Raw genomic sequence first — 111,201 nt, forward strand, 5'->3', positions numbered from 1 at the left:
CTCGCCTTCGCGCTCTACGCCCTCACCGCCCTGCGCGGCCGCAGCCCGGTGGCGTACGGCCTGGCGGCCCTCGCCGTGGTGCGGCTGCTCGGGCCGTTCGACCTCGACGACCTGGCCGGGATCTCCCAGCTCGCCAACCTGATCGAGGACCCGCTGGTCTTCGGCGCCGTCCCGATCACCCTGGGCCTCACCGCGCACCAGCGCGCCCGCACCGTCTCCGTGCTCGCCGAGCACAACCGGCTGCTGGCCGAACGCAACCGCCTGCTGGAGGAGCGCAACCAGCTGCTGGAGGAGGCCCGGCTGCACGCCGAGGAGCGGGCGGCGGCGGCCGAACGGGCCCGGCTCGCCCGGGAGATGCACGACGTGGTGTCCAACCGGGTGTCGCTGATCACCCTGCACGCGGGCGGCGCCCAGCTCGCGCAGACGCGGGACCCGCAGGCCGTCGGGGAGACCCTCGGGCTGATCCGCACCCTCGGGTTGCAGGCGCTGACCGAACTGCGGGGACTGCTCGGGGTGTTGACCCCGCCGTCGGAGGACGGCCCCTCCCTGCGCGGGCTGCCAGCCCTGGTGGAGGAGTCCCGACAGGCGGGCCTGGCCGTGGAGTTGAGCGTCACCGGTACGGCGGAGGCCGGACCGGCCGTGCAGTACGCGGCGTACCGGATCGTCCAGGAGGCGCTGACCAACGCGCACAAGCACGCATCGGCCGCCGAGGTCGCCGTCAGCGTGGAGGCCGTGGCGGACGGGCTGCGCCTGGCGGTGGTCAACTCGACCGCCTCCAGGGGTACTTCGGACGCGGCGGCGCTGCCCTCGGGCGGGCACGGGCTGGACGGCATGCGCACCCGCGCCGCCGACCTCGGCGGCACCCTGGACGCCGGGCCGACCCCGGACGGCGGATTCGCCGTCCGGGCCCGGCTACCTCTCGCCTAACCTTGCTCGCGCTGGGCCCGCTGGGCCAGTTGCGCCCACACCTCGTCGACCCGCGCCGACAGCCCCTCCAGCGGACCGCTGTTGTCGATCACCAGGTCCGCGACGGCCAGCCGGTCGGCCCGGGTGGCCTGCGCGGCCATCCGGGCCCGGGCCTCCTCCTCGGTCATGCCGCGCAGCCGCACCAGCCGGTCGATCCGCACCTCGTCCTCGGCGTCGACCACCACCACCAGGTCGTACAGCGGCGCGAGCCCGTTCTCCGCGAGCAGCGGCACGTCGTGCACGACGACGGCGTCCGGAGCGGCGGAGGCCTCCAGCTCGGCGGAGCGGGTTCGCACCAGCGGGTGGACGATCGCGTTGAGCGCCTTGAGTCGCTCGGGGTCGGCGAAGACGACCGCCCCGAGCGCCGGGCGGTCGAGCGCGCCGTCCTCCCGCAGCACCTGCGGGCCGAACTCGGCGACCACGGCCGCCAGGCCGTCCGTCCCCGGCTCGACCACCTCGCGGGCGATGACGTCGGAGTCGACGATCACCGCGCCCCGGGCGGCGAACAGCCGCGACACCTCGCTCTTGCCCGCGCCGATGCCACCCGTCAGTCCGATCTTCAGCATGGCGCCAGGCTACCGGCGCCGTGGATCGGCGGTCAGCCCAGCTCCAGGCTCTCCCCCTCCCCCAGGACCGTCAGCTCCGCCCCCGCGCCCGGGCCCTCCGGCCCGACCAGCCGGGTCTGCACGGCGAAGCCCAGCGGGCTGAGCACCGCCTCGTGCACCGGCACCGCCCGGCGCGGGCCCGCCTCGCGGACGTAGTCGACGACCTCGGCCGCCTTGGTCCACGGCGCCGCGATCGGCAGCAGCAGGGTGTCGACGGTGTGCGGCGGCAGGGTGAAGGAGTCTCCGGGGTGGAAGAGCCGGCCGTCGAAGAGGAAGCCGGTGTTGCGCACCCGGGGGATGTCGGGGTGGATCTCGGCGTGCCACTCGCCGTGCACGGAGACGCCGATGGCCCCGAGCTCGAAGGCGTCGCCCTCGCCGACGACGGTGACGCGCCGCGCCACGCCCTCCAGCTGCGCGGCGACGGCGGTGTTGGTCCACACCCGCAGCGCCGGGTCGGCGTCCAGGGCGGCGCGCAGCCGGGACTCCTCGAAGTGGTCGAAGTGCTCGTGGGTGATGAGGACGGCGTCGGCGCCCGCGAATGCGGACGGGTCGCTGAACGCGCCGGGGTCGACGACGACGGTGGTGCCGGCGTGCTCGATGCGGACGCACGCGTGTCCGAACTTGGTGATTCGCATGCTCCAAACCATACAGCAATGCTGTACAGCTTCGCTGCATATCTATTGGCTAGACTGGAGCCATGCCCGACGACGCGACCCCCCACCCGGACACCCTGGACCTCGCCGCCGACCTCCGCGCCTGCCTCGGCACCCTGGTCCGCTCCCTGCGCGACAGCGACGAGCTGCCGCAGAACCAGGCCGCCGTCCTCGGCCGGCTGGTCCGCGACGAGCGCCCGTACACCGTCGCCGAACTCGCCGACCGCCAGCGGGTGCGCCACCAGTCGATGGCCCGCACCGTCGCCCTGATGACCGAGGCCGGACTCGTCGTCCAGCAGCCCCACCCCACCGACGGCCGCAAGCAGCTGATCGCCGCCACCGAGGCCGGGCACACCGCCCTCCTCGACCAGCGCTCCCGCCGCGAGCACCAGCTCGCCACCGCCATCGAGGCCCGGCTCAGCCCCGCCGACCAGGAGCGCCTGCGCGAGATGATCACCCTCCTCGGCCGCCTGTCCTGAGCCGCCCGTCCGAGCCACCTGCCCCCTCACTCAAGATCAACACCCGGCGGAACCGGCGCTTCCACCCCCTGCTAAGGTCCAGCGACGTGACGGACCGGGCAGAACGGCAGCACCAGGCCATGCGCGAGCACTTCCGCCGCGCCGCCGAGCGGCGCGGGTTCACCCTCGCCCCGGCCCAGCAGGCCGCCGCCGAGCGGCTCGCCCGCCTCGCGGGCGAACTGGCCCGCCCCGCCTGGCGCCTGCGCCGCCCGCCGCGCCACCTCTACCTGTGGGGGCCGGTCGGGCGCGGCAAGAGCTGGCTCGTCGACACCTTCCTCGACGGCCTGCCCACCCCGCGCAAGCGCCGGCTGCACTTCCACGACTTCTTCCGCCGCCTCCACGAGGGCGTCGCCCACCACGGCTCCCCGGGCGCCACGGCCCCGGACGCCTCCGCCGTCGACCGCGCCGTGGACGACCTGCTCGGCGACTGCCGGCTCCTGGTCTTCGACGAGTTCCACGCCCACGACGCCGGCGACGCGATGCTCATGGCCCGCCTGCTGCGCACCCTGCTGGAACGCCGGATCACCCTGATCACCACGTCCAACTACCCGCCCGCGGGCCTGCTGCCCGACCCGATCCACCACCACCTCTTCGAGCCGACCATCGAGCTCATCGAGGAGCGGATGGACGTCCTCGACGTCGCCGGCCCGGTCGACTTCCGCCGCCTCGCCCCGGCAGGACCCCACCCCGAGGCACCCGCCCCGCGCTTCACCACCGGCGCCGTCCTGCGCCCCGGCCAGGAACCGGCCGCCGGGCTGACCCCGCCCGCCCCCGAGGAGGCCACCCCCGTACGGGCCCACCTGCGCGAGCTGCCCGCCCGGGCCGTACGCGAGGGCCTGGTCTGGTTCTCCTTCGAGGCGCTGTGCGAGGGCCGCACCTCCGTCCCCGACTACCTCGCTCTCGCCGACCGCTTCCCCACCCTCGTCCTGGACGGCGTCCCGCCGCTCGCCGAGGTTGGTCCGGACGGCCGCCAGCGCTTCGCCAACCTGGTGGACGTCTGCTGCGACCGCGACCTCCGGCTCGTCCTGATCGGCGCCGACCCGATGACGGGCCTGGACCCCGGCTCCCCGCTCCAGCGCGACCTGGACCGCACCGCCAGCCGCCTCGCCCTGCTCCGGGCAGCCTGCCCGTAACCGCCTGTTCCGCGCGCCGGGCCCTGCGGCAGGATGGACCGCGTGCTCATCGTCCTCGGCGGCCTGCCCGCCACCGGAAAGACCACCCTGGCCCGCGCCCTCGCCCGCCGCACCGGCGCCGTCCACCTGCGGGTCGACACCATCGAGCAGGCCCTGCTGGACTCCGGAGAACTCGCCGCACCCCTCGGCCCGGTCGGCTACGTCGTCGCCCACGCCCTGGCCGGGGAACACCTGCGCCAAGGCCTGACCGTGGTCGCCGAGTCCGTCAACCCGCTCGCCGTCACCCGCGACGCCTGGCGCGCCGTCGCCGCACGGGCCGGGGCACGCTGCCTGGAGGCCGAGACGGTCTGCTCCGACCCGGCCGAGCACCGCCGCCGCGCCGAGCAGCGCACCGTCGACGTCCCCGGCCTCGTGCTCCCGGACTGGACGGCCGTCACCACCCGCCCGTACGAGCCCTGGGACCGCGACCACCTCGTCCTCGACACCGCCCACCGCTCGATCGAGGACTGCGCGGCCGAACTGTTCGCCGCTGTTCGGGCGCTGGAACTACCGCAGTAGTGCCACTACGTGCGTAGTGGCACTACGCACGTAGTGCACCCGTACGGGTGACGGCGGCACTACCCGAGTAGTGGCACTACTCCAGTAGTGCCACTACTCGGGTAGTGCCCGCCGCCTCCTCAGACCTCCACCAGGTCCTTCGCCGGACGCTGCGCCGGAATCGCCGCCGCCCCGCCCTCGCCCCCCAGCTCCGGCAGCTCCACGTGCTCGCTCAGCCCGAAGCGCCGGTGCAGTCGCCGCAGCGGGGCCGGGGCCCACCAGTTGAACTCGCCGAAGAACGTCATCGCCGCCGGCACCAGCAGGGAGCGCACCAGGGTGGCGTCCACCGCCACGGCCACGGCCAGGGCGATGCCCATCTGCTTGACCATCAGCATGTCCCCGGCCGCGAAGCCCGCGAAGACGATCACCATCAGCAGGGCCGCCGAGGTGATGATCCGACCGCTGCGTTGCAGCCCCAGCTCCACCGCGCGCCGGCAGCCGTAGCCGCGCGCGTGCAGTTCCTTGATCCGGGCGAGCAGGAACACCTCGTAGTCCATCGAAAGCCCGAACGCGAAGGCGAACACCAGCACCGGGATGAACGTCTCCAGCCCGCCCGTCGGGCTGAACCCGAGCAGCCCGCTGAACCAGCCGTCCTGGAACACCAGCGTCAGCGCGCCGAGCGAGGCGCCCAGCGAGAGCAGGTTCATCAGCAGGGCCTTGACGGGCATCACCACCGAGCCCGTCATCAGGAAGAGCAGCACCAGCGTCCCGGCCGCGACCAGCCCCAGCGCCCAGGGGCCGCGCGAGGACAGCTCGTCCTGGAAGTCCACCACCGAGGCCGCGCCGCCGGTGACGTACGTGGTCAGCCCGCCCCGGTGCTCCCGCAGCTCGTCCACCACCCGCTTGGCTCCGGCGCCCTGCGGATCCCCGGGCACCAGCACGTCCACGGTCGACACCGAGTCGCTCACCGGCGTCACCGCCCGCACCCCGCTGACCCCGGGCAGCTCGGCGACCACGTCGTCCGCGTACGCCTGGGCCGCCTGCGCCCCGCCTTCGACCACCACGGTGATCGGCGCGGCGGCCGCCTGCGGAAAGCGCTGGTCGACGGTCTCGGCGACCTGCCGCCCCGCCGAGGAGGCGGGCAGCACCGCGGCGCCGGAGCTGCGCATCTCGGCGTGGAAGAACGGCGCCCCGGCCGCCATCAGCAGCGCGACGCAGGCAAGCGAGACGGGCACGGCCCGCTTGCTCACCCGCCGCACCGTCCGGCTGAAGAAGCCCTCGTCCGAGACGGGCTTGGCCGGGGCCTTGATCCTGGAGCCGGCGAAGCCGAGCAGCGCGGGGATGAGGGTCAGCGCGGCGGCCACGGCGATCACGACGACGCTGACGCCCGCCGCGGCCACCGCCCCGAGCACCGGGCTGGTGAAGACGAACAGGCCGGAGAGCGCCACGGCCACGGTCAGTCCGGAGAAGGCGACGGTCCGTCCGGCGGTCGCGGCGGTCCGCTCGACGGCGGCGGCGATGCCCGCGCCGTGGCCCCGTTCCTCGCGGAAACGATTCACCATGAGCAGCGCGTAGTCGATGGAGAGCCCGAGCCCGAGCACGGTGGCGATCGGCAGCACGCTGGTGTCGATGTCCATGATCCGGCTGAACCCGAACATCGCCAGCAGGGCCCCGCCCACCGAGGCGACCGCCCCGATCACCGGCAGCGAGGCCGCCGCGAGGCCGCCGAAGACGAGCACCATCACGACCAGGGTCAGCGGCAGGGTCACCATCTCGCCGAAGCGGGTGTCCCGCTCGGTCTGCTTCTTGACCTCCTGCTGGAGCACCAGGTCCCCGCCGACGGTCACGTGCGCGCCGCCCGCGCCGTCCAGCGCCGCCAGCCGCGCGGTGACGGCGTCGGTCTGCGCGGTGGTGGCGCCGTCCGCCATCCGTACGGTCAGCAGGCCGGCCGCGCCGTCGGCGGAGCGCAGGGCGGCGGGGGCCGGCCCGGTCCCGTACGCGTCGAGTGCGGAGGAGACGCCGGGCAGGCCCGTGATCTCGGCGGTCGCCTTCTCCACGGCCGCGCGCACGGCGGGGTCGCTCAGCGGCTTGCCGGCCTGCTTGCCGTCCACGACCGCGGTGACGGTGCCCTCGGACGGGTCGGCCGCGGCGGTGACGGCGGCGCCCCGGTCGGCCTCGGAGCTGGCGGAGGAGGCCCCGGCCACCGACCCCTCGAACACCCGGCCGCCGATCAGCACGCCGGCGACCAGGACGACGGCCCAGAAGCCGAGCACCCAGCGGCGGTGGCGGAAGCAGAACCGGCCGATCGCCGCGAGGCGGCCGCCGACCACGGCGCCGACCACGGCGGCGGGGGCGGCGGAGGAGGGGTTGCGCATGAGGAGCCTTTCGGGCAGTTCACCTCAATGTAGGTGGAACCGAACTCCCGACCTAGAGAAGGGCGATGAGCCTCATGTCACACTTTCCTTCACATAAACCACACATAAGAAAACCGGGAAAACGAAAACCGGGAAAACGAAAAGGGGCCCCACTCGGACCGAAGTCCGAATGGGGCCCCTCCCCTAGCTATCAGCAGACGCTGTCAGCGAGCGGGAAGCGAGAGCCTCAGCTCTGGCCGCCGGCCAGCTTCTCGCGCAGGGCGGCCAGGGCCTCGTCGGAGGCCAGGGCGCCGGCACCCTCGTCGCTGGAGGACGAGTACGAGCCACCCGCGGCGGCGGCGACGGCGTCGCCACCCTCCTCAGCGGCCTGGGCGTCGGCCTCGCGGCTCTTGATGACCTGGGCCTGGTGCTGCTCGAAGCGGGTCTGCGCCTCGGCGTACTGGCGCTCCCACTCCTCACGCTGCTTCTCGAAGCCGGACAGCCAGTCGTTCGCCTCGGGGTCGAAGCCCTCCGGGTAGATGTAGTTGCCCTGGTCGTCGTACGAGGCGGCCATGCCGTACAGGGTCGGGTCGAACTCGACCTCGGCCGGGTTGGCACCCAGGGCCTCGTTGGCCTGCTTGAGCGACAGGCTGATGCGACGACGCTCGAGGTCGATGTCGATGACCTTGACGAAGATCTCGTCGCCGACCTGGACGACCTGCTCCGGGATCTCGACGTGGCGCTCGGCCAGCTCGGAGATGTGGACCAGACCCTCGATGCCCTCGTCCACGCGGACGAACGCACCGAACGGAACCAGCTTGGTGACCTTACCCGGAACGACCTGGCCGATCTGGTGGGTACGGGCGAACTGCTGCCACGGGTCCTCCTGGGTCGCCTTCAGCGACAGGGAGACACGCTCGCGGTCCATGTCGACGTCGAGAACCTCGACGGTGACCTCCTGGCCGACCTCGACAACCTCGGACGGGTGGTCGATGTGCTTCCAGGACAGCTCGGAGACGTGCACGAGGCCGTCGACGCCACCCAGGTCCACGAAGGCACCGAAGTTGACGATCGAGGAGACGACGCCGGAGCGCACCTGGCCCTTCTGCAGGGTGGTGAGGAAGGTCTGGCGGACCTCGCTCTGGGTCTGCTCCAGCCAGGCACGGCGGGACAGGACCACGTTGTTGCGGTTCTTGTCCAGCTCGATGATCTTGGCCTCGAGCTCCTTGCCCACGTAGGGCTGGAGGTCGCGGACGCGGCGCATCTCGACGAGCGAGGCCGGCAGGAAGCCACGGAGGCCGATGTCGAGGATGAGACCACCCTTGACGACCTCGATGACGGTACCGGTGACGATGCCGTCCTCTTCCTTGATCTTCTCGATCGTGCCCCAGGCACGCTCGTACTGAGCGCGCTTCTTGGACAGGATGAGACGACCCTCCTTGTCCTCCTTCTGGAGAACCAGGGCCTCGATGTTGTCACCGACGGCGACGACCTCGTGCGGGTCAACGTCGTGCTTGATCGAGAGCTCGCGGGACGGGATGACGCCCTCGGTCTTGTAACCGATGTCGAGGAGGACCTCGTCACGGTCGACCTTCACGATGACGCCCTCGACGATGTCGCCATCGTTGAAGTACTTGATGGTCTCGTCGATGGCGGCGAGGAACGCCTCCGCGTCGCCGATGTCGTTGACCGCGACCTGCGGGGTGGTGCTGAGGGAGGAGTCGGTGGGGCTCGTCATTAGGAAAAGGGCTCCGGTACGGACATGAAGTCGTAGGTAATGCCACGCGGAGGGCCCGTATCGCTCCCACCGAAAGCCGGACAGCCAAGAAAACGGCACACCGGGGTCTTCGCCATAGCGAGAACCGGCGTCCGTCTTGCGACCGTGGGGTCTTCGACAGAATGCGAGCGCGACCTGCTCCGTCCGAGGCGCGCAGGCCCGCAGCGCAACTTGTAGCATACGGGGACGGCCGGGCACGGTCAATGCCGAAGGTCGGCAAGACGGTGGAGCCCGGTACGGATCAGGCCATATCCTCCGATGGCGCACCTTGCGGCGACGCCCTGGAGGGGCCCTTTCCCCGGATGCCACCACCAGGACTCCGACCCTCACGGGCCGGGTCGCGGCAGCGGCGCTTCCGCAGACCACACCCTACGCGATGGGCATTATCACCGTGGCCACCACCCCCCAGCCCGAACTCCCGTCCGAGTTCCGTGATCTTGACGACGACGGCGACGACGCGGTACGGCGGCAGGCCGGAGCCGGTGAGAGCAGCCGTGCGAGCCGGCACTGGTGGGACCGCAACGCCGACGAATACCAGGACGAGCACGGGGAGTTCCTCGGCGACGACCGCTTCACCTGGTGCCCCGAGGGCCTCGACGAATCCTCCGCGCACCTGCTGGGCCCCGTCGAGGGCAAGGACGTCCTGGAGATCGGCGCCGGCGCCGCCCAGTGCTCGCGGTGGCTGCGCGCCCAGGGCGCCCGGCCCGTCGCCCTCGACATCTCCCACCGCCAGCTCCAGCACTCCCTGCGCATCGACCTCGCGCGGGGCGTCACGCCCGTCGCGGTGGTCCAGGCCGACGCGGCGGTGCTGCCGTTCGCCTCGGAGTCCTTCGACATCGCCTGCTCCGCGTACGGGGCCGTGCCCTTCAGCGCCGACACCGCCGCCCTGATGCGCGAGGTGCACCGGGTGCTGCGGCCCGGCGGGCGGTGGGTGTTCTCGGTGACCCACCCGATCCGCTGGGCGTTCCCCGACGAGCCGGGGGTCGAGGGGCTCACGGTGCTCTCCTCCTACTTCGACCGCACCCCGTACGTGGAGGAGGACGAGCAGGGGCGCGCCAGCTACGTCGAGCACCACCGAACCGTCGGGGACCGGGTGCGGGAGCTCGTCGGCGCCGGGTTCCGGCTGGTCGACCTCGTCGAGCCCGAGTGGCCCGAGGGGCTGGAGCAGGAGTGGGGCGGCTGGTCCCCGCTGCGCGGGCGGCTCCTCCCGGGGACGGCGATCTTCGTGGCGGAGCGTCCGTGAACCCTGCGTGGCGCTCACTGCCCGTCCGCGACGCCCTGCCCGCGCTGCACGAGGCGCTGGACTCGCGCGGCGTCGCCGTGCTCGCGGCGCCGCCCGGGACGGGCAAGACCACGCTCGTACCGCTGGCCCTGGCGGGGCTGCTCTCCGGCGGGCCCGTACGGCGGGTACTGGTCGCCGAACCGCGCCGCCTCGCCGTCCGGGCCGCCGCCCGGCGGATGGCCTGGCTGCTCGGCTCCTCCGTCGGGCGCGAGGTCGGGTACACCGTGCGCGGGGACCGTAAGGTCGGGCCCTCGACCGTCATCGAGGTGGTCACGACGGGCGTGCTGCTGCAACGGCTCCAACGGGACCAGGAGTTGCCGGGCGTCGACGTCGTCGTCCTCGACGAGTACCACGAACGCCACCTCGACGCCGACACCGCGCTCGCCTTCCTCCTCGACGTACGGGCGGCGCTGCGGCCCGAACTGCGGCTCGTCTGCGCCTCGGCCACCTCCGACACCGCCGCCTGGGCCGAACTCCTCGGCGGGGCACCGGTGGTGGAGGCGCACGGGGTGTCCCACCCGGTGGACGTGGTGTGGGCACCGCCCACGCGGGCGGTGCGGCCCGCGCACGGGACGCGGGTGGACTACGCGCTGCTCGACCACGTCGCCTCGGTGGTGCGGCGGGCGTTGGGCGAATGCTCCGGCGACGTGCTCTGCTTCCTCCCCGGCGTCGGCGAGATCGCCCGCGTGGCCGGGCAGTTGTCCGACCTCCCCTACGACGTCCTCCAACTCCACGGCCGCGCCCCGCAGTCCGTCCAGGACGCCGCCCTCGCCCCGTCGGCCTCCCGCCGGGTCGTCCTCTCCACCGCCGTCGCCGAGTCCTCCCTCACCGTCCCGGGCGTACGGGTCGTCGTCGACGCGGGCCTCGCCCGCGAACCCCGCACCGACCACGCCCGCGGCCTCTCCTCCCTCGTCACCGTCCGCGCCTCCCTCGCCGCCGCCCGCCAACGCGCCGGCCGCGCCGGCCGCGAGGCCCCCGGCGCGGTCTACCGCTGCTGGCACGAGGCCGAGGACGCCCGCGCCGCCCGCTTCCCCACCCCCGAGATCGCCCTCGCCGACCTCACCCCCTTCGCCCTCCAGGCCGCCTGCTGGGGCGACCCCGACGCCGCCGGCCTCGCCCTGCCCGACGCCCCGCCCGCCGGAGCCATGGCCGCCGCCCGGCAGACCCTGCTCGCCCTCGGCGCCGTCACCCCGGACGGGCGTGCCACCGCGCGCGGCGTCCGCCTCGCCCGTACGGGGCTGCACCCCCGCCTCGCCCGGGCCCTGCTCGACGGGGCCCCCGCCGTCGGATCCCGCCGCGCCGCCGAAGTCGTCGCGCTCCTCTCCGAGGAACCCCCGCGTGCGCTGGGCGACGACCTCGGGGCGGTCTGGCGTACGGTCCGCTCCTCCAACGACCCCTACGCGGGCCGCTGGCGCGACGAAGTCCGCCGCCTTCTCCGCGCCACCTCCGACGAGCCGGCCACCTCTCTCCCCGACCCCACCGCCGCCGGACTGGTCGTCGCCCTCGCCTTCCCCGAACGCATCGCCCGCGCCCGCGTCGACAAGCCCGCCCCCGGCGAGCGCAGCCCCTACCTCATGGCCTCCGGCACCGCCGCCGAACTCCCCCCGGACACCCGGCTCGGTGCCCTCCCCTGGCTCGCCGTGGCCGTCGCCGACCGCCCGGCGGGATCGCCGTCCGCCCGCATCCGCCACGCGGCCGCACTCGACGAGGACACCGCCCGCCTCGCCGGAGCACCCCTCCTCACGCAGCGCGCCGAAGTCCAATGGGACCCCCGGCGCGGGGACGTCGTCTCCCGTCAGGTCGACTCCCTGGGCGCCGTCGAACTCTCCTCCTCCCCGCTCAACCGCCCCGACCCGGCCCAGATCCGCGAGGCCCTCCTCGACGGCCTCACCCGCGAAGGCGTCAGCACCCTCCTGACCTTCCCCAGCAACCTCCGCGAGCGCCTGGCATTCCTCCACACCACCCTCGGCGCCCCCTGGCCCGACGTCTCCGACGCCGCCCTCCTGGCCCGAGCCGACGAGTGGCTAGAACCCGAACTCTCCCGCGCCCGCCGCCGCTCCGACCTCACCCGCATAGACACGACGTCGGCGCTCCAACGCCTCCTCCCCTGGACCACCGGAGAAGCAGGCCGCCTGGACGAACTGGCCCCCGAGCGCATCACCGTCCCCACCGGCTCCAAGATCCGCCTCGACTACACCACCAACCCCCCGGTCCTGGCCGTGAAGTTGCAGGAACTCTTCGGCTGGACCACCACCCCCACCCTCGCCAACGGCCGCGTCCCGCTGACCATCCACCTCCTCTCCCCCGCCGGCCGCCCCACAGCAGTGACCAGCGACCTCGCCTCCTTCTGGCACACCGGCTACAAAGCCGTCCGCGCAGATCTCAGGGGCCGCTACCCCCGCCACCCCTGGCCCGAAGACCCGACAACAGCCGAACCCACCCGCCGCACCAACGCGAGGAAGTAGCAGCGGGGCCTCGAACAGCCGCCGTTGTCACAGCAGGTGCCTGCCGTCATGTGTTCGGACGCTTGGCGCGGCGTCATCCCGTAGCCCGTCCAGGACACGTACGGCGTAGACCTCGGCCATTCGATCGGAGACCTCGTCCGGCGTGAGCCAGGCGACCTCGACCGACTCCTCCGAGAGGCGCATCGCCTCGCTCTCCGGCCGGCAACGAAAGACGAGGGCGACGATCCCCCGACTCACGTTCTTGTAGACGCCGGTCAGCCGCTCGACGCCGACCTTGATCCCGGTCTCCTCGTAGACCTCGCGGCACACCCCGTCCTCGACGGACTCGTCCAGCTCCAGGACGCCACCCGGCGGCTCCCAAGTCCCGTTGTCAGCCCGCCGAATCGCCGACACGCGGCCGTCCTCCCGCACCACCACCCCGGCGACGGACACTGAGTGGAGCGGCGTTGACCGGGACTTCTCCGCGCTGTTGCTCATGCGCAGGAGGATAGGAGCTCGACGTTGGACGACGAGCTCGGAGACGTTCGTCTGGAGGATGTAGCAGCGCAGAAGGCCCCGCTGCTCATCGGTGAGCAGCGGGGTCTCAAGCAAGTCGCGTCCTTCGTCAGATGGCGCCGAACTCGCCGGCCTGTACAGCGGTCACGAACGCCTGCCACGCGTTGGCGGGGAAGGCCAGGGCGGGACCCTCAGGGTCCTTGGAGTCACGAACGGGGACGACACCGGGCACGCTGTTGGATACCTCGATGCACTGTCCACCGTTGCTGCTGTAGCTGGACTTGAACCAGTCGAGGGTCATAGTTGCCTCCGTACCTCGCGGATCATCGCCACCGAGTCCGCCTGTGATAGAGCATGCGTTTGAAGCTGATAGTAGGCCGCCAACTCGGCCGTCACCGCGCCGCTGTCCCGCTCCAAACGTCCCTGGTGCGCACTCTCGGCATACGAGATCAGCGATCGATCCGGCAGCGTCAGAATGGACACCGGAAGGTCGAACGCCCTGTCCTCGCCGAGCAGGAACGGGGCGACCTGGAGCCTCACGTTGGGCTCGCCGGCGAAGCCGACGAGATGGTCCAGCTGCGCCGCCATCACCGCAGCCCCGCCCACGATCCGGCGAATGCAGCTCTCGTCCATGACCACGTGAATCATCGGCGGCGGCTCCCGGTAGACGCCAACCTGGCGGTTTATGAGGACACGCACCCGCTCATCAGCCTGCTCCTTGGTGATGGCCCTCCGACGCACAGCGCCCGCCGCGATGGCGGTTGCGTAATCCCTCGTCTGCAGAAGCCCCGGCACGATTCCCACCTCGAAGAGCCTCAGTTCGACAGCCCGACGCTCTTGGGTGACGAACTCACCGAACCCTTCCAGCAGGGCGCTGTGCTTGACACCACTTGCCCGCTGCTTGAACGTGCCCGCCTGCGATGTGCCGAACGCCCTGTCAAGTGCTGTCGACATTCGTTGAGTTGGTCTTCTGCGACCATTTTCGAGAGCGGAGATGTGGGACGACGTGCAACCGGCCAGCTCTGCAAGCTGTTCCTGGATCCAGCCTCGCTGCTCGCGAAACTCACGAAGGAATGCCCCGAACTCAGCCGCAGGGGATGCCTGCGGATCAAGTTCCCGCTTGTTCACGGCGGTTCACCCCACCAATCAAACAATGGCGACAAGTTGAACAGCTCCGAAGCCTAGAGGAAAGTGAGCACCCCGGGTAGTCGTAGCGCTACGGATCGGAGTGACGCTGCGCATGGCGCGATTCGCGCGCTACCCCGCGCTCCCCCACCTGCCCCTGAGGAACTTCGCCATGCTCAAAACCTGCTGCCGCCCCCGCGAGTTCGCCGCCCGCCTCGACTCCTGTGTCGAATCCACGCCCCAGGCCCGGTGCTTGCTCCGGGCTTACCTGTCCGGGCCCCCCTCCGGTAACTGCTACCGCGATGTTGCCGAGCTCCTGCTCGGCGAGCTGTTCGCCAACGCGGTCCAGCACTCCGACGCCCCCGATGACCGCCGCATCGAGATCCGTATCTCCCTCACCGGGGACCTCCTCCGGCTCGAAGTGCACGACGCCAGCTCCGGTCGCCCCACCCTCCGGCCGTCGAACCCCGACGACGAGTGCGGGCGTGGGCTGTTCCTCGTCAACGAGCTCTCCGAGCGCTGGGGGTGCTGCCCCCGGGTCGGTGGCATCGGGAAGTTTGTCTGGGCGACCATCGCCCCCGCTGCCTGAGGGGCGACACCGTCATGCGACTCGCCCTCACTGCACGGCATCTCTTCGACACCGGCTCCACCCCCGCCGAGGTCTACGCCAACCTCGCCCGACGCACCCGCCAACCCCTGCGCTCGGCCCGCGCCGTCTGCGCGGCCCTCGCCATCCCCGCCGCCGAAGCCAACCGCCGCCTCGACGACTGCTACGACGCCCTCCTCGCCAGCCCCCGCCCGGGCTCCGAAGCCGACACCGGCGAACTCCTCGAAGCCCTCGGCATCTTCGACATCCCCAAACAGCTCGACGACCGCGAACTCGCGATCATCGAACTCTTCCTCACCGCCATCGACGCCCTCGGCGGCATCCGCGCCGGACACCAGCACGGCCTGGCACGCTGGTTCACCACCGGCAACCTCACCACCGCCTACCTCTCCCTCACCGCCGCCCGCCCCCTCGCCCGCACCGGCGACCCCACCCGCTACTGGACCACCCTCGTCGCCGCCGGCGAACTCCTCCTCACCCAGCCCTCCCCCGACCCCCGCCTCACCTACGCCCTCACCCAGTGCCGCACCCGCGCGACAACCCCGTAGCGCGGGAAGTCGGTCCCGCCGACTTCCCGCACTCAGCCGCCGTAGCGCCGTTGCCTGGCGGCGAAGCTGCGGACGGCGCGCAGGAAGTCGACTTCGCGGAAGGCGGGCCAGAACGCCTCGCAGAAGTACAGCTCCGAGTAGGCGCTCTGCCAGAGCAGGAAGTTGGAGAGCCGTTGCTCTCCGCTGGTGCGGATGACGAGGTCGGGGTCGGGCCGGCCGGCGGTGTAGAGGTGAGGGGTGATGTCGTCGACGGTCAGGGTGTCGGCGACCTCGGTCAGTGACGCGCCGGTTTCGGCTCGCGCGTGCATGAGGTCGCGTACCGCGTCGACGACCTCTTGGCGGCCGCCGTAGCCGATGGCCAGGGTGACGTGGGCGCCGGTGGTGCAGGTCCGGGTGGCCTCGACGGCTTCCTTGAGGGCGTGGGCGGTGCTGTCGGGCAGCGCGTCGGCGGTTCCGGCGAGGTGGACCTGCCAGCGGGGGTCGGGGCGGAGGAGGCGGTCGAGGACGACCTGCTCGATCAGCCGCATCAGGTGGGCGACTTCGGCGTCTTCCCTGCGCTGGAGGTTCTCGGTCGAGCACACGAACACGGTGACGTGCTCGATGCCCAGCGCCTCGCACCAGGAGAGCACCTCCTCGACGTGTTCGGCGCCCGCCTTGTGGCCGGCGCCGGGGCCGGCCATGCCCATCTGCCGCGCCCAGCGGCGGTTGCCGTCCATGATCAGCCCGACGTGCCGGGGCAGCGGGCCCGCCATGACCCCGCGTCGCAGGCGGCGGGTGTAGAGGGCGCGGAGCAGATCGGGCATGGGCACCGTCCAGGTCGAAATTAAGGGGCGGCCCGCCGGACCCGGCGGGCCGAGGCCGGGGAACGTCAGGGGCGTGCCGTGCTGCTCGACGGGGCGGGCGGGAGGTCGCGCAGGTCGCGCAGGGTGCCCGCGCACACCGCCGTCAGCGCCAGCAGGCCCGCACCGATCGCGGCGCCCAGCGGGTGGAACCCGCCGCTGGTGACCGAGAGGCCGAGGATGGTCGCGCCGCCGGTGGCGCTGGCGGCGGCGAGGGTCCGGACGCCGGCGCGCAGGCGGCCGGTGCCCGGCGGCACGACGGCGTCCGCGCCGACGCCGGTGAAGATGCGGGGGATCTGGATCGCGCCGAGGCCCAGGGCGGTCCACCAGGCGGCGAGCACGGCGGTGCGCAGGGTGGGCGGCGAGGCGTCGGCGTCGAGACCGCCGTGCACCAGGACGACGGCGGCGGTGCCGAGGGCCGTCGGTGCGGCGAGGCGGCGTACGGCCCAGCCGAGCAGGGTGAGCGCGGCGTTGAACGTGGGCCGGGGGCGCGGGGCGACGAGGGCGATGCCGAGCAGCAACAGGGTGGTGCAGCCGTGCGTGACCCACTCCCGGACGCCGTCGGCGGGCAGCGGGCCGGCCTGTTCGGCGGCCAGGTGGCTGAGGAACCAGGCGGTGAGGGCGACGGTGATGCCCATGGTGGCCACCCTCCGCTGGCGCTGGGCCGGGGAGTCGGCGGGCCAGTGGGCCGGGTGCAGCCACATGTCCGCGATGCCCGCGATCAGGTTGGGCCAGGACTTCCAGCCCGCGCCCCGCGCCTCGTCCTCCACCATCGATCCCCAGCGCTCTCGGAAGGCGTCCGGGTAGAGCCTGACCAGGCTCCGGGCGACCAGGCTCACGCCGGGTTCACCCCCAGGCTCCGCAGCCCCGCGTTCGCGACCCGGGCCATGGCGCGCAGTTCGCGTTCCAGGACCTCGCGGCCCAGAGGTGTCAGCTGGACCGGGCGCTGGCGGCCCTGCCCGTCGAGCGCCTCGACGAGCCGTTTCGACTCCAGTCTGGCCAGTGCCCCGTACAGGCTGCCGGGCCCGAGCCGCTCCCCGGTCAGCTCCTCGATCGCCGTGTTGACGGCGTATCCGTGCAGAGGCCCGTCGGCCAGTGCGCAGAGCACCAGCGTCTGGGCGTCGTTGGCTTGCATGTTCCCTCCTCCGGTCCTGACGGCGCACCATACTACGCGACGTGAACTACGCGCCACGTACTACGCAGTGTGTACTATCTGCGCCATGGGAGACACGATGACGCACCGTCAACTGCCCGTCGGGCACCCGGCCCGGTCCGCCGCGGCCACGGCGCTGTGGACGTCCACGGCCGCCGGCACCGCCTTCACCGCGTTCGCCTACCTGACGACCCAGGTGCGCGCGGTACGGGCGGGCAGCCCCTGGCAGGACGACCCGTACGACGCGGTGGTGACCTTCACGCTCTTCTTCGTCCCGCTGCTCGGAGCGCTCGGCGCGGGCCGGATGCCGCTGTGCCGCCGCGACCGGCCGCTACCGTGCCACCGGGTCGGGCAGCTGCTGCGGACCGCCCTGGTCGGCACGCTGCTCGTCGGCGCCACGCTCGCCACCGACTGGGCGGCAGTGGCCGTGCGGGCGGACCGCGGACTCTGGAACGGCGGCACCCCCTGGCTGATCGCGTCCCTGGCGGTGCTCACCGCCGTGACGGCACTCTGCCTGTTCCTGCACCGCCGGGCGGCCGGGCTGCTCCCGGCGACGGCGCGCCCGGACGGGGACTGGCTGGACGACGTGGCTCCCCTGGTCGCCCTGCTCACCCACCGTCACCCGCGAGTGGGCCAAGGGCTCGCCCGGCTGACCGGCCTCGGCGGCGTACCCGGCTTCGTCCGCGGCCGCTTCACCGCGCTCGCCGCGACGGCGGCCCTCGCCGCCGGCCTCCTGGTCGCCGCCGGGCTCGCCTCCGGCGAGGGCTGGCCCGGGGCCCTGCTCTTCGCGGTGGAGGCCGCGGTCTTCGCCGGAGGCACCTTCGCCTTCCTGATGATCTGCAACGGCGTCCTGCGGATCGCCGCGCCCGGCCCCGTGTCGGGGGCGCGCCGGGCCGCCCGGATCGCGGCCACCGCGGCCGCGTCGGCCCTGCCGGTCGCGCTGGCCCTGCGGGACCCCCTCTGGCGGCTCCTCGGGCTCGGCCCCCGGGCCGACTCCGTCGGGCAGTGGGCGGTCGTCATGCTCGCCGCCGCGCTGCTCACGGGCGTGTCGGCCTTCGGCGCGGCGATGGTCCTCCTGGACCGCCCGGCGCGTGGCCGAGGCGGACGGGCCGGCACTCCGAACGACGCTCCATAGCGGTAGCCGGGTAGCCGGACCGACAGGTGCGCAGGAAGTCGGCCCCGCCGACTTCCTGCGCCCGGGGCGTGTCTAGCCGCTGAGGGCGCTGCTCGCGGCTGTGGTGAAGGCGGTCACGTCGTAGGCGGCGTGGGCGATGAGGAAGGCCTGCCGGCGCTGCTCGGCGGCCTCCGCTTCGCCCCTGCGGGCTTTGCCGTGCCAGCTCGCGCCCGCGTTGTCCATGTCGGTCAGGGTCCCGAAGACGGCCTCGGCGTGCTCGGCGACGCCTTGGGGGCCCATGATCCGGACGAGGGCGTGGGCCCGTTGCAGTGCCTTCCACAGCTCGTAGTTCCGGCTGACGATGCTCTGGCGGTCCTCCTCGCCGCAGGTGCTGTCGGCCATCGCCTCGGCCAGCCGCCACCAGCTTCCGTGGAGGTCGGTGGCCGCTCCGAGGAACTCGGTGTAGGCCTCGCGGCGGTTGTCGTCCAGCCACTGGCCCTTCTGCACTTCCCCCTGCGCCCTGATGGTCGCCCGGGCTGTTCGCGCCGCCGCGGCCGTGGTGATGACCGTGCCGCCCGCCCCGATCAGGGCGCCCAGAACCACTCCCACTGCCGGATCCATGGTCGTATGACCTACCAGCAGCGGGGCGTCCTGTCACCTCTGTTGCCGGGCCGCGTCAGCTCAGGGAGGCCCACCAGGTGGAGGGGGAGGCGAGCTGGTAGCCCAGGGACTCGTAGAGGGGGCGGCCGAGCTTGGAGGCGGTGAGGGTCGCGGGGTGGTCGGCCATGTGGGCGAGGGCGCCGAGCATGACGGCGCGGCCGGCGCCGCGGGAGCGGAAGGCGGAGGAGGTGCCGACCCAGTAGTGGCTGCCGATGCCGTCGGCGACGACGCTGATGCAGGCGCCTGCCGGGGCGCCGTCGATCGAGGCGAGGAAGACGTCGACGCCGGGCTGTTCGACGAGCGCCTGCGGGAAGAGTTCGCCGCCGCGGTGGGGCTGGAAGCCGTCCAGGTCGAAGCTGTCGATCACGATCCGTTCGGCGGCCTCGAGGTCCTCGGGCTTCCGGGCGCGGATGACGTCCAGGGCGGGGGCGGCGACGGGCGCGGGGCGGCGCAGCATGATCGGCATCTGCCAGTTGCGCATGGGCAGGTGGCCCAGGTCGGTGGAGCTGTACGGGTCCTCGGCGGTGACGGGGCCGGCGGCGCGGCGGACGAGGTCGGTGAGCTCGGCGAGTTCGTCGGCGGCCAGGTCGGGTTCCTGGACGAGGATGCGGGTGCCGGTGCGCTCGTCGCCCTCGACCGCGAGGAATCCTCGGCGCCGGATGACCTCGTGCCCCCGGCCGAGGCCCGTGGCGGCCCAGAAGGCGGCGGAGTTGCGGGCCTGGCGCGTGGGGGCGTCGGCGAGGGTCACGGGCTGGTCGGGGGCGGTGGATCTGGTTGTCATGGCGCCTACGGTAGTGGGAAATTGGCCCGGCGAACGGGCCAATTTCCCACGATCCCACTGGGCCACCACTGGCCGCCGCCGGGCTTCAGCCGTAGTGGTCGGTGATGTGGTGGATGATGTTGTTCCGGTGGTGATTGCCCTGGATGTCGTAGAAGTCGCCGCCGCGGACGGTGAGTCCGACGCCGTCGGGCTCGGAGTCGACGCGCGGGGCGGACGGGCTGGTGACGTCGTTGCCGCGGGGCACGTCCTGGGGGCGGTGGACTCGGCGGCGTGGGTCAGGCTCTCGGAGGTGAGGATCTGGCCGCTGTCGGCGGCGCGCCACGCCTGGACCGTCAGAGACTTCCAGCGGCCCGAGGGAACGCACATCGGTCATCTGACCGACCGTCTCGATCGCGCATTCCGGTCGACAGGGCGCGGCCGGGTGGCGGAGAGTCGGATCATGGCTGATCCGTCCTCCCCCTCTCCTCTCCCGCCCCCCTACCGCTCGCGGGCGGCGACCGTCGCCGACGCCCGCGCGATCCACGACCTGGTGGCCGCCTGCGAGCGCGCCGTCCTGGGCCACCCCGAGACCGAGCCCGACCGCATCGCCGCCGACCTCACCCTGCCCGGGCTCGACCCGGCCGTCGACACGCTGCTGGTGCACGACGCGGCCGGGCGCCTCGCCGGGCGGGCCTGGGTGCACGGCGGGCGGCGCAGCGAGGTGGACGTGCACCCCGGACACCGGGGCAGGGGCCTGGGCGGCGCCCTCCTCGACTGGGCGGAGGCCCGGGCGCGCCGGGCGGGCGGCGAGCGGCTCAGCCAGACGGTGTCGGACGGCGACCGGGCGGCGGTGGAACTGCTGCGCTCGCGCGGGTACGAGCCGTTCGTCGCCCAGTGGCTGCTGGAGATCGCGCTGCGCGAGGAGCCGGTGGTGCCGGCCCCGCCGCCCGGGATCACCCTGCGCAGCTTCCGGCCCGGCGACGAGCGGGCCGCGTACCGGCTCACCGAGGACGCGTTCGACGAGTGGCAGAAGCGCCGCAAGCCGTACGAGGAGTGGGCCCGGCACACCGTCGAACTCGACACCTTCGCCCCGGAGTTCTCCCCGGTGGCGTTCGCCGGGGACGAGATGGTCGGCGCCGTCCTGTCCCTCGACGTCCCGGGCACGGACGAGGGCTACGTCGAACGCGTCGCGGTCCGCAAGGACCACCGCAACCGCGGCATCGCCCGCATGCTCCTCCAGGAGTCCTTCCGCGCCTTCCACCGCCGCGGCCACCGCACCTGCACGCTGTGGACCCACTCGGAGACCGGCGCGCTCTCCCTCTACCAGCGGGTCGGCATGACGGTCCGCCGCACCTCCGCGGTCTACGGAAAGGCGCTGGGCCCCGCCTGAGCATCCGCCGCCGTCCTGCCGTCCCGCTGTCGGAGCCCCACGCCGTACTCCGTGCCGTGGACCTGCGATCGGAACTGACGTCAGCCGAGCAGATCGTCGACCGGGCCCTCGCGTACCGTCCGATCGCCCTATGAGCCACCGGTCCGTCCGGGCCGTCCGGCACAGGAAGTCGGGCCCGCCGACTTCCTGTGCCTCAAACCCCGCCACACAGCGCCGAGTTCGCCCTTCTCCCCCACCGCAGCTCCCCTCCCCCGCGCAACGAACGCGCCGATCCTAGCGGCCCTCCGCCAGGAAGGCGGCCACGCGCTCGTTGACCTCCGCCGCCGCGGCCATCGGCAGGTTGTGGTGCGTCGCACCCGGCACGACGGCGACGGTGGCCTCCGGCAGGGTGGCGCGGGCCGCTTCGGCGACGCGGCGGGAGTCGTGGGCGCGGCCGTGTTCGGCGAACAGGGCGAGTACGGGGGCGGTGAGGCGGGCCGCGGCCGGGCGGGGGCCGGTGACGACGCGGGAGGCGGGGAAGTCGGCGTACCCGAGGGCGTACAGCTCGCGCCAGTCGGGGTCGAGGCGGTCGGCGCCGCCGCACTCCCAGTCCAGGAAGGTACGGGCCCGGTCGGGGGTGCGGCCGGGGAGAAAGAGCGGCAGGGCGTGCAGCAGGTAGCCGGGGCGGAAGCCGGCGAAGCACTGGGTGGGGTCGAGCAGGGCGAGCCGCCGGACGCGGGCGGGCGCGTGCAGGGCGTAGGTGAGGGCGATCCAGGCGCCGTAGGAGTGGCCGCAGAAGTCGGCTCCGGGGACCTCGAGTTGATCGAGCACGGCGTCCAGCCAGCCGAGCAGCCCGGGGACGCCGGCGAGCCGGTCGCCGTCGTGGACGCTGCGCCCGGGGTCGCCGATGAGGTCGACGGCGAGGACGCGGTGGCCGGCCCGGGCCCAGGCGCCGGCGTTGGCGAACCACATCGCGGAGGTGGCGCCGCCGCCGTGGAGCAGGACGAGCGGGCGGCCGTCGCGCGGGCCGCAGGCGTTGATCCGGGTGCTGCCGTGGGCGGTGCGGACGTCGATCGCCTCGACCGGGACGGGCCAGCGGGCGAGCAGGGCGTCGTAGGCGGCGAGGAAGGAGGGGGCGGGAACGGAGGAGGCGGGGAAGGAGGATGGAACCGGCACGGTGGGCCTCCACAGCGAAGCATCAGGGCATGATGGAATCACTCGCGGAGCAAGTATCTCGCTCAGCGAGAGAATAGTGGCACACGCGTGCCCGGAAACGGAGAACAGGGTGCCCGAAGCCCCAGCACACCCCGAGCCGACGGACCCGATGCGGCTGGTCCACCTGATGCGCACACTCACCGTCGAACTCGACCTGTTCGGCGCCGAGTTCGCCTCCCGCAACGCCCTCCACCCCACCGACCTGCGCGCCCTGATCCACCTCCTGGACGCCGCCCGCGCGGGCCGGGTCGTCACCCCCGGGCGCCTCGGCGAGGCGCTGCACCTCAACTCCGCCGGCACCACGGCCCTGGTCGACCGCCTGGAACGCCTCGCCCTCGTCCGCCGCGACCGCGACCCCGAGGACCGCCGCCGCGTTCGCCTCACCGTCGAGCAGCGGGCGATGGACCTCGGCCAGGGCTTCTTCGGCGGCCTGATCGCCGAACTGGTCGCCGCCATGGGCGAGTTCGACCCAGCCGAACTGGAGACGGTCCATCGCTTCCTGGAGACCATGACCACCGTCGTCGCCAACGCCGAGCGGGAGACCCTCAGCCCCTGAGAGCCTCCGCGATCCGCCGCGCCACCTCGGCGGGCGCCAGGTGCGTGGTGTCCACGACCTCGGCCTCGGCGTGCAGCCAGGTGCGCGCCGCCTCCGCGTACGGCTCCAGATGGCGGAGCCGGAACGGGGAGTCGGGGCCGACCACGACGTCCCCCGCGATGCGCCCGCGCAAGGTCGCCCGGTCCGCGTGGAGGACGAAGTGCCGTACCGGGATGGCGTGTTGCGCCAGGCCGTCGCTGATCTCGCGCCAGTACTCCTCGACCAGGACGGTCATGGGGACGACCAGCGTGCCGCCGGTGTACTCGAGCACCCGGCGCGCGGTCTCGACCACGAGCGAGCGCCACGGCGGCCAGTGCTGGAAGTTGTCCGTCTCGGGCAGGCCCGGCGTGATGTCCATGAGCGTCTCGCCGACCTTCTCGGCGTCGAACACCCGTGAGTCCGGGATCAGTTGCCGCACGAGCGCGCTGGTCGTCGTCTTGCCCGCGCCATGAGTACCGTTGAGCCAGATGATCACCCGCCGATGCTAAGCCCTGCTCATCGGAACACGCCCCCTATCCGGCCCGGCGGGCGCGGAAGGCGGCGGCCTTGACGCGGTTCTGGCAGGCCGTGGAGCAGAACTGGCGGCCGGCGTTGCGGGAGGTGTCCACGTAGACGCGGTCGCAGCGCGGCGCCGCGCAGACGCCGAGGCGGCCGGCGTAGTCGCCGCCGATGGCCATGGCCAGGCCCGTGGCGCAGCCGGCTCGCCAGCCGACGGCGTACGAGTCGTCGGCGCCGTGGAAGTGGACCTGCCACGGTTCGCCCGGCGCCCGGTCCAACTGCGGGCGGGCGCCGCTGTCCTGGAGGATCGCGTTGAGCACGGGCACGGCCTCGTCGAGGCGGTCCTCGGCGACGGCTTCGAAGATGGTGCGCAGGGCGCGGGCGGTCGCGGCGAGGTGGTCGGCGGCCTCGGGGCCGAGGTCGGCTCCGGCGTTGAGGACGGCCCGGACGGCGCCCACGCGTTCGGCGCCCTCGGGGGCGAGGTAGGCGCGGCCGCGCGCCTCGCCGTCGGTGAGTCCGTTGACGAGGGCGATGGAGGCGTCGAGAAGCGCCCGCATGTGACTGTCGAACAACACTTGACCAGTTACCCCTCGCTCGCCTACGGTGCTCATCACCGCAGTCCATCACTGACATTAGCCCATTCACCAGTGACGTGAGAGAGTGGCCGCCCGTGCCCCGCCCCGAGGCATTGCCCCGCACCGTCCGCCTGCTCCTCCTCGCCCGGGTCGTCAACCGGCTCGGAGCCTTCTCCCTTCCCTTCCTCACCGCCCTGATCCGCACCGACCACGGCGCGAGCCTCACCACCGCCGGACTGGTCACGGCCGCCTTCGGCCTGGCCACCATCCCCTCCCGGCTGGCCGGCGGACGCCTCGCCGACCGGATCGGCCGCCGCTCCACGATCGTGCTCGGCCTCTGCGGCTGCGCCCTCGCCCAGGCGGCGATCGCCGCCTCCCGCTCACTCCCCTCAGCGGTCGCGGCCGCGGTGCTGCTCGGGCTCGCCTTCGAGCTGTACGAGCCGCCGAGCCAGGCCCTCGTCAGCGAAGCCGTACCGCCGCAGCACCGCGTACGCGCGTTCAGCCTGTTCAGCGCGGCCATCGCCGCCGGGGCCATGGGCGCCGGACTGCTCGCGGCGCTGCTCGGCCGCTGGGACCTGCGGCTGCTCTTCCTCGCCGACGCCGCCACCTGCCTGGCCTGCGCCCTGCTGATCCGGCTCGCCCTCCCCCGGGACCGCCCCGCCTCCCCGCCCGCCGAAACGGCGCCGCCCATCCGGCCGCTGCGCGACCCGCGGCTGGTCAGCGTCCTGGCCACCGGCACCGCCTACGCCCTGATCAACCAGCAGACGGTGATGTCCCTGCCCCTCGCGCTAGCCCGCGAGGGCCGCCCCGCCGCCGACGCCGGGCTGCTGTTCACCGCCGCCGCGGCCACCACCGTCCTCGCCCAGCCCCTGACCCGGCTGCCCGCGATCGAGAGGCTGTCGACGCCCGCCGCCCTCGCCCTGGCCCACCTGCTCCTCGCCGCCGGGCTCACCGGCTACGCGCTCGCGCGCTCCCTGCCCGCCCTGATCGCCGCCGCCGCCGTGATGAGCCTCGGCGACCTGCTGGTCATCGGCCGTGCCTACGCCCTGGTCGCCGACCTCGCACCCCCCGGCGCCGCCGGCCGCTACCTGGCCGTCTTCGGCACCAGCTGGGGCATCGCCGCCACCCTCGCCCCCGTCCTCGGCACCCAACTCCTCGCCCACGCCGGCACGACGGCGCTCTGGTCGACGTCGGCCGCGCTGTGCCTGCTGCTCGCCGCCGTCCACCTGAGAGTGACGCCCCGATCCCCCGACGAGCTTCCGGCACCGGGCCGTTGCCTTCCTACCCCCCGGCCCACCCCGCACCCCGGCTGAGCACGACGGCTGAGCACGACGGCTGCGGGCCCGGGCACCGAAGCGCCCGGGCCCGCCGCCGTCACCGAAGAGGAACCTCAGTGCGCGGCGGCCTCCCAGTTCGCCCCCACGCCGACCGACACGTCCAGCGGCGCCCGCAGCGGGTACGCCCCCGCCATCTGCTCGCGCACGATCGCCTCGACGGGCTCGCGCTCGCCCGGGGCCAGCTCCAGCACGATTTCGTCGTGCACCTGCAGCAGCATCCGCGAGCCCAGGCCGGCGGCCCGCAGCGCCTCGTCCACCCGCAGCATGGCGATCTTGACGATGTCGGCGGCCGAGCCCTGGATGGGCGCGTTGAGCGCCATCCGCTCCGCCATCTCGCGGCGCTGGCGGTTGTCGCTGTTGAGGTCCGGCAGGTAGCGGCGGCGCCCGAGCAGGGTCTCGGTGTACCCCGTCGCCCGGGCCTCCTCGACCACCCGGTGCAGGTAGTCGCGCACGCCGCCGAAGCGCTCGAAGTAGGTGTCCATCAGGCCCTGCGCCTCGGCCGGCTTGATGCCGAGCTGCTGCGAGAGCCCATACGCGGAGAGCCCGTACGCGAGGCCGTACGACATGGCCTTGATCTTGCGGCGCATCTCGGCGTCCACGGCGGCGCCCGGCACCTCGAAGACCTGGGAGGCGACGGTGGTGTGCAGGTCCTCGCCGGAGGCGAAGGCCTCGATGAGCGCCTCGTCCTCGGACAGGTGCGCCATGATGCGCAGTTCGATCTGCGAGTAGTCGGCGGTGAGCAGCGACTCGTAGCCGGACCCGACGACGAAGGCGCGGCGGATCGCCCGCCCCTCCTCCGTACGGACCGGGATGTTCTGCAGGTTCGGGTCCTGCGAGGAGAGGCGGCCGGTGGCGGCGACCATCTGGTTGAAGGTGGTGTGGATGCGCCCCTGCGGCGAGACGGTCTTGAGCAGGCCCTCGACGGTGGTGCGCAGCTTGGCCTGGTCGCGGTGGCGCAGCAGGATGACCGGCAGTTCGTTGTCGGTCTGGGTGGCGAGCCAGGTCAGGGCGTCGGCGTCGGTGGTGTAGCCGGTCTTGATCTTCTTGGTCTTGGGGAGGGCGAGTTCGCCGAAGAGGATCTCCTGGAGCTGCTTGGGCGAGCCGAGGTTGAACTCGTGGCCGGCGGCGGCGTGGGCCTCCTCGACGCAGCGCTGGATCTCGGCGGCGAACTGCGCCTCGATCGTGGTGAGCCAGTCGCGGTCGGCGGCGATGCCGTAGCGCTCCATGCGGGCGAGCAGGGCGGCGATGGGCAGTTCCATGTCGCGCAGCAGCTCGGTGGCGCCGACCTCGGCGAGGCGGGTGTCGAACATCGCGGCGAGGTCGAGGACGGCGCGGGCCTGGAGCATGAGGGCCTGGGCGGCGGCGCTCTCGTCCTCCTCGGGGGCGTCGAAGGTGAGCTGGCCGCTCTCGGCGGCGGGGGCCGGGGCGAGGGAGCGGGCGAGGTACTCCTCGGCGAGCGCCTCCAGGGTGAAGGTGCGCCGGCCGGGCTTCTCGAGGTACGCGGCCAGGGCCGTGTCGGCGACGACGCCCTCGATCGTCCAGCCCCGCTCGGCGAAGGCGCGCATGACCTGCTTGGCGATGTGCAGGGCCTTGGGGGCGGCCGGGTCGGCGAGCCAGGCGGCGAAGGCGCGCTCGTCCTCCTCGGCGAGCTGCGCCGGGTCGAACCAGGCAGCCGACTCGCCTGCGGCGAGGGCGACTTCGGTGACCTCGCCGCTGCCGAGGGCCCAGGTGTAGACGGCGGCGAGGGCGACGGTGGTCTTGCCGTCGGTGCCGTGCTCGCGCAGCCAGGAGGCCAGGGTGCCGGGGTCGGTGAGGAGTTCGCCGTCGACCTCGACGCCGGGGGCGAGCTCGACCTCCTCGTTCTCGGCGCCGGTGGGGTCGACGCCGAAGACGCGGTCGCGGAAGTTGGCGTTGCGGAACTCCAGGGACTCCATCAGCGTGCCGACGGCGGCCTTGTCGAACGCCTTGCGCTCCAGGTCGTCGACGCCGAGCGGGAGTTCGACGTCGCGGACGAGTTCGGTGAGCATCCGGTTGCGCTTGACGGAGTCGAGGTTGTCGCGCAGCTTCTCGCCGATCTTGCCCTTCACCTCGTCGGCGCGGGCGACGAGTTCCTCGAAGGAGCCGAACTGGTTGACCCACTTGGCGGCGGTCTTCTCACCGACGCCGGGGATGCCGGGCAGGTTGTCGGACGGGTCGCCGCGCAGGGCGGCGAGGTCCGGGTACTGGTTCGGGGTGACGCCGTACTTCTCGGCGACCTTCTCCGGGGTGTAGCGGGTGAGCTCGGAGACGCCCTTGGTCGGGTAGAGGACGGTGACCTGGTCGGTGACCAGCTGGAGCGAGTCCCGGTCGCCGGTGACGATCTGGACCTCGAAGCCGGACGCCTCGGCGGCGGTGGCGAGGGTGGCGATGATGTCGTCGGCCTCGAAGCCGTCGACGGTGAGCCGGGGGATGTTCATGGCGTCGAGCAGTTCGCCGATGAGGCCGATCTGGCTGCGGAACTCGTCCGGCGTCTTGGCGCGGTTGGCCTTGTAGTCGGGGAACTCGGCGGAGCGGAACGTCTGCCGGGAGACGTCGAAGGCGACCGCGAGGTGGGTGGGCTGCTCCTCGCGGACGGTGTTGGCGAGCATCGAGGCGAAGCCGTAGACCGCGTTGGTGGGCTGGCCGGTGGAGGTGTTGAAGTTCTCCACGGGCAGTGCGTAGAAGGCCCGGTAGGCCATCGAGTGCCCGTCGAGCAGCATCAGCCGGGGCCGCCGGCCGGCCTCGCCGCCACCCGCCGCGCCCTTGTCCGTACTCTGCGTAGCCACGTCAACGTCCGTTCCTGCCGATTCCACTACCGGCCACCGATCCTATGGCCCGGCACCGACAAAAGGGGCGCCGCGTCAACGGCCCGCGCCGCCGCCCCAGCAGGGCACGAGCGGCACGCCAGGTGCGCGGGAGGGCTGCTACCGCCGAGTAGGCCGGTCGTACGATCACAGGCAGCACGATGATGTGATCCCCAGCGGCAGGAGCCCCCCATGACCGACGCGACCCGCGACACCGCGCCCGACACCGCGCCCGCCACCGCGCCCGTCCTGAACGTCCCGCAGGACGTGCTCGACCACTTCGCCAAGCTCGGCGTGAGCCCGCAGACGTTCTCCGGCGGCCACCTCGGCGAGAAGCTCGGCATCCGCATCGTCGAGGCGTCCGGCGACCGCGTGGTCGGCACCATGCCGGTGGAGGGCAACCAGCAGCCATACGGGCTGTTGCACGGCGGCGCCTCGGCCGCGCTGGCCGAGACGCTGGGCTCGATCGGCGCGATGCTGCACGCCGGCCCCGGCCGGTACGCGGTGGGCGTGGACCTCAACGCCACCCACCACCGCTCGGCCACCTCCGGACTGGTCACCGGCGTCGCCACGGCGGTGTTCAAGGGCCGCACGGCGGCGACGTACGAGATCGCGATCACGGACGACACCGGCAAGCGGATCACCAGCTGCCGCCTGACCTGCATGCTGCGCGACCTGTAGGACCGTAGAGGACGGCCCCGCAGGACGCACCCCTTCCGCACACAACGTCCCCACCGCTGACGCGAGTTCAGCCAAGACGAAGTCAAGTCCCTTGACCGCCCCCTTGTTTGACCACACCCGCCCCTGGGCAGGCGTTGGTCTGGACGAGGGGGCGGTTTCGCGTCCGAACGGTTCGCGCGCCCGTAACGCTACGTAACAAGTAGGACGTCCGCGTAACCCGCAGTTCCGAGGCCGGAAAGCGACCCGGAACTCCCCCTCCGCTTTCCCGTTGTCCGGAATACGGACGTGCACGGTCGAAACCAGCACACCGAACACCCGTGTCCGATTATCGACGCTGCCAGCTGCACCCCATGTTTACGGGCCTTACATCCCTCCACCAGCGCGGAAACACCCGGCCGTTTCGGATCGATCAGGCCGAGAAGTCCACATGCTGAGAAAAATGCTCCGTGTGCTCATAACAAGAGAATCACAGCATTCCCGCAGCACTGCCCGAGTCCCCTGACGGCCATCTAGAGTCACGGCCAGTCACCGCGCCAATCGATCTGGGCTCTGCCCTCCGCGCATCCCGGCACCCGCCAGTCAGGCGCGGCGCCTCCCGAACCGAAGGGGACCCTCGTGCGTCATCGTGCAGCAGTTGTCGTGAGCATTGCCGTCATCGGCGCCCTCAGCCTCAGCGCGTGCGGCTCCCGGGGCGAGAAGAAGGACAACGCCGGCGGCAAGGACAACAACGCCGCCACCACCACCGTCGTCATCGGCGTCGACGCCCCCCTCACCGGCGACCTCTCGGCCCTCGGCCTCGGCATCAAGAACTCCGTCGAGCTCGCCGTCAAGAAGGCGAACTCCACCAACGAGGTCCCCGGCGTCAAGTTCGAGATCAAGGCCCTCGACGACACGGGCAAGCCCGCCCCCGGCCAGCAGAACGCCACCCAGCTCACCGCCGACGACAAGGTCCTCGGCGTCGTCGGCCCCCTCAACTCCAGCGTCGCCCAGTCGATGCAGCAGATCTTCGACGACAAGAACCTCGTCGAGATCTCCCCCGCCAACACCGGCGTCGCCCTCAGCCAGGGCGAGAAGTGGGCCAGCGGCGAGAAGAAGCGCCCCTTCAAGTCCTACTTCCGCACCGCCACCACCGACGCCGTCCAGGGCCCCTTCGCCGCCCAGTACCTCTTCACCGACGCCAAGAAGTCCAAGGTCTTCCTCATCGACGACCAGAAGACCTACGGCGCCGGCCTCGCCGCCACCTTCAAGGGCGAGTTCACCAAGCTCGGCGGCAAGATCGTCGGCGAGCAGCACGTCAACCCCGACGACCGCGACTTCGCCGCCATCGTCACCCAGGTCAAGAGCTCCGGCGCCGACGCCGTCTACTACGGCGGCGAGTACCCCGCCGCCGGCCCGCTCTCCCTCCAGCTCAAGGACGCCGGCGTGACCGTCCCCCTCATGGGCGGCGACGGCATCCAGAGCGGCGACTTCATCAAGCTCAACCCCAAGGGCCAGGGCGACCTCGCCACCGCCGTCGGCCTGCCCGTCGAATCCCTGCCCACCGCCAAGCAGTTCATCGACGACTACAAGGCGGCCGGCTACAAGGACGCCTACGAGACCTACGGCGGCTACTCCTACGACAGCGCCTGGGCCATCATCCAGGGCGTCAAGAAGGTCAAGGCCGACGGCAAGCTCGGCGACAGCAAGGCCCGCGAGCTCGTCCGCGACGCCGTCCAGGGCGTCTCCTTCGACGGTGTGACCGGCAAGGTCTCCTTCGACGAGTTCGGCGACACCACCAACAAGCAGCTGACCGTCTACACGGTCAAGGACGGCAAGTGGGCCGTCGAGAAGTCCGGCACCTTCAAGGGCTGACCAACACCCGGGCCGAACGGCCCGCCAGCACCTGAAGCACCCGAAGTACCTGAAGCACCCGAAAGACAGAGCGCGCGGGGGCCCCACGAGTGCCCCCGCGCGCCCCCACATCCACCACCCACGCGGACACCCCCGAACGCACTACGGAGGCCCAGCGGTGCACGACCTACCGCAGCAGCTGGCCAACGGCCTGATCCTCGGCGCCCTCTACGGCCTCGTCGCGATCGGCTACACGATGGTCTACGGCATCGTCCAGCTCATCAACTTCGCCCACGGCGAGATCGTCATGGTCGGCGGCTTCGGCGCCCTGACCGCCTACCTCTCCCTCCCCGGCGGCACCACCCTCTGGCTGGCCATCCCGCTGATGCTCATCGCCGGCATCCTGGTCTCCACCCTCACCGCCGTCGCCGCCGAGCGCTTCGCCTACCGGCCCCTGCGCAGCGCCCCCCGGCTGGCCCCCCTCATCACCGCCATCGGGCTGTCCATCTTCCTGCAGCAACTCGTCTTCTCCTTCTACCCGGACGCCAAGAAGGCCCGCGTCTTCCCCAAGATCCCCGGCGACCCCTTCACCCTCGGCTCCGTCACCGTCCAGCGCAGCGACCTCTTCCTCATCATCGCCGCGCCCCTGTGCATGCTCGCCCTCGGCTGGTTCGTCAACCGCACCCGCTCCGGCCGCGCCATGCAGGCCACCAGCCAGGACCCCGACACCGCCAAGCTCATGGGCATCGACACCGACCGCATCATCGTCATGGCCTTCGCCATCGGCGCCGCGTTCGCCGCCGTCGCCGCCGTCGCCTACGGACTGCGCACCGGCCAGGTCGACTTCCGCATGGGCTTCCTCCTCGGACTCAAGGCCTTCACCGCCGCCGTCCTCGGCGGCATCGGCAACATCTACGGAGCCATGCTCGGCGGCCTCACCCTCGGCGTCGCCGAAGCCCTCGCCTCCGGCTACGTCCAGGACATCCCCGGCATGCACCTCTTCGGCGGCGGCGTCTGGAAGGACGTCTGGGCCTTCGTACTCCTCATCGTCGTCCTCCTCGTCCGGCCCCAGGGCCTGCTCGGCGAGCGCGTCGCGGACAGGGCGTGATCAGCGTGACCACCACCGAGACCAGCCGGATCATCCCCCTGCCGGCCAAGGCCGCCACCGCCCTCACGGGCCTCGGCGCCCTCCTCACCGCCGCCTCCGCCGCCCTCTCCTGGACCTGGACCAGCGACTACCCCGGCGACCTCACCTACACCGGCTCCCCCGCCGGCCTCCAGTGGCTCGCCCTCGCCGCCGGCCTCCTCACCCTCGTCCTCCTCCTCGGCACGCAGGGCCTGCCCGGACTGCGCTGGGCCGCACCCACCCGCGGCCACAACGCCGTCCTCTTCGCCGCCACCGGCGCCCTCGCCGTCAGCGTCTACTCCGTCGCCTCCATCTCCACCGAACTCGGGGGCCTCGCCAACCTCGAACCCGGCGGCTGGGTCCTCGCCGCCGGCGGCCTGATCACCATCGCCGGCGCCCTGGGCCTGCCCCTCGACCGGCGCACGAACGTCCCGCTGCGCATCATCGACAAGCGGCTCTTCCTGCTCGTCCCCGCAGCCCCCCTCGTCTGGGTCGCCACCCACGCCATCCCCGACGACAAGCCCGTCGCGCCCGTCATGACCGCCCTCGCCGGCGGCGTCGCCATCGCCACCGGCGCCGTCCTGCTCCTCCAGCTCGGCCACCTCGCCAACTCCTGGCTGCGCCTGGGCACCGTCGAACGGCCCCTGCCCGCCGCCCGCGAACTCCCCTCCTGGGCCGAGATCCTGCTCATCGTCGTCGCCTTCGGCCTGGGCCTGTTCGCCATCACCTTCGGCATCGACACCGAGTACGGCGAACTCTTCGTCGGCTACCTGCTGCTCGCCCCGGCCTTCGTCGCCGCGCTCGGCAAGTCCGGCCTCCTCGCCCGGCTGCGCGCCCTGACGGTCAAGCACCGCCCCGTCACCACCGGCGCCGCCTTCGCCGCCGCCGCCAGCTTCCCGTTCACCCAGAGCAGCGACCAGTACACCTCCGTCGCCACCAACATCCTGATCTTCGCCACCGTCGCCCTCGGCCTCAACATCGTCGTCGGCCTCGCGGGCCTGCTCGACCTCGGGTACGTCGCCTTCCTCGGCGTCGGCGCCTACGCGGCCGCCCTGGTCTCCGGCTCCCCCGCCTCGCCCATCCACGTCCAGTTCCCCTTCTGGGGAGCGATGCTCACCGGCGCCGCCGCGTCCATGGTCTTCGGCGTCCTCATCGGCGCCCCCACCCTGCGGCTGCGCGGCGACTACCTCGCCATCGTCACCCTCGGCTTCGGCGAGATCTTCCGCATCACCATGCAGAGCCTCAACGGGACCACCGGACCCAACGTCACCAACGGCTCCAACGGCATCCCTCGCATCCCCGACCTGGAGATCTTCGGGTTCAACCTCGGCAAGACCCACGAGGTCGCCGGCATCGAACTCGGCCGCTTCTCCAACTACTACCTGCTGATGCTCCTCGTCACCGCCCTCGTCGTGCTCGTCTTCGCCCGGGTCGGCGACTCCCGCATCGGCCGCGCCTGGGTCGCCATCCGCGAGGACGAGACCGCCGCCGAGGCCATGGGCATCAACGGCTTCCGCCTCAAGCTCCTCGCCTTCGCCCTCGGCGCCTGCCTCGCCGGCGTCGCCGGCACCGTCCAGGCGCACGTCAGCTACACCGTCACCCCCGACCAGTACACCTTCGCCGAGGCCCTCCCGCCCAACTCCGCCTTCCTCCTCGCCGCCGTCATCCTCGGCGGCATGGGCACCATCAGCGGACCCCTCGTCGGCGCCACCCTCCTCTTCCTCATCCCCAAGAAGCTGGAATTCCTCTCCGACTACCAGCTCCTCGCGTTCGGCGCCGCCCTCATCGTCCTCATGCGCGTGCGCCCCGAGGGCCTCATCCCCAACCGGCGACGCCAACTCGAGTTCCACGAAGCCGCCATCCCCACCCAGGCCACCGGCGACGACACCACCGCACTCACCAAGGCAGGGGCGTGACCCACCCCATGACCACCACCGCCACCCCCCTGCTCGACGTCACCGGCGTCACCATGCGCTTCGGCGGCCTCACCGCCGTCAACGACGTCTCCCTCACCGTCGGCGAGGGCGAGATCATCGGCCTCATCGGCCCCAACGGCGCCGGCAAGACCACCTTCTTCAACTGCCTCACCGGCCTGTACGTCCCCACCGAGGGCGCCGTCCGCTACCGCGGCACCCTCCTGCCGCCCAAGCCCCACCTCGTCACCCAGGCCGGCATCGCCCGCACCTTCCAGAACATCCGGCTCTTCGCCAACATGACCGTCCTGGAGAACGTCCTCGTCGGCCGCCACAGCCGCACCAAGGAAGGCATCTTCTCCGCCATCCTCCGCGGCCCCCGCTACCACCGCGCCGAAGCCGAGAGCCGCGAGAAGGCCATGGAACTCCTCGCCTTCACCGGCCTCGCCGACAAGGCCGACCACCTCGCCCGCAACCTCCCCTACGGCGAACAGCGCAAGCTCGAGATCGCCCGCGCCCTCGCCTCCGACCCCGGCCTGCTGCTCCTCGACGAGCCCACCGCCGGCATGAACCCCCAGGAGACCAGGGCCGCCGAGGAACTCGTCTTCGCCATCCGCGACCGCGGCGTCTCGATCCTCGTCATCGAGCACGACATGCGCTTCATCTTCAACCTGTGCGACCGCACCGCCGTCCTCGTCCAGGGCCAGAAGATCGTCGAAGGCGACCGCGACACCGTCCAGAACGACGAACGCGTCATCACCGCCTACCTCGGCGCCCCGATCGACGAGGCAGTTACGGACACTGTCACGGACACCGTTACGGAGACCGACAAGTGAGCACACTCCTCGAAGTCCAGGACCTCCGCGTCTCCTACGGCAAGATCGAGGCCGTCAAGGGCATCAGCTTCACCGTCGAACAGGGCGAGGTCACCACCCTCATCGGCACCAACGGCGCCGGCAAGACCACCACCCTGCGCACCCTCTCCGGCCTCCTCAAGCCCACCGCCGGACACATCACCTTCGACGGCCAGGAGCTCTCCACCGTCCCCGCCCACAAGATCGTCTCCCTCGGCCTCGCCCACTCCCCCGAAGGCCGGCACATCTTCCCCCGCATGACCATCGAGGAGAACCTCCTCCTCGGCGCCTTCCTGCGCACCGACACCCCCGGCATCACCGCCGACGTCGACCGCGCCTACACCCTCTTCCCCATCCTCGGAGAACGCCGCAAGCAGGCCGCCGGCACCCTCTCCGGCGGCGAACAGCAGATGCTCGCCATGGGCCGCGCCCTGATGAGCCGCCCCAAGCTGCTCATGCTCGACGAGCCCTCCATGGGGCTCTCCCCGCTCATGATGCAGAAGATCATGGCCACCATCGTCGAACTCAAGGCGAGCGGGACCACCATCCTCCTCGTCGAACAGAACGCCCAGGCGGCCCTGTCCCTCTCCGACCGCGGCTACGTCATGGAGACCGGCCGCATCGTCCTCTCCGGCACGGGCGCCGACCTCCTCCACGACGAGTCCGTCCGCAAGGCGTACCTCGGCGAGGACTGACCCCCCGTACGTACGACAAAGGGCCCGGCAGATCCCTCTGCCGGGCCCCTCTCGTCCCTCTTACTACTCCGCCTTCTCGGCCTCCTCGGCCTTCTTGCGGTCCTGGGCCTCGCCCTCCTCGATGACCGCCTCGGCCACCGCCGCCATCGTCATCCGCCGGTCCATCGAGGTCTTCTGGATCCACCGGAACGCGGCGGGCTCGCTCAGCCCGAACTTCGTCTGCAGCACACCCTTCGCCCGGTCCACCAGCTTCCGGGTCTCCAGCCGCTGGGTGAGATCCCCGATCTCCTTCTCCAGCGCCCGCATCTCGGTGTACCGCGACACCGCCATCTCGATCGCCGGCACGAGGTCCGACTTGGAGAACGGCTTCACGATGTACGCCATCGCCCCGGCGTCCCGCGCCCGGTCCACCAGCTCCCGCTGCGAGAACGCCGTCAGCATCAGCACCGGCGCCAGGTGCTTGTCGTGGATCTGCTCGGCGGCCGAGAGCCCGTCCAGCACCGGCATCTTCACATCGAAGATCGCCAGATCCGGCCGCAGCTCCTCCACGAGCTTCACCGCCGTCTCCCCGTCGCCCGCTTCCCCGACGACCGTGTACCCCTCCTCCTCGAGCATCTCCTTGAGGTCGAGACGGATCAACGCCTCATCCTCGGCGATCACGATCCGGGTGATCTGGGGCGATTCGGTCTCAAGCGGCTGTGCCTGCTCGTCGGCGGTGCTCACGGGGCTCCTAGTTCCGGCGGGGGTGCTGCAGTAATCGAGGGTACCTAGCAGCGGCCGACCACACACAGCCGGTATGCTCTGTCGGGACTGACCTCGCCGGGTTGGTGGAACGGCATACACGGATGTCTCAAACACATCTGCCCGAAAGGGCTTGCGGGTTCGAATCCCGCACCCGGCACCCTCTCTCAGCTCGCCCTGTCCAGCGGCTCCAGCTCGACGGTGAGTTTCATCCCGAGCGCCTCGGCGAACCTCTCCAGCACCACGATGGTGGGCATCGTCCCACCCGCCTCGAACCGGGCGATGGCAGGCTGCTGCATACCCGTGGCCGCAGCCAACTGGGCCTGGGTCATCCCGAGAACCTCTCGACGCAACCGCACGGCCTCCCCCAGCTCGAAGCGAATCCGGGCAGCCTCATAGGCCGCCCCGGCCCCGGGCCGGTTCATGATCTCTTCTCGCACTGCTCGCCAGGACGCACGTTCTGTCATCAGACCCACTCCTCGTCGACCGTAGATCCAGTCCCGAACCTCGGGTTCCAGCTCCGCCTCACCCCAAGCCATAACACGGATGTTATGAACCCGCTACCCGCCCACGACCCGTTTCGGGCGCGAAACGGGCGACATCCCCCCGAACGAGGGGTGCCGCCCGCGAACGATCGCTCGAATGCCGGTCAGGCGTCCAGGGTGCCCACGTGGTGGACGCGGACGAAGTTGGTGGAGCCGGCGAGGCCGGGTGGGGAGCCGGCGGTGATGACGACGATGTCGCCCTTCTGGCAGCGGCCGAGGGACAACAGCGCCGCGTCGACCTGTTCGACCATCTGGTCGGTGGTGGGGGCGAAGGGGCCGAGGAAGGTCTCCACGCCCCAGGTGAGGGCGAGTTGGCTGCGGACGGCCGGTTCGTAGGTGAAGGCGAGGACGGGGATGGGTGAGCGGTAGCGGGTGAGGCGGCGGGCGGTGTCGCCGGACTGGGTGAAGGCGATGAGGTACTTGGCGTGCAGGAAGTCGCCGATCTCGGCGGCCGCGCGGGCGACGGCGCCGCCCTGGGTGCGGGGCTTGGTGCCGGCGGTGAGCGGGGGCAGGCCCGCGGAGAGGACGTCGTTCTCCGCGGCCTCGATGATGCGGGCCATGGTCTTGACGGTCTCGACGGGGTACTTGCCCACCGAGGTCTCCCCGGAGAGCATCACCGCGTCGGTGCCGTCCAGCACCGCGTTGGCGACGTCCGAGGTCTCGGCGCGGGTGGGCCGGGAGGCGTTGATCATCGAGTCGAGCATCTGGGTGGCGACGATGACCGGCTTGGCGTTGCGCTTGGCGAGCTTGACGGCGCGCTTCTGGACGAGCGGGATCTGTTCGAGGGGCATCTCCACGCCCAGATCCCCGCGCGCCACCATGATGCCGTCGAAGGCCGCGACGACGGACTCGATGTTCTCGACCGCCTGCGGCTTCTCGATCTTGGCGATGACGGGCACGAAGCGCCCCTCCTCGGCCATGATCCGGTGGACGTCCTCGATGTCGCGTCCGCTGCGGACGAAGGAGAGCGCGACGACGTCGGCCCCGGTGCGCAGCGCCCATCGCAGGTCGGCGACGTCCTTGTCGCTGAGTGCGGGGACGGAGACGTCGACGCCGGGGAGGTTGAGGCCCTTGTGGTCGGAGACGAGGCCGCCTTCGACGACGAGGCACCGCACGCGCGGTCCGTCGACCTCGACGACCTCGAGGGTGACGCGTCCGTCGTCGACGAGGATGCGTTCGCCGCGGGTGACGTCGCCGGCGAGGCCGGGGTAGGTGGTGCCGCAGATGTCCTTGTCCCCCACGACGCCGTTGTCGGTGGAGATGGTGAACTCGTCGCCGCGTTCGAGGAGTACGGGGCCGTGGGCGAAGGTGTCGAGGCGGATCTTGGGGCCCTGGAGGTCGGCGAGGACGCCGATGCTCCGGCCGGTCTCGTCGGCGGCCTTGCGGACCCGACGGTAGCGTTCCTCGTGCTCGGCGTGGGTGCCGTGGCTGAGGTTGAATCGGGCGATGTCCATCCCGGCGTCGACCAGGGCCTTGATCTGGTCGTACGAGTCGGTGGCGGGCCCGAGGGTACAGACGATTTTTGCTCGGCGCATAGTGCTGAGACTAGGCATTACCGGCGCGTAACCACGACGCGGGCCCGGGCTGCGGGATGACCGTTTCCAGAAGGCGAGTTGAACAATCTGACACATCCTCGGACCGGTGTGCGAGGCCGGCTCCGGGACTCGCTCGAAGGGTGGTTCGGATGCTGTTCGACCCGCCGCGGCCGATGCGATTCCGTGAAGGGGTGTTCACCCCCGGTTCACCGCAGCTTCGGCTGCCGCTCGGCACCCGGCGAGACGCTCGTCACCCCCGGGTGACGACCCGGACTTGGCAGGGGGGACGAGGGGGATGCGGCACAGATGGTGAAACGAGTGCTCGGGATCGCGACGGCCGTGGCCCTGCTGGGCATAGTGGCCTACGCGTTGATCCCGGACGATCCGAACCCGAACCCGAAGACGAACACGGCGGCGGACAAGGTCACGATCACCGGCCTGATCGGTTCGGAGAAGCGGGCGTTCTTCGAGGACCAGGCGGTGAAGGACGAGTTGGCGAAGCAGGGCCTCGTCGTGAACGCCGACTCGACGGGCTCCTGGACGATGGCCGACCAGGCGTCGGCCTCCCCGGAGAAGCTGGACTTCGCCTTCCCGGCGAGCGGCGAGCCGGCGGACGCCGTCAAGCGCGCCTGGAAGCTCCAGGATTCGCCGGTGGTGCCGTTCTACTCGCCGGTGGTGATCCTGACGCACCCCGCGGCGGCGCAGGTCCTGAAGAACGGCGGCCTGGCCGAGAAGGACGAAACGCCCGACGGCGTGTGGAAGTTCAAGATGGACGCGTACGTGAAGGCCCTCGGCGAGGGCAAGCGCTGGGAGTCGATGGCGGGTGCGGAGAACAATCCGGACCTGAGGGGCCAGGTGCTGGTCACGACCACCGACCCGGAGACCTCGTCCTCGGGCGCGATGTTCCTGGCCCTGCTGTCCTGGGCGGCGAACGACCACCAGGTGGTGTCGGACGACGCCGCGGTGACGAAGGTGGCGAAGGTGATGAACGCGGCGGTGGGCCCCCAGGGCTCCCTGAAGAGCAGCACCGACGAGGTGTTCCGCAACTTCACCGCGAACGTGGGCAGGCCCCTGGTCTTCGGCTACGAGTCGCAGGTGGCCCAGTTGCAGCTCCAGGGCGCGCCGTTGAACGACACCGTCGTGCTGTACCCGGACACCACGGTGCACTCCGACCACACGCTGGTGGGCAGGACCGAGGCCGGCCGCAAGCTCGCGTCCCTGCTGCGGGACGACGACGCCCTGGTGAGCCTGGAGGCGAAGTACGGCTTCCGCCCGCAGAAGCGCCCGGAGGTGTTCGGCCAGGAGACGAAGGGCCGGCAGCCGCAGCTCGCGCCGGACCTCAAGTCGGCGAACATCGGGCAGGCACCGGTGCCTTCGCTGGAGTTCCTGAGGAAGTTGACGAACGTGGCCAAGGGGGGTCCCAAGTGAGGTTGAGCACCACCCGGGGCGGCCGACTCGCCGTCCTGCTCGCATCGTTGGTGACGGCCGCGGCGACGGTGACGTCCTGCACGTCCTCGCCGAAGCCGAGCCCGAACCCGAGCACGAACCCGACGTCCGCGGCGCCCTTCCCGTCCTCCGCCGCCCCGGGGACGCTGCGGGTGCTGGCCGGCAGCGAGCTGCAGGACCTGCAGCCGGTGCTGGACGAGGCGCAGAAGGCGACCGGCGTCTCCGTGAAGTTCGAGTGGACGGGCACGCTGGACGGCGCGGACGCGGTGTCCTCGGGCCGGACGGACGGCAAGTACGACGCGGTGTGGTTCCCGTCGAACCAGTACCTGCGCCTGGACCAGGCCGGCAAGAGCAAGGTGCTCACCGAGACCCCGGTGATGGTCTCGCCGGTGGCGATCGGGGTGCGCTCCTCGGTGCTGGCCGACCTCGGCTGGGGGGACGGCTCGAAGGTCACCTGGGCACAGATCGGCGACGCGGCGGCGGGCGGCAAGCTGGCGTACGGCATGTCGGACCCGTCGCGCTCCAACTCGGGCTTCTCGACGCTGGTGGCGGTGGCCTCGGCGTTCTCGGGCGCGGGGGCGGCGCTGACGGAGGCGGACGTCCAGAAGGCGACGCCGCAGCTGAAGCAGTTCTTCACCGGCCAGAAGATGACCTCCGGCTCCTCGGGCTGGCTGGCGCAGGCGTACGCGAAGGCTGAGCCGGGCCGGATCGGCGCGCTGGTGAACTACGAATCCGTGCTGCTGTCGATGAACAAGACCCTTCCCGCGGACCGGCAGTTGACGGTGGTGCGCCCGGTGGACGGCGTGGTGTCGGCGGACTACCCGCTGTCGCTGCTGTCCTCCTCGGGCGACGCGCAGCACGACGCGTTCAAGCGGCTGACGGCCTACCTGCTCAAGGAGGACGTGCAGAAGCGGATCTCCGAGACGACGCTGCGCCGCCCGGTGACGGCGGGCGCGGCCCCGGCGGCGGGCCTGCCGACGGACCGTCGCAAGGAGCTGCCGTTCCCGGGCACCCGGGCGGTGGCGGACGGCCTGCTGGCCTCGTACCAGAACGACCTGCGCCGCCCGTCGCGGACGGTGTACGTGCTGGACACCTCGGGTTCGATGATGGGGCAGCGCCTGGACTCGCTGAAGACGGCGCTGGGCCGGCTGACGGGCGCGGACGACACCCGGGGGCTGCGGCGCTTCCGCAACCGTGAGCAGGTGTCGCTGCTCTCCTTCGCCTCGAAGGTGAAGTGGACGAAGTCGCACGTGGTGCCGGCCTCGGGGAGCTCGCCGGGCCCGGAGACGGAGCTGGCGGCGATCAACGCGGACGTGCAGTCGTTGCAGGCCGAGGGAGGGACGGCGCTGTACGACTCGCTGGAGCAGGCGTACAAGGTGATCGAGCAGCAGCAGGCGGAGTCGCACGACGACCGGTTCACCTCGATCGTGCTGATGACGGACGGGGAGAGCAACGAGGGCGCCACGGACGGGGACTTCCGCAAGTTCCACGACGCGCTGCCGGCGGCGGAGAAGTCGATCCCGATCTTCCCGATCAAGTTCGGCGAGGCGGCGGTGAGCCAGCTGCAGGGGATCGCGGACGTGAGCGGCGGCAAGCTGTTCGACGGCGGGGGTTCGCTGGACGGCGTGTTCGAGGAGATCCGTGGCTATCAGTAACCCGCTGCTCCGGCGGGTCGTCGCGTACGCCGAGTCGATGCGGAACCTGGTCGGCTGCGGGTGCGGGGTGGCCGGCGTGGGGCTGCACGCCGTGGGGCTGGGCGGCTCGTGGTGGCCGGGGGTGGTGGTGGGCCTGTACGGGGCGGGCGCGCTGCTGACCCCGGGGCCCAAGGAGCAGCCCGGCCCGGGCCCGACGAAGGCCCCTGCCTCGGAAGAAGCCCCTGCCCCGCCGAAGGCCCCGCAGCCCCGCAGGCCCGCCGCGGACCCCGAACTGGAGGCCCTGGCCGCCCACCTGGCCGGTGTCCCCCTGCCCGACTCGGCGGGGGTGCCCGAGCTGCTGGCCTCCCTGCGGGCGGCGCGGCCGGGCCCGGAGGTGCGGCGGATCGTGCGTCACCGCCTGCCGGTGGCGGTGGACGGCTACCTGCGGGCGCGCACCTGGCACCCGTGGGCGGACCCGGCCGCGCCGGACCCGGCGGCCGCGCTGGGACGGGCGGTGGCGCGGCTCTCGGCCGAGCTGCGCTGACGCCCTGCCGGCGTACTGCTTCACGGCGACGGGGCGGGGTGGGGGTGGCCGATAGCACCGCCACCCCCGCCCAGCCCCGTCACGAACGAGTCGCCAAGATCTCACCTGCTGGAAACGTCCGGGGGCTATCCCTCGGCCCGGCCCACACGGCAGACTTCCACCCGCGCCCCTTTTCTACGCGCGTCAACGCGCGTGGGCGCACCACGATCACTTTCATCGGCACATCAGTTGACGGTTCGTTCACCGTCGGTCCCACCCGGGAGATTCATCCATGTCCCTCAACCGCCGTGACTTCGTCACCCGGTCCGCCGCCACCGCCGCCGGCGCCGCCCTGGCCGGCGGGGCCGTCGTCGCCGCCGCCGCTCCCGCCGCGGCCGCCGAGCCGAGCACGGCGGCCAAGGGCGCCAAGGACGACAAGAAGCACCAGGGCCGCAAGCAGTCCTTCACCGTCATGGGCACCACCGACCTCCACGGCCGGGTGCTCAACTGGGACTACTTCACCGACGCCGAGTACGTCGACAAGGCCCACAACGCGGTCGGCCTCGCCAAGATCTCGACCCTGGCCAACCAGGTCCGCGAGGAGAAGGGCTGGGACCGCTGTCTGCTCATCGACTCCGGTGACATCATCCAGGGCACCCAGCTGACGTACTACTACGCCCGGGTCGAGCCGATCGCCACCGACGCGGACACCGTGCCGGACCACCCGATGGCCGTCGCCATGAACCTCATGGGCTACGACGCCGCCGCGCTGGGCAACCACGAGTTCAACTACGGCATCCCGACCGTGAAGGCGTTCGAGGACCAGTGCGAGTTCCCGCTGCTGGGCGCCAACGCCCTGCACGCGAAGAACGAGAAGCCGGCCTTCAAGCCGTACGTGATCAAGGAGATCTGGCTGGACGAGGACAAGCCGCTGCGCGTCGGCATCCTCGGCCTGACCAACCCGGGCATCGCGATCTGGGACAAGGCCAACGTCAGCGGCAAAATGATCTTCCCCGGCATCGTCGAGACCGCCGCCAAGTACGTGCCCCGGATGAAGGCCGCCGGCGCGGACGTCATCGTCGTCTCCGCCCACTCCGGCATCGACGAGGCCACCACCTACGGCGACCAGCTGCCCTGGCCCGAGGACGCCTCCGGCGAGATGGCCGAGACCGTCGCGGACATCGACGCGGTGCTCGTCGGCCACACCCACAAGGAGGTGGCGCAGCGCCTGATCGTCAACAAGAAGACCGGCAAGACGGTCGTCCTGTCCGAGCCGCTGTGCTGGGGCCAGCGCCTGAGCTGCTTCGACTTCGACGTGGAGTTCGTCGGCGGTCACTGGAAGGTCTCCTCGGTCTCCTCCCGGGTGCTGAACTCCAACACGGTGCCGGAGAACCCGGAGATCACCGACGCGCTCGTCGGCCAGCACAAGAAGGTCGTGGCGTACGTCAACCAGAACATCGGCACCAGCAAGATCGAGCTGTCGATCGCGGAGTCGCGCTTCAAGGCGACCCCGATCATCGACCTCATCGGCAAGGTCCAGGCCGACGCGGTGAAGGCGGCCCTGGCGGGCGGGCAGTACGCCAACCTGCCGGTGCTGGCCCAGGCCGCGCCGTTCAACCGCACCGCGGTGATCCCCTCGGGCCAGGTCAAGCTGCGCGACGCGGCGGGCCTGTACATCTACGAGAACACCATGGAGGCCCGCATCCTGACGGGCGCCCAGCTCAAGGACTACCTGGAGTTCTCGGCGAAGTACTACAACCAGCTCGCCGTGGGCGCCCCGGTCGACAAGGACGCCCTGACCGGCGCCGAGTCCACCCCGGACTACAACTACGACTCGGTCTACGGCCTGAGCTACGACATCGACGTCGCCCAGCCCAAGGGCTCGCGGATCGTCAACCTGTCGTTCCAGGGCAAGCCGATCGACCCGGCCGCCCAGTTCGTCCTCGCGGTCAACAACTACCGCGCCAACGGCGGCGGCAACTTCCCCCACGTGGCGAAGGCCCAGCTGGTCTGGTCGAACTCCGACGAGATCCGCAACACCATGATCGCCTGGGTCAAGGCCAAGGGCGTCATCGACCCCGCCGACTTCTTCACCAACTCCTGGCGCCTCGTCCGCGCCGGCCAGCCGGTGTTCTAGTCACAGCACCCGAGGCGCCGCCAGGTCCCCGACCTGGCGGCGCCTCGCCGTGTCCGGGACGCTCGTGGGGCGAGACGACAGGACATCTTTCGGAGACTGGAGGATATTCATCGGCTCGTCTTCCCTCCCTACCGTTGGATCCATCGCGAAGGACGAAACGACGAGACGAGGGAGGGACGCGATGCGTGCCATCGTGCAGAAGGAGTTCGGCGGGCCCGAGGTGCTGGAGGTCGCCGAGGTGGAGCGGCCGAAGCCGTTGAGCGGCGAGGTGCTGGTGCGGGTGAGGGCGGCCGGGGTGAATCCGGTGGACGTGGCGGTGCGGTCGGGGGCGTTTCCGCTGCTGGGGGAGCCGGAGTTCACGGTGGGGTGGGACGTGTCGGGGGTGGTCGAGGAGGCCGGGCCGGGGGCGCGGTACCGGGTGGGCGAGGAGGTGTACGGGATGCCGTTCTTCCCGCGGGCGGCCGGCGGGTACGCCGAGTACGTGGCCGCGCCCTCTCGCCAACTGGCCCGTAAGCCCGCCTCGTTGGACCATGTGCAGGCCGCCGCGCTGCCGCTGGCCGTGCTGACCGCCTGGCAGGGCCTGGTGGACCTGGCGGGCATCGGCGAGGGCGACCGGGTGCTGGTCCACCGCGCGGCGGGCGGCGTCGGCCACTTCGCCGTGCAGATCGCCAAGTCCCGTGGCGCGTACGTGATCGCGCTGGCCAGCGAGCCCAAGCACGCCTTCCTGCGGGAGCTGGGCGCCGACGAGGTGATCGACTACCGCGCCACGGACTACACCGAGGCGGTGAAGGACGTGGACGTCGTCTTCGACTCCTCCTCCTCGGGCACCCGCTCCCTCGAGGTGCTCAAGCCCGGCGGCGTGCTGGTGAGCATCATGGAGCACTGGAACCAGGAGCTCGCCGCCGAGGTCGAGGCGGCCGGCCGGCGCTTCGCGGGCGTCTCCGTCGAGCCGGACTACGCCGCCCTGGAGGCCGTCGCCGCGCTGGTCGACAGCGGCGCGATCCGCCCGCACGTGTCCGCGACCTTCCCCCTGGCCGAGGCCGGGCGGGCCCACGAGCTGGTCGGCTCGGGTACCGTCCAGGGCAAGGTCGTCCTGACCGTCGAATAGCCGAGAACAAGGGGGCCGGGCCGTGGACATCCTGAGCGAGGCGCTGGCCTCGATGCGGACGGCGCACCCGTCCTCCGTCCGTACCGAGGGCCGCGCGCCGTGGGCCATGCGCCTGCCCCCGGTGCTGGGGGCCGGGTTCCACGTGGTGCTGTACGGCACCTGCTGGCTCCTCCCGGCTCCCGGGGCCGGCTTCGCGCCGGTGGCGCTCAGCCCGGGCGACGTGGTGTTCCTGCGCGACGGCGGCGGCCACGTCCTGGCGGACCACCCGGACTCCCCGCCGGTGGACGCCCTGTCCTGCCCGGTGGATGCGGGCCTGCCGATCGGCACCGTGAGCGTCGGCACCAGGGGTATCGGTGGCCTCGAAGGCGGTGGCGGCGCCCGCGCCAGCCTGCTGTGCGGCAACTACCACCTGGACCAGGGCCGCCCGCACCCGATGGTCGGCCAGCTCCCGGCCCTGATCCACCTGGAGACCCGGCACGGCCGTCACCCCCAACTCGCCGCCGCCGTCCAGCTGTTGGGCGCCGAGCTGGAGAATCCGAGGATCGGTTCGACGGGCATCGTCCCGGCCCTGATCGACGCGCTGCTGCTGTACATCCTGCGCGCCTGGATCGAGGACCAGCCCGCCGCTTCGGCCGCCGGCTGGGCGGCCGCGCTGCGGGACGCGGCGGTGGCCCCGGCGCTGTCGGCGATCCACGAGTCCCCGGCCGTGCCGTGGACGGTGGAGTCGCTGGCGGGCCGGGCGGGTCTGTCCCGGGCGGCCTTCGCCCGCCGGTTCACCTCGATGGTGGGCGAGCCGCCCATGTCGTACCTGACCCGCTGGCGGATGACCACCGCCGCCCGGCTGCTGCGCGAGTCGGAGGCGCCGCTGACGGCGGTGGCGGCGCAGACGGGGTACGGCTCGGAGTACGCCTTCGCGAAGGCGTTCAAGCGGGAGTTCGGCCAGGCCCCGGGCGGCTACCGCCGCGAGGCCCGCACCGCGGCCTGAGAACGGCCCGAGAACGGCCCGACAGCGGCCTGGCAGCCACCTGACGGCGCCCTGACAAGCAAACCCCCGTCACAGCTCCTTGCGCACCGTGTGCAGCAGGTCCCGGCTGACCTCGGGGCTGAGGCTGTCGGCGAGCAGGTTGCCCATGGCGTGCCGGTACTCGGCGACCTCGGCGGGCTTGTCGAGGTAGAGCGCGGTGGTGAACTGCTCCAGGTAGACGACGTCGGCGAGGTCGGGTTCGGCGAAGCCGAGGAGGGTGAACGCGCCGACCTCGGCGCTGAGCCCGGCCGAGCCGAAGGGCATCACCTGGAGGCGGACGTTGGGCAGGTCGGCGAGGTCGAGGAGGCGCTCGATCTGGGTGCACATCAGCTCGGGCCCGCCCCAGGGCCGGCGCAGCGCGGCCTCGTCGAGGACGGCGACGAGCCGGGGCGCGTGGTCGCAGGTGAGCAGGGCCTGGCGCTTGAGCCGCAGTTCGACGCGGCGCTCGATCTCCTCGGCCTCGGTGACGTGGCCGCCGGCGGTGATGACGGCGCGGGCGTACTCGGCGGTCTGGAGGAGGCCGTGGACGAACTGGACCTCGTAGCTCTGGATCTCGGAGACGGCCTCTTCCAGCCCGACGTAGTTCTGGAACCAGGCGGGCAGCACGTCGCCGTACTCGTGCCACCAGGAGGTGGCGTTGGCGTCGCGCACGAGTCCGAGGACGGTGGCGCGCTCGTGCTCGGCCTCGACGCCGTACAGGGTGAGCAGGTCGGCGACGTCGCGTTCCTTGAAGCCGACGCGGCCGAGTTCCATCCTGCTGATCTTGGATTCGGAGGCCCGGATCGAGTACCCGGCCTCCTCGCGGCTGACTCCTCTGGCCTCGCGGAGTTTGCGCAGCTGGGTGCCGAGCAACAGGCGCCGTACGGTCGCGCCTCCGCCTGCCTGAGTGGTGCCCATCGAACTCAACCTCCGCACTCGCGCAGCCCCCCGGCCGTCGGCGGCAGTCTGCCACCTGGCACCGACGAACGACAGCCCGTTCGGCGCCGACTGGCCGAGTCACGTAGGAAAGGTGTCCACGGTAGCGCCAACCGCTGAAAGTTCCCTGAGAGTTGGGGCACATTCGGGTACGGCGAACACCACAGGAACACCAAGAGAACCAGGGAACGCGTCGGCGCCCGCCCTCCAACTGGTCGGGGAAGAGGGCAGGCGCCAGGAGACCGCGTTGGCCCGGCGACTCTGACGGGGGCAGCGGGTTGAGCTCCCGGCGATGCGGCGCCGGGGGTTCGGGGGGTGGGCCGGTCGGAGCGTCCGGGGCCCGTCAGACCACCGAGGGGCGGTCTCAGACCACCAGGGGGCGGTCGGTGGGCCGGATCGGCGCGGGAAGCGGGGTCTTGCCGCCGAGGTACTTGTCCACCGCCGCGGCGGCCGAGCGGCCCTCCGCGATGGCCCAGACGATCAGCGACTGGCCACGGCCGGCGTCTCCGCAGACGTACACGCCATCGACATTGGTGGCGAACCGGCCGTCGCGGCCAATATTACCGCGCGCGTCGAGGTCCACTCCCAGCTGCTCCACCAGGCCGTTCCGCACGTCCGTGCCGGTGAAGCCCATGGCCAGGGTGACGAGCTGCGCGGGGACGGCCCGCTCGGTGCCGGGCACCTGCTCGAAGCGGCCGTCCTTGAACTCGACCTCGACGAGGTGGAGCTCCTGGACGTTGCCGTCCTCGTCGCCGGAGAAGTGGGTGGTGGAGACGGAGTAGATCCGCTCGCCGCCCTCCTCGTGCGCGGAGGTGACCTTGTACGTCATCGGCATGGTGGGCCAGGGCTGGTTGCCGGGGCGGTCCTCGCCCGGCCGGGGCATGATCTCCAGCTGGGTGACGGAGGCGGCGCCCTGGCGGTGGGCGGTGCCGACGCAGTCCGCGCCGGTGTCGCCGCCGCCGATGACCACGACGTGCTTGCCCTTGGCGCTGATCGGGGACTCGACGAAGTCGCCCTCCTGCACCTTGTTGGCCAGCGGCAGGTACTCCATGGCCTGGTGGACGCCCTTGAGTTCGCGCCCGGGCACCGGCAGGTCGCGGGCGGTGGTGGCGCCGGCGGCGACGACGACGGCGTCGAAGCGCTCGCGCAGCTGCTGCCCGGTGATGTCCTCGCCGACGTGCACGCCGGTACGGAAGCGGGTGCCCTCGGCGCGCATCTGCTCGACGCGGCGGTTGATGTGCCGCTTCTCCATCTTGAACTCGGGGATGCCGTAGCGCAGCAGCCCGCCGATGCGGTCGGCTCGCTCGTACACGACCACGGTGTGCCCGGCCCGGGTGAGCTGCTGGGCGGCGGCCAGGCCGGCCGGGCCGGAGCCGACGACGGCGACGGTCTTGCCGGAGAGGCGCTCGGGCACCTGCGGGGTGACCCCGCCGCGGTCCCACGCCTTGTCGATGATGGTGACCTCGACGTTCTTGATGGTCACCGCGTCCTGGTTGATGCCGAGGACGCACGCGGACTCGCAGGGCGCCGGGCACAGCCGCCCGGTGAACTCCGGGAAGTTGTTGGTGGCGTGGAGGCGCTCGATGGCCCCGGTGAAGTCCTCGCGGTAGGCGAGGTCGTTCCACTCGGGGATGAGGTTCCCCAGCGGGCAGCCGTTGTGGCAGAACGGGATGCCGCAGTCCATGCAGCGGCCGGCCTGCTTGGTGATGATCGGCAGGAGGCTGCGCTCGACGTAGACCTCGTTCCAGTCCTTGAGCCGGACGTCGACCGGGCGGCGCTCGGCCAGCTGCTTGGGCGTGGTCAGGAAGCCCTTGGGGTCAGCCATTTGCCGCCTCCATCATCTTCGCGGTGGTCTCGGCCTCGGAGAGGCCGTCACGCTCGGCGGCCTCCTTGGCGGCGAGCACGGCCTTGTAGTCGGTCGGCATGATCTTGGAGAAGCGGGAGACCCCGCCGCCCCAGTCGGCCAGGAGTTCGGCGGCGACGGTGGAGCCGGTCTCCTCGTAGTGCTGCTGCACGGTCTCGCGCAGCCAGTCACGGTCGGCGGCGGTGGGGGCCTCGATGCCCACCTGGCCCTCGTTGACGTTGGCGGGGCGCAGGTCGAGGACGTACGCGATGCCGCCGGACATGCCGGCCGCGAGGTTGCGTCCGGTCTCGCCGAGGACGACGACCCGGCCGCCGGTCATGTACTCCAGGCCGTGGTCGCCGACGCCCTCGACGACGAGGGTGGCGCCGGAGTTGCGGACGGCGAAGCGCTCACCGGCCTTGCCGCGCAGGTGGATCCGGCCCGAGGTGGCGCCGTAGCCGATGGTGTTGCCGGCGATGACGTGGTTCTGGGCGTCGTTGCCGATGGCCGCGGCCTCGCGGGCCGGGCGCACGATCACCACGCCGCCGGAGAGGCCCTTGCCGACGTAGTCGTTGGCGTCGCCCTCCAGGCGCAGGGTGATGCCGCGCGGCAGGAAGGCGCCGAAGGACTGCCCGGCGGAGCCGGTGAAGGTGACGTCGATGGTCCCCTCCGGCAGGCCCTCGCCCCGGTACCGCTTGGTGACCTGGTGGCCGAGCATGGTGCCGACCGTGCGGTTGACGTTGCGGATGGGCAGCTGGATGCGCACGGCCTCGCCGCGCTCCAGGGCGTCCTCGGCGAGCTCGATGAGCTGGTTGTCCAGGGCCTTGTCGAGCGAGTGGTCCTGGCTGGTGGTGCGGTGGCGGGCGGCGCCCTCGGGCAGGGCCGGCACGTGGAAGAGCGGGGCCAGGTCGAGGCCGGCGGCCTTCCAGTGGTCGATCGCGGAGCGGGCGTCGATGTGCTCGGCGTGGCCGACGGCCTCCTCGATCGAGCGGAAGCCCAGGGAGGCCAGGATCTCCCGGACCTCCTCGGCGATGAACTCGAAGAAGTTGACGACGAACTCGGGCTTGCCGGAGAAGCGCTCGCGCAGCACCGGGTTCTGGGTGGCGACGCCGACGGGGCAGGTGTCCAGGTGGCAGACGCGCATCATGATGCAGCCGGAGACGACGAGCGGCGCGGTGGCGAAGCCGAACTCCTCGGCGCCGAGCAGCGCGGCGATGACCACGTCGCGGCCGGTCTTGAGCTGGCCGTCGGTCTGGACGACGATGCGGTCGCGCAGCCCGTTGAGCAGCAGGGTCTGCTGGGTCTCGGCGAGGCCGAGCTCCCAGGGGCCGCCCGCGTGCTTGAGCGAGGTGAGCGGGGAGGCGCCGGTGCCGCCGTCGTGCCCGGAGACGAGGACGACGTCGGCGTGGGCCTTGGAGACACCCGCCGCGACCGTGCCGACGCCGACCTCGGAGACCAGCTTCACGTGGATGCGGGCCGCCGGGTTGGCGTTCTTGAGGTCGTGGATGAGCTGGGCGAGGTCCTCGATGGAGTAGATGTCGTGGTGCGGCGGCGGGGAGATCAGGCCGACGCCCGGGGTGGAGTGCCGCGTCGCGGCGACCCACGGGTAGACCTTGTGGCCGGGCAGCTGGCCGCCCTCACCGGGCTTGGCGCCCTGGGCCATCTTGATCTGGATGTCGTCGGCGTTGACGAGGTACTCGGAGGTGACGCCGAAGCGGCCGGAGGCGACCTGCTTGATCGCCGAGCGGCGCTCGGGGTCGTACAGGCGGTCCGGGTCCTCGCCGCCCTCGCCGGTGTTGGACTTGCCGCCGAGGCGGTTCATCGCGACGGCGAGGGTCTCGTGGGCCTCGCGGGAGATGGAGCCGTAGGACATGGCGCCGGTGGAGAAGCGCTTGACGATCTCGGAGACCGGCTCGACCTCCTCGACGGGGATCGGCGCGCGGCCGAGGCCGTCCAGCTGGAACAGGCCGCGCAGCGTCATCAGGCGCTCGGACTGCTCGTTGACCCGGTCGGTGTACTGCTTGAAGATGTCGTACCGGCGGTTGCGGGTGGAGTGCTGGAGCCGGAAGACGGTGTCCGGGTCGAACAGGTGCGGCTCGCCCTCGCGGCGCCACTGGTACTCGCCGCCGATGTCCAGCGCGCGGTGCGCGGCGGGGATGCCGGAGGCCGGGTACGCCTTGGCGTGGCGGGCGGCGGTCTCGCGGGCGATCTCCTCCAGGCCGATGCCGCCGAGCTTGGTGGTGGTGCCGGCGAAGTAGCCGTCGACGAGGTCCTGGGAGAGGCCGATGGCCTCGAAGACCTGGGCGCCGCGGTAGGAGGCGACGGTGGAGATGCCCATCTTGGACATCACCTTGAGCACGCCCTTGCCGAGCGCCTTGATCAGGTTCTTGATGGCCTTCTCGGGCTCGACGCCCTCGATGAACACCCCCTGGGCGACGAGGTCCTCGACGGACTCCATCGCCAGGTACGGGTTGACCGCGCCGGCGCCGTAGCCGATCAGCAGCGCGACGTGGTGCACCTCGCGGACGTCACCGGCCTCGACCAGCAGCGACACCTGGGTGCGCTGCTTGGTGCGGATGAGGTGGTGGTGGACGGCGGAGGTGAGCAGCAGCGAGGGGATCGGGGCGTGCTCGGCGTCGGAGTGCCGGTCGGAGAGCACGATGATCCGGGCGCCGTCGGCGATGGCGGCGTCCGCCTCGGCGGCGATCTCGGCCAGGCGGGAGGCCAGGCCCTCGCCGCCGGAGGCGACCCGGTACAGGCCGGACAGGGTGACGGCCTTGAGGCCGGGCTGGTCGCCGTCGTGGTTGATGTGGACGAGCTTGGCCAGCTCGTCGTTGTCGATCACCGGGAAGGTGATGCCGACGGAGCGGCAGGCGGCGGCCTCGGCGGCCAGCAGGTTGCCCTCGGGGCCGAGGTTGGACAGCAGCGAGGTGACGAGCTCCTCGCGGATGGCGTCCAGCGGCGGGTTGGTGACCTGCGCGAAGAGCTGCACGAAGTAGTCGAACAGCAGGCGCGGCTTCTCGCTGAGTGCGGCGATCGGCGAGTCGGTGCCCATCGAGCCGAGGGCCTCACCGCCGGTGCGGGCCATCGGCGCGAGGATGACGCGCAGCTCCTCCTCGGTGTAGCCGAAGGTCTGCTGGCGGCGGGTGACGGAGGCGTGGGTGTGGGCGATGTGCTCGCGCTCGGGGAGCTTGGCGAGCTGGATCTGCCCGCCGTCGACCCACTCCGCGTACGGGTGCTCGGCGGCGAGGGCGGACTTGATCTCCTCGTCCTCGACGATGCGGCCCTCGGCGGTGTCGACGAGGAACATCCGGCCGGGCTGGAGGCGGCCCTTCTTGGTGATCTTCTCCTGGTCGAGGTCGAGCACGCCGACCTCGGAGGAGAGGACGACGAGGCCGTCCTCGGTGATCCAGTAGCGGGCGGGGCGCAGACCGTTGCGGTCGAGGACGGCGCCGACCTGGGTGCCGTCGGTGAAGGTGACGCAGGCCGGGCCGTCCCAGGGCTCCATCAGGTTGGAGTGGTACTGGTAGAAGGCGCGGCGGGCCGGGTCCATGGTGGCGTGGTTCTCCCACGCCTCCGGGATCATCATCAGCACCGAGTGCGGCAGCGAGCGGCCGCCGAGGTGGAGCAGCTCCAGGACCTCGTCGAAGGAGGCGGAGTCGGAGTGGTCCGGGGTGCAGATCGGGAAGATCCGGCTGAGGTCGCCCGGGATCAGGTCCGTCGCCAGCTGCGACTCGCGGGCGCTCATCCAGTTGCGGTTGCCCTTGACCGTGTTGATCTCGCCGTTGTGGGCGACGAACCGGTACGGGTGGGCGAGCGGCCAGCTCGGGAAGGTGTTGGTGGAGAACCGCGAGTGCACCAGGCCGATGGCGGAGGCGTAGGTGCGGTCCGACAGGTCGGGGAAGAAGGGCTCCAGCTGGCCGGTGGTCAGCATGCCCTTGTAGACGATGGTGCGCGCGGACAGCGAGGGGAAGTACACCCCGGCCTCGCGCTCGGCCCGCTTGCGGACGACGAAGGCGACGCGGTCCAGCTCGATGCCGGCCAGCCCGTCCTTGCCGAGGAAGACCTGCCGGAAGCGGGGCATCACGCTTCGGGCGGTGCTGCCGAGCAGGTCCGGGGTGACCGGGACGTCGCGCCAGCCGAGGACGGTGAGGTCCTCCTCTGCCGCGATGGCCTCGATCTTCGCGACGGCGGCGGCGTCGGCCGCGTCCTCGTCGGGCAGGAAGGCGATGCCGACGGCGTAGGAGCCGGCCGCGGGGAGCTCGAAGCCGGCCTTCTCGCGCAGGAAGGCGTCCGGGATCTGGGTGAGGATGCCCGCGCCGTCGCCGGAGTCGGGCTCGGCGCCGGTGGCGCCGCGGTGCTCCAGGTTGCGCAGGACGGTCAGCGCCTGCTCGACGACGGTGTGGTCGGCGGTGCCGGTCAGCGTGGCGACGAAACCGACGCCACAGGCGTCGTGCTCGTTTCGCGGGTCGTACAGGCCCTGAGCAGCAGGTCGCGCATCCGGCACGAGCGCGTAGGGCTGGCGCGCGGCGCCGTCCCGGTGCTCGTTGGCGGAGTGCATGGATGCAGACAGCATCGGCTCTCCCGTCGTCGTCTTTCAACAAGTTGGTGCAAGTAGGGACGACGTTGGCCCTGATGCGATGGTGCGGTGTCGTGCTGGTTACATGTGCTGGTTACATGATGCCCACGATCCCGAGAAGCGGAATATCCCGTCCACATGGCGGACGGACGCGCAGGTCAGGGAGAGTGCGAAGAGGACGTGCCACAGTGCACGCCTCGACGATTGTGCCCAACGGTGCACCGCCTGAAACAGGGGTGAAACCGGAACGCAACCGGAGTGGATCAAGAGCGCCTGCGAATCCATCCCCGGGGGCTCGCGACGGTTGCGAATCACCGGCCCAGCAGCCCGGATGGTGAGACTATGCCGGGCGCTTCGCGACGCCCGTGTGTGGAACGTCACGCACTGCCCGGCATAGTCATGCAGAGATCCGGATCATCCCACGTGCCCGCCGATGAGCCATCCGAGCAGGTACGTGACCCCGGCGGCGGCCGCGCCCAGCACCAGCTGCCGCGTCCCGCTGAACCACCAGCTGCGCGCCGTCACCCGGGCCACCACCGCGCCGCAGGCGAACAGGCCCAGCGCGGCCAGCGCCAGCGCGGGCAGCAGGGTGGTCGCGCCGAGCAGGTACGGCAGCAGCGGCAGCAGCGCGCCGAGCGCGAAGCACAGGAAGGAGGAGGAGGCGGCGACCAGCGGCGAGGGCAGGTCGTTGGGGTCGATGCCCAGCTCCTCGCGGGCGTGCACCTCCAGCGCCGACTCCGGGTCGGCGGACAGCTGCCGCGCCACCTCGTGGGCCAGCTCCGGCTCCACCCCGCGCGCGATGTACACCTGCGCCAGCTCGGCCAGCTCCCCCTGCGGGTTGCGGCTCAGCTCCAGCCGCTCGGCCTCGATCTCCGCCTGCACCAGCTCGCTCTGGGAGGCCACCGAGGTGTACTCCCCCGCCGCCATCGAGCAGGCGCCCGCCACCAGGCCCGCCAGGCCCGTCAGGATCACCGTGCCGTTGGAGGCCGCGCCGCCGACCACACCGGTCATCAGCGCGAAGTTCGACACCAGTCCGTCCACGGCACCGAACACCGCCGGCCGCAGCCAGCCCCCGTTGACGTCCCGGTGGTGGTCGGCCGCGGGTATCCGGGGGTGCTGTCCGGCCTCGGTCTCCAAGGTGGTCGCGCTCACGGTGTTTCCCCTCCGTCTTCGATTCGTCCGAGGTGACCGTAGCCCCTCTGACCTGGGCACTTCCAGCAAAGTAAGGCTGTCCGAACAGCAGTGAGGCCACCCTTCGCATTCCTTGCGAAGGGTGGCCTCGGTTGCGGGGAACTCCCAGGTCAGATCGGGTTCTCGACGGCCTTCTCGGCCTTCTCGGCCTTCTCGGTCTTCTCGAGGGGCTTGTCCTCAGCCTTTTCCTCGCCCTTGCCCTTGTCCCCGGAAGCCTTCTCGGTGCTCTTATCGCTGCTCTTCTCGGCGCTCTTCTCGGCCGTCTTCTCCGCAGCCTTCACGGCCGCCGCAGCCGCCGCCTCCGCGTTCGCCGCCGGGTCGATGCTCGCCGGGTCCTCCCGGCCGGGGCGCTTCCTGCCCACGATCACCAGGTACGCCACCGCGCCCAGGAACACCGCGATCGAGACCCAGTCGTTGAGCCGCAGCCCGAGGTAGACGTGCGCCTCGTCGATCCGCAGCCACTCCGTCCAGAAGCGGCCCACCGTGTACGCGGCCACGTACAGCGCGAACGCCCGCCCGTGGCCGAGCTTCCAGCGCCTGTCCGCCCAGATCACCAGCAGCGCGACGCCGACGCACCAGAGCGACTCGTACAGGAAGGTCGGGTGGAAGACGCCCTTGACGACCTCGCCGCTCGGGAGGGTCTTGTCGATCTCCAGGCCCCAGGGCAGCGTGGTCGACTTCCCGTACAGCTCCTGGTTGAAGTAGTTGCCCCAGCGGCCCAGCGCCTGCGCGAGCGCGATGCCCGGCGCGATGGCGTCGGCGTACGCGGGCAGCGGGACACCCCGGCGGCGGGCGCCGATCCAGGCGCCGACCGCGCCCAGCGCGATGGCGCCCCAGATGCCGAGGCCGCCCTCCCAGATCTTGAGGGCGTCCCAGGGGTTCTTCCCCTCGGCGAAGTACAGCCGGCCACCGTCGGTGATCACGTGGTAGAGCCGGCCGCCGACCAGGCCGAACGGCACGGCCCAGACGGCGATGTCACCGACGGTGTGCTTGCCACCGCCCCGGGCGACCCAGCGCTTGCTGCCGAGCCAGACGGCGGCGACGACACCGAGGATGATGCAGAAGGCGTAGGCGCGCAGCGGGATCGGTCCGAGGTAGAGGACGCCCCGCGACGGGCTGGGAATGTAGGCGATATCCATGGCGGTTCCGACGCTACAGGGTCCCCGGGCCGTGCCGGACACCCCAGGGGTCACAGAACTCGAACAACAGGCGCCGCCGCCCCCTCCGGACGGGGAGGGGACGGCGGCGCGGTCCGGTCGGCGCGAGGAAGGTCCTCGTGGTCAGCCGGCGGTCGGGGAGGGGTTGTTGGCCTCGGTGGTGGCGCTGGTGGGCGCCGGGGTCTGGCCGTGCGAGCCGGGCGTGCCGAGCTGCTTGCCCTGGTTGGCGGCGTCCACCCACTTCGCCAGGTTCGCCGGGGTGATCTCGTCGTTGCCGTTCTTGGGGTAGATCGGCTGGCCGTTGAGCAGCACGGTCGGGGTCGACTTGTAGCTGGACTTGTCGAAGTCCTGCTGGACGGAGGACACCCATCCGCCGTACTTCCGGTCGTTGACGCAGGCCTGGAACTCCGGGGTGTCCAGCCCGTTGACCTGCTTGGCGAGGCTCAGGAGGACGGCCTTGTCGCCGAAGGCGTCGTTGGTCTCGTCCGGCTGGTTGCGGTAGACCACGTCGTGGAAGTCGCGGAAGTGCCCGGCGTCCTGGGCGCAGGCGAGCGCGTTGGCGCCGATCTTGGAGCCCTTGCCGGGGACGGCCCGGTCGATGAACGAGACCAGGTGGTAGTTGGTGTAGATCTTCCCGGCGTCCTCCAACTGGTCGATGGTGGAGGAGAATTCGCGCTCGAAGATGCCGCAGGCGGGGCAACGCGGGTCCTCGTAGACGGTGAGGACGGCGGGCGCGTTGCTCGCGCCGACAGGGATGACGAGGTTCTTGTCGCCGATCGTGCCGGCCGGGGCGGCGGTCGGGGTCTCGGGCTTGGAGCGCTGGTTCTGCACCACCACGCCGGTGATCACGGCGGCGGCGATGACGGCGAGGACGGCGCCGCCGACGATCAGCTTCTTCCTGCGCTTCGCCGCGGCCTCCTCGGCCACCCGCTGCTCCTGCATCCGCTCGCGGGCGGTGCGCTTGCCTTCTTGGTTCTTGTCGCTCATTGCCTTGACATCCACGGTCGGGAGGGCCTTCGTCGGGTGGGGCGGGGAGGTGGGGTCGTGCGGGCGCCGGTCAGCTCGCCAGCCAGCCGTCCGCGGAGAGCCGGGTGCGGGGCCGCCACAGCAGCCACCCGGCGAGGAGCAGGAAGCCGGTGTCGCGCAGGATCTCCTGGAGGTACTTCGTCTGGGACTCGTCGACGTGTCCGCCGCCGCCGAAGCAGCCGCAGTCGATCGAGATGCCGCGGGCCCAGGCGGAGGCGATCCCGGCGATGAAGGCGAGCAGCAGCACCGCGGAGACGGCCGCGACGATCCGCACGCCCAGGCCGATCACCAGCAGCAGGGCGAGGGCCAGCTCCAGGAAGGGCAGGCCGTAGCCGACCGGCTTGACCAGGCCCTCGGGCAGGATCTCGAAGGCCCGTACGGCCTGGGCGGCCTCGGCCGGGTCGGAGATCTTGGCCAGTCCGGCCCAGCCCCAGACGACGGCGAGGCCCAGCCGGACGGCGAGGCCGAGCCAGCGGCTCCACTCCTGGTCCGCCCGCCACCGCGCGGCCGGCGGGGGTGCCGCGTCGTCGCGCTCTGCTGCCGGGCCGGCCATCAGGGAACCCCCCTCGGGAAACTCGTTCACGTGCTGGTGAACCGTAAGGGATGAAGGGCGGTTCCTCCGTTTTCGGGAATTCCGCCGTACGGGTGACGGTTCATGACGATGCGTCCGAATTCCGCGAACACCCGTTCGCCTCGTGCCTGCTGGTCCGCCCTAGCGGCAGGAGGAGGGCCGCACGGTGTCCAGCAGGTCGGCGCGGCTCTCGTGGTGCGGGTGCGCGGCCCGGTCCGCGGCGTCCCAGCGGGCCGCCTCGGCGCAGGCCACCGCGTCCCGCTCGGCCCGTTCGGCGGCCCGCTTGGCCAGTGCGTTCCCCACTTCGGTGTGCGCCCCGACCGCCGCCCCGAGGGCCAGCGCGGCGGCGGCCGCCCGCAGCATCACGGCCCGATGCCAACCCGCCACCGGCTCGCCCCTTCCGCTCGCCCACCGGGCCTCACGCCCGTCGTTCGTGCACTCGTCCCTCCACTCAACGCCGGTCAACCCCGCCTGATGCGTGTCCCCGCCGCTCTTCACCCGTTCGGGGCCCCCGCCCGCCTTGACGACGGCGTGTCACAACGCCGACGGCCCGCCGCTTCACGGGGAAGCGGCGGGCCGTTTCGAACTCGGGGGATTCAGCTCCGGCGCACCCCGGCGGCCAGCTCGCCGGCCAGGGCCCGGACGGAGTCGAGCGCCGCGGCCTCGTCCCCGTCCGCCGCGAGGATCCGCTTCACGAAGGCCGAGCCGACGATCACGCCGTCCGCGAACCGGGCGACCTCGGCGGCCTGCACGGCGTCGGAGACGCCCAGGCCCACGCAGACCGGCAGGTCGGTGACGGCCCGGGTGCGGGCGACCAGGTCCTCGGCCAGCGAGCCGACCGCGCTGCGGGTGCCGGTGACGCCCATGACCGCGGCCGCGTACACGAAGCCGCTGCCCGCCGCCGTGACCTCCGCCAGGCGCGCGTCCTTGCTGCTGGGGGCGACCACGAACACGGTGTCCAGCCCATGCTCGCCCGCCGCCTTGCGCCACTCCTCGGACTCCTCCACCGGCAGGTCCGGCAGGATGCAGCCCGCGCCGCCCGCGGCGGCCAGGTCGGCGGCGAAGCGCGCCACGCCGTAGCGGTCGACCGGGTTCCAGTACGTCATGACCAGCACCGCCGCCTCGGGGTGCGCCTCGGCGACCTCGCGGACGGTGCGCAGCACGTCCTTGATCCTCACGCCGCCGCGCAGGGCGATGTCGTCGGCGGTCTGGATGACGGCGCCGTCCAGGACCGGGTCGGAGTGCGGCAGGCCGACCTCGACGACGTCGCAGCCGCCCTCGAGCAGCGCCTTGATCGCCCGGATGCCGCCGTCCACGGTCGGGAAGCCGGCCGGCAGGTAGCCGATCATGGCGGCGCGGTTGTCGGCCTTGGCGGCGGCCAGTGCCGCGCTGAGCTTGGAAGCCATGGTCACTTACCCCCGTCGGCCGCGTCGCCGGCCTGCTCGTCGTACAGGCCGAAGTACTCGGCCGCGGTGTGCATGTCCTTGTCGCCGCGCCCGGAGAGGGAGACCAGGATGGTGGCCTCCGGCCCGAGTTCGCGGCCGAGCTCCAGGGCGCCGGCCAGCGCATGGGCGCTCTCGATGGCCGGGATGATGCCCTCGGTGCGGGAGAGCAGCCGCAGGGCCTGCATGGCGGCGTCGTCGGTCACCGGGCGGTACTCGGCCCGGCCGGTGTCCTTGAGCCAGGCGTGCTCGGGGCCGACGCCGGGGTAGTCCAGGCCCGCCGAGATGGAGTGCGACTCGATGGTCTGCCCGTCCTCGTCCTGGAGGACGTAGGTGCGGGAGCCGTGCAGCACGCCCGGGTCGCCCTTGGTGAGGGTGGCGGCGTGCTTGGGGGTCTCGGCGCCCTCGCCGGCGGCCTCGCAGCCGATCAGCCGCACGCCGGCGTCGGGGATGAACTCGTGGAAGATGCCCATCGCGTTGGAACCGCCGCCGACGCAGGCGACGACGGCGTCGGGCAGCCGCCCGGTGCGGTCGAGGACCTGCTGACGCGCCTCGACGCCGATGACGCGGTGGAAGTCGCGGACCATCATCGGGAAGGGGTGCGGCCCGGCGACGGTGCCGAAGAGGTAGTGGGTGGAGTCGACGTTGGCGACCCAGTCGCGGAACGCCTCGTTGATGGCGTCCTTGAGGGTGCGGCTGCCGGACTTGACGGCCACGACCTCGGCGCCGAGCATCCGCATCCGGGCGACGTTGAGCGCCTGGCGCTCGGTGTCCACCTCGCCCATGTAGATGGTGCAGTCGAAGCCGAACAGGGCGCAGGCGGTGGCGGTGGCCACGCCGTGCTGGCCGGCGCCGGTCTCGGCGATGATGCGGGTCTTGCCCATGCGCCGGGTGAGCAGCGCCTGGCCCAGCACGTTGTTGATCTTGTGCGAGCCGGTGTGGTTGAGGTCCTCGCGCTTGAGCAGGATGCGCGCGCCGCCCGCCTCGGCGGAGAAGCGGTGCACGTCGGTCAGCGGGCTCGGGCGGCCGGTGTAGTCCTTCAGCAGGCCGTCGAGCTCGGCGATGAAGGCCGGGTCGTTCTTGGCCTTCTCGTACTCCTCGGCGACCTGTTCCACGGCGGCGACGAGCGCCTCGGGGATGAAGCGCCCGCCGTACGCGCCGAAGTAGCCGCGGGCGTCCGGCACCTGGGCGCCGGGCAGGTAGTCCTTCTCGTGGTCCTTCTCGGACATGGTGGATTCCCTAGGGGGTCGGATGACGGTGACGTCGTCTCGGCTGGGCTCAGCCGTGTGTCACGCGCCATCGCCGCCCCGGCACCTGCCCGGGCTCGCAGCCGATCACGTAGCGCACCCGCCGCCCCAGCACCCGGCGCGCGGGCGCGCGGCAGCCGCGGGGGCGGCAGCCGGGGGCGAGACGGGTGGCGATCTTCATCGGGGCGGCTTCAGTCCTTGTGCCGGACGGCCGGGTGGGCGCCCGCGGCGACCAGGTCGGCGACGGCGGCGCGCGGGTCCTTGCCCGTCACCAGGGACTCGCCGACCAGCACCGCGTCGGCGCCCAGGTTGGCGTAGGAGATGACGTCCAGCGGGCCGCGCACGCCGGACTCGGCGATCTTGACGATGCCGTCCGGGATGGCGTGGACGACGTTGCCGAAGGTGTTGCGGTCGACCTCCAGCGTCTTGAGGTTGCGCGCGTTGACGCCGATGATCCGGGCGCCGGCGTCCACGGCGCGCGCGATCTCCTCCTCGTCGTGCACCTCGACCAGCGGGGTGAGGCCGATCGACTCGGCGCGCTCGATCAGCGACACCAGGGCCGGCTGCTCGAGGGCGGCGACGATCAGCAGCGCGAGGTCGGCGCCGTGGGCGCGGGCCTCCCACAGCTGGTACGCGGTAACGATGAAGTCCTTGCGCAACAACGGGGTGTCCACCGCGGCGCGGACGGCGTCCAGGTCGGCGAGCGAGCCGCCGAAGCGGCGCTGCTCGGTCAGGACGCTGATCGCGGCGGCGCCGCCGGCCGCGTAGTCGGCCGCCAGGGCGGCCGGGTCGGCGATCGAGGCGAGGGCGCCCTTGGACGGGCTGGAGCGCTTCACCTCGCAGATCACCCGGACCCCGTCGCCCTTGAGCGCGGCGACGCCGTCCTTGGCGTCCCGGGCCTTGGCGGCCCGCTCCTTGAGCTCGTCCAGGGAGACCCGGGCCTGTCGCTCGGCGAGGTCCTCACGGACCCCTTCGATGATCGTGTCGAGCACACTCACTCGGGAGCCCCCATCGTTTCTGTCGGTTCGCCAGCGGGAGCCGGTCTCGGGCAGGACCCACCGGCACGTTCGATGGTATCGGCCCGAGGGGGCGCGGGGAGCATCAGCCCGGCGCGCGTCTCGCGGAGCGGACGCCCGGTGCGGGGGCTCCCATCTGCGCGTTCGCCGGATTCCGGGCGCTGCGGGGGCCTGTCTGGCAACAAGTGGACTGGCAGCAACCGGACGGCACCCGGACCACTCAGATCAGTGGCGGGGCCAGTCCGGCGCCCACCGGCAGGTTGCGGACCGCCGTGAACACCAGCACCAGCAGGGCGATCAGCGCCCATCGGCGGGCCCCCACGGCCGCCCTCGGCGGCGGCCCGCCCGTCAGCGCCGCCCAGGCCCAGCGCAGCCACAGCACGGCCAGCACGGCGAACAGCAGGACGGCGAGGGCGTTGTCGTGGAGCGCGGTGGTGAGGTCCCCGTGGGTCAGCGCGTGGACGCAGCGCAGGCCCCCGCAGCCGGGGCACCACCAGCCGGTGGCCGCGAGGAAGGGGCAGTCCGGGTAGTGCCCGGGGCTGTTGGGGTCCACCGACGCGATGTACGCGGTCGGGACGGCCACCGCCGCCAGCGCGGCCAGCGGCGGGCCCAACCGGCGCAGCACGGGCGGCGGGGCGGAGGCGGTGGGGGCGGCGTTCACGCCCCGATTCTGCCCGCGCCGGGCCCGGACGGAACGAAACGGCGGGCGCGCCGCGCCCGCCGTTCAGTCGTGCGAAAAGTCCGCGTGCGGTCCGCGTGTCAGGCGGTGACGGCGGCGGCGGTGCGGGCCGCCTGGGCCGCGTGCTGCTCGTCGGTCGACCTGTAGACGTTGGTGCTGGGCTGCTTGCCCATGCCGGCCATCGACATGGCCTTGCCGACGACCCCGCCGAGCAGGACGACCGCCAGGCCGGCCCAGACCAGCAGCACGGACGGCAGGATCATGGCGACACCCGCGACGCCGAAGCCGATGAAGGTGATGACCACGCCGGTCCAGGCGGCGGGGTTGTGGCCGTGTGCAGCTGCTGCCATCGGTGATGCTCCTTGGCTCTCGGGGCCCGGCCGGGCCTGCGGGGCCGCCGGCGGGTTGACGGGTTCCATTGTGCCGGTCCACACAGCGGGGGCCCAAAGCGGGTGGCGGGTCTATCGCGTCACACGCGCCCAGCTCGGACGGCGGTCGGGCCCGCCCGGACGCCGGTCGGGTCCGGTCGGACGCCGGTCGGACGCCGGTCGGGTCCGGTCAGACGGCCGTCGGGTCCTCGCCCCGGTCCAGGGCCTTCCACAGGTCGGCGGGCGTGTCGGCCTTCGCCGGGCCCTTGCGGGTGGGCGCCTCGTAGCGGCTGCCCATGGCGGGCCAGCCCCGGCCGTAGCGGAGGGTGAGCAGCCCGGCGGCGGCGAGCAGCAGGCCCCCGACGACGGCGAGCCAGGGCCAGGCGCCGTGGGTGACCTCGGTGGCGGTGGAGCCGGCCAGGGCGAGCTTGCGAGCGGCCTCGGTGTCCAGCGCGTCGGTGTCCCCGGCCCCGGCGACGGCCGCCGCGGCGGCGCCGAGCCCGGCCAGCAGGGTGAGCGCGCCGACCGCCAGCCGTCCGGCGCCGCGCACCGCGAACACGGCGACGGCCGCGGCCAGGCCCACCAGGGCCAGCCCGCCGGGCAGTTCGGAGATCGCGGAGCCGGTGACGGAGACCTCCAGGCTGCCCGCCCTGCCCTCGGCCCAGACCCTGCCGGCCGCGGTCAGCACCAGGACGGCGCTCAGGACGGTCAGCAGCAGCATCACGGCGAGCGTGCGGCGGCCGGCGTTCCTCTCGGCGGTCGTGGCGGCGGAGGCGGGGGCGGGGCTCTGGTCGGTCACCCGTCCACTATCCCCCGGCTCACGCCTCAGGCCGTACCCGGGGTGGGCTTCGTCCTCGGGAAGTCCTCGGTCTCCAGCACGAGCGTCCGCTCGCCGAGCGGCAGGAACAGGTCGTTGCCGAACGGCACCCGTTCGGCCTCGTGGTACACCCCTTCGGGCGAGGGCGCGGTGTGCACCGTGCACGCCGCACCCACCGGGTCGACCACCACGTACAGCGGCACGCCGCTGTGCGCGTACACCCGTCCGGCCTCCGCCTGGCCCGGGCCGGAGAGCTCCAGGACGGCCCGCACGTCGGCGGCCGTGTACCGGCCCCGGGCGTTGTGCACGGCGCCGGGCGCGATCACCACCAGGTCGGGGGCGACCGGGCCGGGCGCGGCCGGGAGGTCGATCAGGACCTGGGAGAGCACCCGGCCGTGGCCGCCGAGGCCGTCCCTGATCCGGACGGCGGCGGCGAGCACGAACTCCCACCGCCGTTCGTCGTGCGGCACCTCGCCCATCCCGGCCGCCTCCCTCGTACGACTTACAGCTCCGGCGTCCGCAGCGTATTGGCGGTGGCGACGGCGCGCAGCACGGCGGCGGCCTTGTTGCGGCACTCGGTGTCCTCGCCGTGCGGGTCCGAGTCGGCGACGACGCCCGCGCCGGCCTGCACGTAGGCGGTGCCGTCGCGCAGCACGGCGGTGCGGATGGCGATCGCGGTGTCGGAGTCCCCGGCGAAGTCCAGGTAGCCGACGCAGCCGCCGTACAGGCCCCGCCTGGTCGGCTCCAGCTCCTCGATGATGCGCATCGCCCGGGGCTTGGGCGCGCCGGAGAGGGTGCCGGCGGGGAAGCAGGCGGTCAGCACGTCGAAGGCCGTACGGCCCGGGGCGACCTTGCCGGTGACCGTCGAGACGATGTGCATCACGTGGCTGTAGCGCTCGATCTGCATGAAGTCGACGACCTCGACGCTGCCCGGCTCGCAGACCCGGCCCAGGTCGTTGCGGCCCAGGTCGACGAGCATCAGGTGCTCGGCGCGCTCCTTGGGGTCGGCGAGCAGCTCGGCGGCGAGCGCCGCGTCCTCCTGCGGGGTGGCGCCGCGGTGGCGGGTGCCGGCGATCGGGTGCACCATCGCCTCGCCCTCGGTGACCTTGACGAGCGCCTCCGGGCTGGAGCCGACCACGTCGAAGCCGCCCTCGGCCGTGCCGTCCGGGCCGGGGAAGCGGAACAGGTACATGTACGGGCTGGGGTTGGTGGTGCGCAGAACCCGGTAGACGTCCAGCGCGGAGGCCGGGCAGGGGGCCTCGAAGCGCTGCGAGGGCACCACCTGGAAGGCCTCGCCGGCGCGGATGCGCTCCTTGATCTCCTCCACGGCCGCCCGGTACGGCTCGCCGCCGAAGGGCGAGTGCACCTCGCCGGGGCCGGCCGGGGTGAACGTGGCCAGGCCCGGGTCGACGGGCTTGAAGAGGTCCGCCTCCATCGCGTCGAGCCGGGCGACGGCGTCGGCGTGGGCCTCCTCGACGCCGCTGGCCAGGTCGTTGTGGTTGACGGCGTTGGCGATCAGCAGGACGGTGCCGTCGGCGTGGTCCAGGACGGCGAGGTCGGTGGCGAGCAGCATCGTCAGCTCGGGCAGGCCCAGGTCGTCCGGGTTGAGGTCGGGCAGCTTCTCCAGGCGGCGGACGATGTCGTAGCCGAGGTAGCCGACCAGGCCGCCGGTCAGCGGGGGCAGGCCGTCGTCCGTGTGTCGCGGGGTGTGCAGGGCCGTGAGGGCGGCGCGCAGCACCTCCAGCGGGTCGCCGGTGGTGGGGATGCCGACCGGCGGGGTGCCGAGCCAGCGCGCGTCGCCGTCCGGGCCGACGGTGAGGGTGGCGGCGCTGCGCACGCCGACGAAGGAGTAGCGCGACCAGCTGCGGCCCTGCTCGGCGGACTCCAGCAGGAAGGTGCCGGGGCGCTCGGCGGCGAGGCTGCGGTAGAGGCCGATCGGGGTGAGGCCGTCCGCGAGGAGCCTGCGGGTGACCGGGATGACCCGGGTGTCGACGGCGAGCTTGCGGAAGGCTTCGAGATCCATGCTGGGCGGTACCTTCTGAGGTTTCGGGTTGCGGGACGGTTCAGGACAGCGGAAGCAGGACGTCGGCGTCGAAGCAGGTGCGGTCGCCGGTGTGGCAGGCCGCGCCGGACTGGTCGACCTTGACGAGGAGGGTGTCGCCGTCGCAGTCCAGGGCCACGGACTTGACCGCCTGGACGTGGCCGGAGGTGTCGCCCTTGACCCAGTACTCGCTGCGGCTGCGGCTCCAGTAGGTGCAGCGGCCGGTGGTCAGGGTGCGGTGCAGGGCCTCGTCGTCCATCCAGCCGAGCATCAGCACCTCGCCGGTGTCGAACTGCTGGGCGACGGCGGGCAGCAGACCGTCCTCGGTGCGCTTGAGGCGCGCGGCGATCTCGGGGTCCAGGGCGGTGGTGCCCGGGGCGGCTGGTGTGGTGCGCATGATGCCATTGTGTCAGCCCGGCCGTCGGGGCTCGTCGACGAGTTCGCCCAACCACCTGCCGGGGGGCTCCGGTTTGGGCCATCCTCATGGCCATGACCTCCGAGCAGCAGCCCCCGCCCCCCGACACCAGGCCGGGCCGGGGCCTGGTCCTCACCGTCTCGGCCGTCCTCGTCCTGCTGCTCGCGGTGGTCGGCACCGTGCTGCTGTGGCCCGAGGACGAGAAGAAGCCGGCGGCCGCCCCTCCCCCGCCGACCGCCACCCCCACACCCACTCCCACCCCGACGCCTGCACCCACCCCCACGCCCAAGCCGCCGTACGTCTTCCTCCCGGTCGGCGCCTGCTTCGACCACCCGCAGCTGAGCCCCGTCATCACCAAGATCGAGGAACGGCCGTGCACCGGCGACCACGACGGCGAGGTGATCGCCGACCTCAAGCTCCCCGACGGCCTCAGCGGCGAGGTCCCCATCGCCCTGGCCATCCGCAACGGCTGCTACGACGCCCAGACCGCGGCGATGGCCCGGCAGACCGACGGAAAGAAGTACCACGAGCGGCAGTTCGGCCCCACCGGCGCCAACTACCAGGCCGGCTGGCGGGATTACTCCTGCGCCCTCACCCTCTCCGAGAAGCAGGGCGGCCCCAAGATCGCCGCCCCGCTGCATCCGTAAGGGCGGCCGGCGCATGGGGGGCGGCGAGAGCCCGGGGGACGCGACGCCGCCCCCCGTGCGCCGGCCGCTCTAAGGTGTCCCGCATGTCGAACCACGCCCTCGCCGAGCGCCACCGCCTGACCGAACTGCTCGCCGCCGCAGGCCCCGACGCCCCCACCCTGTGTGCCGGCTGGACCACCCGCGACCTCGCCGCCCACCTCGTCATGCGCGAACGCCGGTTCGACGCCGCGGCGGGCATCCGCGTCGGCGCACTCGCCGGCTGGACGCGCCGCGTCCAGGACGCGTACGCGGAGCGGCCCTACGAGGAACTGCTGCGCCTCTTCCGTTCCGGACCGCCCGTCTACTCCCTCTTCGCCCTCCCCGGGGCGGACGAGGCGGCCAACACCGTCGAGTACTTCGTCCACGCCGAGGACGTCCAGCGCGCCGCCGCCACCTGGGACCCCACCGCCGCCGCCCCCGTCCCACCCGGCCGCACCGAGGCACTCTGGCGCCGCCTGCCCCTCCTCGCCCGCTTCGAAGCCGCCCACCGCACCCCCGTCCGCCTCCACCTCCACCACCCCGACGGCCGCACCGTCACCACCGGCCCCACCGGCACCCCCGCCGTCCACCTCACCGGCGCCCCCGGCGAACTCATCCTCTACCTCTACGGCCGCGGCCCCCGGACCACCCTCACCATCGACGGCCCCCCGGACGCCCTCGAAGCCCTCACCCACGCCCTCCCCCTCCCGCCCCGCTGACCCGAGAAGGGGAAGGGAAGAAATCACAAAGAGACCAACAAGGGAAACACAACTTTGGGGCCGCGCCGCGGCATGCCGAGGCGCGGCCCCAAAGAATTTCGACCTGGACGCGGCGGTGGTGGCCTGGCTGGAGGCCTCCGGGGAGCGCTGGCGGACGAGCAGCAGGTACGGCGTCGTGCAGGTCGGCGTGCCGGCCACGCGGTGAATGGGCGCCGCCGCCCGCCGGTGGGGCGGCGGGCGGCGGCGAGTCGGAAAGGTGTCAGGCGCCGGTGACCTGCCACCACTGCTGGGACTGGAAGTTCTTCTGCCACAGCTGCACCTGGGCGCCGTCGCCGGGGGTGTTGGTGTCGCGGTCGACGACGATGTTCAGGTTGTTGTTGAAGCGCTGGTTGTAGATGGCCAGGTCGTTGGCGCGCAGGAACCACTTCTGCTGGCTGGTGCCGTTGCACTGCCACAGCTGGAGCCGGGTGCCGTTGTTGCCGCCGCCGTTGGTGTCGGCGTCGAGGCACATGCCGGGGAAGCGGGCGCTCTCCAGGCTGTAGTCGTCCCAGGAGTACCACTCCTGCTGGGTGGTGCCGTTGCAGCCCCAGACCTGGACCTTGGTTCCGTTGCCGCCGTTGGTGGCGTCGGCGTCGAGACACTGGCCGGGCGTGGGGCCGTAGAGGCTGCGGAAGCGGACGTAGCCGGCGGTGAGCCCGGGGGTCTGTCCGGCGCTGCGCGCGGCGGCCTGGGCGAAGGTGAGCCGGTCGGGTGCGGGTGCCGCCGATGCCTGGGCGGTGGTGGGCAGCAGCGGTACGGCGAGCGCGGCGGCGCCGGCGAGGGCCGCGACGGCGATGCGGATGCGCATGTGATTCCCCCTGTTGTCGTGTGCCTGACTGGCAGGGCCCAACCTAGGCGGGCGTCCGCGGCGCCGGAATCCTTTGACCCGTGCGGTCAATTGTTCAATCCTCAGCAGAAGGGCGCCCCAGCCTTGGGAACTGGGAGGATATGGGCCCTGGTGATCCCGGAATCGTAGGTTCCCGTAAAGCCGGGCCCTCTCCCGGGCGCCCGGCCCGGCTGCGGATGTCGGTGGGCGGGTGCAGACTCGGCGGTGGCCGCATCGACCCCTTTCGAAGGGCTCAGCAACGTGATCACCACCGACTTCCCCCTCGGCTCCCCGTGCTGGATCGACCTGGGCAGCCCGGACATCCCCGCCACCGCCGCCTTCTACGACGCCGTCTTCGGCTGGGCGTTCCAGGAGGTGCCGGAGACCGGGGGCTACGGCTTCTTCCTGCTGAACGGCAAGCGTGTCGGCGCGCTCGGCCACCTCGACGCGGGCGCCGGCTCCGCCTGGACGACGTACTTCGCGACGGCGGACGCGGACGCCACCGTCAAGGCCGCCGAGCAGGCCGGTGCCAAGGTCCGTGTCCCCGTGATGGACGTGATGCAGGAGGGCCGCTTCGCGGCGCTGACCGACCCGCAGGGCGCCGAGTTCGCGATCTGGCAGGCGGGGAACTCCAAGGGGCTGGACGTGGTGTCGGAGGACGACACCCTGGTCTGGGCCGAGCTGCACACCGCCGACCAGGACGGTGGATTCGCCTTCTACCAGCGGCTGTTCAGCTGGCGCCAGGAGCACTTCGAGCCGTCCCCGGGCATGAGTTACCGGGTGATCTCCACCTCCCAGGGCGACCAGGAGCAGACGAGCTTCGGCGGGATCGCCCCGACGATGTCCCCCGAGCAGCCCTCCGCCTGGACTCCGTACTTCGCCGCCGCGGACGTGGACGCGACGATCGCCAAGGCGACGGCGGCCGGCGCCTCGGTGCTGATGCCGGCCTCGGACGTGGAGAACGTGGGCCGCCTCGCCTGGCTGGCGGACCCGAACGGCGCGCCCTTCGCCCTGATCAAGGGCGAGCCCCGGCAGTAGCGGAAGCGAAAGGGGCCCGCCGGTGAGAACCGGCGGGCCCCTTCGGGACGGCGTCACCGCACCGGGTGCCCGGCCTCCCGCAGCGCGTCCTTGACCTCGCCGATGCGCAGGTCCCCGAAGTGGAAGACGCTGGCCGCGAGCACCGCGTCGGCCCCCGCCTCGACGGCCGGGGCGAAGTCCGCGAGCTTGCCCGCCCCGCCGGAGGCGATGACCGGCACGGAGACGGCCTTGCGGACGGCCCGGATCATGTCCAGGTCGTAGCCGTCCTTGGTGCCGTCCGCGTCCATGGAGTTGAGCAGGATCTCCCCGGCGCCCAACTCGGCTGCGCGGCCCGCCCATTCGACGGCGTCCAGCCCGGTGCCCTGGCGCCCGCCGTGCGTGGTCACCTCGTAGCCCGAGGCGGTTTCCGTGCCGGGCGGGCAGCGCCGGGCGTCCACCGACAGCACCAGCACCTGCCGCCCGAAGCGCTGGGCGATCTCGCGGATGAGCTCCGGCCGGGCGATGGCCGCGGTGTTGACCCCGACCTTGTCGGCGCCGGCGCGCAGCAGCTTGTTCACGTCCTCGACGGCGCGGATGCCGCCGCCGACGGTGAGCGGGATGAACACCTGCTCGGCGGTGCGGCGGACCACGTCGTACGTGGTCTCGCGGTCGCCGGAGGAGGCGGTGATGTCGAGGAAGGTCAACTCGTCGGCGCCCTCGGCGTCGTAGAGCTTGGCCATCTCGACCGGGTCCCCGGCGTCGCGCAGGTTCTGGAAGTTGACGCCCTTGACCACCCGCCCGGCGTCCACGTCCAGGCAGGGGATGACACGTACGGCGAGGGTCACGACGACGAACCTTCCAGCGATTCCAGAGAGTGCGGTTCCAGCGGTTCCAGCGGTTCCAGCGGTTCCAGGGATTGCCCCAACCCGGCGCGATGGGCGTCGAGTTCGACCTGCACCAGCACCCGGGCGTCGGGCAGCCCCTGCACCACCAGCAGGGTGGCGACGGGGTTCACCTCGCCGAAGAGCTCCCGGTGGGCGCGGCCCACCGCGTCCAGGTCCCGGGCGTGGGTGAGGTACATCCGGGTGCGGACGACGTCGTCCGCGGTCAGGCCGTACGCGGCCAGGGCGTCGAGCCCGATGCCGAACGCCACCCGGGCCTGCTCGTACGGGTCGCCCTCGCCGTAGAGGGTCTCCCCCACGACGGGACGGGCTCCGCCCACGAACACCTGGTCGCCCACGGCGATCGCCTGCACCGAGCCGATCTCGCTCTCCAGGGAGGAGGTCCCGCCGACCCGGCCGCGCACAACCTGACGTTCCGTCATCCCGAGACCGCCTCCAGCGCCTCTTCGAGGGTGAACTTCTGCTCGTAGAGTGCCTTGCCGACGATGGCGCCCTCGACTCCCACGCCGGTCAGGCCGGCGATGGCGCGCAGGTCGTCCAGGGAGGAGACGCCGCCGGAGGCGACGACGGGGCGGTCGGTGGCGGCGCAGACGTCGCTCAGCAGCTGCAGGTTGGGGCCGGTCAGGGTGCCGTCCCGGTTGACGTCGGTGACGACGTAGCGGGCGCAGCCCTCGGCGTCCAGGCGGGCCAGCACGTCGAAGAGCTGGCCGCCGTCGCGGGTCCACCCGCGGCCGCGCAGGGTGGTGCCGACGACGTCCAGGCCGACGGCGATCTTGTCGCCGTGCTCGGCGATGGCCTTGGCGACCCACTCGGGGGCCTCCAGGGCGGCGGTGCCGAGGTTGACGCGGGTGCAGCCGGTGGCGAGGGCGCGGGCGAGGGACTCGTCGTCGCGGATGCCGCCGGACAGTTCGACCTTGATGTCCAGCGCGGCGGTGACGTCGCGCAGCATCTCGTAGTTGGAGCCGGTGCCGAAGGCGGCGTCCAGGTCGACGAGGTGCAGCCACTCGGCGCCGGCGTTCTGCCAGGCGAGGGCGGCGGCCAGCGGCTCGCCGAAGGAGGTCTCGGTGCCCGAGGCGCCCTTGACCAGGCGGACGGCCTGGCCGTCGCGGACGTCGACGGCGGGCAGCAGCTCAAGACGGCTCATCAGTTACACAACTCTCAGAAGGCGGGAGGCGGGAGGTCAGAGGGTGTCGACCCAGTTGGTCAGCAGGGCGGCGCCGGCGTCGCCGGACTTCTCGGGGTGGAACTGGGTGGCCCACAGCGGGCCGTTCTCGACGGCGGCGACGAACGGCTGCCCGTGCGTGGCCCAGGTGACCAGCGGCGGGTTGATCCGCGCGCTGTGGACCTCGAGCTCCCAGTGCCGCACCGCGTAGGAGTGCACGAAGTAGAAGCGGGTGTCCGCGTCGAGGCCCGCGAACATCCGGGTGCCCTCGGGCGTGTCCACGGTGTTCCAGCCCATGTGCGGCACGACGGGGGCGTCCAGCGGCTCGACGGTGCCGGGCCACTCGTCGCAGCCGGGCGTCTCGACGCCGTGCTCCACACCCTTCTCGAAGAGGATCTGCATGCCCACGCAGATGCCCATGACCGGGCGGCCTCCGGCGAGCCGGCGGCCGATGATCCAGTCCCCGCGCACCGACTTGAGGCCGCGCATGCACGCCTCGAAGGCGCCGACGCCGGGGACGAGCAGGCCGTCCGCGGCCATGGCGGTGTCGTAGTCGGAGCTGACGGTGACGTTCGCCCCGGTGCGCTCCAGGGCGCGCTGCGCGGAGCGGAGGTTGCCGGAGCCGTAGTCGAGGACGACGACGTTCTTGCCCATGTTCAGGTGTCCAGTCTCTCTACAGCCGGTCTCTACGACACGGCCGGTCTCAACAACACAGCCGGTCTCAACAACAGCGCTACAGCCGCAGCAGGCCCGAGGCCAGGCACATCGCGGAGCCGAAGGCGAGCACCAGGATGACGCCCTTGGGGATCTTCTGCTTCCAGAAGGAGATCACCCCGCCGGCCAGGAAGAGGCCGACGAAGATGAGGATCATCGCGGTGTTGTTCACAGCGCACCCTTGGTCGAGGGGAGGATGCCGGCCGCGCGCGGGTCGCGCTCGGAGGCGTAGCGCAGGGCCCGGGCGAGCGCCTTGAACTGGCACTCGACGATGTGGTGCGCGTTGCGCCCGTAGGGCACGTGGACGTGCAGGGCGATCTGCGCCTGGGCGACGAAGGACTCCAGGATGTGCCGGGTCATCGTGGTGTCGTACGAGCCGATCATCGGGGCGATGCCCTCGGGCTCGGTGTGCACCAGGTACGGGCGGCCGGAGAGGTCGACGGTGACCTGGGCGAGGGACTCGTCCAGCGGCACCGTGCAGTTGCCGAAGCGGTAGATGCCGACCTTGTCGCCGAGGGCCTGCTTGAAGGCGGCGCCGAGGGCGAGGGCGGTGTCCTCGATGGTGTGGTGGGTGTCGATGTGCAGGTCGCCGTCGGTCTTGACGGTGAGGTCGAACAGACCGTGGCGGCCGAGCTGGTCGAGCATGTGGTCGTAGAAGCCGACGCCGGTGGAGATGTCGGTCCGGCCGGTGCCGTCGAGGTTGATCTCGACGAGGACGGAGGTCTCCTTGGTGGTGCGCTCGACGCGTCCGATGCGTGACAGGGGGGACATACGGGTTAGAGCTCCTTGATCACATTGCGGACGGCGTCCAGGAAGGCGTCGTTCTCGGCGGGCGTGCCCGCGGTGACGCGCAGCCACCCGGGGACGCCGTTGTCGCGGACGAGGACACCCCGGTCGAGGATCGCCTGCCAGACGGCGTGGGTGTCGGTGAAGCGGCCGAACTGGACGAAGTTGGCGTCCGAGTCGGTGACCTCCAGGCCCATCCCGCGCAGGGCGTCGACCAGCCGGTCGCGCTCCTCCTTGAGCCGGCCGACGTACCCGAGGAGGGTGTCGGTGTGCTCCAGGCAGGCCAGCGCGGTGGCCTGGGTGACGGCGGACAGGTGGTAGGGCAGGCGCACCAGCTGGACGGCGTCGACCACGGCGGCGTCGGCGGCGAGGTAGCCCAGGCGCAGCCCGGCGGCGCCGAACGCCTTGGACATGGTGCGGCTGACGACCAGGTTCGGGCGGCCCTCGATGAGCGGCAGCAGCGAGGCGCGGTGCGAGAACTCGACGTACGCCTCGTCGACGACGACCAGGCTGGGCCGGGCGGCCTGCGCGGCCTCGTACAGCCGCAGCACCGTCTCGGCGGAGACGGCCGTGCCGGTCGGATTGTTCGGCGAGCAGATGAACACCACGTTCGGCCGCCGCTCAGCGATCGCCGCCTCGGCGGCCTCCACGTCGATCGTGAAGTCCTCGTTGCGCGGCCCGGAGATCCACTCGGTGCCGGTGCCCCGGGAGATCAGCGCGTGCATCGAGTACGAGGGCTCGAAGCCGAGCGCGCTGCGGCCGGGCCCGCCGAAGGTCTGGAGCAACTGCTGCAGCACCTCGTTGGAGCCGTTGGCGGCCCACACCTGCTCGCGGGCGACGGCGAAGCCGGTCGTGCGGGTCAGGTACGCGGCGAGGCCCTCGCGCAGCTCGACCGCGTCCCGGTCGGGGTAGCGGTTGAGCCCCCGGGCGGCCTCGGCGACGCGCTCGGCGATGCGGGCGACGAGCTCCTCGGGCAGCGGGTAGGGGTTCTCGTTGGTGTTGAGCTGCACGGGAACGTCCAACTGCGGTGCGCCGTAAGGGGACTGGCCCCGAAGCTCGTCCCGGATGGGGAGGTCGTCGATGCGGGTTACAGGGGTCTCGGTGCTCACGAGCCGGGAACCGTCCAATCGAAACGTGCCTTGATCGCGTCCCCGTGCCCGGGCAGGTCCTCGGCGTTCGCCAGGTTGACCACGTGCGCGGCGACGTCCGCCAGCGCCTCGCGGTCGTACTCGACGACCTGCACGCTGCGCAGGTAGGTCTGCACCGACAGCCCGGAGGAGTGGCAGGCGCAGCCGCCGGTGGGCAGCACGTGGTTGGAGCCGGCCGCGTAGTCGCCCAGGGAGACGGGCGTCCAGCGCCCGATGAAGATCGCGCCGGCGTTGACCACCCGGGCGGCCACGGCGTGCGGGTCGCGGGTCTGGATCTCCAGGTGCTCGGCCGCGTACGCGTTGACGACGGCGAGGCCCTGGTCCAGGTCGTCGACCAGGATGATGCCGGACTGCCGGCCGCCCAGCGCCTCGGCGACGCGCTCGCTGTGCTTGGTCCGGGCGACCTGCTGGGCGAGCTCGGCCTCCACCGCGTCGGCCAGCGCCGGGGAGTCGGTGACCAGCACCGAGCCGGAGGTCGGGCCGTGCTCGGCCTGGCTGATCAGGTCGGCGGCCACGTCGGAGGCCAGCGCGCTGTCGTCGGCGAGGACGGCGATCTCCGTCGGCCCGGCCTCGGAGTCGATGCCGATCCGGCCGGCGAAGTAGCGCTTGGCGGCGGCCACGTAGATGTTGCCGGGGCCGGTGACCACGTTGACCGGCTTGCACTCCTCGGTGCCCAGGGCGAACATCGCCACGGCCTGGGCGCCGCCGACCGCGTACACCTCCTCCACGCCGAGCAGCGCGCAGGCCGCCAGGATCGCCGGGTGGACGCGGCCTCCGAACTCCTTCTGCGGCGGGGAGGTCACGGCGATGCCGCGTACGCCCGCCTCCTGGGCCGGCACCACGTTCATCACCACGGAGGACGGGTAGACGGCGAGCCCGCCCGGCACGTACAGGCCGACCCGCTCGACGGGCACCCACCGCTGGGTGACCGTCCCGCCCGGCACCACCTGCGTGGTGTGCCCGGTGCGGCGCTGCTCGGAGTGCACGGTCCGCGCCCGGCGGATCGACTCCTCCAGGGCGGCCCGCACCTTGGGGTCCAGCGTCTCCAGCGCCTCGGCCAGCTGCTCCGCCGGCACCCGGGTGGACTCCAGCCGCACCCCGTCGAACCGCTCGGTGACTTCGATCAGCGCCGCGACCCCGCGATGGCGTACGTCCTCGGCGATCGGCCGCACGGTCTCCAGGGCGGCCGCGACGTCGAACTCGGCACGGGGCAGCAGGTCACGCGGGTCGTCGAGCGAGCCGCGGAGGTCGATTCGAGAGATCACGCCAACCAGTGTAAGGAGTGACCGGAACCGCTGGTCGCCGCATTTCAGTCCGTGATACGAAGAGCGAGACAACAAGGGGGCGGGGGAAATCTCAGTGCAGAGTGTTCCGGACCACTGGACGGACACCGAGCGGGAGCTGTGGGAGGCGTTCCGGCAGGGCAACGTCTTCGACCGCCGGTTCGGCGACGCGGACACCGACGACCCCTTCGGCGACGCCGTCTGGGGCCCCGAACGGATCGTCCGCGCCGAGGTGCTCGCCCGCCTGCTGCTGGCCGGCCCGGAGGCCGTGCCCGGCCGGGTCGCCTCGCTGCGGATGAACGGCCTGCTCGTCACCGGCCCGCTCAACCTCGCCGGCGGCCGGATAGCCCACTACGTGGAGCTGTACGGCTGCCGCTTCGACCACAAGCTGCTGGTCTCCGAGGCCGAGGCCAGCACCCTGCGTCTCGTCGACTGCCTGATACCCCGCCTGGAAGCCTCCCGGCTGACCACCACCGGGGACCTCCACCTCGCCCGCTCCCGCGTCCCCGAGGGCATACGCCTCACCGACGCGAAGATCGGCACCGACCTGCTGCTCAACCTGGCCAAGGTCGGCGGCGACCGCTACGGCCGGGCGATCTCCGCCGACGGGATCACCATCCACCAGGACTTCGAGGCCGAACGGATGGAGGTCGACGGCGAGCTGAGCATCCGCACCGCCCGCATCGGCGGCCGGCTCTCGCTGCGCGGCGCCCAGCTGCGCGCCGCCCCGCAGAACCGCACCTGCCTCAACGCCGTGCGCGTCACCGTCGGCCACACCGTCTACCTGACCTCCTCCGCCGACGGCGGCTGGTTCGGGTCCCGCAGCTACTACGGCTCCGGCTACGGCGAGACCGCCGCGCCCGACGGGCCCACCACCCCGTTCCGCGCCTACGGCCGCGTGCGGCTCTCCGACAGCCGCTTCGAGGGCGCCTGCCTGATCTCCGGCGAGTTCCACCTGGAGGAGGGCGACGAACTGTCGCTGCGGCGCATCCACACCCCCGAGCTGCGCTTCACCTGCCGCAAGCGCCCCACCGGCACCGTCTCCCTCTCCCGCGCCCGCGTCGGCAACCTGGTCGACACCCCGACCGCCTGGCCGCGCGGCAAGCACCTGGGCCTGACGGGCTTCGTCTACGAGGTGCTGCGCCCGGCCGAGCAGTTCACCATCCAGGAGCGGATCGCCTGGCTGGAGGGCTCCTCGGTGGACTTCCAGCCGGAGTCCTACGAGCAGCTGGCCGCCGCCCTGCGCCGCGACGGGGCCGACGACGACGCCCGCGAGGTGCTCTACGCCAAGCAGCGCAGCCGCCGCGCCACCCTGGCGCTGCCCGCCCGCGTCTGGGGCCTCGTGCAGGACGTCACCGTCGGCTACGGCTTCCGCCCCGGCCGGGCGGGCCTGTGGCTGCTGCTCGCCTGGGCGCTGGGCAGCCTCTGGTTCAACGCCCACCCGCTGGAACCCCTCAAGGCCGACGAGCGCCCGCACTGGAACCCGGTGCTCTACACGCTCAACGAGTTGCTGCCGATCGTCGACCTCAACCAGGGCGCCTGGAACCCCGGCGGGATCGACCAGTGGCTCTCCGCCGGCCTGGTCGTGGTCGGCTGGCTGCTCGCGTCCACCTTCGTCACCGGCGCCACCAGGATGCTCCAGCGCGGCTAGGGCGGGTGTTCGCGCGGGCCTTCACACGGGCTTCGCGCGGGTCTTCGCGCGGGTCTTCGCGCGGGTCTTCAGCCGTGCCCCCGGGGCCTGTGCGACACGCCCGGGCCCCGGGGAACTACGCTGTCCGCCGTGACAGAACGGCTGCCGCTCTTCCCGCTGAACACCGTGCTCTACCCGGGCCTGGTGATGCCCCTGAACGTCTTCGAGGAGCGCTACCGCCGTCTCGTCGCCGATCTGCTCGAACAGCCCGAGGACGAGCCGCGCCGCTTCGGCGTGGTCGCCATCAAGGACGGCCGCGAGACCGCCCCGGTGCGCCCCGAGGACGGCCCCGCCGGGCCGCTGGACGGCCTCGGCACCGCCACCGGGAACCCTCTGGAGGCGCTCTTCCACATCGGCTGCGTCGCCGACGTCACCACCGCCGAGAAGCAGGCGGACGGCCGGTACGAACTGCTCGTCACCGGCACCACCCGCTTCGAGCTGCGCTCCGTGGACGCCTCCGGGCCGTACCTGACCGGCGAGACCACGCCGGTCGAGGAACGCCCCGGCGCCGGCTCCGGCGCCCTCGCGGCCGAGGTCGAGCGGGCGTTCCGGGTGTACCAGACGCGGCTGGCGGGCGCCCGCGAGGCCACCACCGTCGGGCGCCAGGAGCTCCCGGACGACCCGCAGGTGCTCTCCTACCTGGTCGCCGCCGCCTCGGTGTTCGAGACCCCGGTCAAGCAGCGGCTGCTCGCCTGCCCCGAGACCGCCCAGCGGCTGCGCCTGGAACTCGACCTGCTGCGCCGCGAGTCCGCCGTCCTCAGCTGGCTGCCCTCGCTGCCGGCCGTCGACCTGACCCGGCAGTCCTTCAGCCCCAACTGAGCCGGCTGAGCCCGCTTAACCCGCTGAGCCCGCTGAGCCCATCCAGGACACGTACAAGGACACGTGATGGCCAAGAAGACGAAGAAGGGCGGCCAGGGCACCCCCGCGACCGTCGCCCTGGAGAGCGCCGCCGTCGCGTTCACGGTGCACGCGTACGAGCACGACCCGGCCGCCGCCTCCTACGGCGGCGAGGCGGCCGAGGCCCTCGGCGTCGCCCCGGAGCGGGTGTTCAAGACCCTGGTCGCCGACGTCGACGGCGCCCTGACGGTCGGCGTGGTCCCCGTCGCCGGACAGCTCGACCTCAAGGCGCTGGCCGCGGCCGTCGGCGGCAAGCGCGCCGCCATGGCCGACCCGGCCGCCGCCGAACGCAGCAGCGGCTACGTCCTGGGCGGCATCTCCCCCCTCGGCCAGCGCCGCCCGCTGCGCACGGTCGTCGACGCGGGCGCGCTCGGGCACCCGACGATCTACGTCTCGGCCGGGCGCCGGGGCCTGGAGGTCGAGCTCGCCCCGGGGGACCTCATCGCCCTCACGAAGGCGACCACGGCGCCCATCGCGCGCTGAGGAACTACTTCCGTAGTGGCACTACTGCCGTAGTCCCGCATCCCCGGGGCGCTGGAACTACGGATGTAGTGTCACTACATCCGTAGTAAACGCCCCGGAAAACACGGAACGGGAGGCCTACGGCCCGTACCGAACCGTCCGCCTCCCGCTCTCGCCGAACCTCAGAGCGCCTTGCCGTCCCCACCGTGTTCCGGCAGGTGGCCCTCGCCCTCCGGCGCCTCCGGAAGGCTCCCCGCCGGGATCCCCCAGTACGGCGGCGGGTCCTCCTCGCGCTTGCCGAACGCCGCCGACAGTGCGAGCAGCACCACCATCGCCGTCATCGGCCACACCAGCAGCGCGCCCAGCGCGCCCAGGTCGATGCTCGCGTCGAAGTGCCCGCCGTTGCCCGCCTTGCGGGCCTCGCCGATCAGGTCCTTGCTCGGCCCGAGCCACCGCCCCAGCCGCCAGGCGCCCAGCGAACCGAGCAGCCCGCCCACGGCCAGCCCGACCGCGACGGAGATCCCGCCGCCCCGCCGACGGGTCAGCAGGAAGGCACCGAGCGCGGTGAGCAGGCCCGCGCCCAGGCCGATCAGCACGAACACGGCGTCGGCCCCGGCCCGCTGCTCGCCCTCCGGGTCCGCGTAGAGGATGCGGTCGCCGTCCACGACCAGCGGCACCTTGGGTGCCAGCCAGGCCCACAGCACGGCCATGGCCACACCGACCACCAGGCAGACCAGCACCGCCGAGGCCCCGATCCGCAGCTCGTCGCGCAGCCGCTCCCCCGGCGAGAGCACCGGCTCGGCCTTCCCCAGACCGAGCGGCGGCATCGGCGACACCGGCGCCGTCGCCCCCTCCAGGTCCGCCGTCGGCGGCGCGAACGGATCGGGGGCGGCGTCCGGCACGGCCCGCACGTCGGCGGGGGAGCGATCCGGAGGTGTGTTCGGTACGGTCACACGCCCCATCGTTTCACGCCGGTCGTCGGAACGGCCGCGGAGCCCTCCCCAAGATCCCCCCAAGATCTGTCAGCGATCCCTCAGCGCGAGACGGCCCGCCGGTACGCCCAGGTGGCGAGGGCCAGCGACACCACGCCCACCCCGGCGCAGACCCCGAGGTCCGCCGCGACCATCGCCCAGTCCGGGTCGGCCGTGAAGGTCCGCGCGAACGCCTCGACCCCGTACGTGGACGGCAGCAGGTCCCGCAGCCACAGCACCGGCTGCGGCAGGTGGTCGACGGGCAGCACGCCCAGCAGCAGCGCCGCCGACATGCCGAGCTGGCCGAGCATGGTGGCGATCTCCTGCCGGGGCGCCAGCAGCCCGCAGGCCGCGCCCAGCCCGGCCAGGGCCGCGCCCGCCAGCGGGACGACGAGCAGCAGCACCCACAGCTGCCCCAGCGGCAGCCCGAACATGACCGCGCCCACCGCCGCCGTCACCACCGTCCCGGGCAGGGTGAAGGAGGCGTACGCCGCGGCCGCGCCCAGCACCACGGAGGCGGCGGGCACCGGCAGCGTCCCGTAGTGGTCCAGTCCGCCGCTGGCCCGCAGCCGCCCGAAGTACTGCGCCAGCAGGTTGAGCGCCACGAACGCGACGACCAGCACGCTGGAGCCGGCGACCACCGACCGCGCCTCCGAGGTCTGCCCGGCGTCCACCACGCCGCGCATCATCACCAGGATGCCGAGCGACTGGAAGGTGGCGACGAACAGCAGCGGGATCCGCGCCACCTTCGCCCGCGCCAGCTGCGCCCGGTAGACGGCGGCGAGCGCGGGCAGCAGCCGGGCGGCGGGGGCCAGCGGGGCGGGGGTGGCCGCCCGCCGGTCGGCCTGCGGCGGCACCGAGAGCAGGGTCACTTGGCCAGTCCTCCGTGGCGGCCGCCGAGCTTGAGGTAGGCGTCCTCGAGGCTCGGGGTGGCGAGGGTGAAGTCGTCGAGGGCGGCGAAGGCCGGGCCGGTGGTGACGGCGGCGACCAGTTCGCGGGCCTGCTCGGGGGTGGTCCGTACGGTCCAGCGGCGGCCGGTGCGCTCGGCCCGGTCGGCGAGCTCGGCGACGGCCGGCACGCCGAGGGGGGCCTCGTCGCGCCAGACCAGGTCGAGCCGGACGTCGCCGTCGACGAGCGCCTTGAGCCCGCCCGGGGTGTCGCAGGCGATGACCCGGCCCTCGTCCACGACGGCGACGCGGTCCAGGACGGTCTCCGCCTCGATGACGTTGTGGGTGACGAGCAGCACGGTCGTGCCGTGCTCGGCCCGCCGCCGGTCGACGGCCGACCAGACGGCGCGGCGCGCCACCGGGTCCATGCCGGTGGTCGGCTCGTCGAGGACGAGCAGCGGACGCTCCCCCACCAGGGCGGCCGCGAAGCAGGCGAGGCGGCGCTGCCCGCCGGAGAGCTTGGCGAGGGGCCGCGTGGCGATCGCCTCCAGCCCGAGCTCGGTCAGCACCTCGGCCGTCGTCGCCCTGGCCCGGGCCCGGGAGAGCCCGCGCAGCCGTCCGGTGGTCTCGGCGGCGAGCGTGACGGTCAGCTCGTCGAGCGCCGTGGACTCCTGCCCGAGGTAGCCGAGCAGCCGGGCGGCCCGCTCGGGGTGGCGGACGACGTCGTGGCCGAGCAGTTCGACCGTGCCGGAGTCGGGGCGCAGCAGTCCGGTGAGCTGGCGGACCAGGGTGGACTTGCCGGCGCCGTTGGGCCCGAGCAGCCCGAAGACCTCGCCCTGGCGGACGGTGAGGCTGATCCCGTCGTTGGCCCGGATCTCGCGGGCGGCGGCGCCGCGGCCGCTGCGATACGTCCGGACGAGGTCGCGTACGACGACGCACGGCGGGGTGTCCTGGGGTGCTCGCCCGGCCGTCTCGTTCACGTCCGAAGACTCTACGCGCTCGTACGGGCGAACCGGACAACGGGGCCCGCTCGCCGCGGACCCCGCAGCTCGGCCAGGGCTCGTCAGTCGTCGACGACCATCGACCCGCCGGGCACCCGGGCGGCCAATTCCTTCCAGAACCCGGCCCTGATCGCGTAGCGGTCGTGTTCGTCGATCTGGTCGTCCTTGTGCGCGAGCAGCCCGAAGCGGGCGGCGTAGCGCAGCAGCTCGCCATCGACCCGGTGCGGGATGCGGGGGTAGTCGGGCCACAGGACGGTGAGTTTCTCGACGTCGCCGAGGCGGTCGCTCCAGCGCCGGGCGAAGACCTGCCCGACCTCGTGGGCGTCGCCGCCGATGGTGGTGATGTCCTCCTCGCGGTCGGCCCAGCGCTGTTCGGCGGTGGTCAGCTGGGCGAGGGTGGGCAGGCCGTCCCCGGCGCAGACGGACGGCTCCGGGGCGGGCCGGTCGACCCAGCCCCGGTCGGAGGACCACCGCAGGACGGGCCCGCCGGCGGCGTGTCCGTTGGCGTGTCCGTTCGCATGCCCGTTGGCGTGCCCGTTGGCGTGGGCGTGCCCGTTGGCCGCCGTGATCGGGGTGACGGGGCTGACGGGACTGACGGCGGAGGCCCGTCCGGCGAGGTCCTTGGGCGTCGGCACGACCCGCAGGGTGGCCGCGGCGGGCTGCGGCTGCCCTCCGGCGGCGGGCGCCTCCGGCGCGACGGCACCCACGGCGCCCACCGCACCGGCGGCAGCGGCCGCAGCTGCGGCGGCCGGGGTGACGACGGGCGGCGCCACGGCGGGCAGCGGGCCGGCGGGCGGCGCGGCGAGGATCTTGGCGATCTCGTGCCGGGCCGCGCCCGAGCCCGGTGCGGGGTAGCCGGTGGTGGTCTCGCGCAGCGAGAAGGAGGCTTCGATCCACTCCCGGTCGAGGACGCGCCGCTCGTCGGCCTCGCCGACCAGGTCCTCGGACTGGTTGAAGTCCCCGTCGGCGGCCTGGAGCGCCCACAGGTGGACGGCGACGCCGTGCTCCTTGGCCGTCATCATCCCAGGCAGCAGGTCCCCGTCGCCGGTGATCAGCACGACGTCGGCGCAGGCCCGGTTGCGGGCGAGTTCGGACAGCTCGGCGTGCATCGCCGCGTCCACGCCCTTCTGCACCCAGCGTCCCTCGGCCCGGGTGAGCGCCCCGAGCCGTACGGTCACGCGGGGCAGCACGCGCAGCCGGCGGTGCTCGGGCATCGGGCGCCGGTCGGGGGCGGCGTCGAACCAGTAGATGCGCAGCAGCGGCAGGCCCGTCTCGGCCTCGGCGCGTTCGCGCAGGGCGGTGATCAGGGCGGTGTGGTCGACGGTGACCTTGGACCGGGAAGGGTCTCCGGCGAGGAGGCTGGCGGCGGCGCCCAGCAGGTATCCGGCATCCACCAGGACGACACAGCGGTCCATCCGCGCACCTTCTTTCCGCTCGCCCTCGGGGGTTCTTGTCAGGGGTGGGCGGTTGCCCGGCACCGGGCGTGTGTGGGGTGAGGGGTCCCCGTGGCCGCCCGATCGTTGGGTCACCTTTTCCCAAAGGTTCGCGGGCCGAACCTTTGGGGATGTCCCGGTACCGCAACAGCCGCCCCAACGAGTCGCAAAGACGCGCGAAGGCGGGCCCCGGTAGAACGAGGGGCCCGCCTTCGCGTCACGCTGTGCGCGTTCGGCCGTCAGCCGTTGAGCCCAGCAGCCGTCGAGCTCGTCATTCCTTGCACTCGTCAGCCCTTGAGCTCGGCGGCGACGAGTTCGGCCAGCTGGACGGCGTTGAGGGCGGCGCCCTTGCGCAGGTTGTCGTTGGAGACGAACAGCGACAGGCCGTGCTCGACGGTCTCGTCGGCGCGGATGCGGCCGACATAGCTCGGGTCCTTGCCGGCGGCCTGGAGCGGGGTGGGGATCTCGGAGAGCTCGACGCCGGGGGCGCCGGCGAGCAGCTCGGCGGCGCGCTCGGGGCTGATCGGGCGCTCGAAGCGGGCGTTGATCTGCAGGGAGTGGCCGGAGAAGACGGGCACGCGCACGCAGGTGCCGGCGACCTTCAGCTCGGGGATGCCGAGGATCTTGCGGCTCTCGTGGCGGAGCTTCTGCTCCTCGTCGGTCTCGTTGGAGCCGTCCTCGACGATGGAGCCGGCCAGCGGCAGCACGTTGAAGGCGATGGGGCGCTTGTAGACCTGGGGCTCGGGGAACTCGACGGCCCCGCCGTCGTGGGCGAGGGCGGCGGCGCCGTCCACGACCTTGGCGGCCTGGCCGGCCAGCTCGGCGACGCCGGCCACGCCGCTGCCGGAGACGGCCTGGTAGGTGGAGACGACGAGCGCGGCGAGGCCGGCCTCCTCGTGCAGCGGGCGCAGCACGGGCATGGCCGCCATGGTGGTGCAGTTGGGGTTGGCGATGATGCCCTTGGGCCGGTCGGCGATGGCCTCGGGGTTGACCTCGGAGACGACCAGCGGCACCTCGGGGTCGCGGCGCCAGGCGGAGGAGTTGTCGATGACGACGGCGCCGGCCGCGGCGGCCTTGGGGGCGAGGGCCTTGGAGGTGGAGCCGCCGGCGGAGAAGATCACGATGTCCAGGCCGCTGTAGTCGGCCGTGGCCGCGTCCTCGACGGTGACCTCGGTGCCCTGCCAGGGCAGGGTGCGCCCGGCCGAGCGGGCCGAGGCGAACAGGCGCAGCTGCTCCACGGGGAAGTTGCGCTCCGCCAGGATCTCGCGGACCACTCCGCCGACCTGACCGGTGGCCCCGACGATGCCGATCTTCATTCCGACTCTCCTCTGAATGTGCTGCCTACAGCCGACCTCCGCCCATCATGCCTTGCCACGGGGCTGGGGCGACCTGCTATTCCACGCTGTGAACGCCCGGGTGAACGCCTGGCTGGAACGGTGCCGGCCCCGCCAGGCCGGAACCTAGTGGTCCAGACCATTCACGAGTGCCAGCGCCGCGTCCACCTCCGCCCGCCCGGCCGGCAGCAGCGGCAGCCGTACGTCCGGGGTGGGGATGCGTCCCTGGGCGTGCAGCACGCCCTTGGTCACCGACGGGTTCGGCGCGGTGAACGCGGCCAGGGCCAGCGCCGTGAGCCGGTGCCCGAGGTCGCGTGCCCGCCCGACCTCCCCGGCCCGCCAGGCGGCGTCCAGCTCGACGAACCGCGCGGTGGCCAGGTGCGCGGAGGCCAGGATGCCGCCGGCCGCGCCGACCGCCAGCATCGGCGCGAGGTAGACGTCCTCACCGGTCAGCACGGCGAAGCCCTCGGGGGTGTCGGCGAGCAGCTCGGCCGCCGTCTGGTCGAGGCCCCCGGTGGCGTACTTGACGCCCACCACCCCGTCGATGGCGGCGAGTTCGCGCAGGGCGGCGGTGGAGAGCTGCTGCCCGGTGCGGTACGGGATGTGGTAGACGATCAGCGGCAGCGGACTGGCCGCGGCCAGCGCCCGGAAGTGGGCGACGGTGCCCGCCTCGCCGGGGCGGACGAACGCCGGGGCGGTCACCAGCGCGGCCGCGGCCCGCGGGGCGCGGGCGCCGAGCGCCACCAGCGCCTCGGCGGTGGCGCGGGTGTCGCCGCCGCTCGCGCCGACGATCAGCTGGGCGCCGAACGCGGCGCAGGCGTCGGCGGCGACGTCGATCACGGCCTGGCGCTCGTCGGCGGTCAGGGCGGCGGGCTCGCCGGTGGTGCCGAGCGCGACGAGCCCGGCGGCGCCGGCCTCCAGCAGCTCGCCGGCCAGCTTCCGCAGCGAGTCGAGGCAGACGGTGCCGTCGGCGGCGAAGGGGGTGATCAGGGGGACGTAGATGCCCTTGAGGTCCATGACCACGATCCTCGGGTCAGTCGATCGCCCGGGTCCAGTTCACGTTTCCGACGGTTCTCGTAAGCTGAGCCGATGCTCGACGTACGACGCCTGCGCCTGCTGCGCGAACTGGCCCACCTCGGCACCATCGCCGCCGTCGCCGAGGCGCTGTCCTTCAGCCCTTCGGCGGTGTCCCAGCAGCTGTCCGTCCTGGAGAAGGAGGCCGGCGTGCCCCTGCTGGAGCGCACCGGCCGCCGCGTGACGCTCACCCCGGCGGCGGTCGGGCTCGTCCGGCACGCCGAGTCGGTGCTCGCCCTGCTGGAGCAGGCGGGAGCCGAACTCGCCCACGCCAAAAAGGGGTTGGCCGGTCCGCTGCGGATCGGCACCTACCCCTCGGCGGCCCGGGCGATCATCCCCGGGGTGCTCGGCCACCTGGCCGCCTGGCACCCGGACGTGGAGCCGATGGTCACCGAGGTCGACCCGGCGGGCGTCGGCGCGGCGCTGCGCGCGGGCGAGCTGGACGTGGCGCTGGTCCACGAGTACGACCTCGTCCCCGCCGACCCGGAGCCGGGCCTGGCGGTGACCAGGCCCGTCTTCACCGAGCCCATGTACCTGGCCGCCCGCGCCCCCGGCACGGTCGCCGGGCAGCGCTCGGCGCCGTGGATCCTGTCCCCGCCCGGCACGCTCTGCCACACCATGGCCGTGCGCGCCTGCGAGGCGGCGGGCTTCGCCCCGCGCGTACGCCACCAGATCGACGACTTCACCACCGTGCTGGCCCTGGTCGGCGCGGGCCAGGGCGTCGCCCTCGTCCCCCACCTGGGCACGGCGCAGCAGCCCCCCGGCGTCGTCCTCACCCGCCTGCCGATGTACCGCCGCACCCGCGCCGCCTTCCGCGCGGGCGCGGGCAGCCACCCGGCCATCTCGGCCTTCGTCTCGGCCCTGCACACCTCCGTGCCGCCGGGCCTGACCAGCGACGGGGTCTAGACCCAGCCCGGACCGGCCCTAGTTACCCGAGTTCGCCAGGCAGCTCGGCCCCAGCAGCTGCTTGAGGTCCCCGAACAGCGCCGGGTCCGACTTCACCCGGTGCCGGTCCAGCCGCAGCACCGTCGTCTTGGTGCGGCCCTCCAGCCGCAGCCGCACCTCCGTCGACCCCTTGTGGTGGGCCAGCACCTCGCCGAGCCGGGCCACCAGCGGCGGCGTGACCTTGCCGGTGGGGATGTTGATGACGATCGGCGCCTCGGCGTGCGCGTTCGACAGGTCGGGGGCGGACAGCTCCATGCCCATCAGCCGCGGCACGTCCTCGCGCTTGTCGAGCTTGCCGCGCACGAACACCACGGCGTCCTCGACGAGTTGGGAGGAGACCAGCTGGTAGCTCGCCGGGAAGAACATGCAGTCGATGGAGCCCGCCAGGTCCTCCACCGTGGCGATGGCCCAGGCGTTGCCCTGCTTGGTCATCTTCCGCTGGAGGCCCGAGATGATGCCGCCGATGGTGACGATCGTCCCGTCCGGCCGGTCCGCGAGGTCGGCGACGGCGCAGTCCGCCTTGTCGGCGAGCACGTGCTCGATGCCGTGCAGCGGGTGCGAGGAGACGTACAGGCCGAGCATCTCCCGCTCCTGGGTGAGCAGGAAGGACTTGTCCCACTCCTCCTCGGAGAAGACCACGTCCAGCCCGAAGCTCGGCTCGTCCTCGGTGGCGTCGCCGCCGAAGAGGTCGAACTGCCCCTCGGCCTCCTTGCGCTTCACGCCGACGACGTTGTCGATCATCGGCTCGAACTGCGCGCTGAGGCCCTTGCGGGTGTGGCCGAGGGAGTCGAACGCCCCGGCCTTGATGAGGGATTCGACGGTCCGCTTGTTGCAGACCACCGACTCCACCTTGTCCAGGAAGTCGGGGAAGGAGGAGAACTTCCCCTTCGTCCTGCGGGTGCGGATCATCGACTCGACGACCGGGCCGCCGACGTTGCGGATGGCCGTCAACCCGAAGCGAATGGTCGTGTCACCGTGCGGGGTGAAGTCCGAATCCGACTCGTTGACGTCCGGCGGCAGCACCTGGATGCCCATCTTGCGGCACTCGTTGAGGTAGACCGCCGACTTGTCCTTGTCGTCCTTGACGGAGGTCAGCAGGCCGGACATGTACTCGGCCGGGTAGTTGGCCTTGAGGTACGCCGTCCAGTACGAGACCAGCCCGTACCCGGCGGTGTGCGCCTTGTTGAACGCGTAGCCGGAGAAGGGGACGAGGACGTCCCAGACCGCCTGGATCGCCGCGTCCGAGTACCCGCGCTCGCGGCAGCCCTTCCGGAAGGGGACGAACTCCGCCTCCAGGATCTCCTTCTTCTTCTTGCCCATGGCGCGGCGCAGCAGGTCGGCCTGGCCGAGCGAGTAGCCGGCGAGGATCTGCGCGGCCTTCTGCACCTGCTCCTGGTAGACGATCAGGCCGTAGGTGGGCCGCAGCACCTCCTCCAGGGGCTTCTCCAGCTCCGGGTGGATCGGGGTGATCTCCTGCTGGCCGTTCTTGCGGAGGGCGTAGTTCGTATGGGAGTTGACGCCCATCGGGCCCGGCCGGTACAGCGCGAGGACGGCGGAGATGTCCTCGAAGTTGTCGGGCTTCATCAGCCGCAGCAGCGACCGCATGGGCCCGCCGTCGAGCTGGAAGACGCCGAGGGTGTCGCCGCGGGCGAGGAGTTCGTAGGTGGGCTTGTCGTCGAGCGGCAGCTCGAGCAGCTCGATCTTCCGGCCCTTGTTCCTCTCGATCGCCTTGACGGCGTCGTCCATGATCGTCAGGTTGCGCAGGCCGAGGAAGTCCATCTTGAGGAGGCCGAGGCCCTCACAAGTCGGATAGTCGAACTGCGTGATGGTCACACCGTCGGTGTGCCGGGTCCAGACCGGGATGTGGTCGGTCAGCGGCTCGGAGGACATGATCACACCGGCCGCGTGCACACCGGGCTGGCGGATCAGGCCCTCGATGCCGCGCGCGGTGTCGATGACCTTCCGGACGTCCGGGTCGTTCTCGTACAGCCCCCGGATCTCGCCCGCCTCGCTGTAGCGCGGGTGCGAGGAGTCCGTGATCCCGGAGAGCGGGATGCCCTTGCCCATCACGTCCGGCGGCATCGCCTTCGTGATGCGGTCGCCCATCGCGTACGGGTAGCCGAGGACGCGCGAGGAGTCCTTGATCGCGGCCTTCGCCTTGATGGTGCCGTACGTGACGATCATGGCGACCTTGTCGGAACCCCACTTCTCCGTCACGTAGCGGATCACGTCCGCGCGCCGGCGCTCGTCGAAGTCGATGTCGACATCGGGCATGGAGATGCGCTCGGGGTTGAGGAACCGCTCGAAGATCAGCCCGTGCGGGATCGGGTCCAGGTCGGTGATGCCCATCGCGTACGCGACCAGCGACCCCGCCGCCGAACCGCGGCCCGGGCCCACCGCGATGCCCTGGCCCTTCGCCCACATGATGAAGTCGGCGACCACGAGGAAGTACGCCGGGAACCCCATCTGGACGATGGTGTCCATCTCGTACTCGGCGAGCTTCCTGTGCTCCTCGTCGTACCCGCCCGGGAAGCGCCAGTCCATGCCCTCCCAGACCTTGGACCGGAAGAACTCCGCCTCGGACTCGAAACCCTCCGGGATCGGGAAGCGGGGCATCAGGTTCCTGAACTTGAACATGCCCTCGGTGTCGACCCGGTCGGCCACCAGCAGCTGGCTGTTGCGGCAGCCCTCCTGCCAGGCGTCCGAGGAGTCCAGCGCGTACATCTCGGCGGCCGACTTGATGTAGTAGCCGGTGCCGTCGAACCGGAAGCGGTCCGGGTCCGAGAGGTTCTTGCCGGTCTGCACGCACAGGAGGAGGTCGTGCGCGCCCGCGTCCGCCTCGGTGGTGTAGTGCGAGTCGTTGGTGACCACCGGCGGGATGCTCAGCTTCCTGCTGATCTCCAGCAGCCCGTCGCGGACCCGCTTCTCGATGTCCAGGCCGTGGTCCATCAGCTCCAGGAAGTAGTTCTCCCGGCCGAAGATGTCCTGGTAGTCGGCGGCGGACTTGAGCGCCTCCTCGAACTGGCCGAGGCGCAGGCGCGTCTGCACCTCGCCGGACGGGCAGCCGGTGGTCGCCATCAGGCCGCCGGACAGCTCGGAGATCAGCTCCTTGTCCATCCGCGGCCACTTCACCAGCCAGCCCTCCGCGTACGAGCGCGAGGTCAGCTTGAACAGGTTGTGCAGGCCCTCCTTGTTCCGGGCCCAGATCGTCTTGTGGGTGTACGCGCCCGAGGCGGAGACGTCGTCCCGCTTCTGGTGCGGCTGGCCCCACAGGATGCGCTTGGTGTTCGAGCGCGACTCCGGCGCGACGTACGCCTCGATGCCGATGACCGGGGTGATCCCGGCGTCGGTGGCCTGCCGGTGGAACTCGGCGGCGCCGTACATGTTGCCGTGGTCCGTCATCGCCACGTGCGTCTGCCCGAGGCGCTCGACCTCCTTGAACATCTGCTTCAGCCGGGCGGCACCGTCCAGCATCGAGTACTCGGTGTGGACGTGCAGATGCGCGAACGGCTGATCGCTCAAGGCGGGCCTCCGGAGACTCTGGTACTGATCGGGTGGGCCGGCGAACGGGCAGGTCACAGGGCGGAATGCCTGGAAACAAGTGTGGCCCGAACCGCCTCATGGGGTCCGGGCCATCACTCACACGTTCACGCGCCCACTCTAACCTCCTCGACCCGCCCCGAGTCGCTCGGCGGCGGCCTCACGGACGTCGGGCTCCTCCATCGGGTCGTCCCGGAGGTAGGCCAGCCGCTCCCGCACGTGAGGCCGGTCGGGGGCGTTCGCGATCCCGAGCAGGCGGGTGGCGACCTCGCAGTCCCAGAGGGACTCGACGTACGCCTCGGCCGCGCCCGAGGCCCCGATCGCCCCCAACGCCTCCAGGTACGCCGTCCGCTCGTACGAGTGCGGGGAGCAGAGCCAGAAGCGGCGCAGCACCGGAACGGCGTCCGCCGCCGCCGGCCCGAAGCGCGCCAGACCGGACGCGACCCTTTCCGAGCCGCACCAGGCCCGGTCCGCCCAGTCCCGCTCCAGGCCCGCGATCAGCCTCGGCACGTCGCTCCCGTCACCGTGAGCGGCCAGCACGCCGAGCCCCAGGCCGGCGAGCCAATCCCGCTCCGAGGCCGCCCACACCCGGGCGGCGGGGACGGCCCGCTCGGCCAGCGGCTCGACCGCCCGGCTCAGGTACGGCAGGTGGAACGTGTCGTCGGCGGCACCGAGGTCCGGCACCAGCGGGATCAGTGCGGGCTCGGGCGGGCGGAGCGACAGCGCGAACAGGGCCGTCCCTTTGGTCCCTGCGGACGCCTGCGGATCACGCAGCAGATCGAGCAGGCTCGCGCTGTCCCTGTCCGGGAACGGGTCCGGCCGCTTCAACCGGCGCGGCGGCCTGCTCTCCTCCTCCTCGGGGAGGCCGTCGGGCAGCGCCTCCAGGGCCTCCGCCGAGCCTGCGGCCGCCAGCAGCTCCAGCACGTAGGTCGCCCGTTCGCTGGTGTCCTCGTCCGCCGCCAGCAGCTCGATCACCGGACCGGGCGGCAGCTCCAGGTCACGGAGCAGACGCGCTTGGTAGAGCGCGCGGTGGTCCGACTGTCGATCCCAGCGCCACTCGCGGCGGATGCAGCCGTAGACGAGGTCGGCGGCGCCTGCCGGATCTGCGGCTGCCCTGATCGCGCCCTCGCCCCGGCCGCGCTGGAGCAGGCCGAGAAGGGTGTCGGGCGGGGCGTAGTGGTCGTAGTCGTCGATCTCCTCGGACATCTTCGTGTCTCCTCTTCAGACCCGCACGGGCGCGGCGCCGGGTGGCGGGGAACAGGCCGGGGTGCTCGCGCAGACCCCGAGCTGCTGCCAGGCCCCGTCGCGCGGGACGTGGACGCTCCACAGCACGTCGGCCGGGCGGCCGCAGATCGCGCAGTGCCGCCCGGGGGCGGGAGCGGGTGCGGGTGCGGGTGCGGGCTGGGCGTACGGGTTGACCTGTGGTGGGGCGGTCCAGGGCTGGGAAAGCATCGGCACCGGCTGCGGAAGGGGCACGGCTGCGGCCGAGGCCGCGTACGGGACGGGCGGCGGGCCGAACCCGTGGACGGGCGGCAGCGCGGGCGGCGCGGCGGGCATCGGCGGCATCACCGGCATCGGAGGCACCGCCGGCGCCGGCGGCACGGCGTCCCAGATGCGCGCGCCCTGGACGATGCTGCGGAAGTCGTGCTGGCACTTGCCGCAGGTGGTCAGCACCGCCTCCGCGCGCTGGTCCCCGCATCCGGGGCAGAAGGTGACCGGGCGCTCGTACGCCTCGGTGCTCTCGCAACGCGTGCAGATGAAGTCGGGGTCCAGTTTCGCCTGGCGGAACACGGTGCTGAAGACCTGGAAGGGGTTGATGTTGTCGCGCCCGGCGGTCACGCCGAGCACGGACACCAGCATCTTGATCCGGCGGTTCCTCGTCTGCAGCCGCTTCAGGTCCAGGTTGACGACCTTGGGGTGCTTGCAGTCCCGGCAGACGCAGAGCGTGCGGATGGGCAGCTGGGAGCGGATCGCCGCCTGCTGGTGCAGGAACTGGAAGGTCAGCCGGTGCTCGCCCGGGACCTCCACGGTCTGGACACCGTAGGCGCCCTGGGGAATCCCCGTCTCGATCAGCGCGGCGAGGTCGAACACCTTCGTCCTCAGCGCGTCCGGCAGCGACGGTTCTCTGCCCGCCGACGCCTGCTCGGAGCTGATCAGCGCGGGGATCGCCAGCAGCGCGCCGACCGCGGGCAGGTCGAGTACCGCCACGCCCGCCGACGAGGCGAACCGGACGTGGGTGATGCCCGCCCAGCCCGCCAGTCCGCCGCTCCTCTGCCCACCCAAGCGGCCGGAGACCGCCGCGGCGGTCGAGACCGCCCCCTCGACGATGCGCTGACCGGCGGCATGGCCGCGCTCCGCGACGTCCGAACCGGGCTGCTTCAACCACAGCCGAGGAGCGGGGAAGGCGCCGACGGCCGTCCCCGGGGCGAGGCCCGCGAGCGCCGTGTCGAAGGCGGCGAGGGTCGACAGGAACGCCTGCTGGAAGGGCTCCTGCACGCCGACCATCGCGGTGGACACGGCCCGGTCCGAGAAGTGCACCCGAACCAGCGCGGCCCGCGGGCCGGCGTCGGGCAGCACGTTCACCCGCGCCAGCATCGGCACCTGGTCCGGAACCGTCATCACCACCCGCACGGCGGAGCCGCGCTGGGCCTCGATGACGGTCGCGAGGTCGGCGGTCAGCTGGAACCCGGACCGGTGCAGCACCGCCACCACGGCGGCGCGGGCCTGCTCCGGCGACGCCGCGATCCGGCGTTCGGCGTCCAGGGTGATCGAGGGCGGCACGGCACCTCCAGGGTTCGAGGCTTCGCCGGATCAGGACCAGACGTCGTACCCGGGATCGCCGTCGTCGGAGGTGTGGTCGGTGCTGTCGGCGTGGGACTCGTACGACCCGACGGCGGTCTCGGTCTCCGACACGGAGAGGTAGCTCTCGAACGAGACCTCCGTGACCTCGGTGACCTCGGTGACCTCCGTGAAGTGGACCTCTTCCACCACTACGACCTCGGTCTCCGTGTACGCGACGGCGGCGCTGGTCTCCTCCACGGCTGCGTAGTCGTCCGTCAGGAAACCGTCCCACTCACCCATGTGCCCCCCAAGGCAGTTGGCGGCCTATCGGCCGGGGATCACAATAGGGGCCCGGAGGTGCCGCGCAACACCGAAACGGCAGCCTCCCGGACAACCGGCTCCTCCATCGGATCGTCCCGCAGGTACGCGATTCGTCGCAGCACGTCGGGCCGGTCCGGAGCATGCCAGATCCCGAACAGGCGGGCGCCCGCCTCACAGTCCCAGAGCGACTCGACCGCCGCCTCCGCCGTCCCCGGGGCCTTCATAGCGAGCAGCGCCTCCAGATAGGCGACCCGCTCGTACGAATGCGGGGTGCACAACCAGAACCGCCGCAGGAGCGAGGCCGCCCCTTCCTCGGACGGCGAGAGCCTCCGCGCCAGCGCGGCAGGGCCGCACCACTGCTGCTCCACCCAGAGGCGTTCCAGTTCGGCGATCAAGGCGGGGACATCCTGCTCCGAGCACTCGCCCACCCGCTCCGGGTCGGGCCGAGGAGACCCATCCAGCAGCTCCAGCACGCTGGCGGCCCGGTCGCGGGTGCCCTCGTCCCCGGCCAGCATGTCGGTCACCGGGCCGAGCGGCAGCTCCAGGTCCCGGATCAGGCGTGCGAGGTAGAGGGCCCGGTCGTCGAGCTGCGGATCCCATCGCCACTCGTAGCGGATGCACGCGTACACAAGCTCGGCCGCCGCCCCGGCATCCTCGGCAGCGATGAGCGCACCCTGTCCCCTACCTCTTTGCAGAAGCCCGAGGAGAGTGTTCGCCGGTGCGTACTCGTATCGCCGCTGTGCCATGCCCTCCATCGTGCCGCAGCCCCCGGCACGCGGGGCGGCGGGGGCTGGCGGTCAGGCGTCCTCGTCGGGCGGGGTGGCGCGGAGGGCCGTGATGACGCCCAGGGCGACGGTCGCGAAGGCGAGGACGAGGAGGACGGCGAAGGCGGCGGTGATCAGGAATCGCACGTGTGCTCGCGATCGGCGTCGAGGAGCAGGGTGAGGAGGTTCAGGAGGGTGGAGAGGGGGGCGGTGTTGAAGCAGACGAGCACCTGCCCGTCCATGGTCTTGTCGGTGCTGGAGGACGGCCAGACGAGGCCGAACTTCTTGCCGCGCTCGTGGAGTTCACCGAGGAGCGAGCGGACGTGGTCGTCCGTGAAGGCGCGGAGGCGGGGGTCGCCGGGCTTCATGGGGTAGCGACGCCGGGGATTCACGAGGCGGCCCGCAGCTCGAACCACACGCTCTTGCCGCGCTTTTGGGGGTCCACGCCCCAGCGATCGGTGAGCCCTTCGACGAGCTGGAGACCTCGCCCGGACTCGGCGAGGAGGTCGGGGGCCTTCGCTGCCGGGATCACCGAACTCTCGTCCGAGACGGAGACCCGGAGGAGGTGGTCGATCGAGATGATCTGGACGATCGGCGCGGGGGTTTCGCCGTGCCTCCAGGCGTTGGCGAGCAGCTCGCAGAGCGCCAACTCGGCGTCGAAGATGACGGACGGGGGCCAGCCGACGCGGGACATGGTGTCGTGCAGCGACTGCCGGGCGAGGGCGAAGGAAGGCATGTTGAGGTGACGCATGGGACTTCTCCCGAGTGCGATCAAGTGGCGTGAAGACAACCACAGTTGACGATCCATCGGATCGATGTGAGATCGACCATACCCCAGGGTCCACTTAATCTTAGGTCGTTCTCTGGAAAGTTCCCCCTCCCGAGGGACGGATGGCCCGCCGAGCATCCGCGAGGCAGACTGACTACATGCCTGGTCGTCAGAACCCAACCCTTCGCCAGCGCCGCCTGGGCGCCGAGCTGCGGAAGATGCGCGAGCAAGCCGGACTCAGCGGCAGTCAACTCGCGCGCATGCTGGGAGTGAGCGGCCCCCAGGTCACGCAGATGGAGAACGGAAGAACCAGTGTCAACGTCGACCGGCTCCAGTCCTTTGCAGCAGCTTGCAAGTGCCTGAATCCACCCTTGATCGAGGCGTTGGAGGCCGTGATCCGGGATCGTTCCAAAGGCTGGTGGGAGGAATACCGAGGCACCGTCCCGGACGGCGTTCTCGAGAACGCGGAGTTCGAGAAGACCGCTCGTGGGCTCACGCTGTGGCTTCTCACTCACATGCCTGGCCCCTGCCAAACCCTCGCCTACGCCTCTGCCGTCTTCGGACGCGTCTTTCCTCCACTGCCTCAGCACGAGCTCGAAACCCGCACCGCGTTCAGGATGCAGCGCAAGGCCGAGTTGCATCGCAACCCGAAGCCGCTGACGTGCTTCATCTACGAGTCAGTGCTGTGGACGAGGTTCGGCGGCACGCCCGTCCTCAAGGAACAGCTCGCCTCCCTGCTCAAGGATTCCGAGTTGCCCTGGATGACCATCCGGGTCGTGCCATTCGACATCGACACCTTCCCCGGCCCCGCAGAGAACCTCTCGTACGCGTTCGGCGCGGTCCCCGAACTCGACACCGTCGAGCGGGAGTCCTCCCAAGGTCCCGAATACCTCGATGCGATCAGCGAACTGACCAGCTACCGGGCTCTCTTCGAACGCACCGAAGCGTCGGCGCTGAGCGAGGATGACACTCGCACCCTGATTCGCAAGATCGCTCGAAACCTTTGAAAGGGTCCGGCATGACCGACACCGAATGGCAGAAGTCCTCCTATAGCGGCAACGTCGAGAACTGTGTGGAGGTTCGCACGACCGGCGGCGCCGTCGAACTCCGTGAGTCCGACGAAGGCCACCTCATCATCGGCACCACCTCCGCCGCCTTCGCCACCCTCCTCGACGCCACCAAGGCCGGCCAACTCGACCACCACGTCTGACCGGACTCCCCGTACCCCCTCGCTCTCTCCGAGCGAGGGGGCCCAACGGTTCTGTCGTAAATCCGCCAGACACCATCCCCCTCCCACTGCTCCAATACCGACCATGACCACGCAGCAGCACGACAGTGCCAACCTGTTCCACGCCCTCCACACCCCCACCACCCCCCTGGCCCTCGCCAACGCCTGGGACGCCGCCAGCGCCCGCCTGGTCGAATCAGCGGGGGCCCGCGCCATCGCCACCACCAGCGCCGGTGTCGCCTGGGGGCTCGGCGCCGCAGACGGCGACCACCTCGACCGGGACCAGGCCATCGCGCTGATCGCCCGCGTGGTGAACGCCGTTTCCCTCCCGGTCACCGCCGACATCGAGAGCGGGTTCGGCGCCACCCCCGCCGAGGTAGCCGAGACGGTCACCGGGGTGATCGCCGCCGGAGCCGTCGGCATCAACATCGAGGACGCCCACCCGGATCTCCCCGCCCTGCGCCCGGTCGCCGACCAGTGCGAGCGCCTCGCCGCCGCCCGCTCCGCAGCCGACGCCGCCGGCCTCCCCCTCTTCATCAACGCCCGCCTGGACACCTACCTCCGCGCCATCGGCCCCGAGGAAACCCGCCTCCAGGAGACGCTCGACCGCGCCCGCGCCTACCTCGACGCCGGCGCCAGCGGCATCTTCGTCCCCGGGGTCACCGACCCGGACGTCATCGCAGCCCTCACCGCCGGAATCCCCGCCCCGGTGAACATCCTCGCGGGCCCGGGCGCCCCTTCCGTACCGGAACTGTCGAAGCTGGGCGTCGCCCGCGTCAGCCTCGGCTCCGGCGTCGCCGAAGCCGCGTACGCGGTGGCCCTCCGAGCGGCAGCAGAACTGGCCACCACCGGCACCTACACCTCCCTCACCGACGCCATCCCGTACGGCGACCTCAACTCCCTGATGAACCGCTGACCCTGCCGCCCCCTCACTCGACCCGAGCGAGGGGGCGCACCCATCTCGTCTCGTTCGGACGGGCGACTCTGCTCCACCTCCACACAGCCACCCATCCCGCAACACCCCCATCCCGGGCAGGGCTTTGCGGCCGCGCCACAACCCCGACCCACGCCGCCACCAGCACAGGAAGTCGAACCCGCCGACTTCCCACGCAACCCCTCCCACCCAAACCCCCACCCCAGCCAGCGCCCTGTGGCCACCTCGCCAGCGCAGGAAGCCGGACGGGCGACGCTGCTTCACCTCCACACCCACACAGGAACTCGAACCAACCACCCACCCCGCAGGACCCCCGCCCCGGGAAGGACTTTGCGGCCGCGCTACAACCCACACCGCCGCCCCCACCAGCACAGGAAGTCGAACCCGCCGACTTCCTACGCAACCCCCTCCCACCCGGCCACACCAACCATGGCCCCTCACCAGCGTAGGAAGCCGGACGGGCGAATCTGCTCCACCTCCACACCCGCGCAGGAACCCGAACCAGCCACCCGGCCCGCAGCACCCCCGGGCAGGGCCTTGCGGCCGCGCGGGGCGCCGCCCCCCCCGGCCCCCCCCCCCCCCCCCCCCCCCCCCCCCCCCCCCCCCCCCCGCGCCCCCCCCCCCCCCCCCCCCCCCCCCCCCCCCCCCCACACCCCCCCCCCCCCCCCCCCCCCCCCCCCCCCCCCCAACCCCCCCCCCACACCCCCCACCCAACCCCCCCGCCCCGGCGGGGGGGGGCGCCCGGGGGGGGGCCCCCCCCCCCGCCCCCGCGCCACAACCCCAACCCGACCCACACCGCCACCAGCACAGGAAGTCGACCCCACCGACTTCCCACACAACCCCTCCCACCCAAACCCCCACCCCAGCGAACGCCCTGTGGCCGCGCGGGCGAAGCCACGCGCGGCCACACCAACCATGGCCCCTCGCCAGCGCAGGAGATCGGACGGGCCAACCCGCCGCCAACGCGGTCCCCGATTCCGTGATCGCCTTGGGCGACACCCCGAACCAGTACGGAATCGTCAAGCGCCTGAAACAGGGCGACGCCCATCCCGGGGAGACCCTGCAAGCCGCCGCCGAAGCACAGGACGAGCTGTGGGCGCCGATCAAGACCATGCGACACGCGATGCGCCAAGCCCCGGGCATGGCAGGTGAGTTCTAGCCGCAACACCGTGCCGGCCCTCGCTCAGGAGTAGCTGCCGAAACCTGTGGATCGCTGGCGGCGCGCCTCAGCTCTGCCGCCGGCCAAAGAGATTCCTCACAGCGAACACTTGACAGCGTGCTGCCGAATTGACAGCATACTGTCCATGGAGACCAAGACAGTTCACGTTGCCGTATACGACGCTCTGGCCGACTGGGAGGTGGGACACGCCATCGCCCACATCCGCGATGACGCCTACCAGCACACTCCGGGCCGCTACCGGATCGCGACCGTGGCGGAGAGTCCGGAGCCGGTGACCACCGCCGGCGGGGTGCGGATCCTCCCGGACATGGTGCTGAGCGAGCTGGATCCCGCCGACTCCGCGATGCTGATCCTGCCGGGGGCGGCCACCTGGAACCTGCCCGGTGGCAATGCGGCCTTCGCCAGGGCGGCCAGGGTGTTCCTGGAAGCCGACGTGCCGGTGGCGGCGATCTGCGGGGCGACCTTCGGCCTTGCCCGTGAAGGCGTGCTCGACGAGCGCGACCACACCAGCGGGGCCGCGCAGTACCTGGCGGCTTCCGGGTACGCGGGTGGCGACCACTACCAGGAGGCCGCCGCCGTCACCGACCGGAACCTGATCACTGCGGGTCCGACCGCGCCGGTGGAGTTCGCCCGCGAGGTCCTCGCGATGCTCGACGTCTACGAACCCGCTGTTCTCGACGCCTGGTACCGGCTGTTCGCCCTGTCCGACCCCACCGCGTTCCCGGTGCTGATGGCGGCTGGTCCGCGGTGAACGATGCACTCCCGACGGACCCGGCCGCGCTGCTGTCCGGGACGGCGCCGACCGTCTTCCGTCTCAACGGGCAGTTCCTGGAGGTCTCCGAGAAGCTGGCCCGACCGGTCGGCCTGACCGCCGCGTGGTGGCAGGTGCTCGGGGCGGTGCTGCGCGAGCCGTTGCCGGTCGTCGAGATCGCCCGGGCGATGGGCATCACCCGGCAGAGCGTCCAACGCATCGCCGACCTGCTGGTCGACAAGGGCCTGGCGGAGTACCGGCCGAACCCCGCCCACGCCCGCGCCAAGCTGATGGCACCGACCACGGCGGGCCGGGAAGCCGTGGCCCGGATCCTCCCCGGCCATCGCGCCCTGGCGGAACGGCTCGCCCAGGAACTGGGCATCGACGGGTTCCAGCAGGCGATGTCGGCCCTGCAGCGACTGTCCGAGGCTTTGGAGGCCATCGATCAGGAGTGAGTCCCGCTGGCTCAGTTGAGCCACGATCCCGTCCAGCAGGGAGCCCTCCTTCAGCACAGGAAGTCGGCCCGTCCGACTTCCTGTGCTTCGAAGCGGTCTGCAAGGCTCCCCCGCCCGCGCCCTAGGGTTACCGGGTGGACATAGCGGCAGTAGCGATCGCAGTGACCGGCGTGGCGGGGACCCTCGGGGCCGCGCTGCTGACCCAGCGGGGCGCCGAACGGGCCAAGCGGCGCGAGTTGGAGCTCAACGAGGCGTTCCAGGAGGGCCGCGAGAACCTCGCCCTGCGGCGTGGCTGCTACACCCGGCTCTACCGCGACGCACGCCAGTTCGCGACCGCGCTCAACCGGCACCTGCACGTGCTGCGCGACGGGACACCCGGGGAGGACGACACCCGGGCGCTGGAGGAGGCCAAGGACGCGCACCGCAACCACTGGTCCGAGACCCTGATGGTCGCGCCCGATTCCGTGATCGCCCCGGGCGACACCGCGAACCAGGCGCTCACCCGCGTGTACGGGATCGTCAAGCGGCTGGAACAGGGCGACGCGCGTCCCGGGGAGACCCTGCAAGCCGCCGCCGAGGCGCAGGACGAGCTGTGGGCACTGATCAAGACCATGCGGCACGCGATGCGCCAAGACCTGGGCGTAGCAGGTGAGTTCTAGCCGACATTGCCGCGCATCGGCACTTTCCACCGCCGGTTCGGCGTTGACCCTGAAGCACCTGTGCCGTGAGGCCGTCCCCGTGACGGCCTCACGGCACAGGTGCTTCGCTTCGTCCCGAGGCCAGGTGCTCCACCACGGCGAGTCCGGCCCTGGGACGAAAAAGGAAAGGCTGATCACAGAGGTTCTCCTCGGCCGACGCTCCGAGGCGGAACCCCACGTCGCAGAGGAGGCCACATGCCCGACCCCCAGCGCAGCCGCTCCGCTCCCGCCGCCCGACGGCCGCACGCCCTCCGGCGCGCCGCCGCGGCGGGCCTCGCCCTCGCGGCCTGTCTGACGGGGGCCACCGTCGCGGCCCTGCCCGCGCAGGCCGCGGAAGCGCCGGGAGCCTCGGAAGGCTCGGAAGGCTCGGCATCCAACTCCCGGGGGCTCGACCGCTACTACGGGCAGCAACTCAACTGGCACAGCTGCGTCCTGGGCCCGAACGACCAGGACGGTGCCGCACTCGACCAGGCCGGCGCCCGCTGCACGGAGGTCACCGTGCCGCTCGACTACGGAAACCCCGGCGGACGCACCGTCACCCTGGCGCTCTCCCGGATCAAGGCCACCGACACCCGCCACCGGATCGGCGCGCTGCTGCTCAACGACGGCGGCCCCGGCAGCCCGACCCTCACCTCACCGCTTCGGGTGCACGCCGCCCTCAAGGAGACCGCCGGCCGGTTCGACATCGTCGGGCTGGACCCCCGCTTCGTCGGCCGCAGCGGCCAGATCGACTGCGGCTGGCCCGTCGGCTACAGCGTGCAGTCCTCCGGCACCGGCCGGGCGGGCTTCGAGCGCCAGGTCACCCTCCAGCGGGACCTCGCGGCCAAGTGCCGCTCGGCGGCCGGCGACCTGCTGCCGTACGCGGGCACCCGCAACACCGCCCGGGACCTGGACGTGGTCCGGGGCGCGCTCGGCGAGCGGCGGATCTCCTACCTCGGCCTGTCGTACGGCACCTACCTCGGCACGGTGTACGGCCAGATGTTCCCCGGCCGCCTCGACCGGACGGTCCTGGACAGCGCGCTGGACCCGCGCCGCGCCGGGCCCGCACTCATCCCGAGCCAACTGCCAGGACTCGAGCACGCGTTCGCCGACTGGGCGGACTGGGCGGCGGCCCGCCACAGCACGTACGGGCTCGGCCGCACCCGCGAGGAGGTGACCGCCGGAATCCTCCGCACCGTGCAGGCGTCCGCGAACCGCCCGCTCGTCATCGGCAGCGGCGCCAACGCCTTCCAACTCGACGACAGCCGGGTGCCGATGGTGTTCTTCGCCGGGCTCCAGGGCGACTCCGAGCCGGAACGGGCCTCCCTCGCCGAGCAGACGGCGATGCTCGCCGAGGCCGCGGCGGGCCGGCCCGTCACCCCGAGCGCGCAGACCACCGCCCTGCTGCAGTTCCTGTACAGCCCGCAGGGCTCACCGGCCGGCAGCGCCATGCAGGCCATCGCCTGCGCGGACGGCACCGCGTCCCAGGACCCCGAGCACTACTGGCACGAGATCGAGCGCAGTCGCGCCGACAGCCCGCTGTTCGGCCCGCTGCTCGACAACATCACCCCGTGCGCCTTCTGGGACCGCCCGCGCGAGGCGCCCACCCAGGTCCGCCACGACGCCCGGGCGCTGATCGTCGCCGCCACCGGCGACCCCCGCACCCCCTACGGCGGCGCCGTCGCCCTGCACGGCATGCTGCCCGGCTCCCGCCTGCTGACCCTCCAGGGCGCCAACCAGCACGGGCTGTACGGGATCTACGGCAACGCCTGCGTGGACGACACGGTTACCGCCTACCTCGCCACCGGCCGCCTGCCGCGCACCGACGCGACCTGCACCCGCTCGTAGCCGACAGGGCCAAGCGGCCGGCGCAGGAAGTCGGCCGGATCGACTTCCTGCGCCGCGCAACACCGTTCGCGAGGCCGAGGCCCAGCGATCACGTGCCGGACAGGGCCGCGCGCACGGCGGCCTCGGCGTGGAGTCGAGCGGTGGGGAAGACCGGAACGGGGCTGTCCTCGGAACCGATGAGCAACTCGATCTCGGTACAGCCCAGGATGACGCCTTCCGCACCGCCGGCGACCAGGTCCGCGATGACCTCCCGGTAGGCGGCCCGCGACTCCTCCCGCACGATGCCCAGGCAGAGTTCCTCGTAGATCACCCGGTGAACGATCGCGCGCCCCTCCGCGTCGGGGACGAGCACGTCGAGCCCACCGGCCTCGAGGCGGCCCCGGTAGAAGTCCTGCTCCATGGTGAACGCGGTCCCCAGCAGGCCGACCCTCCGCAGGCCGGACGCCCGCACGGCCTGCGCGGTGGCGTCGGCCAGGTGCAGCAGGGGGACGGAGACCGCCGCCTCGACGTGGTCGGCGACCTTGTGCATGGTGTTGGTGCAGATCAGCACCAGGTCCGCGCCGGCCGCTTCGAGCGCCCGCGCGGCCGCGGCCAGGATCTCGCCGGCCTCCGCCCAGCGGTCCTGGACCTGCAACTGTTCGATCTCCGCGAAGTCCACCGAGTAGAGCACGCACCGCGCCGAGTGGAGGCCGCCGAGGCGCTCCCGCGTGAGCTCGTTCACCAAGCGGTAGTACTCCGCCGTCGACTCCCAGCTCATCCCGCCGATCAGCCCGATCGTCCTCATCGCCACGCCCCTCTCCATAACCCATCAGGCATGAGAGAGCTTAAGGCATAAGGTTTACTTTGAGTTTTGCGCAGGTCGAATGAAGCTCGGCCTTCGGCTCGGCCGAAGCACCCGGCAAGATCCGAAAGAGAGGGCCTAGCAGTAGCCGTCCACCCCGGCCCAGCCACGCGGCGCCAGGCTCGGCCACGGACGGCCCGCGCTCTCAGCGGCGGCGGACCGCAGCTGGTCGAGCACCGTGCAGCCCGGGTAACCCCGGAAGCTCGCGTGGACGCCCTCGCGGTAGTAGCAGCTCCAGTAGCTCACCACTCGCCGCTGCGTCCGGGCGAAGAACTCCGGGTTGTCCACGATGAATTGCCCGTACGCACCGACGCCGGGCGCGTCGAGGTCGCGCAGGGCGTTGCGGATGTCGACCAGGATCTCCAGGACGTACTCCCCGGCCAGCCGCACCACGTACGGAACGACCCACGGGTCCGCAGACCCGACGACCTCGGCGAGGTGCCGCTGCCGCACCCGGCCGTCATGGTGCCGCGAGTACAGGCAGTGCAGCAGCTGCCTCTGCCGCCGCGACAGCGACTCCACCGCCCCGGCGACCGGTTCGCCGTTGTAGATCCGCTCGGGGATCGACACCCGCTCTCCCTGCACCACCACCGGGAACGAACCAGGCGGCGCGAACCGCGAAGCGGGCATCACCGCGAGTACGACCTCGGCATCGCCCGCGAACTCCGCCGGGAACGCCGCGATCAACGACCGCTGACCATCAGTAAGTTGCTGCACGACCGAAGCATAGGCACGGGCCCCGCCCGCGCCGTCAGGATGTCCGCAGCCGCTCGGCGAACGCCCTGGCGGCGGCCAGGTCGTCGGTGTTCGGGTGCTGCCGGTTGAGGCCGCCGACGAGCCGGAAGGGGAGCCAGGTGTCGAGCGCCCGGCAGGTGAAGGTCCCTTCCACCGCATAGCCCTTGGCTTCGAGGAGCCGGACCGCGGGCCGGGTGAACGGCGCCAACGGCAGCTCCGGGAGCCCGCTGGTGGCGAACACGAACGCCCGCCCGCGCCCGGGCGAAGGCAGCGCACGGATGACGCCGGTCAGGCCGGCGTGCAGCCGCCCGTAGAAGACGCCTGAGCCGAACCCCACCAGGTCGGCGCCGGCCAGCTCCGCCGGGTCGGCCTGCTCGGGGGTGACGACCTTCGCGTCCAGTACCGCAGCCATGGCCTCGGCGACCCGGCGCGTGTTGCCGTGCGACACGGAGGCGCACACGATGACGGTCTTCATCCTCACGATCGATCCCTTCTCCCGCCCGTTTCCTTCCGCAAGGACGACCGGGCAGCGGCGCCGAATGTGACACGCCCTGGGAGACTCTCCGCCATGACGACCTCCTCGCCCCTCCCCGAGCCGAACCAGCGGCTCTCCGACCCCGGCACCCTGCTGCTGGACTACCTCGACTACTACCGCTCCGCGATCGGGGCCAAGGTCGAGGGCCTGTCCGACGAGCAGTTGCGCACGAGCCGCCTCCCCTCCGGCTGGACGATGCTCGAACTCCTCAAGCACCTGGTCCACATGGAGCAGCGCTGGCTGCGCTGGGGCTTCCGCGGCGAGCCCGTTCCGGCGCCCTGGGGCGACCGCGGCCCGGAGGACCGCTGGTACGTCGCCCCGCAAGAGACCGCCGCCGAGCTCCTCGCCGCCCTGCACACCGGCGGTGAGTACACCCGGTCCGTCGCCTCGGGGACGCCGCTGTCGGCCGTCGCCGAGGCCGGTGGCCGCTTCGCGGAGGACGGCACGGAGCGCCCCACCCTGGGCTGGATCCTGTTCCACGTGCTCCAGGAGTACGCCCGCCACGCGGGCCACCTGGACATCGTCCGCGAACTCACCGACGGCACCACCGACGAGTGACACGCCCGCGCAGGAAGTCGGCCCCGCCGACTTCCTGTGCGGCGGCCCGTCTAGAACGCGACGTCCGACAGGTCCGCGGCCAGCTCCACCGCCTGGTAGCCGTAGGTGTCCGCCGAGTCGACCCGCAGCATCAGGCAGAACCGGTCCAGCGACGCGAGCGTCCTCGTCAGCTGCCGGTAGTCGCGCTTGAGCAGGTGCACGGCCGCCCGGTTCGCGATCGACGACTGGCCCATGACGACCAGGACCGGCCTCGTGGACCGGGCCGGGGTGAACTTCGCGACCAGGGCGTGGTCCTGACGCCCCTGGTCATGGACGAACCGCCGCCCGTCCACCGTGAAGTGGCCATCCGGATCGACCTCCACGCCCGGCAGCTGCGAGGCCACGTACTCGACGTTGCGCCGGTTGGACCCGAGCCCGCCGATGCTGAGCTCCGTACGGTCCCCGGTGAACTCCCCCGCGTCGGCCGCGACGAGGGTGAACGGGCTCCCGGCCTCCTCCGCGAGCATCGCCAGCTCGATGATCGCGTGCACATCGCCGTGGTCGGTGACCTCGGGCATCCGCCAGTGCCGGTTGAGGATGATCACGCACGGCACCCCGGGGCTCAGGCCGAGCAGCGCCCGCCTCCGGTGCAGGACGCGGGCGCCGCTCACCCGCTTCCAGGCCCATACGGATCCGCCGCTGACGACGCTCGTCACCAGCCCGATCACGATGTTCAGCACCGCATCCGACACGACCGCCGCCCCCAGCCCCGTCAACCCGTGACCCGTAACCCGTCCTGGCCGCCCGACACCCGATCGGCGCGGATCAGGCTACGCACCGACCCGTCACCGCGCTCGGCAAATCGGTGGACAGCCCTCCCCCACGGAGGGGAGCATCGCCCGCGATGAACACCACACCCGGCCCCACCCCGAAGACCGTCCGCTTCGTCCTGCTCGGCGAGAAGGCGCTACGGGCCCTCGCCGACGGCGACCTCGCGGGCGGCAGCGCCGAAGCGGGGGTCGCCCTCGACGTGTACTTCGTCTCCGAGCGGGCCCGCTCGATGTTCGCCTACCGCGCCGACCAGCTCGCCCGGGACCCGTCCGCCGCGCCCTGGATCACCCGGGCCGTGGTGTCCGAGCCGGACGGAACCGTCGTCGGCGACGCCGGGTTCCACGGCCCGCCCGACGGGACCGGAACGGTCGAGGTCGGCTACTGCGTCGCCCCCGCCCACCGCCGCCGGGGCTACGCCCGCGCCACCCTGCGTGCCCTGCTCCTGCGGGCGGCCGCCGAACCCGGCGTCCGCACCGTCCGGGCGACGATCAGCGCCGAGAACGCCGCCTCTCTGGCCACCATCGCCGGCTTCGGCTTCACCCGCGTCGGCGAGCGCGGCAACGCGGCCGAGGGCATCGCCCACGTCTTCGAGCTCCCGGCCGACGCGATCCACATCCAATGACGCGGCAGCATGGCTACCGGCCGGAGGCCCGCCACACCAGGTACTGCCGGCGGACGTAGGGGCGCGGGTCACCCTCGACCCTGACCTGGTCGATCTCGACCAGTTCCTCCGCCGCCGCCACCGCGCCGAACCTCCCCCGCTCGCCCCCGTCGTCCAGGCAGCGCCGGTCGGCCAGCGCGGCGCGGCGCAGCAGGTACTCCCGCCGTACGGGCACCCGCGTCCTGGCGCGCTTCGCCAGTGCGTCGACCTCGCGGGTCTCGGCCCCGATGTCCGGCGCGTCCGCGTACGCCTTCTCGGGCGCGGGCGGGCCCTCCGCCGGTACGACCCACGGTGCCCAGGGCGGCAGCCTCGGGAGCCCGCGCACCCGGAGCACCTCGTTGGCGAACTCGGGCTTCTCGACGGGCAGTCGGTGCTCCCCGAAGACGGCGAACAGTTCGGCCAGCGCCAGCGGGGGCACGCCCGAGTGCGTGTCCTCCTCGGTGACCGGGACGGTGCAGAGGAAGGGGCCCCAGAACCGGCCCTTCGGTTCGGTGAGGCGCAGCCGCAGGGTGAGGTGGCGGCCGTCCCCGTCCTCGTCCTGGGCGAACTCCATCGCCAGCCCGTGCACGTCCACCCAGGCGTAGCGGCGCGGCACCAGTCGCTTGACCAGGGTGATGCCGCTGTCGTCGGCGCGCAGCCAGAAGGTGTGGGGTGCCCCGCAGAACGCGGCGACGCCGATGACGAGCGGGATGAACACGACCAGGAAGGGGTCGACGGCCCGGGTGAGGCCCAGGACCGCCCCCGAACCGACCATCAGCGCGAAGGCACCACCGGCGACTTCGCTCCGCGTCCTCACGGACGCCATCCGCACCGTACGCATCCCGCGCCCCTCCCCGTCGCCGTCTGCCCCCACGCTCCCGGGCCCGCCCGACCCCCGGCAACCGGCTCCGCGAAGCTGTGACACCCCCGTGACGGGGCCGCTCACACCCCGTCGAAAAAATCTTTTCGCCGAATCCGCCCACCACCGATGAGTTTCACCGGGCGCCCCGGTCTACCCCTGTGAAACGACCGAGAAGCATCCCCAGGAAGCAGGAACCCGCTCATGAGCACGCCGACCAAGGGCCCCGCCAGCTACTTCCCGTCCATCGAGAAGAAGTACGGCCGCCCGATCGCGGAGTGGAAGGACCTCCTCCGCGCCTCGCCCCTGGCCAAGCACTCCGAGCTGGTCGCCTGGCTCAAGACCGAGCACGGCCTCGGCCACGGGCACGCCAACGCCCTCGTCGCCCACACCCTCGCCGAGGCCAGGGCCGGCGAGTAGCCGACGAACCGATTTCCCCTTTCGCCCCTCGGTGCCGTAGAGTCTGGTTCACCGACGCGGGGTGGAGCAGCTCGGTAGCTCGCTGGGCTCATAACCCAGAGGTCGCAGGTTCAAATCCTGTCCCCGCTACTGATGAAGGCCGGGTCGACACAGCGCAAGCTGCGTCGGCCCGGCCTTTCTCGTTGGGCCGGCCTCTGTCAGCCGGAAGGACCGTCGACGGACCGTCGACTGGAAGGACCGTCGGCCGGAAGGACCGGGCAGCCTCACGAAACGTGACGCGCCCTTCTCCGGGCCGGTCGATCAGCCCGAAATCCCTTTGCCCTCCCGGCAGTTACGCCCGACACTCGGGCCATGCTCGGATTCCCCCGCACCGACACCGATTCCCTGGTCGCCTACCTGGGCGATCCCCAGCGCACCGTCGGCGCCTACTGGGCGCTGCTGCAGCGCGGCGACGACGCCCTCGACGCCATCCGCGCCGGCCTGTCCCACCCGGACGCCGCCGTCCGCGAGGGGTGCTGCCGCCTCCTCGACCACCTGGTCGACACCGAGTCGATGGACCTGCTCATCGCCATGGCCGACGACCCGGACGCCAAGGTCCGGATCTCCGCCTTCCACGCCCTGGCCTGCGACCGCTGCAAGGGCGACACCTGCGCCCCCGGCGCCGATCTCGTCCTCGACCCCGCCCTGCGCCACCTGGCCACCGACCCCGATCCGCAGGTCCGGCTGCGGGCCGCCGAGCTCGCGGGCAAGTTCGCCCACGTCGACGACCGCGCCCTCGCCGCCCTGCGCACCTCCCAGGCCGAGGACCCGTCCCCGGCCGTCCGCAAGAAGGTCTCCTGGTACCTCCCCGGCGGGACGATCTACGAGCGCACGGCCCCGCGCCCGCTGCGCTAGAGCCCCCGCCACCTCCCCACCCCCACTTTTGAACACGTTCATATGTGCCCTAGGCTCTCCCTCAGCACCAGCGAAGGGGGAACCCGATGAGGATCGTGCTGCCCGGAGGCACCGGGCACGTGGGCAGGCTCCTGCGACAGGAGTGGACCGCCGCCGGCCACGAGGTCGTCGTCCTGACCAGGCGGCCCGGCAGCGCCGACGGCCGGGAGATCCACTGGGACGGCCGCACCCTCGGCCCCTGGGCCGAGGCGGTCGACGGCAGCGACCTCGTGGTCAACCTCGCCGGCCGCAGCGTCGACTGCCGCTACACCCCGGACAACCTCCGGGCCATGATGGACTCCCGCGTCCACTCCACCCAGGCCGTGGGCGAGGCCATCGCCAAGGCCGCCCGCCCGCCCCGGCTCTGGCTCCAGATGAGCACCGCCACCATCTACGCCCACCGCTTCGACGCCCCCAACGACGAGGCCACCGGCCTGATCGGCGGCACCGAACCGGGCGTCCCCCGCTACTGGTCCTACAGCGTCGAGATCGCCGAAGCCTGGGAGCGGGCCCAGGAACAGGCCGACACGCCCCACACCCGCAAGGTCGCGCTGCGCACCTCGATGGTGATGAGCCCCGGGCGGGGCGGCGCCTTCGACCTGCTCCTGCGCATGGCCCGGCTGGGGCTCGGCGGCCCGGTCGCGGGCGGCGGCCAGTACATGTCGTGGATCCACGGCCGGGACCTCGTCCGCTCCCTCGACTTCCTCACCGCCCGCGAGGACCTCAGCGGCCCGGTGAACCTCGCCGCGCCCGGCCCCCTGCCCTACGGCGAGTTCATGCGGGGAGTCCGCAGGGCCTGGGGCGTGCCGGTGGGCCTCCCGGCCACCCGCTGGATGGCCGAACTCGGCGCCTTCGCCCTCCGCTCGGACACCGAACTGCTGCTCAAGAGCCGCCGCGTCGTCCCCGGCCGCCTCCTGGAGGCCGGCTTCGCCTTCGAGCACCCCCACTGGCCCGAAGCCGCCGCCGACCTCGTCCGCCGCATGCGCTCCGGCGAGGTGCGTGCCCCGGCGGCGACCGCCCGGCGGGAATCGTCAGACACGCCCTAGCGAACCGCCCCCTCGATCCGCTGCTGATTCTCGACCAGCCGCAGGCACAGGTGCCGGAACCGCGCGAGGTCCTCCTCGGTGAACCCGTGGAAGACGGCGGACATCGCCCGCCGCGTCGGCTCGCGGAACGCCTCCAGCCACTCCTGCCCGGCCCCGGTGATCAGCACGCGGACCGACCGGCGGTCCTCCCGGTCCTGGACGCGCCGCACCAGCCCGTCCCGCTCCAGGGTGTCCACCAGCCCGGTGACGTTGCGCGAGCTCACCCCGGCCGCCCGCGCCAGCTCCCCGACACTGAGCCCCCCTGCGCCTTCTGCACCCTCTGCGCGCTCCGCACCTTCCCCGCCCGCCGCGCTCAGCCGAGCCAGCACGTCGAGCGCCCCCGCGCTGAGCCCCCGTCCGCCCGCGCCCTGCGACCGCAGGCGGTCCACCGCCTGCGAGGCCGACCGCACGGCCGCGGCCGCCTCCAGCGCCAGTACGCCTTCCCCCACCATGAACGCCTCCATGCTCACCCGGACCCCGCTGTCGTAGAGGAACCCCTCGGGGTCCGCCGCCAGCCTCTGAGATTTATGTACGTCCTTCATAATGAAGCACCACTCTACCCACCCCGAGCCACCACCGCCAGCCCCGGTACGGTTACCTTGATCGAATGGACAAGGACCAACACCCGCTCCACGCCGCCTCGTTCGGTGCGGCCGCCGCCGCGTACGCCGAGCACCGCCCGGACTACGCGCTGGCCGCGGTGCGCTGGGCCCTCGAACCGGCGCCCGGCCCGCGCGTGCTCGACCTCGGCGCCGGTACGGGCAAGCTGAGCGCCACGCTGGTCGCCCTCGGGTGTGAGGTCGTCGCCGTCGAGCCCGACCCGGCGATGCGGGTCGAACTGCACCGCGCGGCGCCGGACGTACGGGCGCTCGCGGGCTCCGCAGAAACGATTCCTCTAGAGGACGCCTCGGTCGACGCCGTCCTCTCCGGCAACGCCATGCACTGGTTCGACATGGCCGTCGCGGGCCCCGAGATCGCCCGCGTCCTCGCCCCCGGCGGCGTCCTCGCGGGCCTGTGGAACCTCCTGGACGACCAGGTCCCCTGGGTCGCCGGCCTCGCCCGGGTCGCCGGCAGCGCCGCCGTCGGCCCCCGCGACACCCCGGCCGCCTGGCGCGCCACCACCGCCGGCCTCCACCTGCCCCCGGACGGCCACCGGGCCCGCTTCGGCTCGCCCGAGCAGGCCGAGTTCCCCCACGGCCAGCGCCGCACCGCCGGCTCCCTGGTCGCCACCCTCTCCACCCGCGCCGGAATGATCGTCATGCAGGACAAGGAGCGCCACGCCGCCCAGGACCGCATCCTCGCCTTCCTCACCGCCCAGCCCGAGACGGCCGAGGGCGAGTTCACCCTCCCGATGGCGACCGGCGTCCTGCGCACCCGCCGCCTCTGAACGCCCGTTGCGCAGGAAGTCGGCCCGCCCGACTTCCTGCGCCATGCGCGACGCGCAACCGCAGCCTCACCCCCGCCGGAACAGCCCCGTCCACAGGAACGGCACCCCGAAGCACTCCGCGTCCGGCGACTCCTCCCGCATCCGCCGCAGTTCGACCTCCTCCAGACCCGAGAAGATCCGCCGCAACTCCTCCGGCGTGTACGCGAGCCCACCCTCCAGGCTGCCCACCCGGTACAGCTCCGCGTCGCCGCGCTCCGAGCCCATCCCGCCCTCCCCCGCCGCGAAGCAGGTCAGCGCGAAGTGGCCGCCGGGCGCCAACAGCCGTTCCAGCAGCGCCGGATAGCCGATCCGCCGGTGCGGCGCCAGGTGGTGGAAGCACCCGGAGTCCACGACCAGGTCGTACGGCCCGTCCAGCTCCCCGGCGGGCAGGGCGAACGCGTCACCGCACAGGAACCGCACCTCGGCGCCGATTTCCGCCGCCCGGTCCCGTGCCCAGGCCACCGCGACGGGCGACAGGTCCACCGCGTCCACGGCGAACCCGCGCGACGCCAGGTACAGGGCGTTGCGCCCCGGCCCGCACCCCAGGTCCAGCGCACGGCCCGGAGCGACCAGCCCCCGCTCGACGTACCCGACCAGGCTCTCGTCCGGCTTCGCCGCGAAGAACGGCACCGGCTTCCCCCGGTCCGCGTAGAACCCGTCCCAGAACCCCTGACCGCCCCCGGCACCCTCGCGCGCGAAGAACCCGTCCAGCAGCGCGAGAACATCCTCGACGGTACGTATCGTCCGGCCCATCCGGCCCCCCTCTCAACTGCCCCGATCCTAGGAAGCGGACCGACGAAAGACCAGGTCAGACCCCATGCACCGAACCCCGCCGCACCCCCCGAAACCCCTCGCCGCAGACGCCCCCGCCCCTCACCCGCGCCCCCTCACCGGCGGCCGCTCCCACTCCCTCCCGGGCCTGCCAAAGGGCCTTCCCGCGCCGCGCCCGCCCTAGAATTCCCACGAATTCCCCGCCACCCCCCACCCCCGAGACGAGCCCCGATGCCGGCCGCCGCCTGGACCGACCTCCTGGTCGGCTCCGACCGCCTCACCGCGCTCTACACCGACCTGCCGCACCTACGCCAACTGCCGCTCAGGTCGGTCCACTTGAGCCCGTACGGCGCCGGCGTGAAGCTGCGCGTCGACCTCCCCCGCTTCCCCGACCGCGCCCCCGCCGCCTGGACCGAGGCCGGCTGCGACCGCCTCGAGGTCCAGCTCGAGTTCATGGCGGTCGCCGAGGACCTCCGGATGCGCGGCACCCCCGACGGCACCGCCGTGGACCTCGCCCTCGCCGACCTCCCCCGCGTCCACGAGCCCCGGATCTCCGTCACCGCCACCGGGCCCGCCGTCCAGCTCTCCTTCACCGCGTACGCCGCGATCAAGGCCGTCCACCTCAACGCCTACCGCTCCACCGACCCCGATCCCGCCACCGCGCCGCGCTGGTTCGTCAGCCCCATGGACCAGCGCCTCCACCGGACGCAGCCGCCCGTCACCTCGAAGGCGTTCCATGGCTGACGTCGACTGGTCCGCCGCCCTGGCCGACCCCGCCCCGGTCCGCGGCGTCCTGGGCTCGCCGCCCCCGCCCCTCACCGACTTCGGCCTCACCTCCGTCCTCGTCGACGAACGCCAGGCCTCCGTCACCCTGCGCTTCTTCGCCTTCCTCGTCCCGTCCGCCGCCGCACAGCTCTGGCAGGAGAGGCGCCACAACGCCGTCGAGTTCACCCTCGTCTGCACCGGCGTGACCGGCTTCGCCGTGGACGGCTGGTCCGGCTACCCCACGACCACCGCCACCCTCACCCCCCGCACCGGCGCCGTCGAACTCGCCGGCCGCGGCAAGCACATCACCTTCACCGCCACCGGCTTCCACGCCGAGGCGCCCGTCGGCCACCTCGCCTCCCGCAGCCAGTGATCCTCGGCGCCGCCACCAGGAACACCCGCCCCACGCCCACACGTTGGGACGGCATGACGATGGACGACGGCCGTACTCCCGACGCGGGCGTCGCCACCTTCCGACACCCCTGCCCGCCTCCCGCGAACGGGCCGACGACCACCCTG

At 72.2% G+C, this 111,201-nt stretch carries 115 protein-coding genes and 2 tRNA genes (2 of these 117 running past the window's edge); 50 read left to right on the forward strand and 67 right to left on the reverse strand.

Annotated elements, in window-relative coordinates; genetic code table 11:
• Positions 1-927 carry the 3' portion of a sensor histidine kinase gene (locus tag ACIBCA_RS22810; RefSeq protein ID WP_396284789.1) on the forward strand. The gene continues 270 nt to the left of window position 1, outside the view, so 927 of the gene's 1,197 nt are visible here — the last part of the coding sequence; its start codon lies off the left edge, out of view; the stop codon is at positions 925-927.
• On the opposite strand, the gene coaE is transcribed toward ACIBCA_RS22810, so the two are convergent.
• Both coaE and ACIBCA_RS22820 read right to left on the reverse strand, forming a co-directional pair.
• Positions 924-1,532 carry a dephospho-CoA kinase gene (gene coaE / locus ACIBCA_RS22815; RefSeq protein ID WP_396284790.1) on the reverse strand — a complete coding sequence of 203 codons (609 nt, stop codon included), beginning with the start codon at positions 1,530-1,532 and terminating at the stop codon, positions 924-926. The genes ACIBCA_RS22810 and coaE overlap by 4 nt on opposite strands.
• A 32-nt stretch (positions 1,533-1,564) precedes the next feature.
• Positions 1,565-2,206, reverse strand: a complete 642-nt coding sequence (locus tag ACIBCA_RS22820) for an MBL fold metallo-hydrolase (RefSeq protein ID WP_396284791.1) — start codon at positions 2,204-2,206, stop codon at positions 1,565-1,567.
• A gap of 62 nt (positions 2,207-2,268) precedes the next feature.
• Between ACIBCA_RS22820 and ACIBCA_RS22825 the strand changes: the two genes are divergently transcribed.
• The 3 genes from ACIBCA_RS22825 to ACIBCA_RS22835 all read left to right on the forward strand — a co-directional run bounded on the left by ACIBCA_RS22825 (position 2,269) and on the right by ACIBCA_RS22835 (position 4,433).
• Positions 2,269-2,703: a MarR family winged helix-turn-helix transcriptional regulator gene (locus ACIBCA_RS22825; RefSeq protein ID WP_031068970.1), complete on the forward strand. Its 435-nt coding sequence runs from the start codon at positions 2,269-2,271 to the stop codon at positions 2,701-2,703.
• Between the two features lie 86 nt (positions 2,704-2,789).
• The gene (gene zapE / locus ACIBCA_RS22830; protein WP_396284792.1) at positions 2,790-3,875 is read left to right on the forward strand and encodes a cell division protein ZapE; all 1,086 of its coding nucleotides are present in this window, start codon (positions 2,790-2,792) and stop codon (positions 3,873-3,875) included.
• A 42-nt stretch (positions 3,876-3,917) separates the two neighbouring features.
• Complete coding sequence (locus tag ACIBCA_RS22835) at positions 3,918-4,433, forward strand: AAA family ATPase (RefSeq protein WP_396284793.1); 516 nt, start codon at positions 3,918-3,920, stop codon at positions 4,431-4,433.
• A 119-nt stretch (positions 4,434-4,552) separates the two neighbouring features.
• Here the strand turns inward: ACIBCA_RS22835 and ACIBCA_RS22840 are convergent, their stop codons facing one another.
• A complete protein-coding gene (locus ACIBCA_RS22840) occupies positions 4,553-6,787 on the reverse strand; it encodes an MMPL family transporter (protein WP_396284794.1) in 2,235 nt (744 codons plus the stop codon).
• 226 nt (positions 6,788-7,013) lie between these two features.
• Positions 7,014-8,504: a 30S ribosomal protein S1 gene (rpsA, locus tag ACIBCA_RS22845; RefSeq protein ID WP_396284795.1), complete on the reverse strand. Its 1,491-nt coding sequence runs from the start codon at positions 8,502-8,504 to the stop codon at positions 7,014-7,016.
• 415 nt (positions 8,505-8,919) lie between these two features.
• Here rpsA and ACIBCA_RS22850 point away from each other — a divergent pair, with 415 nt between their 5' ends.
• Together ACIBCA_RS22850 and hrpB are read left to right on the forward strand one after the other, a co-directional pair.
• Positions 8,920-9,786, forward strand: coding sequence for a class I SAM-dependent methyltransferase (locus ACIBCA_RS22850; RefSeq protein WP_396284796.1), 867 nt, complete (start codon positions 8,920-8,922; stop codon positions 9,784-9,786).
• Positions 9,783-12,290: an ATP-dependent helicase HrpB gene (gene hrpB, locus ACIBCA_RS22855; RefSeq protein WP_396284797.1), complete on the forward strand. Its 2,508-nt coding sequence runs from the start codon at positions 9,783-9,785 to the stop codon at positions 12,288-12,290. Before ACIBCA_RS22850 ends, hrpB begins: the two co-directional genes overlap by 4 nt.
• 27 nt (positions 12,291-12,317) lie before the next feature.
• Here hrpB and ACIBCA_RS22860 read toward each other — a convergent pair whose 3' ends face one another.
• The 3 genes from ACIBCA_RS22860 to ACIBCA_RS22870 form a co-directional block, all read right to left on the reverse strand.
• Positions 12,318-12,779: an NUDIX hydrolase gene (locus ACIBCA_RS22860; protein ID WP_396285009.1), complete on the reverse strand. Its 462-nt coding sequence runs from the start codon at positions 12,777-12,779 to the stop codon at positions 12,318-12,320.
• 115 nt (positions 12,780-12,894) lie between these two features.
• A complete protein-coding gene (locus tag ACIBCA_RS22865) occupies positions 12,895-13,086 on the reverse strand; it encodes a DUF397 domain-containing protein (RefSeq protein WP_396284798.1) in 192 nt (63 codons plus the stop codon).
• A complete protein-coding gene (locus ACIBCA_RS22870) occupies positions 13,083-13,913 on the reverse strand; it encodes a Scr1 family TA system antitoxin-like transcriptional regulator (protein ID WP_396284799.1) in 831 nt (276 codons plus the stop codon). The genes ACIBCA_RS22865 and ACIBCA_RS22870 overlap by 4 nt, the downstream gene beginning before the upstream one ends.
• Positions 13,914-14,013: 100 nt before the next feature.
• Here ACIBCA_RS22870 and ACIBCA_RS22875 point away from each other — a divergent pair, with 100 nt between their 5' ends.
• Together ACIBCA_RS22875 and ACIBCA_RS22880 are read left to right on the forward strand one after the other, a co-directional pair.
• Positions 14,014-14,499: an ATP-binding protein gene (locus tag ACIBCA_RS22875; RefSeq protein ID WP_396284800.1), complete on the forward strand. Its 486-nt coding sequence runs from the start codon at positions 14,014-14,016 to the stop codon at positions 14,497-14,499.
• Between the two features lie 14 nt (positions 14,500-14,513).
• Entirely contained in the window at positions 14,514-15,065 is a 552-nt protein-coding gene (locus ACIBCA_RS22880; protein ID WP_396284801.1) for a hypothetical protein, read from the forward strand.
• 32 nt (positions 15,066-15,097) lie between these two features.
• Here ACIBCA_RS22880 and uppS read toward each other — a convergent pair whose 3' ends face one another.
• The 3 genes from uppS to ACIBCA_RS22895 are packed head-to-tail and all read right to left on the reverse strand — an operon-like array spanning position 15,098 to position 17,039.
• Positions 15,098-15,874, reverse strand: a complete 777-nt coding sequence (uppS, locus tag ACIBCA_RS22885; protein WP_396284802.1) for a polyprenyl diphosphate synthase — start codon at positions 15,872-15,874, stop codon at positions 15,098-15,100.
• 59 nt (positions 15,875-15,933) lie between these two features.
• On the reverse strand, positions 15,934-16,743 hold the full coding sequence (locus ACIBCA_RS22890; protein ID WP_396284803.1) for a hypothetical protein: 810 nt from the start codon (positions 16,741-16,743) through the stop codon (positions 15,934-15,936).
• Entirely contained in the window at positions 16,740-17,039 is a 300-nt protein-coding gene (locus ACIBCA_RS22895) for a PadR family transcriptional regulator (protein WP_396284804.1), read from the reverse strand. Before ACIBCA_RS22895 ends, ACIBCA_RS22890 begins: the two co-directional genes overlap by 4 nt.
• 85 nt (positions 17,040-17,124) lie before the next feature.
• Between ACIBCA_RS22895 and ACIBCA_RS22900 the strand changes: the two genes are divergently transcribed.
• A complete protein-coding gene (locus ACIBCA_RS22900; protein WP_396284805.1) occupies positions 17,125-18,192 on the forward strand; it encodes a hypothetical protein in 1,068 nt (355 codons plus the stop codon).
• Positions 18,193-18,264: 72 nt separating this feature from the next.
• Here the strand turns inward: ACIBCA_RS22900 and ACIBCA_RS22905 are convergent, their stop codons facing one another.
• The 3 genes from ACIBCA_RS22905 to ACIBCA_RS22915 form a co-directional block, all read right to left on the reverse strand.
• Complete coding sequence (locus ACIBCA_RS22905) at positions 18,265-18,780, reverse strand: hypothetical protein (RefSeq protein WP_396284806.1); 516 nt, start codon at positions 18,778-18,780, stop codon at positions 18,265-18,267.
• Between the two features lie 67 nt (positions 18,781-18,847).
• The gene (locus tag ACIBCA_RS22910) at positions 18,848-19,612 is read right to left on the reverse strand and encodes a GNAT family N-acetyltransferase (protein WP_396284807.1); all 765 of its coding nucleotides are present in this window, start codon (positions 19,610-19,612) and stop codon (positions 18,848-18,850) included.
• Positions 19,613-19,697: 85 nt separating this feature from the next.
• The gene (locus ACIBCA_RS22915) at positions 19,698-19,856 is read right to left on the reverse strand and encodes a hypothetical protein (RefSeq protein ID WP_396284808.1); all 159 of its coding nucleotides are present in this window, start codon (positions 19,854-19,856) and stop codon (positions 19,698-19,700) included.
• A gap of 195 nt (positions 19,857-20,051) precedes the next feature.
• Between ACIBCA_RS22915 and ACIBCA_RS22920 the strand changes: the two genes are divergently transcribed.
• A complete protein-coding gene (locus ACIBCA_RS22920) occupies positions 20,052-20,981 on the forward strand; it encodes a GNAT family N-acetyltransferase (RefSeq protein ID WP_396284809.1) in 930 nt (309 codons plus the stop codon).
• A 273-nt stretch (positions 20,982-21,254) separates the two neighbouring features.
• Here the strand turns inward: ACIBCA_RS22920 and ACIBCA_RS22925 are convergent, their stop codons facing one another.
• On the reverse strand, positions 21,255-22,136 hold the full coding sequence (locus tag ACIBCA_RS22925; RefSeq protein WP_396284810.1) for an alpha/beta fold hydrolase: 882 nt from the start codon (positions 22,134-22,136) through the stop codon (positions 21,255-21,257).
• 148 nt (positions 22,137-22,284) lie between these two features.
• On the opposite strand from ACIBCA_RS22925, the gene ACIBCA_RS22930 reads away from it, so the two are divergent.
• Entirely contained in the window at positions 22,285-22,731 is a 447-nt protein-coding gene (locus tag ACIBCA_RS22930; RefSeq protein WP_396285010.1) for a MarR family transcriptional regulator, read from the forward strand.
• On the opposite strand, the gene ACIBCA_RS22935 is transcribed toward ACIBCA_RS22930, so the two are convergent.
• Both ACIBCA_RS22935 and ACIBCA_RS22940 read right to left on the reverse strand, forming a co-directional pair.
• Positions 22,721-23,245: an AAA family ATPase gene (locus ACIBCA_RS22935; protein ID WP_396284811.1), complete on the reverse strand. Its 525-nt coding sequence runs from the start codon at positions 23,243-23,245 to the stop codon at positions 22,721-22,723. The two genes, ACIBCA_RS22930 and ACIBCA_RS22935, sit on opposite strands and share 11 nt — an antisense overlap.
• Before the next feature lie 37 nt (positions 23,246-23,282).
• Positions 23,283-23,825 (reverse strand): CGNR zinc finger domain-containing protein, encoded by a 543-nt coding sequence (locus ACIBCA_RS22940; protein WP_396284812.1) that lies wholly within the window; start codon positions 23,823-23,825, stop codon positions 23,283-23,285.
• 113 nt (positions 23,826-23,938) lie between these two features.
• On the opposite strand from ACIBCA_RS22940, the gene ACIBCA_RS22945 reads away from it, so the two are divergent.
• Positions 23,939-25,156 carry an MFS transporter gene (locus ACIBCA_RS22945; RefSeq protein WP_396284813.1) on the forward strand — a complete coding sequence of 406 codons (1,218 nt, stop codon included), beginning with the start codon at positions 23,939-23,941 and terminating at the stop codon, positions 25,154-25,156.
• A gap of 77 nt (positions 25,157-25,233) precedes the next feature.
• Here ACIBCA_RS22945 and polA read toward each other — a convergent pair whose 3' ends face one another.
• A complete protein-coding gene (gene polA / locus ACIBCA_RS22950; protein ID WP_396285011.1) occupies positions 25,234-27,918 on the reverse strand; it encodes a DNA polymerase I in 2,685 nt (894 codons plus the stop codon).
• A gap of 276 nt (positions 27,919-28,194) precedes the next feature.
• Here polA and ACIBCA_RS22955 point away from each other — a divergent pair, with 276 nt between their 5' ends.
• The 6 genes from ACIBCA_RS22955 to ACIBCA_RS22980 all read left to right on the forward strand — a co-directional run bounded on the left by ACIBCA_RS22955 (position 28,195) and on the right by ACIBCA_RS22980 (position 35,101).
• Complete coding sequence (locus tag ACIBCA_RS22955; protein WP_396284814.1) at positions 28,195-28,683, forward strand: PaaI family thioesterase; 489 nt, start codon at positions 28,195-28,197, stop codon at positions 28,681-28,683.
• Between the two features lie 615 nt (positions 28,684-29,298).
• Entirely contained in the window at positions 29,299-30,534 is a 1,236-nt protein-coding gene (locus tag ACIBCA_RS22960; RefSeq protein WP_396284815.1) for a branched-chain amino acid ABC transporter substrate-binding protein, read from the forward strand.
• Between the two features lie 157 nt (positions 30,535-30,691).
• On the forward strand, positions 30,692-31,621 hold the full coding sequence (locus ACIBCA_RS22965; RefSeq protein WP_396284816.1) for a branched-chain amino acid ABC transporter permease: 930 nt from the start codon (positions 30,692-30,694) through the stop codon (positions 31,619-31,621).
• 5 nt (positions 31,622-31,626) lie between these two features.
• On the forward strand, positions 31,627-33,555 hold the full coding sequence (locus ACIBCA_RS22970) for a branched-chain amino acid ABC transporter permease (protein WP_396284817.1): 1,929 nt from the start codon (positions 31,627-31,629) through the stop codon (positions 33,553-33,555).
• An 8-nt stretch (positions 33,556-33,563) separates the two neighbouring features.
• The gene (locus ACIBCA_RS22975) at positions 33,564-34,388 is read left to right on the forward strand and encodes an ABC transporter ATP-binding protein (protein ID WP_396285012.1); all 825 of its coding nucleotides are present in this window, start codon (positions 33,564-33,566) and stop codon (positions 34,386-34,388) included.
• On the forward strand, positions 34,385-35,101 hold the full coding sequence (locus tag ACIBCA_RS22980) for an ABC transporter ATP-binding protein (protein WP_396284818.1): 717 nt from the start codon (positions 34,385-34,387) through the stop codon (positions 35,099-35,101). The genes ACIBCA_RS22975 and ACIBCA_RS22980 overlap by 4 nt, the downstream gene beginning before the upstream one ends.
• A 63-nt stretch (positions 35,102-35,164) precedes the next feature.
• Here the strand turns inward: ACIBCA_RS22980 and ACIBCA_RS22985 are convergent, their stop codons facing one another.
• On the reverse strand, positions 35,165-35,824 hold the full coding sequence (locus tag ACIBCA_RS22985; RefSeq protein ID WP_396284819.1) for an ANTAR domain-containing response regulator: 660 nt from the start codon (positions 35,822-35,824) through the stop codon (positions 35,165-35,167).
• Between the two features lie 95 nt (positions 35,825-35,919).
• Here ACIBCA_RS22985 and ACIBCA_RS22990 point away from each other — a divergent pair.
• Positions 35,920-36,002: transfer RNA gene (locus ACIBCA_RS22990), tRNA-Leu, on the forward strand.
• A gap of 7 nt (positions 36,003-36,009) precedes the next feature.
• Here the strand turns inward: ACIBCA_RS22990 and ACIBCA_RS22995 are convergent.
• Together ACIBCA_RS22995 and pyk are read right to left on the reverse strand one after the other, a co-directional pair.
• A complete protein-coding gene (locus ACIBCA_RS22995; protein WP_396284820.1) occupies positions 36,010-36,309 on the reverse strand; it encodes a helix-turn-helix domain-containing protein in 300 nt (99 codons plus the stop codon).
• Positions 36,310-36,491: 182 nt separating this feature from the next.
• A complete protein-coding gene (pyk, locus tag ACIBCA_RS23000; protein WP_396284821.1) occupies positions 36,492-37,922 on the reverse strand; it encodes a pyruvate kinase in 1,431 nt (476 codons plus the stop codon).
• A 306-nt stretch (positions 37,923-38,228) separates the two neighbouring features.
• Here pyk and ACIBCA_RS23005 point away from each other — a divergent pair, with 306 nt between their 5' ends.
• The 6 genes from ACIBCA_RS23005 to ACIBCA_RS23030 all read left to right on the forward strand — a co-directional run bounded on the left by ACIBCA_RS23005 (position 38,229) and on the right by ACIBCA_RS23030 (position 45,755).
• Complete coding sequence (locus tag ACIBCA_RS23005; protein ID WP_396284822.1) at positions 38,229-39,350, forward strand: hypothetical protein; 1,122 nt, start codon at positions 38,229-38,231, stop codon at positions 39,348-39,350.
• Complete coding sequence (locus tag ACIBCA_RS23010; RefSeq protein ID WP_396284823.1) at positions 39,347-41,023, forward strand: extracellular solute-binding protein; 1,677 nt, start codon at positions 39,347-39,349, stop codon at positions 41,021-41,023. The genes ACIBCA_RS23005 and ACIBCA_RS23010 overlap by 4 nt, the downstream gene beginning before the upstream one ends.
• Positions 41,010-41,546 (forward strand): hypothetical protein, encoded by a 537-nt coding sequence (locus tag ACIBCA_RS23015; RefSeq protein WP_396284824.1) that lies wholly within the window; start codon positions 41,010-41,012, stop codon positions 41,544-41,546. Before ACIBCA_RS23010 ends, ACIBCA_RS23015 begins: the two co-directional genes overlap by 14 nt.
• Before the next feature lie 271 nt (positions 41,547-41,817).
• Complete coding sequence (locus ACIBCA_RS23020) at positions 41,818-43,662, forward strand: bifunctional metallophosphatase/5'-nucleotidase (RefSeq protein ID WP_396284825.1); 1,845 nt, start codon at positions 41,818-41,820, stop codon at positions 43,660-43,662.
• 181 nt (positions 43,663-43,843) lie between these two features.
• Complete coding sequence (locus ACIBCA_RS23025; protein WP_396284826.1) at positions 43,844-44,770, forward strand: NADP-dependent oxidoreductase; 927 nt, start codon at positions 43,844-43,846, stop codon at positions 44,768-44,770.
• A 22-nt stretch (positions 44,771-44,792) separates the two neighbouring features.
• On the forward strand, positions 44,793-45,755 hold the full coding sequence (locus ACIBCA_RS23030) for an AraC family transcriptional regulator (protein ID WP_396284827.1): 963 nt from the start codon (positions 44,793-44,795) through the stop codon (positions 45,753-45,755).
• A gap of 69 nt (positions 45,756-45,824) precedes the next feature.
• On the opposite strand, the gene ACIBCA_RS23035 is transcribed toward ACIBCA_RS23030, so the two are convergent.
• The 18 genes from ACIBCA_RS23035 to hisI all read right to left on the reverse strand — a co-directional run bounded on the left by ACIBCA_RS23035 (position 45,825) and on the right by hisI (position 65,083).
• Positions 45,825-46,691, reverse strand: coding sequence for a helix-turn-helix domain-containing protein (locus tag ACIBCA_RS23035; RefSeq protein ID WP_396284828.1), 867 nt, complete (start codon positions 46,689-46,691; stop codon positions 45,825-45,827).
• Positions 46,692-47,073: 382 nt separating this feature from the next.
• Positions 47,074-48,534, reverse strand: coding sequence for a glutamate synthase subunit beta (locus tag ACIBCA_RS23040; RefSeq protein ID WP_396284829.1), 1,461 nt, complete (start codon positions 48,532-48,534; stop codon positions 47,074-47,076).
• Positions 48,527-53,113, reverse strand: coding sequence for a glutamate synthase large subunit (gene gltB, locus ACIBCA_RS23045; RefSeq protein WP_396285013.1), 4,587 nt, complete (start codon positions 53,111-53,113; stop codon positions 48,527-48,529). The genes ACIBCA_RS23040 and gltB overlap by 8 nt, the downstream gene beginning before the upstream one ends.
• 432 nt (positions 53,114-53,545) lie before the next feature.
• Entirely contained in the window at positions 53,546-54,283 is a 738-nt protein-coding gene (locus tag ACIBCA_RS23050) for a VIT1/CCC1 transporter family protein (RefSeq protein ID WP_396284831.1), read from the reverse strand.
• A 149-nt stretch (positions 54,284-54,432) separates the two neighbouring features.
• Positions 54,433-55,461 (reverse strand): prolipoprotein diacylglyceryl transferase, encoded by a 1,029-nt coding sequence (lgt, locus tag ACIBCA_RS23055; RefSeq protein WP_396284832.1) that lies wholly within the window; start codon positions 55,459-55,461, stop codon positions 54,433-54,435.
• 141 nt (positions 55,462-55,602) lie between these two features.
• Complete coding sequence (locus ACIBCA_RS23060) at positions 55,603-56,466, reverse strand: DsbA family protein (protein ID WP_396284833.1); 864 nt, start codon at positions 56,464-56,466, stop codon at positions 55,603-55,605.
• 70 nt (positions 56,467-56,536) lie between these two features.
• Positions 56,537-57,088 carry a MauE/DoxX family redox-associated membrane protein gene (locus ACIBCA_RS23065; protein WP_396284834.1) on the reverse strand — a complete coding sequence of 184 codons (552 nt, stop codon included), beginning with the start codon at positions 57,086-57,088 and terminating at the stop codon, positions 56,537-56,539.
• A 129-nt stretch (positions 57,089-57,217) separates the two neighbouring features.
• Positions 57,218-57,463 carry a hypothetical protein gene (locus tag ACIBCA_RS23070; protein WP_396284835.1) on the reverse strand — a complete coding sequence of 82 codons (246 nt, stop codon included), beginning with the start codon at positions 57,461-57,463 and terminating at the stop codon, positions 57,218-57,220.
• A 209-nt stretch (positions 57,464-57,672) separates the two neighbouring features.
• On the reverse strand, positions 57,673-58,482 hold the full coding sequence (gene trpA / locus ACIBCA_RS23075; protein WP_396284836.1) for a tryptophan synthase subunit alpha: 810 nt from the start codon (positions 58,480-58,482) through the stop codon (positions 57,673-57,675).
• 2 nt (positions 58,483-58,484) lie between these two features.
• Entirely contained in the window at positions 58,485-59,747 is a 1,263-nt protein-coding gene (gene trpB, locus ACIBCA_RS23080) for a tryptophan synthase subunit beta (RefSeq protein WP_396284837.1), read from the reverse strand.
• A gap of 49 nt (positions 59,748-59,796) precedes the next feature.
• Positions 59,797-59,946 carry a tryptophan biosynthesis modulator TrpM gene (trpM, locus tag ACIBCA_RS23085; RefSeq protein ID WP_167395798.1) on the reverse strand — a complete coding sequence of 50 codons (150 nt, stop codon included), beginning with the start codon at positions 59,944-59,946 and terminating at the stop codon, positions 59,797-59,799.
• Positions 59,947-59,956: 10 nt separating this feature from the next.
• Positions 59,957-60,763: an indole-3-glycerol phosphate synthase TrpC gene (gene trpC, locus ACIBCA_RS23090; RefSeq protein ID WP_396284838.1), complete on the reverse strand. Its 807-nt coding sequence runs from the start codon at positions 60,761-60,763 to the stop codon at positions 59,957-59,959.
• A gap of 238 nt (positions 60,764-61,001) precedes the next feature.
• A complete protein-coding gene (locus ACIBCA_RS23095) occupies positions 61,002-61,442 on the reverse strand; it encodes a DUF2752 domain-containing protein (RefSeq protein ID WP_396284839.1) in 441 nt (146 codons plus the stop codon).
• Positions 61,443-61,540: 98 nt separating this feature from the next.
• A complete protein-coding gene (locus ACIBCA_RS23100) occupies positions 61,541-61,810 on the reverse strand; it encodes an HGxxPAAW family protein (protein ID WP_396284840.1) in 270 nt (89 codons plus the stop codon).
• A gap of 208 nt (positions 61,811-62,018) precedes the next feature.
• The gene (locus tag ACIBCA_RS23105) at positions 62,019-62,627 is read right to left on the reverse strand and encodes a TIGR02234 family membrane protein (protein WP_396284841.1); all 609 of its coding nucleotides are present in this window, start codon (positions 62,625-62,627) and stop codon (positions 62,019-62,021) included.
• Between the two features lie 26 nt (positions 62,628-62,653).
• On the reverse strand, positions 62,654-63,124 hold the full coding sequence (locus ACIBCA_RS23110; RefSeq protein WP_396284843.1) for a Uma2 family endonuclease: 471 nt from the start codon (positions 63,122-63,124) through the stop codon (positions 62,654-62,656).
• A gap of 23 nt (positions 63,125-63,147) precedes the next feature.
• Positions 63,148-64,668, reverse strand: coding sequence for an anthranilate synthase component I (locus ACIBCA_RS23115; RefSeq protein ID WP_396284844.1), 1,521 nt, complete (start codon positions 64,666-64,668; stop codon positions 63,148-63,150).
• Positions 64,669-64,708: 40 nt separating this feature from the next.
• On the reverse strand, positions 64,709-65,083 hold the full coding sequence (gene hisI, locus ACIBCA_RS23120; protein WP_396284845.1) for a phosphoribosyl-AMP cyclohydrolase: 375 nt from the start codon (positions 65,081-65,083) through the stop codon (positions 64,709-64,711).
• A gap of 92 nt (positions 65,084-65,175) precedes the next feature.
• Between hisI and ACIBCA_RS23125 the strand changes: the two genes are divergently transcribed.
• On the forward strand, positions 65,176-65,748 hold the full coding sequence (locus ACIBCA_RS23125) for a hypothetical protein (protein ID WP_396284846.1): 573 nt from the start codon (positions 65,176-65,178) through the stop codon (positions 65,746-65,748).
• Between the two features lie 83 nt (positions 65,749-65,831).
• Positions 65,832-66,485: a TIGR03085 family metal-binding protein gene (locus ACIBCA_RS23130; protein WP_396284847.1), complete on the forward strand. Its 654-nt coding sequence runs from the start codon at positions 65,832-65,834 to the stop codon at positions 66,483-66,485.
• Positions 66,486-66,744: 259 nt separating this feature from the next.
• On the opposite strand, the gene ACIBCA_RS23135 is transcribed toward ACIBCA_RS23130, so the two are convergent.
• On the reverse strand, positions 66,745-67,332 hold the full coding sequence (locus ACIBCA_RS23135; protein WP_396284848.1) for an RICIN domain-containing protein: 588 nt from the start codon (positions 67,330-67,332) through the stop codon (positions 66,745-66,747).
• Between the two features lie 279 nt (positions 67,333-67,611).
• Here ACIBCA_RS23135 and ACIBCA_RS23140 point away from each other — a divergent pair, with 279 nt between their 5' ends.
• The gene (locus ACIBCA_RS23140) at positions 67,612-68,388 is read left to right on the forward strand and encodes a VOC family protein (RefSeq protein WP_396284849.1); all 777 of its coding nucleotides are present in this window, start codon (positions 67,612-67,614) and stop codon (positions 68,386-68,388) included.
• A 53-nt stretch (positions 68,389-68,441) separates the two neighbouring features.
• Here ACIBCA_RS23140 and hisF read toward each other — a convergent pair whose 3' ends face one another.
• The 8 genes from hisF to hisD form a co-directional block, all read right to left on the reverse strand.
• A complete protein-coding gene (hisF, locus tag ACIBCA_RS23145; RefSeq protein ID WP_396284850.1) occupies positions 68,442-69,212 on the reverse strand; it encodes an imidazole glycerol phosphate synthase subunit HisF in 771 nt (256 codons plus the stop codon).
• Positions 69,209-69,691 (reverse strand): Rid family hydrolase, encoded by a 483-nt coding sequence (locus ACIBCA_RS23150; protein WP_396284851.1) that lies wholly within the window; start codon positions 69,689-69,691, stop codon positions 69,209-69,211. Before ACIBCA_RS23150 ends, hisF begins: the two co-directional genes overlap by 4 nt.
• The gene (priA, locus tag ACIBCA_RS23155; RefSeq protein WP_396284852.1) at positions 69,688-70,413 is read right to left on the reverse strand and encodes a bifunctional 1-(5-phosphoribosyl)-5-((5-phosphoribosylamino)methylideneamino)imidazole-4-carboxamide isomerase/phosphoribosylanthranilate isomerase PriA; all 726 of its coding nucleotides are present in this window, start codon (positions 70,411-70,413) and stop codon (positions 69,688-69,690) included. Before priA ends, ACIBCA_RS23150 begins: the two co-directional genes overlap by 4 nt.
• A gap of 36 nt (positions 70,414-70,449) precedes the next feature.
• The gene (hisH, locus tag ACIBCA_RS23160) at positions 70,450-71,085 is read right to left on the reverse strand and encodes an imidazole glycerol phosphate synthase subunit HisH (protein WP_396284854.1); all 636 of its coding nucleotides are present in this window, start codon (positions 71,083-71,085) and stop codon (positions 70,450-70,452) included.
• 79 nt (positions 71,086-71,164) lie between these two features.
• Positions 71,165-71,317, reverse strand: coding sequence for a hypothetical protein (locus ACIBCA_RS23165; protein WP_031077155.1), 153 nt, complete (start codon positions 71,315-71,317; stop codon positions 71,165-71,167).
• Positions 71,314-71,907 carry an imidazoleglycerol-phosphate dehydratase HisB gene (hisB, locus tag ACIBCA_RS23170; protein WP_396285014.1) on the reverse strand — a complete coding sequence of 198 codons (594 nt, stop codon included), beginning with the start codon at positions 71,905-71,907 and terminating at the stop codon, positions 71,314-71,316. The genes ACIBCA_RS23165 and hisB overlap by 4 nt, the downstream gene beginning before the upstream one ends.
• A gap of 14 nt (positions 71,908-71,921) precedes the next feature.
• The gene (locus tag ACIBCA_RS23175; protein WP_396284855.1) at positions 71,922-73,040 is read right to left on the reverse strand and encodes a histidinol-phosphate transaminase; all 1,119 of its coding nucleotides are present in this window, start codon (positions 73,038-73,040) and stop codon (positions 71,922-71,924) included.
• A complete protein-coding gene (hisD, locus tag ACIBCA_RS23180; protein ID WP_396284856.1) occupies positions 73,037-74,344 on the reverse strand; it encodes a histidinol dehydrogenase in 1,308 nt (435 codons plus the stop codon). The genes ACIBCA_RS23175 and hisD overlap by 4 nt, the downstream gene beginning before the upstream one ends.
• Before the next feature lie 94 nt (positions 74,345-74,438).
• Here hisD and ACIBCA_RS23185 point away from each other — a divergent pair, with 94 nt between their 5' ends.
• The 3 genes from ACIBCA_RS23185 to ybaK all read left to right on the forward strand — a co-directional run bounded on the left by ACIBCA_RS23185 (position 74,439) and on the right by ybaK (position 77,432).
• On the forward strand, positions 74,439-76,013 hold the full coding sequence (locus tag ACIBCA_RS23185; RefSeq protein WP_396284857.1) for an oxidoreductase: 1,575 nt from the start codon (positions 74,439-74,441) through the stop codon (positions 76,011-76,013).
• 129 nt (positions 76,014-76,142) lie between these two features.
• Positions 76,143-76,871, forward strand: a complete 729-nt coding sequence (locus tag ACIBCA_RS23190; RefSeq protein WP_396284858.1) for an LON peptidase substrate-binding domain-containing protein — start codon at positions 76,143-76,145, stop codon at positions 76,869-76,871.
• 66 nt (positions 76,872-76,937) lie between these two features.
• The gene (gene ybaK / locus ACIBCA_RS23195) at positions 76,938-77,432 is read left to right on the forward strand and encodes a Cys-tRNA(Pro) deacylase (protein ID WP_396284859.1); all 495 of its coding nucleotides are present in this window, start codon (positions 76,938-76,940) and stop codon (positions 77,430-77,432) included.
• 161 nt (positions 77,433-77,593) lie between these two features.
• Here ybaK and ACIBCA_RS23200 read toward each other — a convergent pair whose 3' ends face one another.
• The 6 genes from ACIBCA_RS23200 to ACIBCA_RS23225 form a co-directional block, all read right to left on the reverse strand.
• Positions 77,594-78,364, reverse strand: coding sequence for a hypothetical protein (locus tag ACIBCA_RS23200; RefSeq protein ID WP_396284860.1), 771 nt, complete (start codon positions 78,362-78,364; stop codon positions 77,594-77,596).
• Positions 78,365-78,444: 80 nt separating this feature from the next.
• A complete protein-coding gene (locus ACIBCA_RS23205; protein ID WP_396284861.1) occupies positions 78,445-79,254 on the reverse strand; it encodes an ABC transporter permease in 810 nt (269 codons plus the stop codon).
• Positions 79,251-80,249: an ABC transporter ATP-binding protein gene (locus ACIBCA_RS23210; protein WP_396284862.1), complete on the reverse strand. Its 999-nt coding sequence runs from the start codon at positions 80,247-80,249 to the stop codon at positions 79,251-79,253. Before ACIBCA_RS23210 ends, ACIBCA_RS23205 begins: the two co-directional genes overlap by 4 nt.
• Positions 80,250-80,332: 83 nt before the next feature.
• Positions 80,333-81,685 (reverse strand): NYN domain-containing protein, encoded by a 1,353-nt coding sequence (locus ACIBCA_RS23215; RefSeq protein ID WP_396284863.1) that lies wholly within the window; start codon positions 81,683-81,685, stop codon positions 80,333-80,335.
• A gap of 305 nt (positions 81,686-81,990) precedes the next feature.
• Positions 81,991-83,019: an aspartate-semialdehyde dehydrogenase gene (locus ACIBCA_RS23220; RefSeq protein WP_396284864.1), complete on the reverse strand. Its 1,029-nt coding sequence runs from the start codon at positions 83,017-83,019 to the stop codon at positions 81,991-81,993.
• Positions 83,020-83,163: 144 nt separating this feature from the next.
• Entirely contained in the window at positions 83,164-84,054 is an 891-nt protein-coding gene (locus tag ACIBCA_RS23225) for a dihydrodipicolinate synthase family protein (RefSeq protein ID WP_396284865.1), read from the reverse strand.
• 72 nt (positions 84,055-84,126) lie between these two features.
• Here ACIBCA_RS23225 and ACIBCA_RS23230 point away from each other — a divergent pair, with 72 nt between their 5' ends.
• Complete coding sequence (locus ACIBCA_RS23230) at positions 84,127-85,017, forward strand: LysR family transcriptional regulator (protein WP_396284866.1); 891 nt, start codon at positions 84,127-84,129, stop codon at positions 85,015-85,017.
• A gap of 18 nt (positions 85,018-85,035) precedes the next feature.
• On the opposite strand, the gene dnaE is transcribed toward ACIBCA_RS23230, so the two are convergent.
• The 7 genes from dnaE to ACIBCA_RS23265 all read right to left on the reverse strand — a co-directional run bounded on the left by dnaE (position 85,036) and on the right by ACIBCA_RS23265 (position 93,213).
• A complete protein-coding gene (dnaE, locus tag ACIBCA_RS23235) occupies positions 85,036-88,578 on the reverse strand; it encodes a DNA polymerase III subunit alpha (protein ID WP_396284867.1) in 3,543 nt (1,180 codons plus the stop codon).
• Between the two features lie 138 nt (positions 88,579-88,716).
• Positions 88,717-89,802 (reverse strand): hypothetical protein, encoded by a 1,086-nt coding sequence (locus ACIBCA_RS23240; RefSeq protein ID WP_396284868.1) that lies wholly within the window; start codon positions 89,800-89,802, stop codon positions 88,717-88,719.
• A gap of 15 nt (positions 89,803-89,817) precedes the next feature.
• A complete protein-coding gene (locus tag ACIBCA_RS23245; protein WP_396284869.1) occupies positions 89,818-91,377 on the reverse strand; it encodes a hypothetical protein in 1,560 nt (519 codons plus the stop codon).
• Positions 91,378-91,407: 30 nt separating this feature from the next.
• A complete protein-coding gene (locus ACIBCA_RS23250) occupies positions 91,408-91,677 on the reverse strand; it encodes a hypothetical protein (RefSeq protein ID WP_396284870.1) in 270 nt (89 codons plus the stop codon).
• 38 nt (positions 91,678-91,715) lie between these two features.
• The gene (locus ACIBCA_RS23255) at positions 91,716-92,444 is read right to left on the reverse strand and encodes a hypothetical protein (RefSeq protein ID WP_396284871.1); all 729 of its coding nucleotides are present in this window, start codon (positions 92,442-92,444) and stop codon (positions 91,716-91,718) included.
• Between the two features lie 152 nt (positions 92,445-92,596).
• The gene (locus tag ACIBCA_RS23260) at positions 92,597-92,830 is read right to left on the reverse strand and encodes a hypothetical protein (protein WP_396284872.1); all 234 of its coding nucleotides are present in this window, start codon (positions 92,828-92,830) and stop codon (positions 92,597-92,599) included.
• A 20-nt stretch (positions 92,831-92,850) separates the two neighbouring features.
• Positions 92,851-93,213 carry an ATP-binding protein gene (locus ACIBCA_RS23265; RefSeq protein WP_396284873.1) on the reverse strand — a complete coding sequence of 121 codons (363 nt, stop codon included), beginning with the start codon at positions 93,211-93,213 and terminating at the stop codon, positions 92,851-92,853.
• Positions 93,214-93,389: 176 nt separating this feature from the next.
• Between ACIBCA_RS23265 and ACIBCA_RS23270 the strand changes: the two genes are divergently transcribed.
• The 8 genes from ACIBCA_RS23270 to ACIBCA_RS23305 all read left to right on the forward strand — a co-directional run bounded on the left by ACIBCA_RS23270 (position 93,390) and on the right by ACIBCA_RS23305 (position 100,304).
• Positions 93,390-94,238 carry a helix-turn-helix domain-containing protein gene (locus ACIBCA_RS23270; protein ID WP_396284874.1) on the forward strand — a complete coding sequence of 283 codons (849 nt, stop codon included), beginning with the start codon at positions 93,390-93,392 and terminating at the stop codon, positions 94,236-94,238.
• An 11-nt stretch (positions 94,239-94,249) separates the two neighbouring features.
• A complete protein-coding gene (locus tag ACIBCA_RS23275; RefSeq protein WP_396284875.1) occupies positions 94,250-94,441 on the forward strand; it encodes a DUF397 domain-containing protein in 192 nt (63 codons plus the stop codon).
• Between the two features lie 103 nt (positions 94,442-94,544).
• Positions 94,545-95,375, forward strand: a complete 831-nt coding sequence (locus ACIBCA_RS23280; protein ID WP_396284876.1) for an isocitrate lyase/phosphoenolpyruvate mutase family protein — start codon at positions 94,545-94,547, stop codon at positions 95,373-95,375.
• Positions 95,376-96,381: 1,006 nt separating this feature from the next.
• Entirely contained in the window at positions 96,382-96,552 is a 171-nt protein-coding gene (locus tag ACIBCA_RS23285) for a hypothetical protein (protein WP_396284877.1), read from the forward strand.
• Between the two features lie 145 nt (positions 96,553-96,697).
• A complete protein-coding gene (locus ACIBCA_RS23290; protein ID WP_396284878.1) occupies positions 96,698-97,324 on the forward strand; it encodes a DJ-1/PfpI family protein in 627 nt (208 codons plus the stop codon).
• Positions 97,321-97,779, forward strand: coding sequence for a MarR family transcriptional regulator (locus tag ACIBCA_RS23295; protein ID WP_324607648.1), 459 nt, complete (start codon positions 97,321-97,323; stop codon positions 97,777-97,779). The genes ACIBCA_RS23290 and ACIBCA_RS23295 overlap by 4 nt, the downstream gene beginning before the upstream one ends.
• A 170-nt stretch (positions 97,780-97,949) precedes the next feature.
• Positions 97,950-98,438, forward strand: a complete 489-nt coding sequence (locus ACIBCA_RS23300; RefSeq protein ID WP_396284879.1) for a hypothetical protein — start codon at positions 97,950-97,952, stop codon at positions 98,436-98,438.
• A gap of 234 nt (positions 98,439-98,672) precedes the next feature.
• On the forward strand, positions 98,673-100,304 hold the full coding sequence (locus ACIBCA_RS23305; protein WP_396284880.1) for an alpha/beta hydrolase: 1,632 nt from the start codon (positions 98,673-98,675) through the stop codon (positions 100,302-100,304).
• Between the two features lie 88 nt (positions 100,305-100,392).
• Here ACIBCA_RS23305 and ACIBCA_RS23310 read toward each other — a convergent pair whose 3' ends face one another.
• From ACIBCA_RS23310 to ACIBCA_RS23320, 3 genes are all read right to left on the reverse strand, one after another.
• Complete coding sequence (locus ACIBCA_RS23310) at positions 100,393-101,088, reverse strand: aspartate/glutamate racemase family protein (RefSeq protein WP_396285015.1); 696 nt, start codon at positions 101,086-101,088, stop codon at positions 100,393-100,395.
• Between the two features lie 135 nt (positions 101,089-101,223).
• A complete protein-coding gene (locus tag ACIBCA_RS23315) occupies positions 101,224-101,862 on the reverse strand; it encodes a hypothetical protein (protein ID WP_396284881.1) in 639 nt (212 codons plus the stop codon).
• A 34-nt stretch (positions 101,863-101,896) separates the two neighbouring features.
• Positions 101,897-102,355, reverse strand: a complete 459-nt coding sequence (locus ACIBCA_RS23320; RefSeq protein WP_396284882.1) for a flavodoxin family protein — start codon at positions 102,353-102,355, stop codon at positions 101,897-101,899.
• Between the two features lie 93 nt (positions 102,356-102,448).
• On the opposite strand from ACIBCA_RS23320, the gene ACIBCA_RS23325 reads away from it, so the two are divergent.
• Positions 102,449-102,973 (forward strand): DinB family protein, encoded by a 525-nt coding sequence (locus tag ACIBCA_RS23325; RefSeq protein ID WP_396284883.1) that lies wholly within the window; start codon positions 102,449-102,451, stop codon positions 102,971-102,973.
• 50 nt (positions 102,974-103,023) lie between these two features.
• Here ACIBCA_RS23325 and ACIBCA_RS23330 read toward each other — a convergent pair whose 3' ends face one another.
• Entirely contained in the window at positions 103,024-103,704 is a 681-nt protein-coding gene (locus ACIBCA_RS23330) for a hypothetical protein (protein ID WP_396284884.1), read from the reverse strand.
• Positions 103,705-103,856: 152 nt separating this feature from the next.
• Here ACIBCA_RS23330 and ACIBCA_RS23335 point away from each other — a divergent pair, with 152 nt between their 5' ends.
• On the forward strand, positions 103,857-104,405 hold the full coding sequence (locus ACIBCA_RS23335; RefSeq protein ID WP_396284885.1) for a GNAT family N-acetyltransferase: 549 nt from the start codon (positions 103,857-103,859) through the stop codon (positions 104,403-104,405).
• Positions 104,406-104,418: 13 nt separating this feature from the next.
• On the opposite strand, the gene ACIBCA_RS23340 is transcribed toward ACIBCA_RS23335, so the two are convergent.
• Positions 104,419-105,240: a hypothetical protein gene (locus ACIBCA_RS23340; protein WP_396284886.1), complete on the reverse strand. Its 822-nt coding sequence runs from the start codon at positions 105,238-105,240 to the stop codon at positions 104,419-104,421.
• Between the two features lie 246 nt (positions 105,241-105,486).
• Here ACIBCA_RS23340 and ACIBCA_RS23345 point away from each other — a divergent pair, with 246 nt between their 5' ends.
• The 4 genes from ACIBCA_RS23345 (at position 105,487) to ACIBCA_RS23360 (ending at position 107,681) form a co-directional block, all read left to right on the forward strand.
• Positions 105,487-105,702 carry a DUF4287 domain-containing protein gene (locus tag ACIBCA_RS23345; RefSeq protein ID WP_396284887.1) on the forward strand — a complete coding sequence of 72 codons (216 nt, stop codon included), beginning with the start codon at positions 105,487-105,489 and terminating at the stop codon, positions 105,700-105,702.
• 55 nt (positions 105,703-105,757) lie between these two features.
• Positions 105,758-105,831, forward strand: a tRNA-Met gene (locus tag ACIBCA_RS23350).
• Between the two features lie 222 nt (positions 105,832-106,053).
• Positions 106,054-106,596 carry a HEAT repeat domain-containing protein gene (locus tag ACIBCA_RS23355; protein WP_396284888.1) on the forward strand — a complete coding sequence of 181 codons (543 nt, stop codon included), beginning with the start codon at positions 106,054-106,056 and terminating at the stop codon, positions 106,594-106,596.
• An 86-nt stretch (positions 106,597-106,682) separates the two neighbouring features.
• The gene (locus ACIBCA_RS23360) at positions 106,683-107,681 is read left to right on the forward strand and encodes a TIGR01777 family oxidoreductase (RefSeq protein WP_396284889.1); all 999 of its coding nucleotides are present in this window, start codon (positions 106,683-106,685) and stop codon (positions 107,679-107,681) included.
• On the opposite strand, the gene ACIBCA_RS23365 is transcribed toward ACIBCA_RS23360, so the two are convergent.
• The gene (locus ACIBCA_RS23365) at positions 107,678-108,262 is read right to left on the reverse strand and encodes a MarR family winged helix-turn-helix transcriptional regulator (protein WP_396284890.1); all 585 of its coding nucleotides are present in this window, start codon (positions 108,260-108,262) and stop codon (positions 107,678-107,680) included. The genes ACIBCA_RS23360 and ACIBCA_RS23365 overlap by 4 nt on opposite strands.
• 65 nt (positions 108,263-108,327) lie before the next feature.
• Here ACIBCA_RS23365 and ACIBCA_RS23370 point away from each other — a divergent pair, with 65 nt between their 5' ends.
• Positions 108,328-109,107, forward strand: a complete 780-nt coding sequence (locus ACIBCA_RS23370; RefSeq protein ID WP_396284891.1) for a class I SAM-dependent methyltransferase — start codon at positions 108,328-108,330, stop codon at positions 109,105-109,107.
• Between the two features lie 66 nt (positions 109,108-109,173).
• Here the strand turns inward: ACIBCA_RS23370 and ACIBCA_RS23375 are convergent, their stop codons facing one another.
• Complete coding sequence (locus tag ACIBCA_RS23375) at positions 109,174-109,899, reverse strand: class I SAM-dependent methyltransferase (protein ID WP_396284892.1); 726 nt, start codon at positions 109,897-109,899, stop codon at positions 109,174-109,176.
• A 249-nt stretch (positions 109,900-110,148) separates the two neighbouring features.
• Between ACIBCA_RS23375 and ACIBCA_RS23380 the strand changes: the two genes are divergently transcribed.
• From ACIBCA_RS23380 to ACIBCA_RS23390, 3 genes are all read left to right on the forward strand, one after another.
• On the forward strand, positions 110,149-110,661 hold the full coding sequence (locus ACIBCA_RS23380; protein WP_396284893.1) for an Imm50 family immunity protein: 513 nt from the start codon (positions 110,149-110,151) through the stop codon (positions 110,659-110,661).
• The gene (locus ACIBCA_RS23385; protein ID WP_396284894.1) at positions 110,654-111,055 is read left to right on the forward strand and encodes an Imm50 family immunity protein; all 402 of its coding nucleotides are present in this window, start codon (positions 110,654-110,656) and stop codon (positions 111,053-111,055) included. Before ACIBCA_RS23380 ends, ACIBCA_RS23385 begins: the two co-directional genes overlap by 8 nt.
• Before the next feature lie 145 nt (positions 111,056-111,200).
• Position 111,201 carries a 1-nt sliver of a DUF6221 family protein gene (locus ACIBCA_RS23390; protein ID WP_396284895.1) on the forward strand. It continues 257 nt past the right edge of the window, so only 1 of the gene's 258 nt is visible here; the start codon is cut by the window's right edge — 1 of its three bases falls inside, at position 111,201; its stop codon lies beyond the right edge, outside the window.

Origin of the sequence: Kitasatospora sp. NPDC051170 (assembly GCF_044455705.1) — a bacterium.
GTDB lineage: Bacteria > Actinomycetota > Actinomycetes > Streptomycetales > Streptomycetaceae > Kitasatospora.

Excerpts from the sequence above, each read along its gene's own strand:
- coaE (WP_396284790.1), bottom strand. The coding sequence starts at position 1,532 with ATGCTGAAGATCGGACTGACGGGTGGCATCGGCGCGGGCAAGAGCGAG.
- ACIBCA_RS22820 (WP_396284791.1), bottom strand. The coding sequence starts at position 2,206 with ATGCGAATCACCAAGTTCGGACACGCGTGCGTCCGCATCGAGCACGCC.
- ACIBCA_RS22825 (WP_031068970.1), top strand. The coding sequence starts at position 2,269 with ATGCCCGACGACGCGACCCCCCACCCGGACACCCTGGACCTCGCCGCC.
- ACIBCA_RS22840 (WP_396284794.1), bottom strand. The coding sequence starts at position 6,787 with ATGCGCAACCCCTCCTCCGCCGCCCCCGCCGCCGTGGTCGGCGCCGTG.
- rpsA (WP_396284795.1), bottom strand. The coding sequence starts at position 8,504 with ATGACGAGCCCCACCGACTCCTCCCTCAGCACCACCCCGCAGGTCGCG.
- ACIBCA_RS22850 (WP_396284796.1), top strand. The coding sequence starts at position 8,920 with ATGGGCATTATCACCGTGGCCACCACCCCCCAGCCCGAACTCCCGTCC.
- ACIBCA_RS22865 (WP_396284798.1), bottom strand. The coding sequence starts at position 13,086 with ATGACCCTCGACTGGTTCAAGTCCAGCTACAGCAGCAACGGTGGACAG.
- ACIBCA_RS22880 (WP_396284801.1), top strand. The coding sequence starts at position 14,514 with ATGCGACTCGCCCTCACTGCACGGCATCTCTTCGACACCGGCTCCACC.
- ACIBCA_RS22895 (WP_396284804.1), bottom strand. The coding sequence starts at position 17,039 with ATGCAAGCCAACGACGCCCAGACGCTGGTGCTCTGCGCACTGGCCGAC.
- ACIBCA_RS22900 (WP_396284805.1), top strand. The coding sequence starts at position 17,125 with ATGGGAGACACGATGACGCACCGTCAACTGCCCGTCGGGCACCCGGCC.
- ACIBCA_RS22910 (WP_396284807.1), bottom strand. The coding sequence starts at position 19,612 with ATGACAACCAGATCCACCGCCCCCGACCAGCCCGTGACCCTCGCCGAC.
- ACIBCA_RS22920 (WP_396284809.1), top strand. The coding sequence starts at position 20,052 with ATGGCTGATCCGTCCTCCCCCTCTCCTCTCCCGCCCCCCTACCGCTCG.
- ACIBCA_RS22930 (WP_396285010.1), top strand. The coding sequence starts at position 22,285 with ATGCGGCTGGTCCACCTGATGCGCACACTCACCGTCGAACTCGACCTG.
- ACIBCA_RS22940 (WP_396284812.1), bottom strand. The coding sequence starts at position 23,825 with ATGCGGGCGCTTCTCGACGCCTCCATCGCCCTCGTCAACGGACTCACC.
- polA (WP_396285011.1), bottom strand. The coding sequence starts at position 27,918 with ATGCTGCTCGACGGGCACTCGATGGCCTACCGGGCCTTCTACGCACTG.
- ACIBCA_RS22955 (WP_396284814.1), top strand. The coding sequence starts at position 28,195 with ATGACCGACGCGACCCGCGACACCGCGCCCGACACCGCGCCCGCCACC.
- ACIBCA_RS22975 (WP_396285012.1), top strand. The coding sequence starts at position 33,564 with ATGACCACCACCGCCACCCCCCTGCTCGACGTCACCGGCGTCACCATG.
- ACIBCA_RS22995 (WP_396284820.1), bottom strand. The coding sequence starts at position 36,309 with ATGACAGAACGTGCGTCCTGGCGAGCAGTGCGAGAAGAGATCATGAAC.
- pyk (WP_396284821.1), bottom strand. The coding sequence starts at position 37,922 with ATGCGCCGAGCAAAAATCGTCTGTACCCTCGGGCCCGCCACCGACTCG.
- ACIBCA_RS23005 (WP_396284822.1), top strand. The coding sequence starts at position 38,229 with ATGGTGAAACGAGTGCTCGGGATCGCGACGGCCGTGGCCCTGCTGGGC.
- ACIBCA_RS23020 (WP_396284825.1), top strand. The coding sequence starts at position 41,818 with ATGTCCCTCAACCGCCGTGACTTCGTCACCCGGTCCGCCGCCACCGCC.
- ACIBCA_RS23025 (WP_396284826.1), top strand. The coding sequence starts at position 43,844 with ATGCGTGCCATCGTGCAGAAGGAGTTCGGCGGGCCCGAGGTGCTGGAG.
- ACIBCA_RS23035 (WP_396284828.1), bottom strand. The coding sequence starts at position 46,691 with ATGGGCACCACTCAGGCAGGCGGAGGCGCGACCGTACGGCGCCTGTTG.
- ACIBCA_RS23040 (WP_396284829.1), bottom strand. The coding sequence starts at position 48,534 with ATGGCTGACCCCAAGGGCTTCCTGACCACGCCCAAGCAGCTGGCCGAG.
- gltB (WP_396285013.1), bottom strand. The coding sequence starts at position 53,113 with ATGCACTCCGCCAACGAGCACCGGGACGGCGCCGCGCGCCAGCCCTAC.
- lgt (WP_396284832.1), bottom strand. The coding sequence starts at position 55,461 with ATGGATATCGCCTACATTCCCAGCCCGTCGCGGGGCGTCCTCTACCTC.
- ACIBCA_RS23060 (WP_396284833.1), bottom strand. The coding sequence starts at position 56,466 with ATGAGCGACAAGAACCAAGAAGGCAAGCGCACCGCCCGCGAGCGGATG.
- trpA (WP_396284836.1), bottom strand. The coding sequence starts at position 58,482 with ATGGCTTCCAAGCTCAGCGCGGCACTGGCCGCCGCCAAGGCCGACAAC.
- trpB (WP_396284837.1), bottom strand. The coding sequence starts at position 59,747 with ATGTCCGAGAAGGACCACGAGAAGGACTACCTGCCCGGCGCCCAGGTG.
- trpM (WP_167395798.1), bottom strand. The coding sequence starts at position 59,946 with ATGAAGATCGCCACCCGTCTCGCCCCCGGCTGCCGCCCCCGCGGCTGC.
- ACIBCA_RS23100 (WP_396284840.1), bottom strand. The coding sequence starts at position 61,810 with ATGGCAGCAGCTGCACACGGCCACAACCCCGCCGCCTGGACCGGCGTG.
- ACIBCA_RS23110 (WP_396284843.1), bottom strand. The coding sequence starts at position 63,124 with ATGGGCGAGGTGCCGCACGACGAACGGCGGTGGGAGTTCGTGCTCGCC.
- ACIBCA_RS23115 (WP_396284844.1), bottom strand. The coding sequence starts at position 64,668 with ATGGATCTCGAAGCCTTCCGCAAGCTCGCCGTCGACACCCGGGTCATC.
- hisI (WP_396284845.1), bottom strand. The coding sequence starts at position 65,083 with ATGCGCACCACACCAGCCGCCCCGGGCACCACCGCCCTGGACCCCGAG.
- ACIBCA_RS23125 (WP_396284846.1), top strand. The coding sequence starts at position 65,176 with ATGACCTCCGAGCAGCAGCCCCCGCCCCCCGACACCAGGCCGGGCCGG.
- ACIBCA_RS23130 (WP_396284847.1), top strand. The coding sequence starts at position 65,832 with ATGTCGAACCACGCCCTCGCCGAGCGCCACCGCCTGACCGAACTGCTC.
- ACIBCA_RS23135 (WP_396284848.1), bottom strand. The coding sequence starts at position 67,332 with ATGCGCATCCGCATCGCCGTCGCGGCCCTCGCCGGCGCCGCCGCGCTC.
- ACIBCA_RS23150 (WP_396284851.1), bottom strand. The coding sequence starts at position 69,691 with ATGACGGAACGTCAGGTTGTGCGCGGCCGGGTCGGCGGGACCTCCTCC.
- priA (WP_396284852.1), bottom strand. The coding sequence starts at position 70,413 with ATGAGCCGTCTTGAGCTGCTGCCCGCCGTCGACGTCCGCGACGGCCAG.
- hisH (WP_396284854.1), bottom strand. The coding sequence starts at position 71,085 with ATGGGCAAGAACGTCGTCGTCCTCGACTACGGCTCCGGCAACCTCCGC.
- ybaK (WP_396284859.1), top strand. The coding sequence starts at position 76,938 with ATGGCCAAGAAGACGAAGAAGGGCGGCCAGGGCACCCCCGCGACCGTC.
- ACIBCA_RS23215 (WP_396284863.1), bottom strand. The coding sequence starts at position 81,685 with ATGGACCGCTGTGTCGTCCTGGTGGATGCCGGATACCTGCTGGGCGCC.
- ACIBCA_RS23220 (WP_396284864.1), bottom strand. The coding sequence starts at position 83,019 with ATGAAGATCGGCATCGTCGGGGCCACCGGTCAGGTCGGCGGAGTGGTC.
- ACIBCA_RS23225 (WP_396284865.1), bottom strand. The coding sequence starts at position 84,054 with ATGGACCTCAAGGGCATCTACGTCCCCCTGATCACCCCCTTCGCCGCC.
- ACIBCA_RS23230 (WP_396284866.1), top strand. The coding sequence starts at position 84,127 with ATGCTCGACGTACGACGCCTGCGCCTGCTGCGCGAACTGGCCCACCTC.
- ACIBCA_RS23240 (WP_396284868.1), bottom strand. The coding sequence starts at position 89,802 with ATGTCCGAGGAGATCGACGACTACGACCACTACGCCCCGCCCGACACC.
- ACIBCA_RS23250 (WP_396284870.1), bottom strand. The coding sequence starts at position 91,677 with ATGGGTGAGTGGGACGGTTTCCTGACGGACGACTACGCAGCCGTGGAG.
- ACIBCA_RS23255 (WP_396284871.1), bottom strand. The coding sequence starts at position 92,444 with ATGGCACAGCGGCGATACGAGTACGCACCGGCGAACACTCTCCTCGGG.
- ACIBCA_RS23260 (WP_396284872.1), bottom strand. The coding sequence starts at position 92,830 with ATGAAGCCCGGCGACCCCCGCCTCCGCGCCTTCACGGACGACCACGTC.
- ACIBCA_RS23265 (WP_396284873.1), bottom strand. The coding sequence starts at position 93,213 with ATGCGTCACCTCAACATGCCTTCCTTCGCCCTCGCCCGGCAGTCGCTG.
- ACIBCA_RS23270 (WP_396284874.1), top strand. The coding sequence starts at position 93,390 with ATGCCTGGTCGTCAGAACCCAACCCTTCGCCAGCGCCGCCTGGGCGCC.
- ACIBCA_RS23275 (WP_396284875.1), top strand. The coding sequence starts at position 94,250 with ATGACCGACACCGAATGGCAGAAGTCCTCCTATAGCGGCAACGTCGAG.
- ACIBCA_RS23280 (WP_396284876.1), top strand. The coding sequence starts at position 94,545 with ATGACCACGCAGCAGCACGACAGTGCCAACCTGTTCCACGCCCTCCAC.
- ACIBCA_RS23290 (WP_396284878.1), top strand. The coding sequence starts at position 96,698 with ATGGAGACCAAGACAGTTCACGTTGCCGTATACGACGCTCTGGCCGAC.
- ACIBCA_RS23305 (WP_396284880.1), top strand. The coding sequence starts at position 98,673 with ATGCCCGACCCCCAGCGCAGCCGCTCCGCTCCCGCCGCCCGACGGCCG.
- ACIBCA_RS23310 (WP_396285015.1), bottom strand. The coding sequence starts at position 101,088 with ATGAGGACGATCGGGCTGATCGGCGGGATGAGCTGGGAGTCGACGGCG.
- ACIBCA_RS23320 (WP_396284882.1), bottom strand. The coding sequence starts at position 102,355 with ATGAAGACCGTCATCGTGTGCGCCTCCGTGTCGCACGGCAACACGCGC.
- ACIBCA_RS23325 (WP_396284883.1), top strand. The coding sequence starts at position 102,449 with ATGACGACCTCCTCGCCCCTCCCCGAGCCGAACCAGCGGCTCTCCGAC.
- ACIBCA_RS23335 (WP_396284885.1), top strand. The coding sequence starts at position 103,857 with ATGAACACCACACCCGGCCCCACCCCGAAGACCGTCCGCTTCGTCCTG.
- ACIBCA_RS23345 (WP_396284887.1), top strand. The coding sequence starts at position 105,487 with ATGAGCACGCCGACCAAGGGCCCCGCCAGCTACTTCCCGTCCATCGAG.
- ACIBCA_RS23355 (WP_396284888.1), top strand. The coding sequence starts at position 106,054 with ATGCTCGGATTCCCCCGCACCGACACCGATTCCCTGGTCGCCTACCTG.
- ACIBCA_RS23360 (WP_396284889.1), top strand. The coding sequence starts at position 106,683 with ATGAGGATCGTGCTGCCCGGAGGCACCGGGCACGTGGGCAGGCTCCTG.
- ACIBCA_RS23365 (WP_396284890.1), bottom strand. The coding sequence starts at position 108,262 with ATGAAGGACGTACATAAATCTCAGAGGCTGGCGGCGGACCCCGAGGGG.
- ACIBCA_RS23370 (WP_396284891.1), top strand. The coding sequence starts at position 108,328 with ATGGACAAGGACCAACACCCGCTCCACGCCGCCTCGTTCGGTGCGGCC.
- ACIBCA_RS23375 (WP_396284892.1), bottom strand. The coding sequence starts at position 109,899 with ATGGGCCGGACGATACGTACCGTCGAGGATGTTCTCGCGCTGCTGGAC.
- ACIBCA_RS23380 (WP_396284893.1), top strand. The coding sequence starts at position 110,149 with ATGCCGGCCGCCGCCTGGACCGACCTCCTGGTCGGCTCCGACCGCCTC.
- ACIBCA_RS23385 (WP_396284894.1), top strand. The coding sequence starts at position 110,654 with ATGGCTGACGTCGACTGGTCCGCCGCCCTGGCCGACCCCGCCCCGGTC.